Here is a 115,343-nt window from a genome sequence, read left to right as displayed (position 1 = left end):
TGGCCGAGATCGGCCGCGCCTACGAGCGGTTCGTCGCGGACCAGCGCCCGCTGCTCGCCGCGGTCACAGTGCGCAGCAGCGACGAGGAGGCGTACGCGACGCGGTTCCGCCTCGTGCACGCGTGGCGTACGTTCCTCTTCCAGGATCCGCAGCTGCCCCCGGCGCTGCTGCCCGAGCGGTGGCCCGGCACCGCCGCGGCCAGTTTCTTCGACCGGCACGCAGCCCGCCTGCGTCCGGCCGCCGACCGGTACGTCGAACAGTGCCTCGACGCCGGCAACCGCATCGTCCGACAGAAGGGTCGTTAGACACGTGACCGAGCCGCTGCTGGTCGACCGGACCGATGCCGTCGTCACCCTCACGCTGAACCGGCCGAACGCGATGAACGCGCTCGACGTGGCGCTCAAGGAGGCGCTGCGGGACGCCCTCGCGGAGCTGGAGACCGACCGGTCCTGCCGGGCGGTTGTCCTTGCCGGGGCCGGCGGGTCGTTCAGCGCCGGTCAGGACCTGCGCGAGCACGTGGCCACCCTGGAAAACGCCGCCAGTGACCCGCTGGGCACGGTGCGGGCGCACTACAACCCGATCGCCGCCCGGCTCGCCAACCTGCCCAAGCCGGTGATCGCCGCGGTCCGCGGGATGGCCGCCGGGGCGGGCGCGTCGCTGGCGTTCCTGGCCGACATCCGCATCGGCGGTCCGACCACCAGTTTCCTGATGGCCTTCGCCAAGGTCGGTCTCGCCGCCGACACCGGTGCCTCCTGGACGCTGCCCCGGCTCGTCGGCCACGCCAAGGCGGTGGAGCTGCTGCTGCTGGCCGAGCCGGTCCGCGCCGAGGAGGCCTGCCGGCTGGGGCTGCTCAACCGGATGACGGACGACGACGAGCAGGTGTTGCCCGTCGCCCAGGAGTTGGCCGCCCGCCTCGCCGCCGGCCCGACCGTCGCGTACGGGGCGATCAAGCGACAGCTCTCCATCGCCGACGCCGGTACCCTCGCCGACGCCCTCGCCGCCGAGGCGCAGGCCCAGTCGATCTGCGGTGCCACCGCCGACCACCGGGCGGCCACCCTCGCCTTCGTCGGCAAGCAGAAACCGGTCTTCGAGGGACGCTGAACGCGATCCGGACGCCGCCCTTACCGTCCTCGAACACGGGACGCCTAGCGTCGGCCGGTATGAGCGATCGCGAATCGGTGGCGCACCTGCTGCGCCGGGCCACCTTCGGGCCGACCGCCGACGAGGTGGACGCGGCCGAGCGGGCCGGGCCGGCGGCGACACTGGACCGGCTGCTCACCCCGCCCGCGACGGACCGGGGTGCGGCGGCCACGCCGGTTCCGACGCTGCCCCCGGACCCGTACGCCGGGCTGACCAAGGACTCCACCCGCGAGCAACGGCAGCAGGCCAACGCGGAGCGCCGCAAGCAACTCCAGCAGGTCACCGAGTGGTGGCTGGACCGGATGGTGGCGGCCGAGGACGGGCTGACCGAGAAGCTGCTCTTCTTCTGGCACGGGCACTGGGCCACCAGCGCGCAGAAGGTCAAGTCGGCGCGACTGATGGTGGGCCAGCTGGAGACGCTGCGCCGGCACGGTCGTGGGCCGTTGGGCCCGCTGGTCGCCGCGATGGTGCGCGACCCCGCCCTGATCGTCTGGCTGGACGGGCAGAAGAACACCCGCAAGGCGCCGAACGAGAATCTGGCCCGCGAGCTGATGGAACTGTTCACCCTCGGCATCGGCGCCTACAGCGAGGCCGACGTGAAGGCCGGCGCGCGGGCCCTGACCGGCTGGGTGGTCGACCGGCGTACCGGCGCGGTCCGCTTCGAAGCCAAGCGGCACGACCCTGGCGAGAAGAGCATCCTCGGGCAGAGCGGCCGGTTCGACGCCGAGGCGTACGCCGGCCTGCTGGCGGCCCAACCGGCGGCGGCGACCTTCGTGGCCGGTCGGCTCTGGTTCCGTTACGCCGGCACCGCAACCCCGGCGCCGGATGGCCTGGCCGGCGCGGACACCATCGCGACAGTGCGCGCGCTCTTCTCCGCACCGGCCTTCGCGCAGACCCGGGGCACGCTGGTGAAGCAGCCGGTGGAGTGGTTGGTCGGTGCGCTGCGGCAGCTCGGCATCCGACCGTCCGCGTTGCCCGAGCAGCAACGTAGACAACTGCTGGCCGGCCTGAACGCGCTCGACCAGGTGCCGTTGCGCCCACCGAGCGTGGGCGGTTGGCCGGCCGGGTCCGCCTGGCTGACCACCTCGTCGTTGCAGGCCCGGCTGCGGACGGCCGGGGTGCTCGCCGCCGCCACGGCACCAGCGGTGCTGGCCCGGCTGACCGCCGCGCCCACCACCGGCCGACCGGACGCGCTGGCCCGACTGCTGGTGGTCGACGGCTGGGGCTCGCGCACCCGCGCCGCTCTCACCCCGCTGGCTGGTGAGCCCCGCAAGCTGCTGGCCGCCGGCCTGGTCAGCCCCGAATACACAGTCAGCTGAGCGGAGGAGTCGACATGGACACAGTGACCCGACGCAGGTTCCTACTGACCAGCGGGGTGGTCGGCGCGGGCGCGTTGGCCGCCGGGGCCGGCGCGTACAGCCTGCGGGACCTGCTGGACACCGGCGGGGACCGGGACCCGCAGTCCCGCACGCTGGTGCTGGTGACCCTCTACGGCGGCAATGACGGTCTCAACACTGTCATTCCATACGGCGACCCGGCCTACCGGGCGGCTCGCCCGGAGCTGGCGTACCCGGACGGGGAGGTGCGGCGGTTGGACGACGACTTCGGCCTCAACCCGGCGCTGGCCGGCCTGCACCAGCGCTGGTCCGGCGGTGGGTTGGCGATCGTGCGCGGAGTCGGCTACCCGAAGCCGGACCGCAGCCACTTCCGTTCGATGGACATCTGGCACACCGCGCAACCGGACCGGCCCGGCAACACCGGCTGGCTCGGGCGGTGGCTGGACCGCGCCGGTGGCGACCCTCGGTTGGCGGTCTCCTTCGAGCCGGCGCTGCCGCCGCTGCTGGCCGGGGCGGAGAGTGCCGGTGCGGCCGTGCCGGTGACCGACCGGAAGGCCGCAAAGGGGCTGCCCGCGGCGACACTGGCCGCGTTCGCCGCCGCCGAGGCGGGCGAGTCGGCGGCCCGGGGTCGGGCCGCCGCCTGCTTCGCCGACCTGCGGTCGGTGGACGAGATGATCCGCCAGGTACGCGACTCCGCCGACCCGGACACGGCGGACCCGGACGGCGAGCAGGCCCCCGCGACGGCCACCGGTGGGGCCCGCACCCCGCTGGACGCGCAGCTCGACCTGGTCGCGCAGTGCGTCGAGGCGGGAGTGTCCACCCGGGTCTTCTCGGTGTCGCTGGGCGGCTTCGACACGCACGCCGACGAGAAGCAGTTGCAGGCCGTGCTGCTGGGTCAGCTGGACCGGGCGTTGACCGGGTTCGCCGACCGGATGAGTCGCACCGAGGCGGGCCGGAAGGTGGTGGTGGCGGTCTACTCCGAGTTCGGCCGTCGGGTACGGGCCAACGCCTCGGACGGCACCGACCACGGCACGGCCTCGGACGTGCTGCTGCTCGGCGCGGGCGTCCGGGGCGGCTGGCACGGCGCACCACCGAGCCTCACTGACCTCGACGACGGCGACCTGAAATACACCACCGACTTCCGGGACGTCTACGCCACGCTGCTGGAGCGGGTGCTGGACACCGACCCGGGCCCGGTCCTCGCCGACTGGCGGGGACGAGTGGACAAGCTTTTTTAGTCGTCCTCTTCCGGGTCCTGGTTGGCCTGCTCGCCCAGCACGAACGCCTGCATGGCCAGCTCGTCGCCGGCCGGCGAGACGAAGGCGGGCAGCTCACGCGGGCCCAGCTCCTGCACGTAGGACCAGAACAGCCGAACCGCCTCGGCCGGCGTGCCGGCCTCGATCGGCAGGTCGAGGCTGACCAGCCAGGTGCGCCGCGCCGGGGGCGGGCCGAGCTGGTCGGCCAGCGCCCGGAAGGCCGCCGGCTCCACAGCGGTGACCGGCCCGTCGAGCGTCAGCAGGTCGGCCGGCACCGGCTCGTCGAAGGCCCGCCGGGTGTACGCGACGACGAGCGTGCCCGGCTCGACCGGGGACTGCGGGTCGTCCGGGTCTTCGCGGTGGCGTCGACCCGGCGCGGTGACCCGGCCGAGGGCCACCAGCCGTGGCGGCGCGTCGACCAGCACGGCGACCTGGTCGCCCAGCGCTGGTCGGGCGACGTCGGTGAGCCCGGTCAGCTCCAGCGTGTCGTGGTGCACGAGCCGCTCGGCCTCGTACCGTTCGGCGGGCAGCAGCACCGCCCAGGTGCCCACCCCGTCGGCGTTGCCGGCCGCACCGGCCCGGTGCACGGTCTCGGTCGTCATGCCTGCCATCCCATCACGCCGCCGCTGGAAGGGTGACGTGACAGCCGACGATGTGATCGTCGACCATCCCGGTGGCCTGCATCAGCGCGTACGCGGTGGTCGGGCCGACGAACCGGAAGCCGCGCTTCTTGAGTGCCTTGGCCATCGCCGTCGACTCCGGGGTGATCGGCGCCAGTTCGGCGAACGAGGCGGGACGAGTTGGCCGGGGATCCGGCGCGAAGGACCAGAGCAGCGCGGACAGGCCCTCCGGCAGCTCCAGTGCGGCGCGGGCGTTGGCGATCGCCGCCTCGATCTTGGCCCGGTTGCGGACGATGCCGGCGTCGGCGAGCAGCCGGGTCACGTCGGAGTCGTCGTAGCGGGCGACGGTCGGGATGTGGAAGTCGTCGAAGGCCAGTCGGAACGCCGGACGCTTGCGCAGGATGGTCAGCCAGGACAGCCCGGACTGGAACGCCTCCAGCGTCATCCGCTCGTAGAGCGCGTCGTCGCCGCGCAGCGGCCGCCCCCACTCCGTGTCGTGGTAGATGGCGTAGTCGGGGGTGCTCGACCCCCAGGCGCAACGAGCCAGCCCATCTGCGCCGATCACCAGGTCAGTCACCTCGTACACGCTAGGGCATCGCACCGACACCCCATTGCCACCGGCCGCCCGGCTGCCTATGGTGCTTGTTACCGACCGGTAGGCTGAGGTCACCAGATGGTGCGCCCCGACCGGTGACGGCGAGCGGAGGCCGCGGTGAAGGAGTTCCCGGACGTCATCGCCTGGTCGATCCCGGCCTTCGTGCTCCTCATCGTGCTGGAGCGGGTCTCCTACCTGCTGCACCGCGACGACGACGAGGTCGGCTACGGCGGCGCCGACACCGCGACCAGCCTGACGATGGGGCTGGGCAGCATCTTCGCCGACCTGCTCTGGAAGGTGCCGATCGCCGCCGCGTACGCGCTGCTCTACGCGCTCACCCCGCTGCGGGTCGCCGAGCTCTGGTGGACCTGGCCGCTGATCCTGCTCGCGCAGGACTTCTGCTACTACTGGTCGCACCGCGGCCACCACGTGATCCGCATCCTCTGGGCCTCGCACGTGGTGCACCACTCGTCGCAGCGGTTCAACCTCTCCACCGCCCTGCGCCAGCCGTGGACCGGCCTGACCAGTTGGGTGTTCTACATCCCGCTGATCGTGGCCGGCGTCCACCCGGCCGTGGTCGCGTTCTGCGGCTCGGTCAACCTGCTCTACCAGTTCTGGATCCACACCGAGCGGATCGAGAAGATGCCGCGCTGGTACGAGGCGGTGTTCAACACGCCGTCGCACCACCGGGTGCACCACGCGTCGCAGGGCAGCTACCTGGACCGCAACTTCGGAGGCATCCTGATCGTCTGGGACCGGCTCTTCAGGTCGTTCGCGCCGGAACGGGAACGTTGCGTGTACGGCCTGACCAAGAACGTCGCCAGCTACAACCCGGTCCGGGTGGCCTTCCACGAGTACGCCTCGATCGCCCGGGACCTGCGCGCCGCGGCGACCTGGCGGCACCGGGTCGGGCATCTCTTCCGCGCACCGGGCTGGCAGCCGGCACCCGGCTCCCCGGTCAGGGCAGCCGGCCCTGCTCGACCAGACGGGCGAACCTCTTCAGCGCCTGGGTGAGACCGAGCTTGGAGCCGGGCCAGAGCACCGGCCACGCCAGTCGACCGGCCCGACCGCCCGGCAGGTGGAACCACTCGTGCCAGACGACCTGGGTGCGGTCCCGGTCCAGCTGGGTGCAGCGCAGCACCCCCGGGCCGCGCAGCAGCTGGCCGTGGTGCACGACGCCGATCTCGTACGGCTCGTCGACCCGGACCACCCGCATCTCGTCGCGCAGCGTCGCCCGGCCGAGCACGGTCACCGCCTCGATCCGGCTGCCCTCGCGTCCGTCGCCCTCGACCACCCGGACGCGGGTGAACGGAATCCAGTCGGACTGACGTTCCCAGGCGAGCAGCGCCGCGAACACCCGCTCCGCCGGGGCCTCGACGATCACCGTGGCGGTCACCTCACCCGCACCGGGTCGGGCCGCCTCGCGAAGATCGTCAGCGCCCTCCGGCTCGGTCACGCCGACTCCGACCGAACCACCGCGTCGCGCTGCTCGGTGCCGGCGGTCTGCTCACGATCAGCCGGCTCGTCGTCGGTGGGCGCGGCGGCAGGCGCCACCCCATCGGAATCCGCCGGGGACGAGCTGGCGGCGGGCAACGGGCCGGGAGTCGTCGAGCCGACCGGGGCGGAGCCCGCCTCGCCGGTCAGCGGCGCATCCTTGCCCGGCTCCGCTGCCTTGCCCGGCTCGGCCGGCTCGCCCGCGTCCGCGGTGGTCACCTTGCTGGCGGACTGCTCGCGGGCCTGCCGCAGCACGTCCGCATCGTCGGAGCGCCCCTCACGCAAGGCGATGACCTCCGACTCCAGTACGCCGATCAGCTCGGACTTGTAACCGATGTCGTAGGCGGCACGGCGCAACGCCTGATCGACCTGGTCCATCCGGTACCCGCGCAACCCGGTGTCGAAACGGACCGCCCCCACGTCGGATTCGCGCAACGGGCGGGTGCCCGGCAATGCCACGGCCTGCGAATCCGGCTCGGCCGGCACCAGGCCGGGATCACGCCCGCTGACCAGCACCGTCACGCCGAATATCACCGCCGCGACGGTCAACGCCACGACCAGGAGGAGCAGAAGCTGACCCATGTACTGATCGTGGCATGGCAGCCGGCCGGGAGCGACCCCGCCACCCGCCTCGATCACGATCGGTGCCGACGCCCGCCCGGAATCCTGGACGGGCGACCGACTAGCGTCGGGACCGGCCGACGCGGCGGCGACGGCGTGAACTTCCAGGAGGCGGGCATGGCCGGGGCGCTTCGGCTGGGTGGGCACACGTTCGCCCCCGGCGAGCTGGTGGTGATGGCGATCATCAACCGCACGCCGGACTCGTTCTTCGACCGCGGGGCCACCTACGCCGCCGACAGCGCTCTGCGTGCGGTGGAGCGGGCGGTGGACGAGGGCGCGGCCATCATCGACATCGGCGGTGTCAAGGCCGGCCCCGGCGCGGACGTGGACGTCGCCGAGGAGATCCGGCGCACGGTGGACACCATCGCCGCCGTCCGAGCCGCGTTTCCGGAGGTGGTGATCTCCATCGACACCTGGCGGGCCGAGGTGGCGACGGAGGCCGTGGCGGCCGGGGCCGACCTCCTCAACGACACCTGGTCGGGCGTCGACCCGGCGCTGGTCCGGGTGGCCGCGCGGACCGGCGCCGGCCTGGTCTGTTCGCACGCCGGCGGGCTGACGCCGCGGACCAGGCCGCACCGGGCCGCCTTCACCGACGTGGTCGCCGACGTGGTCGCGACGGTGACCGGGCTCGCCGAGCGCGCGGTGGCGGCAGGGGTACGCCCCGACGGCATCCTCATCGACCCGGCGCACGACTTCGGCAAGAACACCCGGCACTCGCTGGAGATCACCCGCCGACTGGACGAGCTGGCCGCGACCGGCTGGCCGGTGCTGGTGGCGCTCTCCAACAAGGACTTCATCGGTGAGACGTTGGGCCTGCCGGTGGCCGAACGGCTGGAGGGGACGCTCGCCGCGACGGCCGTCTCGGCCTGGTTGGGCGCCCGGATCTTCCGGGCCCACCAGGTCGGCCCGACCCGCCGGGTGCTGGACATGGTGGCCTCGATCCGAGGCGACCGCCCGCCCACGGCCACCCGCCGGGGACTCGCGTGACCGGTCGTCGCCGTAACCGACCGCGAACGGTCGGACGGACCGACACGATCGCCGGAGGCAGTAGCGCTCAGGTCCAGCGGAGGATGTTCCTACGCCAGGCGTAGAGGATGCCGAGCGCGAGCACGGCCACGAACACCGCCATCTCCACCACCGTCACCAGACCGAAGCCCGGCCGGTCGAAGACCACCGCCCAGGGGAAGAGGAACACCGCCTCGACCGCGAACAGTACGTACAGGTAGGCGTACACGTAGTAGCGGATCTGCATCTGCGCCCAGTCGGCACCGACCGGGTCGAGCCCGCACTCGTAGCTGGCCCGCTTGCCCGGCGGATCGGCCGGACGCGCCGGGCGTAACACCCGATTGGCCGAGAACGCCGTAACAAAGAAGAGAACGCTGGCGAGCAGCAGGAGCCCGAGCGTCGCGTACGAGCCCAGGTATCCGTTCACAGTCGGCAGCCTACCGTCCGCTCGGACCGGCCGTCCCAAACACGTTACGGATTTGTTTCCGGATGGGACTAGTGCACAGGGGCAACTGTTACCGAATATTGGACACCCACCCATGTCACCGGAGGTCAGATGGCCCGCGTGAAGGCATCGCCCGGTAACCGGGCGGAGGGGCGACGTTCCACGCCCCTGCTGGCGACCGCGCTCGCGCTCGGCCTGCTCACGGCGCTCGCCGTGGGACCGGCCTGGGCCAGCGCGGCCGCGCCGGACGCGGACCCGGTCGCGACCTCGGCCGAGCCGGTCAACGAGCCGGGAGGCGAGGTGCCCCCGACCACACCGGCGGAGGAGCCCACCCCGACCGAAGACCCGGGCGGCGAACCCGAGCCGACCGACCCGGCACCGGAGACCACCGCGCCGCCACCGGAGACGACGCCACCGGCGCCGGTGACCACCGCCCCGGAGGTCCCGCCGGCGCCGACCACCAGCGCGCCCGCGCCGGGCGGCACCACCCGACCGCCCAGCCCGGCTCCCCCGGTGCCACCGACGACGCCCCCCGCCCCACCGACACCGCCGGCGCCGACGGTCCGCCCGCCCGCCCCGGGTTCGGCGCCGCCGCCGCAGAGCCCGCTGGGCGTGCAGGTCACCACCGGCGACGTCACCCTCACCGAGGCGTACTGGAACACGCCGAGCACGGCCGCCACCCTCCAGGTCACTGTGCACAACACCGGTACCACCACGGAACAGATCCGACTCTCGTACACGCTGCCCGCCGGGCTGACCGATGCCGGCACGAAGGGCTGTGCCGCCGCCGGTGGTGGGACGTACCGATGCGGGGCCTGGACCGCCGGAGCGGGCGTCCGGTTCAGCACCGTGCTGCGGCTGCGGGTCGCTGGCACGGCGTGGAAGCAGATGCCGCTCAGCGGCTCCGTCCAGGTCATCGCGGACGCGCCGGGAGCGGCCGGAGAGGCGACCGACGACCAGGGCTTCGCTGTGCTCTTCCCAGCGGGCCCGCCGGTGCCCGGGATCGCGCTCGCCGCCGACGAGGTGGCCTTCGACATCAGCGGCGGCCCCAGCACCCTCACGCTCCGGCTGGGCAACACCGGCGCGGTGGACGCCGCCGGCCGGGTCGAGGTCGTCCTGCCGGCCGGGGTGACAGTGCCGACCCCACCGATCGGCTGCGTGGCGGTCGACCCGACGCGTACCCGCTGCGACGCCGGTTTGGTGCTGGCCGGCACGACGGCCGAGGTGCAGCTGCCGGTGGAGGCGACGCCGCAGGCGCAGCGGGAAGCGCCGCTGTCCGGGGCCCTGATCGGTCAACTCGATCCACGCAGCGGTCCGACCCGTCGGGTGCAGATGAGCTTCCGGATCACCGCGGCGGCCGCACTGGCCACGCCGGTGGTCTCCCCGCCCGCACCGACCGGCTCGCAGGGCGTACTGCCCGCCGGTGCCACGACCGGAGGCGGCGGGTTGACCTCGGTGCAGCGCACCGCGGTGATCCTGATCGCGGTCTCCACGCTGCTGGTGGTGCTGGCTCTCACGCTGGCCACGACCTCGCTGCGCCGCCGGCTCGGCGGCTCGCCGCCGGAGCCCGCGCCCAACCCCGCCGACTGATCGACGGATGACCCCGGCAGCGCGCGGTCGGGGTCATCGGCGCGACCCGGTGGTGATCTGAATTACGGCGGGCGGGGCGTAACACCGCAAATGTGGGCGTTTCACGACTACTTCGGGTCCCAGTCGGCGGACCTCCGGGGATGGTTAGGGCTCCCTTAGACGTAGGCTCTCAGGTGAGGAACGACAGCGGCCGGACCAGCCTGGGGCGGTGCGGTGAAGCGTTGCGTCAGGGAGGTTCCGTGGCCGGGCAAGCCCCGCAGTCGCGAACGAAGGTGGCACAGTGACCAAGCAGATCCGTCAACTCGACCGCGTGGTCATCCGGTTCGCCGGTGACTCGGGCGACGGCATGCAGCTGACCGGCGACCGGTTCACCTCGGAGACGGCGCAGCTCGGCAACGACATCTCCACGCTGCCAAACTTCCCCGCCGAGATCCGGGCTCCCGCCGGCACCCTGCCCGGCGTGTCGAGCTTCCAGGTGCACTTCGCCGACTACGACATCCTCACACCGGGCGACGCGCCCAACGTGCTGGTGGCGATGAACCCGGCGGCACTGAAGGCCAACCTGGCCGATCTGCCACGCGGCGCGGACATCATCGTCAACACCGACGAGTTCACCAAGCGCAACCTCGCCAAGGTCGGTTACCAGACCAGCCCGCTGGACGACGACTCGCTGGCCGGTTACGTCGTGCACCCGGTGGCGCTGACCTCGATGACGGTCGGCGCGCTCGCCGCCCACCAGGTGTCCAAGAAGGACGCCGAGCGGTCGAAGAACATGTTCGCGCTCGGCCTGCTCTCCTGGATGTACTCCCGGCCCTACGAGTCGACGCTGCGCTTCCTGGAGCGCAAGTTCGCGGCCCGTCCGGAGCTGGTCGCCGCCAACGTCGCCGCCTTCAAGGCCGGCTGGAACTTCGGCGAGACCACCGAGGACTTCGCGGTCCGCTACGAGGTCAAGCCGGCCAAGATGAAGCCGGGCACGTACCGCAACATCACCGGCAACGCGGCGCTCTCGCTGGGGTTGGTCGCCGCCGGGGTCCGCTCCGGGCTGCCGGTCTTCCTCGGCGCCTACCCGATCACGCCCGCGTCGGACATCCTGCACGAGCTGAGCAAGCACAAGCGCTTCGGCGTTCTCACCGTGCAGGCCGAGGACGAGATCGCCGCCGTCGGCGCCGCACTGGGCGCCTCCTACGGCGGGTCGCTCGGCGTGACCACCACCAGCGGCCCCGGCGTGGCGCTCAAGAGCGAGACGATCTCGCTCGCGGTGGCACTGGAGCTGCCGCTGGTGATCGTGGACGTGCAGCGCGCCGGCCCGTCGACCGGCATGCCGACCAAGACCGAGCAGGCCGACCTCAACATGGCGCTCTACGGTCGGCACGGTGAGGCGCCGGTCGCGGTGATCGCGCCCCGGTCCCCGTCGGACTGCTTCTTCGCGGCGCTGGAGGCGGCCCGGATCGCGCTCACCTACCGCACCCCGGTGATCCTGCTGTCCGACAACTACGTCGCCAACGGCTCCGAGCCGTGGCTGCTGCCGGACGTGGAGTCGCTGCCCGACCTGCGGGTCGATTTCGCCACCAAGCCCAACGGCGAGGACGGCACCACCTTCCTGCCCTACCTGCGTGACCCGGAGACCCTGGCCCGGCCGTGGGCGATCCCCGGCACCGCGGGCCTGGAGCACCGGATCGGCGGTCTGGAGAAGGCCGACAAGACCGGGGACATCTCCTACGACCCGGCCAACCACGACTTCATGGTGCGCACCCGGGCCGCCCGGATCGAGACGATCCCGGTGCCGGACATCGAGGTGGAGGACCCGGACGGCGACGCCCGGGTGCTGGTCCTCGGCTGGGGCTCGACGTACGGGCCGATCGGCGCGGCGTGCCGCGGGGTCCGCCAGCGTGGCCTCTCCATCGCCCAGGCGCACCTGCGGCACCTGGCACCGATGCCGGCCAACCTCGGTGAGGTGCTCCGCTCGTACGACAAGGTGGTCATCCCGGAGATGAACCTGGGCCAACTGGCCCACGTCATCCGGGCCCGCTACCTGGTCGACGCGATCAGCTACAACCAGGTCCGCGGCCTTCCGTTCACGGCCGCCGAGCTGGAGACGACGCTGGAAGAGGTGCTGAAGAATGTCTGAGCCCGTCGCCGTAAAGCTCACCGCGAAGGACTTCAAGTCCGACCAGGAGGTGCGCTGGTGCCCCGGCTGCGGTGACTACGCGATCCTGGCAGCCATCCAGCAGTTCATGCCGGAGCTGAACATCCCCCGGGAGCGCACCGTCTTCGTCTCCGGGATCGGCTGCTCGTCCCGCTTCCCGTACTACATGAACACGTACGGGATGCACTCGATCCACGGTCGGGCCCCGGCGATCGCGACCGGCCTGTCGGTGTCCCGGCCGGACCTGTCGGTCTGGGTGGTCACCGGCGACGGCGACGCGCTCTCCATCGGTGGCAACCACCTGATCCACGCGCTGCGGCGCAACGTCAACCTCAAGATCCTGCTGTTCAACAACCGGATCTACGGTCTGACCAAGGGCCAGTATTCTCCGACGTCCGAGGTCGGCAAGATCACCAAGTCGACACCGGCCGGCTCGGCGGACGCCCCGTTCAACCCGCTCTCGCTCGCTCTCGGCGCGGAGGCCAGCTTCGTCGGCCGCACCATCGACTCCGACCGCAAGCACCTCCAGTCGGTGCTGCGGGCCGCCGCGGAGCACGAGGGCTCGGCCTTCGTGGAGATCTACCAGAACTGCAACATCTTCAACGATGGGGCGTTCGACCAGCTCAAGGACCCGTCCACCCGGGACGACTACCTGATCCGCCTGGAGCACGGGCAGCCGATCACCTTCGGCGCCGACGGGCAGTTCTGCGTGGTGCACCCGCCGGGTGGCTTCGGCCTGGAGGTCCGGGACACCAGCTCGGTCCGCCCGGAGGAGATCGTCGTGCACGACGCGACGGTGACCGACCCGGCGTACGCCTTCGCGCTGTCCCGGCTGCCCGGCCTGGACCTGCGCAACACTCCGATCGGGGTGTTCCGCTCGGTGGACCGACCGTCCTACGACAGCGTGGTGCAGGCGCAGCTCGCGGCCGCCAAGGCGACTGTCACCGAGACCCCCGAGCAGCAGCTCGCCGGCCTGCTGGGCAGCGGCGACACCTGGACGATCATCTGACCCGTCCGTACTGACGAGAGCGGCCGTCCCCGATCCGGGGCGGCCGCTCTCGTCAGTACCGGCGCTGCCTCAGCGCTGGGCGGTGGCCGGCGTCCACAGGTTGTCGATCTCCTTCTCGGCCGCCGCGAGACTCGCCTCGTGCAGCGGGATCAGCTCGGCCATCGCCGGCACCGACGGCGCCAGGGTCAGCTCGGCGCTGATGAAGCGCGGCTGCATGCCGGTCATCGACAGGCCGTGCGGGAGCCACGGCTCGGCGTGGTCCCAGCCGTAGCGAGGGGTGCCCTCGCCGTAGCCGCCGCCCCGGGTGGCCAGCACCACGAACTCGCGCCCACCGAGCAGGCCCTCCTGCGTCGTCGGGTCGTACGCCAGCCCGGGAACGATCAGGTGGTCGACCCAGGACTTGACGCTGCTGGGCGCGCCGAAGTTGTAGAGCGGCAGGCCGAGCAGCACCACGTCGGCCTGCTTCACCTCGTCGACGAGCCGCTCGCTGAGCTGCCAGGACTCGCGCTGGGCCGGCGTGTGCTGATCCGGAGGGGTCATTCGCGCCAGCCCACCCTCCGAGTCCAGGTGCGGCAGCGGCTCGGCGCCCAGGTCCCGGTAGGCCACGGTGCCGTCCGGGTGGGCCGCACGCCATGCGTCGACCGCGCGGGAGGTGAGTCGCCGGCTGACCGACCAGTCACCGCGGATGCTCGAATCAATATGTAGCAGGTGCATCATTCCTCCTCTAGAAATCGTTCGTGAAGCACCAACTATTTATAGCAGGCCGATGTTCCGCAGGGTCGGTAGACTGGGTCACATGTCCGCGCAGCCGCTCGACTCCTCCGAGCACCGCTCGGGCGCACTCCTGGACCATCTGGCCCGGCGGATGCGACTGCGGTCCGAGTCGGTGCTGGCGCCGCTGGGGCTACGCCCCCGGCATCTGGTCGCGCTCACCGTGCTGCGCGCCGGCGGCGGCACCGGGCAACAAGCGCTCGCCACCATCCTGGAAATGGACAGCACCAACATCGTCGGGCTGCTCAACGACCTGGAGGCGAAGCAGCTGATCGAGCGTCGGCGCTCGCCCGAGGATCGCCGCCGACACGTCGTCGAACTCACCGAAGATGGGGCAAAACGCCTCAGTGAGGCCGAATGCGCCCTGGCCGGCGCCGAGGACGAGGTGCTGGGCGCACTGGATCCCGCCGAGCGGGAGACGCTCTACAAACTGCTCAGCCGGGCCTCCGCCGGCACGGCAGTCAACTGCACCGAGGCGATCTGCGTCGCCGACGACGCCTGCTGACGCCGCCTCACCACAGCGGCGACAGCGGCGCCGTCATGCCAACGGTCACACCGGCCGATCGCGGTGGGACGATCAGGCGGTGGTGGCCGACTGGGGGCGGTCGTCGCGTACGTGCACCAGCATGTCGCCGGTCTCGATCACCGCGCCGGCCCGGTCGGCCAGGGTGACCACCTTGCCCCGCCGCACCAGGGCGATCACCAACGACTCCAGCTCGCGCGGGGAGCGACCCACCTCGTCCCGCTCGGCGGAACGCATCGCCAGCGCCATGCCCTGGCCGGGAGTGAGCAGGTCCTCCACCACGTCGATCAGCGGCGGCGCCGACGTGGACAGGCCGAGCAGCCGGCCCGCCGTGGCCGAGGAGACGATCACATGGTGCGCGCCACTCTGCTTGAGCAGCGGGGCGTTCTCCGCCTCCCGGGCCGCCGCGATGATGCGGACCTGCCCAGCGGTGAGCTGCCGAACCGTCAGCGCGACCAGCACCGACGCGTCGTCGCTGTCGGTCGCGATGATCACGGCCTTCGCGTTCTTGACGTGCGCCTCGTTCAGCACCGACGAACGGGTCGCCGAGCCCTCGATCGCCACCAGCCCGGCGGAGGTGGCCTGCCGCAGGGCGGCGGCACTGCGCTCCACCACCACGATCCGCGAGCGGTCCAGACCGTTCTCCATCAGGGCGGAGACAGCGCTGCGCCCCTTGGTGCCGTAGCCGCAGATGATGACGTGGTCCTTCACGGCTCTCCTCCACCGCGACAGGCGACGGCCGGTCCGGTACTGCTCGGTCAGAACTTCCAGGGTGGTGCCGACCAGGATGATAAGGAAGATCACTCGGGCCGGGGTGATGAAGAGGACGTTGACCAGCCGGGCTGACGGCGCGGCCGGGGTGATGTCCCCGTAGCCGGTGGTCGAGAGCGACACGACCGCGTAGTAGAAGCAGTCGAGGAGGGTGAGGCCGTCCTCGTTGACATCGCGGTAGCCGTCCCGGCCCAGGTAGACCGCGGCGACCACGGCGAAGACCAGGCCCAGTGCGGCGGCGAGCCGAAGGCTCAGCGCGCTCAGTGGGCCCCGGCGCTGTGCGGGAAAATGGATCACTGTCGAACCTGCTCCCCCGCCGTCGCCTGCACGCCCACAACATAGCGGGTACACCGGCGACCGCACGCCCGGGTTGCTGCGGGCAACCGGCGGCGCGCCCGCACCCGACTACCGGACGACAACGACGAACCGGTGCAGGCCGGCAGACGGAGGGGGCGCGACCCTCGTGACGACGAGCGGCAGACGGCGAGCCGAGGCCGACGACGAATACACCGAGTACGTCCGGTCCCGGATGGTGCAGTGGCGGCGCACCGCCTACCTGATGTGCGGGGACTGGGACCGGGGCGACGACATCCTGCAACGCGTGCTCACCGAGCTGTACCGCTCGTGGGCACGCGCCCGGCAGGCCGACCACCTGGACGCGCTGGTCCGCACGATGTTGGTGCGGCGACTGATCGACGAGCGGCGGTTGCGGTGGGCGCGGGTCCGCTTCGGCGCCGCGCTGCCCGACGTGTCCAGGGCCTTTGCCGACCCGACCGACCGGGTCACAGTGGTGGGCGCGCTGCGGCAGGTGCCGCCACGCCAACGCGCGGTGCTGGTGCTGCGGTACTTCCAGGACCTCAGCGTCGAGGAGACCGCCCGGGCCATGGGCTGCTCGACGGGGACGGTGAAGAGCCAGACCGCCAAGGGCCTGGCCACCCTGCGCACCCTGCTCACCCCCACCCTGACCGCGAACTGAGAGGAGCGACGATGCTGGACGAACGCCAGATCGGCGACCTGATGCTGACCGAGATCGAGTCGGCCGAGCGGCCCTCCGTCGTGCTGGACGTGGAAGGGGCGATGAGCACGGCACGGCGGCAACGGCACCTCGCTCAGGGTGCCGGCGCCGCGCTGCTGGCGGTGGCGCTGACCGTCGGCGGGCTCACCCTTCCCAACCTGCTCACCCCGGACCGACCGCCGGCCCCCGCCCCGCTCGGCACGGCACCCGCCGGTGGCGAGACCGGCCTGCCGGTCGCGCTCACCACTGTCGACCCACAGCGGGTGTACGTCCGGTTCGGCTGGCTGCCGGACGGGCTGCGGGATCTCCAGTACCAGGCCGGACTGCTCCTCTCCGGCTCCGGCGTCTATCTCAGCGCGTCCACTGCGCCCGGCGGCGGCCAATGGACGGGCGTCGCGATCACCCTCTATCCGAAGGGAGTGCAGCCTTCGGCACCGCAGCGGGACAGCGGCGAGGCGGCCCGGCCCGGCGGGACCACACCCGGCCCGCAACTGAACGGCGGGGCCAGCAGTTTCGCCTCCTACAGCGGGGCCGAGCAGCCGGAGGCGATCCTGCGCTGGCGGTACGCGCCGGACGGCTGGGCACAGCTCAAGGTGGTCGGCGTCGGAGCCGACGTCCGGAGCACCGCGACGCAGGTGGCCCGGGCTCTGCGGTTCGGCGACGACCCGATCCCGATGCCGGCCACGGTGGCGGGCGTGCCGGCCGCCCTCCAGGTGATCGCCGTCGACGTACAGGAGTCGCTGGACGAGCCGAAGGTCTGGTACGCGTCGACCACCTGGTCGCCGAAGTCGATCAGCGGCGATCCCGGCCAGCAGCGGGCCCGGACGATGACGGTGAGCATCTCCCGCTACCGGAACATCACCGATCCCGCCGACAACGAGTACGTCGACCCGAACACCACTGTCGGCGGGCACCCGGCGCGGTTCGGCGGGCAGAACGGCTCCGAGTCGCTGACCGTCTACGACGTGAACGGGGCGAACGTGACGATCGACGACAGCGCTCTGCTTCCCACCGGTGGCACTCGGGCACTGTTCCCGACGATCACGCTGGTGGCCGACCCGGCCGCCTGGCACACCCACCTGCACCGGTGAGAGCCCCGGGCCCGCGCCGTCGGAGCGGCGCGGGCCCCGACGGGTCGGTCCGGACGGCCGGGGACGGGCATGATGAGGGTGTTCCCGACGACGACCGCGAAAGTGAGGCCGGCATGTCGTTGCTGCGACGAGTCATCGGCGGAGTGCTCCGCCGCCACCGCCAGCGTCAGGGCCGCACGCTGCGAGAGGTGGCCGCGTCGGCCGACGTCTCCGTGCCCTACCTCTCGGAGGTCGAGCGAGGCCGAAAGGAGGCCTCGTCGGAGGTGCTGGCGGCGATCTGCCGGGCGCTCGGCATCAGCCTCGCCGACCTGCTCGGCGAGGCCCGCGACGACATGCGCCGGGTCGAACCCCGCCTCCCGGCCGCGCCGCGCGCCGCGCTCACCCACCTGGAGCGGGTCGACGCGACTCGCCGGGAGATCGGCAACGACACACTGCTGGTGGGTCCACGTGTCGGCGGGTTCGTCCTGCACCGAGGGCCGGTGGCGAGCGAGCCGACCCTCAGCGTCGACGGAAAAGCCTCCGCTGGTGGCTTGCGCCCCGGTCCGCGTACCGCCGCCCTTGTTGACTGCGCACAGACCCGGCTGGGCCTGCGGCGGGTGACCGTCGCGTAGGCCGCGTGGGTTCTGCCGTCGGCGGATCTGCCGGCGGCAGAATCACTGGGCCAGCCACCGTGGTCGCCCGCACGCTGAAGAGGCCGGTCCCCCGGGTGGTCCCCACCGCCCGCCGGCACGGCGGAAGGCGGCGGCACATGATCGGGTACGACGTGCGGATGTTGGAGGGCGGGCAGCCGTCCTTCGGTGACCAGGTGTTCGAGCGGCTGCTGCGGGAGCGGATCGTCTTCCTCGGCACCGAGGTCACGGAGGAGTCGGCCAACCAGATCTGCGCGCAGATCCTGCTGCTCGCCGCCGAGGACGACGACCGGGACATCTACCTCTACATCAACTCGCCGGGCGGTTCGGTGAGCGCGGGAATGGCTGTCTACGACACGATGCGCTACGTCCGCAACGACGTGGCGACGCTGGCGCTCGGGTTCGCCGGCTCGATGGGGCAGTTCCTGCTCTGCGCGGGTACGGCCGGCAAGCGGTACGCGCTACCGCACTCGCGGATCATGATGCACCAGCCGTCCGGCGGGATGGGCGGAACCGCCGCCGACATCACGATCCAGGCGGAGAACATGCTGCACGTGAAGCGGACGATGCAGGAGCTGATCGCCCAGCACAGTGGACGAACCCTCGACGAGATCCAGCGGGACTGGGACCGGGACCGTTGGTTCACCGCCGAGCAGGCCCGGGAGTACGGCCTCATCGACCAGGTCGTCACCCGAGCCGAACAGCTGCCGACGCTCTGATCAACGCCTGGTGGCTCCGGTACCGCCAGAGCACCCCACCCATTAGCCTCCGTAGATATGTTGGCGGGCGCAGAAGGAGTGGGAATGACGGACGGCCACGAAGGCAGCTGCTGCGGCGGCGACACGACCACCTCCGCCGTGAGTCGCCGCACGATGTTGCGCGCGGCGGTGCTGGGTGCGGGTGCCATCAGCACCGGTGGCCTGCTGGTTCCCGAGGCCGCACAGGCCGCGCCGGCCATCTACAACCCGTTCAGCGCCTACCCGATCACCGATACCTGGGAGGGTCACCTCCGCCGTGGGTCACTCGGCGGCATCGACTTCGGGATGGGGGTGGGCACGGCGTTGCCGGCCTGCGGCGCCGGCACCATCCAGAACATCCCCAACAACGGCACGGGTGGGCACACCGTCACGATCCAGCACGCGGACGGGTACCGAAGCCAGTACCTGCACCTGTCCCAGTTCCTGCTGGCCAACGGCACCAGCGTGGGTGCGGGCACGATCGTGGGCCGCTCCGGCGGCGCGGCCGGCGCACCCGGCTCGGGCAGCTCGACGGGCCCGCACCTGCACTGGCACATGATCGACCCGGCCGGCACCCGGATCAGCCCGCTGGTCTTCATCCAGCAGAACCCGGCCGACCAGCCCCGTCAGGTGTTCGAGGCGGCCAGCAACGCCGGCTGGCGCGCCCTGCCGGTCTCCGGCAGCGCGGGTGCGGTGACCGGCACGGCGACGACCGCGATCACAGTGGGCACCACGAAGATCCTCTACACCCTCAACGGCGGCCGGATCCACGAGGCCGCCAGCAACGCCGGCTGGGCCAACCTGTGGACCGGCATCCACGGCGCACAGGGCACCGCACTGGCCGCGATCACCGTCGACGGGGTGAAGCTGGTCTACAACGTCGTCGACGGGTACGTGCACGAGGCCGCCAGCAACAACGGCTGGCGCAACCTCAACACCGGCATCGGCGGGGCAGGCTCGTCCTCGATCTCGGTGATCGCGCTGAACGGCGTCAAGTACGTCTACAGCATCGTCGGCGGCTATGTACACGAGGCGCACAGCGCCAACGCCTGGCGGAACCTGAACACGGGCATCCCGGCCTCGGCGGTAGCGGCGATCACAGTGGGCAGCACGAAGATCCTCTACACCCTCAACGGCGGCCGGATCTACGAGGCCGCCAGCAACGCCGGCTGGGCCAACCTGTGGACCGGTGTCCACGGCGCACAGGGCACCTCGCTGGCCGCGCTCAACGTCAACGGGGTGAAGCACATCTACAACGTCGTCGACGGATGGGTGCACGAGGCCGCCAGCAACAACAGTTGGCGCAACCTCAACAGCGGGGTCCGCGGCACGCGGGCAGCCGCTCTGGGGCTGGACGGAGTCAAGCTGATCTACGCCGCCTGACTGACCCGCTGCTCTATGACGTGCCCCCGGCAGGATTCGAACCTGCGACACACGGTTTAGGAAACCGATGCTCTATCCCCTGAGCTACGGGGGCGCGAGGGCCCAGTCTAGCGACCCGGACGTCCAGCTGGGGTGGCAGGGAGCGGCAGGCGTTCACCCCGCCACCCGGACGCCTGTTGTCCCAGCACAGGGCGACAACCCGACGGGACGCCAGTGGAACCGACATGAGGTCAGCACCCGTCCGCTGCCGTCGGCAACTCGCCACGCACACCATCGATCACCATCGTCGACCGGCTACGAGTTGGCGGGCCGGGCGGCACGGCGACGCTCGGTGAGCCGTCGCGCCTTCACCGCATTGCCGCAGTCCGCCATGCGGCACCAGCGGCGGGAACCGTTGCGGCTCTGATCGAGGAACAGCCAGCCACAGCCCCCTTCGAGCACCGGGCAGCGGCGCACCCGGGTCAGGTCGGCCGTCAGCATGACGTCGAGGGCGGCCTCGGCGATCCGGTCGGGCACCAACATGGCCGGCACCGTGCCGTAGGCCAGCCGCACCCGGGACGAGTCGAGCACGAATCTCGCTCGGGCGGCCGCGCCGGACCAGCGCTGATGCAGAGCGACCAGCGCGGCACCGGCGGCGATGGGGTCACCCGCCGTACCACCGTCCGTGTCGGTGATCGTCGCAAGCAGCACAAGATGGAGGCCCTCACGGATGTCCCGCACGGCGGCCAGTCCCGCGTGCGCCGCCGCGGGCTCGTCGCGCCACGCCCACCCCACCTGGTCGACCTCCGCGTCACTGACCACGCCCACCCGAACCGACCAGCGCAGCAGGGCGGAACTGTCGGTCAGGAAATCGTGCGGCGACTCGCCCCCTCGCTCCAGCGTGTTGGCCAGATCGAGTGCCGGGTGGCCGCCGACCAACGGTAGCTGGCACACGTCGAGTGGCATATCGACGATGCTACCACCTAGACCGTCTACGACGGTTACTCCCCGTCCAGTCCGTGAGTCGGCGTGACCCGCCTGACCTAAACACCGGCGCAAGGATAGGGACCGGCAGCGAGAGATGCCCAAGCATCTATGCTACCGTCAAAACGCAGTTAGCCGGAATCATTGACGGACGTCCAGGATCTGGGAGGCAGCCAATGGTGCATGAACGACGCGCGGTCTATGCCCTCGCCGCTTTGTCCGCCGCCACCTTCTGTTACGTCACCACCGAGGTGCTTCCAATCGGGTTGCTCACGCTGATCGCGCCAGACCTGGGACGCTCCAGGTCCGAGGCCGGCCTGCTGGTGACCGGGTACGCCGTGGTGGTCATGGTTGTGGCACTCCCCCTGACCCGGGTCACTCGGCGTGTGCCCCGACGCCCGCTGCTCGCCGGCGCCCTCGGTGTGTTCGCCGCGGCGACGGCGGTGTCGGCCTTCGCAACCTCCTACGAGGTGTTGCTCGCCGCGCGGCTGGTGTCCGCCACCACCAACGGTGTCTTCTGGGCGGTGGTGTTCCCGGTGGCGATCTCGATGTTCCCCGCGAACATCCGAGGCCGCATCGTGGCTCGACTGTCGATCGGTAACGCCCTCGGCCCGGTCCTCGGCGTGCCGCTGAGCACCTGGTTGGGCGGGCAGGCCGGATGGCGGGCCGCCTTCGTCGCGATGGCCGTCTTCGGGTTCGTCGCCTGCGTCGCGGTCGCCCTGCTGCTACCGAGCGTCACACCGCAACAGAGTGCGGGAGACATCGGGCCGATGCCGGATCGGCACCGCTTCGTCGTGCTCCTCGTCGCGACCATTCTCGCGGTCACCGGCGCCATGGGCGCGTTCACCTACATGACCGTCTTCCTCCTCGACGTCAGCGGGTTCGCCGCAGCGTCTCTCGGCCTGCTGCTCTTCGTCCAGGGCTCGTTCGGTGTCGCCGGCACCTGGGCGGTCGGCCGGGTCCTGGACCGCTTTCCGCTCGGTGTCGTGCTGGTTCTACTCGGGCTCCTCACCGCCGCGATGCTCGGCCTCTACGGAGTCGGCGCGAGCAAAGTATTGACGATCCCGTTGCTAGCCGTGGCGGGGATGTCGTTCAGTTCGCTGATCGCGGGAATCCAGCACCGTGTCATGCAGGTGGCCCCGTCGACCACAGACATGGCGTCGGCCAGCCTCAGCGTCGCCTTCAACTTCGGCCTCGCGGCTGGCTCGTTGATCGGCGCGGGTCTGCTGGCGACGGCCGGGGTGCGCGTCATTCCATTGTTCGGTGGCCTGCTGACGGCCGTGGCGATCGCGTTGCTCGCCGGCCACGAGATGCCCCGCGGGAGAGGGAGGAACCACAAGCCCGACCACAGCAGTTGGTCGGTACGGCCGACCCGCAGCCGCAATGCCGAGAAGCCACAGGCCACCAGCGTGCGGACGTAGACGGGCGGCGCGAGCGCGACCTGGGCGTTCAGCCGGGGTGGCAGAGAGCGGCCCGGCGCGGAGGGTAGTCCTCCGCGCCGGACCGTCGCATCGGCTGGGGTCAGCTGGTCACGCAGTCGGCCAACACGCCCGGGCCGGTGCCGGTGCCCTGGAAGCCGAAGGTGGTCGACTGCCGGCCGAGGACCCGTCCGTTGTAGCTCACGTTGGTGAACCCTACGGTCCCGCTGGTGCCGCTGACCTGCGCGTTCCAGGCGCTGGTGACCGCGCCGCCGGGCAGCGGGACGGTCACGGTCCAGCCGTTGATGTCCGACTTGCCGGCGGTGACCGTCACGCTCGCGGTGAAACCGCCAGCCCACTGGTTGACCGCGATCGACGCGTAGCAGCCGTCACCGGCCGGCGGAGTGGTGTTCGGCGGAGGGGTGGTCGGCGGCGTGGTCGTCGGCGGGGTCGTGGTCGGTGGAGTGGTCGTCGGCGGCGGCGTCGTCGGCGGGGTGGTGGTGGGCGGGTTGGGCGCGCCGTTGGCCAGGCTGAAGGCCAGCTCGGGCTGGAACGAACCGGCCGTGAAGCGGCAGCCGTCCGCCTCCCCCGGCGGCTTCACCCACAGGTACGCGTCGATGTTGCCATCGCCGGTGTTGGTCGTCGGGTACTGCCCGATGCGCCGGTCGGTGTTGTCGTCGCCGCACCAGTCCCCGCTGGCGCCCCCGTTACGGCTGGTGTCGATGACCTGGCGCTTGCCCGAGATCCCCATGCCGTTGAGGCCGGAGATGACCGCCCGGCCGAAGTTCGCCTCGCTGGAGGTGGAGTTGTAGTTCGACACGTTGGTGAAGAAACCGTCGGCGTACTGCACGCCGGCCGCGCGGAGCCGGTTTGCCGTCTCACCCGCGCTGTTCCAGGTGGAGTGGCCGCCGTCGAGGTACACCTTGGCGTTGGGGTTGCCCGACTTGATGGTCCGGGTGGCCGTCGAGATCGCCTGGTTGCGCGCGTTGATCTCGGCGGCGCTCAGGCACGTCAGCAGAGCGAGCGAGTCGGTTTCCAGGATGATGATGACGGTCTGGTTGCCCAGTCCCCTGGCGAAGTTGGACACCCACGTCTGGTACTGGTTGAGGTCCGGCGCCCCACCGGCGCTGGCCCCGCCGCAGTCCCGGTTGGTGATCTCGTAGACGGCCAGAACCGGGATCTGCTGCGCCGCGTTGGCGGCGCCGATGAAACCGGAGACCTCGGACTGCACGGTCGAGGGGTTGAAGTTGGCGAACCAGCGCGCCTGCGGCTGACTCGCGATCTTGTCGCGGATGACGGCCGTACGTGAGTCGCCGGGGTTGGCGGCCACCCAGCGGACGACGGCCGAGCTCGGGTCACGGTAGAGCGACCCGGACAGCGTGCCGGCGGAGGCGCTGCTGACGGCGAGGCAGACGCCGACGGCGGTAGCGCCCGCGACGGCCGCCACGCTGATGGCCGCCGATCTGCGGCGGAGCGAGGAGAGGATAGCCACGACGTGTTGCCTCCAGATCACATAGATGTATCTAAGTTCATGGGAGCGTTCCCATGGACGTTAGCGGAGGCGCGCACCGCTGCCAAGGTGTGAACACTCGTCGATGAGCCAGATGCCCGTGTTTGGAGGTCCGTGTCTGGGTGTCCCAACTGGTCGGCAGTCAGGAGCCGTAGATGCTGACCTTCAGCTTTTCTCGAATGACTGCCGCCTGCACCTCGTCACGTCCGTCATAGACATCCAAGGCTTGATGCCACACCTTCCACGCGGCGGCCAGGTCACCTGCGGCCTCGTAGGTGTCGCCGAGGCGGGCCAACGCGCTGGCCTGGAGAGTGGTTTCACCGACCTCCGCCGACAGGTTGACCGCCCGCCGCCCACAGGAGAGCGCCTGGGCGTGGTCGCCTCGTTGGTGGTGAACATGCGCCAGGCTGTCCCACACGTACGCCTCACCGTGGAGGTCGCCCAGGCGTTGCATGAGAGCAACGGCGCGCCCGCAGTAGTCAAGCGCGCGGGTGTGGTCGCCCAGCAGGCTGTGATACCACCCGACCGCGTTGAGTGCGCTGGCCTCGCCAGACTCGGGGCCCGCATGCCGATGGAGGTGCAGCATCTGTTCGGCGTGTGCCAGCGCATCCCGGTAGCTTCCCTGGCGCTCGGCCAACCAGGACAAATTGCTGTGGACCTGGGCCTGCCCGGTCCGGTCCCTGATCTCGACGTACAGCTCCAAGGCAGACCCGTGGTGCTGGCGGGCACGTTCGTAGTGCCCCAGGCGGGTGTGGGCGTTGGCGAGGCCGCGATGGCAGCGGGCCTCGGCCCTGCGGTCCTTCAGTCGCTGGGCAGCGACGAGACCCGTGGCCTCGACCGCAGCCCACTCGTGCCACCATCCGCATCGGTTGAGGAAGGTGGTCAGTGTCCAGCCAAGTTGCCAAGCGTGCGAGTCGAACCCGTGCGAGGCTGCCATGTCGACGGCCGTGACGAGTGCCCGCCGTTCGTGCGTGTACCAGGCGAACGCCGCGTCGCTGTCGGTGAGGACCTCCGTGGTCACGCCGGGCTGCGGCGCCGCCAGGTCGATCGAGTCACGCCGGTGCGGATAGATCAGGCGATCGGCGACATGGGCGGTGTGCAGGTAGTGGTCGAGCATCCGATGCCGCGCGGCGCGCAGATCGCGCTCGGTCTCGTGAACGTCGACGAGTTCGCGCGCGTATGCGCGCAGGAGATCGTGCAGCGCGTAGCGGTCTGTCGAACGCCGCTCGACCATGTGCACGGCTACCAGGTCGGCCAGCAGTCGGCTGGTCTGGTCCAGCGGCAGGCCGCCCAGGCTGGCGCAGGTCGAGACGGCCATCTCCAGGCCGTGATGCAGGCCGAGCAGGTGAAACAGTCGGGCGTGTTCGGGGCTGAGAGCGCGGTAGGAGCCGGAGAGAACTGTCCGGAGGTCGGACCGCGGATCGTCTCCGGCAAGGACGTCCAGATCCCCGCCGCTCCCGAGGCGACCGGCGAGGACCTCGATCGGGAGCTGGGCGTCGGTGGCCGCACGCGCCGCGACGATGGCCAGCGCCAAGGGTAGTCCCGCGCACCGGCGGATGATCTGGTCGACGGCTTCCGCGTCCTGCACGACCCGGGCGACGCCGAGTCGACGGGTGAGCAACTCGTGCGCTTCCACCTCGGTCAGCATGCCGAGCGAGACGGGTTGAGCCCCTTCGTTCACGACGAGTCCGGTGAGCCGGTTTCGGCTGGTGACCACGACCAGGCAGGACGGGTTGCCCGGGAGCAGCGGGCGCACCTGTGCCGCATCGCGGGCGTTGTCCAGTACGACCAGCACCCGGCGGTCGGCCAGGACGCTGCGATAGAGACCCACCTGGGCGTTGAGCCCGGGAGGTATCCGGTCTGGCGGAACGTGCAACGCTTCCAGGAAGTCTCGTAGGACGTCGGTGGGCTTGAGGGCCGCCGTTCCGTCCGGGCCGAACCCGTCCAGGTTCACAAAGAGCTGCCCGTCCGGGAAACGGTCGCGGACCCGATGCGCCCAACGGACGGCCAGCGCGGTCTTGCCGACACCGGCATGGCCCACGATGGACAGGACCGTCGGGTGCGGCTGGTCAGTGGGTTCGGTCACCAGAGCCGCATCCAATTCGGCCAGACTCGCAGAACGGCCGACGAACAGGGCCCCTTGCATAGGAAGTTGAGCCGGACGAACAGGTGTCGCACCGGTGCCCGACGCAAGGGTGACGCCCTCGGTACGCGCCGACGGGTCGAGGGCTCGGTCCTGCCGAAGAATCGCCTCGTACCTCTTACGCAGCTCGTCGCCCGGGTCGACGCCCAGTTCATCGGCGAGCGTGGAAGCGACACGCTGGTACGCCTCGATCGCCTCCGCCTGCCTCCCGGACTGGTAGAGGCAGGTCATCAACATGGCCGCGAGCCGCTCGCGCAGCGGATGTTTCGCCACCAGATCAGTCAGTTCGGCGACCACTGCGGCCCCGCCGCCGAAGGTCAGCTCGCACTCCAGGCACTCTTCGAGAACCGCGATGCGCATCTCCTCCAAAACGGCCGCCTCGCGCTCCAGCACGATGCCGTTCAGATCCGCGAGCGCAGGGCCCCGCCACATCGACACCGCCTGACGCAGCACGACGGCGGCCTTGCGCTTGTCGTCAAGCGCTACGAGGCGTCGCCCCTCGGCCACGGCGTCCTTGAATCGGGCGAGGTCCAGCTGACTCGCGTCGACCCGAAGCCGGTAGTTGGCGCGCTCACCAACCAGCAGGTGCGCCGCACCGTAGCGGTCAAGTGTGCGACGCAGCTGCCAAATTCCGCTGTGGATCTGGTTGCGAGCTGTCGCGGGCGGGTCCCCGCTCCAGGCGATGGCGATCAGGTCTGCGGCGGACACCAGCTGACCGTGGCGGAGAAGCAGACCTGCCAGCAGCCTTCTCTGCCGCTCGCCGCCCAGCTCAACGCGTCGGTCGCCAGCGCGAACCTCCAGCGGCCCGAGCACCATGAAGTCGATCGGCACCGCCACGATGACACCCCCGATGTGCAGATCGGCCCGTAGGGTAGTCATCCGGTATCACAGTGTCAAGATCGAGCTTCGCTGATCGTCCTAAATCGTCTGAAGACCGCCGGGGGACGGGCCCGGCTCGTCCCCCGGCTGGCCCGATCAGACCCGAGCCAGCCCCAGCGCCCGTACGTCGACCGCGACGTCCGGACCGTAGGAGTCGGCGATGCGGCGCTCGAAAACGTCGGCGTCGACCGTGTATTCCTGCGGGCCTTCAACCTCCAGCACGTGCGCCGCCAGCACGCAGCCCACCTGTGCCGCGCGCTCGATGGGCAGGTCGGCAGCGAGCGCGGCGAAGAAGCCGGCCCGGAAGCCGTCGCCGACGCCGGTCGGGTCGACGATGCGGCCCACCCGTGCCGCCGGGACCAGGAAGTCACAGTCCTGCCCGGTGACGCGTACCCCGTTGGCGCCCAGGGTCACGACCCGCACGCCCACGCGGCGCAGGATGTCGTCTTCGCTCAGCCCGGTCTTCGACTCCAGCAGCGCCGCCTCGTACTCGTTGGTCAACAGGTAGCGAGCACCGTTGATCATCGCCTCGATGTCGGCCGACGGCATCCGGGCCAGCTGCTGTGACGGGTCGGCGGCGAAGGGCAGGCCCAGCCGGCGGCAGGCGGCGGCGCGGGCGAGCATCGTGTCCGGGTTCTCCGCGGCGACGATGACGAGCCCGAGCCCGCCGGCCCGCGCGGCGACACCGTCGAGGCTGATCCGGTCGGGCTCGCCCATCGCACCGGGATAGAACGACGCGATCTGGCAGAGGTCGGTGTCGGTGGTGCAGATGAACCGGGCGGTGTGTGCGACGGAGCTGACCTGCACCTCCGAGCAGTCGACCCCGTGCCGCTCCAGCCAGCTGCGGTAGTCGCCGAAGTCGCCGCCGACCGCGCCGAGCAGCACCGGCCGGTGCCCGAGTTGAGCGAGCCCGAAGGCGATGTTGGCAGCGACCCCGCCGCGCCGGACGACCAGGTCGTCGACGAGGAACGAGAGCGAGACGGTGTCGAGGCTGCCGGCGATGAGTTGCTCGGCGAACCGCCCCGGGAAACGCATCAGATGGTCGGTCGCGATCGAGCCGGATACGGCGATCATGCGGACGGGCCCTCTCAGTAGCGGTAGTGGTCGGGCTTGTAGGGCCCTTCGACCGGGACGCCGAGGTAGTTGGCTTGTTCCTTGGTCAGTTCGGTGAGGCGGACACCCAGCGCGGAGAGGTGGAGTCGGGCCACCTTCTCGTCCAGGTGCTTGGGCAGGGTGTGGACACCGATCGGGTACTGGTCGGTGCTGGTGAACAGCTCGATCTGCGCGATGGTCTGGTTGGCGAAGCTGTTCGACATCACGAAGCTCGGATGCCCGGTGGCGTTGCCCAGGTTCAACAGCCGACCCTCGGACAGCACGATGATCGAGTGGCCGTCCGCGAACCGCCACTCATCCACCTGCGGCTTCACGGTGATCCGCTCGACGTCCCCGCGTTTCGCGAGACCGGCCATGTCGATCTCATTGTCGAAGTGGCCGATGTTTCCCACGATCGCCTGGTGCTTCATCCGCGCCATGTGCTCGTTGGTGATCACGCTGAAGCAGCCCGTGGCGGTCACGAAGATGTCCGCGGTCTCGACCACGTCGTCGATGGTCGCGACCTGGTAGCCGTCCATCGCCGCCTGGAGGGCGCAGATCGGGTCCACCTCGGTCACGATGACCCGCGCACCCTGGCCACGCAGACTCTCGGCGCAGCCCTTGCCGACGTCGCCGTAGCCGAACACAACGGCGACCTTCCCGCCGATCAGCACATCGGTGGCCCGGTTGATCCCGTCGATCAACGAGTGCCGACAGCCGTACTTGTTGTCGAACTTGCTCTTGGTCACCGAGTCGTTCACGTTGATCGCCGGGAACAGCAGGTTGCCCGCCTGCTGCATCTCGTACAGCCGGTGCACGCCGGTCGTGGTCTCCTCGGTCACCCCCTTGATCCCGGCAGCGACCCGCGTCCAGCGGCGGTTGTCCTCCCGCAGCGACCGCGTCAACACACCGAGGATGACCTCGTACTCCTCCGAGTCGGCGCTCTCCGGCGACGGGACCGCCCCGATCGCCTCGAACTCGGCGCCCTTGTGCACCAGCAGTGTGGCGTCACCACCGTCGTCGAGGATCATGTTCGGGCCCTGCCCGTCCGGCCAGAGCAGCACCTGCTGGGTGCACCACCAGTACTCGTCGAGGGACTCGCCCTTCCAGGCGTAGACCGGGACACCCGCCGGATCGTCCGGGGTGCCGGTCGGGCCGACCACGATCGCCGCCGCCGCGTGGTCCTGGGTGGAGAAGATGTTGCAGGACGCCCACCGGACCTGCGCGCCGAGCGCCACCAGCGTCTCGATCAACACCGCCGTCTGAATGGTCATGTGCAGCGAGCCGGTGATCCGCGCACCCTTCAACGGCTGCCGCGAGGCAAACTCCCTCCGGATCGACATCAGACCCGGCATCTCATGCTCGGCCAGCTCGATCTCCTTACGCCCGAAGGCCGCCAACGACAGATCCGCCACCTTGAAATCGCTGAAGTTGCCAGTCATGCCCGCAGCCTCCCCCACCCGCGTCGAGGACCGTTGGAGTCCCGTTCAACCGGGCTCATGCTCCGCACACCGGGCCACCCGGGCCCGGGTGCGGAGCAGGCGCCGTCAGGAGTTGCGGCTGGCCGGGTCGACCCGGGCGTACGTGAGCAGGTCGGCCATCGTGAACTGGCCCGAGAAGCGGGCCGGCAGGGTCGGACGCCAGTTGGGCTGCACCTTCAGGTAGCTCGCCGGGTCGAGCTGGGCGATGCCGATGAGCACCTCTGCCACGATCCGTCCACCTACCGCGCCCAACGAACCTCCGCCGGCCTGGAGCTGTGCCTCCTTGAGGATGTAGTAGAAGAGCGGGGTGTTCGAGTCCAGGCCGAGGCCGTACCCACTGAGCTCCGGGAAGTTGAAGCTGCCCAGTGCGGGCGCCCCGATGTGGGCGGCGATCCGCTGACCCGACGGGATGCCGAAGGTGAGCTGACGGAGCAGGTCACGTCCGAGCAGGTTGGCCGACGGCGAGCCGGACGGTGGCGGTGGCAGCGGGAAGCCGAACAGCGGCGTCGAGTTGCGTACGTCGATCCACTTGCTCCAGCGCACCTGGCCGTCGAAGAACTGGAACCAGAACTGGTAGTCGAGGTAGCGACGGGCAGCCCGCTTCCCGCCGCGCAGGTCGGCCGGGTCGGCACCGCTCAGCGCCGGGTCGAAGAGCATGGCGTAGAACTCGTCGCCACCGTTGCCGGTGCGGTTGACCAGGTAGGCCGGTCGTGGCTGGCTGTGGCCGAAGCGGAATGCCGCCGCGGTGAACTCGACCGGGATGAACGTCGCGTTCGGCTCGGGCCGGTAGAACCGGCGGCCTCCGTTGAGCACTGTGGAGACCGCGCCTGGGCCGGCGATCAGCGGAAGGAACTCGTTGAGCACGATCCACTGGTAGTGCCAGGTGACGAGTTGCCGGGCGGCGCCGAAGACCTGTGCCGCCGGTGTGCCCTGTGCGCGCACCAGGTCGACCACCCGGTTGTGGAAGAGGATGAACGCGGCAGTGATCTGCGCGATCGGCAGGTTCTCGTCGTTGCGGACGTCGAAGACGACAGCCCTGCCACTGGAGTTGCGCGGCAGGTCTTCGAAGCGCCCGCCCGACTCGATCTTGAGTTTGGCGGGATCGGCGGAGTTGTACAGCTCCGGGTTCCCGGTCGGTCCGCCACCGTAGAGCGAGTCGAGGTCGAGGGCCGGTGTCCGGGGGTTCGGCACCGTGGTCGGGTCGACCGGCGTACCCAGCGGCGCCGTCGTCTCGAAGGCCAGGTCGTGGTCGACGAACTGCCCGAAATACGTCATGCCCTGCGGGATCGAGAAGTTGTCGGGGTTGTTGATGCTGTGCTGCTGCTGGTCGGCGAGCGCCTCCGCACCGACGTTGAGCGGGTCGCGGGCATCCATCGGGCCGCCGACGCGCGACAGGTCGATCAGCGCGTTCCGCATCTGGGTCGTCGCGGACCCGAACGCCGGCAGCGACGGGAACATCCGGCCGAACCGGTTGGAGAACGCGGCCGCCGCGGGCGTCGCGTCGAGCAGGACTCCCCCGGTGCCGGCCACGAGCGCCCCCGCGCCGACTCCGGCCAATAATCGCCGTCGGCTGACACCTCGAGAAGCGTTGTCAATTGCCATGTCGGCCACCTTCCGTCCGCGGGCGCCCGCGTGGACGCACGGGCCGCAAACCCGCGAACCGGCAGCAGTGTGAACCCTTCGGTTAGTGGCGCCCTGGAGCTTCGGTGGTGTCCGGCTGGAGGCCGGTGAGCATTGTGTCGACCAGCGAGGTGTCGTGTTTCGCGGCGCGGAACAGCGGATGGTCGAGCGTCGATCGGAGGAAGTCGCGGGTGGTGGCCACACCTGGCCCTTCGACGGCGCACTCGTCGAGGGCGCGGGCCATCCGGGACAGGGCCTGGGTGCGGTCGGGCGCCCAGACGACCACCTTCGCGAGGAGGGAGTCGTAGTCGGCCGGAACCCGGTAGCCGGCGTACCCGTGCGTGTCGACGCGGACGAACGGGCCGGCGGGCAGGTCGAAGCGGGTCAGCTCACCCGGCGTCGGTACGAAGCCGCGCGCCGGGTCCTCGACGTTGAGGCGACACTCGATCGCCGTGCCGCGCGGCGTCACGTCGGCCTGGGTCAGCCCGAGCCTTTCGCCGGCCGCGACGAGGATCTGTTGCCGCACCAGGTCGACGCCGGTCACCAGCTCGGAAACCGGGTGTTCGACCTGGAGCCGGCAGTTGACCTCCATGAGGTGGAAGTCGTCCCCACCGCCGACCAGGAACTCGAAGGTGCCCGCGCCCACGTAGCCGACACCGAGCGCGCCGGTGACCGCGGCGGCGGTCATCCGGTCGACCATGTGTTGCGGCAACCCGGGCGCGGGCGACTCCTCGATCAGCTTCTGGTGACGCCGCTGCACCGAGCAGTCGCGCTCGCCGAGGTGGATGCCGTTGCCGTAGCGGTCGGTGAGCACCTGCACCTCGACGTGCCGGGCCGACTCGAGGTAGCGCTCGATGTAGACCCGGTTGTCGCCGAAGAGCAGCTGCGCCTCGGCCCGTGCGGCGGCGAACTCGCCCAGGAACGAGGCCGGGTCGCGGACGACCCGTACGCCCCGACCGCCGCCACCGGCGACCGCCTTGATGATCAGCGGGAAGCCGATCTCGTCGGCGACCGCGCGGGCGTGGGCCGCCGACTCGACGGCGTCGGTAGTGCCGGGGAGTACGGGCAGGCCGAGGCCCGCCATGATGCCCCGCGTCCGGGCCTTGTCGCCCAGCGCGGCCATCACGGCGGGCGGCGGCCCGATGAACGTGATCCCGTCGGCCTCGCAGATCTCGGCGAAGTCCGGGTCCTCGGAGAGGAATCCGTAGCCGGGGTGGATGGCGTCGGCCCCGGTGCGGCGGGCCGCCTCGATGATGGCGGGAGCGCTCAGGTAGCTGCGCCGGCTGGGACCCGGCCCGATCTGGACGGCTTCGTCGGCCAGCCGCACCACCGCCGAGTCCCGGTCGACGGTCGAGTAGACCGCCACGGTACGCAGCCCCATCTCCCGACAGGTCCGGGCGATCCGGACCGCGATCTCGCCACGGTTGGCGATCAGCACCGACTCGAACACTGGGTCAGCCCTCCGACACAGCTAAGGCGATCAACCGTTCGCCGTACTCGACCGGGGTCGCGTTGGGTACCAGCACCTTCACGACCTCGCCCGCGCGGTCGGCTTCGACCGGGATCATCATCTTCATCGCTTCGAGGATCGCGACCTGCTGGCCGGGCACGACCTGGTCGCCCTCACTGACGAACGGGTCAGCGCCGGGCGAGGGCGCGAGGTAGAGCGTCGCGACCATCGGCGCGCACACGTAGTGCAGACCGGCGTCGGCCTCCACCGGCGGAACCGCCGGGACCGCCGCCAGCCCGGGTGCGCCGTCCGGCCACTCCACCTCGACCACCAGATCGCCGTGCTGGAGCCGGGCGCGGCGGACCGGACCTGGCGTCGACCCGATCAGCCGCGCGAGACTGCGGACCGCGGCATCCAGCGGGTCGGCGTTACCCTCCGGCATTCGTCAAACCTCCGATCTGTCGGAAGCGGGCCCGGCGATGGGCCCGCACCTCCTCGCGGTTGAGACCGGCCAACTCGGCAAGCGCGTCGACAACCGCCCGATGTACGGCTGACGCGGTCGCCCCGGGATCGGCCGGTGCCCCGCCGGGTGGTTCGGGAACCACCCCGTCGACGATGCCGAGCGCCAGCAGGTCGCCGGCCTGGAGCTTGAGCTGCGCGGCGGCCTCGTCGGCCCGACCGGAGTCGTTCCAGAGGATCGCGGCGCAGCCTTCCGGGCTGATCACCGAGTACGTGGCGTTGGCGAGCATCAGCACCCGGTTGCCGACGCCGAGGGCGAGCGCGCCTCCGCTGCCGCCCTCGCCGGTCACGATGGCGACGACCGGCACCGTCAGCCCGGCCATCATCCGAATGTTGTCGGCGATGGCGAGGGCCTGCCCGTTCTCCTCCGCCGAGATGCCGTGGTAGGCGCCGGGGGTGTCGATCAGCGTCACGATCGGCGTGCCGAGTTTCTCGGCCAGGCGCATCAGCCGGGCCGCCTTGCGATAGCCCGCCGGTGTCGCCATGCCGAAGTTGCGGCTGGCCACCTCGGCGACCGTGTGGCCCTTCTGGTGGCCGATCACCACTGTGGGCCGGCCGTCGATCAGACCGACGCCGCCGACGATCGCCGGGCAGTCACTCGCCAGCCGGTCGCCGTGCAGCTCCACGAAACCGTCCACGAAGTGGCCGATGTAGTCGAGTGTGGATGGCCGACCGAGATCGCGGGACAGCGCCACGACCGCCCACGGGTCCGCCGACTCGGGGGCCGCGGTGGCCCGTACCGGGTAAGGATCCGGCGCGGATCGGTCGGCGCCCGTGAAGGCCAGCAACCGGCCGATGGTCGACCGCAGGTTCGACCGGGGCACCAGGTCGTCGAGCATGCCGCGGGCGAAAAGGTACTCGGCGGTCTGGAAGCCGGCCGGCAGCGGCTGACGCAGCGTCTGCTGGATGACCCTCGGGCCGGCGAAGCCGAGGCGCGCCCCCGGCTCGGCGAGAATGACGTCGCAGAGCGTCGCGAACGATGCCGCGACGCCACCGTAGGTCGGGTCGCTGACCAGCGAGATCGTCAGCACCCCAGCCTCGTCGAGGGCCCCGAGCGCCGCGCTCGTCTTGGCCATCTGCATGAGCGACAGCACGCCCTCCTGCATCCGGGCGCCGCCGGAGGCGCTGACGATCAGCAGCGGCGTACGGGTTTCGAGCGCCAACTCGGCGGCCCGGGTGATCCGCTCGCCGACGCCCGTGCCGAGGCTGCCGCCGAGGAACCGGAAGTCCATGACCGCCGCGATCAACGGCTGTCCCTCGACAGTGCCCCGGACGCAGACGACCGCCTCGTCGAGCCCGGTGCGCCGGCGGGCCGCCTCGATCCGTTGCGGGTAGGGCACGGTGTCGACGAACCCGAGCGGATCACCGAAGGCACCGACCGGCGGCAGCTCCTCGACCGAGTCGAGATCGAAGAGCTGCTCGATCCGCTGGTGTGCGGTGACCTGGTCGTGGTGGTCGCACTCCGGGCAGACGCCCAGGTTGCGCTCGACCCGACGCTGGTAGAGCAGCGCCCGGCAGCCCGGGCAGATCAACCAGCTCTTGCCGACGGGCATGTTGACGGTGGCGGTCATGACTGCCCGCGTTCGGCCGCGGCCTTCTCCACGATCTCCCGGATGCGTGCCTGCTGCTCACGTGTGGTCCGGTTGAGGTGGGCGGTCATGCCCTCGTCGTCGGCGTGCCCGCCCGGCCGCATCTCGAAGTCCTGTACCCACCGCATCCGCACGCCGCCGTCCGGGATCTCGGTGTATTCCCAGAACAGGTTCATGTACTTGAAGGCGCCGGTTTCCAGCCGCCGTGCCCGCACCACCCGGTCGGTGCGGTCGGGCACCCGCTCGGAGACCCAGCTCCAGATCCGGCCGGCCGGGTCGGGATGCATGGTCAGGCGGAAGACGACGGCCCCGTCGGCGGACGTCGAGAGCACTTCGGTGCTGGCGTACTCACTGAACAGGGACGGCCAGTTGGGGATGTCGTTGGTCAGGTCCCAGACGAGGTCGAACGGTGCGTTGATGACGACCGCGTTGTCCGTGTGTCCGGCCATGGGGTCACCGATCCGCGAGTCGTTGGTTGACGTAGTCGACGGCGAGCCGCGGCGTCTTCATGATCGACACGGCGTCGTCGGGGATGCGCACCTCGTACTCCTGCTGCACCCGCGCCGCCAGCTCCAACAGCGCGAGCGAGTCGTAGCCGAGGTCGTCGAACGGCGCGTCGAGCGTCGCCGGATCGGCCCAGTCGGTCTGCTCGACCACACCGGAACTGGTCTCCAGGATCCGACGCAGGTCGTCGAGGGTCAGCTGGCTCATGAGTTTCCTCCCGTCGGTCGTTGCCACCCGTCGCGCACGCCGCCGACCTGCGGCACCGGCGACTCGGGGTGCGGGACCTCCTCGGTGTCGACGTGGCCCAACTCGGGGCGCGGCGCGAGCGGGCTGATCTGGAACACGATCAGCGCGGTCTCGCCACCGGCGTTGACGATGCGGTGCCGCTGGCCGCGACGGACCATGAGAGCCTCGTCGGCAGCGAGCTTGACCTCCGCGCCGTCGACCCGGATCACGACCTCGCCGCGCACCAGATAACAGAACTTGTCCGAGTACGGGTTGTACTGCTCCGCCAGGAACTCGCCCGGCTCCAGGCGGACCGTGCCCATGAAGCCCTCCGTCGCGTCGACGGTCTTCGGGCTGAGCAGGATCCGCACCTCGCCGCCGATCCGGTTGATGCCGGGCACGTCGGTGGCGGCGACCTTCACGATCGGTTGCCGATGCATGATCATCCCTTCTCTGCGACGAGCACTCGGAACGGCAGGTCCGTCGGGTGGACGGTGGCCGGGCCGAAGCCCGCCGCGGCGAGGGCCCGGTTGTAGGCGGCGACGGAGTGCGACTCCCCCTCGAAGGTCCAGACCAGCATCAGCACCGAGAAGAGGTACGGCGCCGGGTCCAGTGCCGGCGACTCGTCGCCGGTGGTGAAACCGACGATGACCAGCCGGCCACCCGGCTTGACCACGGAACCGAGCCGTTTCACCAGCTCGTGCACCCGCTCCTCGGAGAAGTGGTGGGTGACGTTGGTGAGCAGCGCGACGTCGTAGGGGCCGCCGAGATCGGTGGTGAACATGTCACCCGGCAGGAACGACGCCCGGTCTCGCACGCCGAGCCGCTCGGCGTGCTTCTCCGTCACGGCGAGCACGTTGGGCCAGTCCAGCGAGGTCACCGCCGCCTGCGGGTTGTGCTGCGCGAGGGTGTAGCCGTAGACGCCGTGGCCGCAGGCGACGTCGAGGATGTCGAGTTCGGCGCGCTCCTTCGTCCACGGCGCGAGCGCCTCGGCCATCACCTCGGCGGTCGGCTGGGCGACCTTCGTCGCGTACGCGGCGAAGTCCTCCCAGTAGGTGTACTCCGGGGTCTCGGCGTGCACGTCGAGCACGGTGCCGCCGGCCCGAACGGCGGCGCTGAGGTCGCGCAGCGCGTCCCACTCCCAGTCGCTCGACATCACCTTGACCATGCCGCCCAGGTAGTCGGGACGGGTGCTGACCAGGTGGTCGGCCGCCGCCGAGGTGAGCGAGAAGTGCTCGCCGGTCCGGTCGGTGAGGCGGATCGCGGTGAGGGCGTCGAGCAGGATGCGCGCGCCCCGCGGGTGGATACCGAGCTTCGGAGCGAGCCCGCCGGCCGTGGCCGGGCCCGCGGCGAGCGCGTCGAACACGCCCAACTCGACAGCGGTACGCAGCAGGCTCGTCTTCTTGTATGCCTGCATCATGTCGTTGATGTCGCGGCGGGTCAGCGTCACGTGATGCTCCCTGTCTCGGGGCTCCAGGTGTAGAAGGGCGTGGCCTTCGAGTCCTGCAACTCGGTCATGCTGTCCGGCGCGTAGCGCTGCAGGTAGGCCGAGAGGCGCCGGTTGACCTCCTGGAAGTCCGCGCGGGCTCGGGCCGCGAGGAGCTTGTCGAAGACGTCGGTGTCGGCTTCGAGCAGGTGCATGTAGAGGTCCTGGTACTGGAAGAGCGTGCGCCGCGAGATGCCGACGACGTAGGGCATGTCGCCCTTGTCGTGCTCGGCGAAGAGCTCGGCGACCGCGTCGGCGTGACCGGGGGCCATCCGCATGACCATGAGGGCGCGGTAGGACATGTGCTCACGCTCCCCGCAGGATCGTGGCCAGGGCGGCGGCCAGGGTCTGCGCCTGGTCGTCGACCGGGCCGGCGCTGCGCCAGGCGACGATGCCGTCGGGGCGTACCAGCAGCGCCCCGCCGGGGCCGACGCCACAGCTCGCGAGCCACGAGCCGTCGTCGGCGAGGTCACCGTCGGGGCCGGCGGTCAGCGCCTTGATCGGAAGCCCGGTCTCCGCGGAGACCGCCTCGGCCGCCGCGAGCCAGGTGTCGTCGCCGGGGGCCGTGGCCAGCGTCCAGCCCTCGGTCAGCACGTCGATCGTGGAGACCCGCGCGCCGTCGTGGTCGACCCAGCCGTGCGGGGCACGCGACCCGGGTTGACCGGTGAAGGTCAGCTCGCGGGGCAGCAGCTCGGTGTCGGCGGGCGCGCCGACGATCGCGTTGGAGGTGTACCGGTAGCCCATCGTCACGATGACGAAGTCCCGGTAGGCGGCCTTGTCCTCGTCGGCGAGCTGACCCCGGGTGCGGAAGAGCATCCATGCCTGGTCGGCGGTCGCCGCGCCGACCGGACGACGCTCGGCTTCGTAGGAGTCGAGCAGGCTCTCGTCGGCCCGCCCCGCAAGGACGTCGGCGAGCTTCCACGCCAGGTTGTGCGCGTCCTGGATGCCGGCGTTGACGCCGAAGCCGCCGGCCGGCGGGTGGGCGTGACAGGCGTCGCCGGCGAGGAAGACCCGCCCCGACTGGTACGCGTCGGCGACCATGTGCCGTGCGTCCCAGGGCTGGGCCGACTCGACCTCTACCTCCAGCTCGGGGTCGCCGGCCGCGATCCGGGCCAGTTCGACGCAGCGTTCCGGGGTGAAGTCGGCCGGCGACTGCCCCCGCTCGGGGTAGTAGTTGACGCCGAACATCCACCGCCCCGGCTCGATGAAGAGCAGCAGCCCCTGGGCCAGCTGGTTCATCAGGTAGATCAGCGTGAACCGGGGTGCCGACTCGGGCAGGTCGACCTTGGCGCGGAAGATGATGCTGACGAAGTTCCCGGCGACACCGTTGCTGCGGTCTCCGATCTCAAGCATGTTCCGGACAGGGCTCTTCACGCCGTCGGCCGCGACGACGTAGCGCGCCCGGATGGTGCGTGTCGTGCCGTTGTCGTTGACGGTCGCGGTCACCCCGTCCTGGTCCTGGGTCAGCCCGACCAGCTCGTTCTGGAAGCGGATCTCCGCGCCCGCCTCGACGGCGGCGTCGTGGAGCAGCGGCTCGTAGTGGTCCTGGCCGCACCAGATCGGCCAGCTCGGCGTGAACTTGTCGTAGTCGACGTCGTGCGCCTCCATGACGAAGGACTTGTGGAGGTCGGCCAGGGACTGGGCGCCGAGCATGACCAGTGGCGTGGCGCGGCCGGCGCGGACGAGGTCGAGTTCGGCGCCCGGCCCGACGATCTTCATGCCGGCCTGCTGCACGGCCGGTTCCAGGCCGACGGTGCGGAAGATCTCCACAGTGCGGGCGTGCAGACCTGTCGCGCGGGGGATCGTCGACAGCCGGGGCCGACGTTCGACCAGGATCGGCCGGATCCCCTTGCGGGCCAGGAAGAGCGCGGTCGACAGGCCGACCGGGCCGCCGCCGACGATCAGGACGTCGGTGCTTCCGTCAGACATGAGCGTCCTCCGTGTAGACGACTTTGTAGAGGTGGCGTTCCGGCGTGGCGATCGCGCGTACCTCGCCGAAGTGGGGGTGGACCTCGGGGTTCTGGAGCATCGCGGTGAAGTGCTCTTCGCTCTTCCACTGCGCGTAGTTGACGACCCGGGTCCCGTCGAGGCTGGCGTGGATGTTCGCCGACACGAACCCGTCGACCTTGGACATCACCGCGTCGGTCGCCTCGATCAGGATGTCGACGAGCTTCTGCTGGTTGGCCGGCTCGACGGTGAAGATGTTGACCATCGTCACGACCGGCTGGTCGATGCCGATGTGTGCCATTGCGGGCTTCCTTTCCTAGATCGGACGCGCTTCGAGCAGGGCCCAGCCGCGGGATGCGGGGGTGTTGACCAGCTCGAAACCGGACGCGGTGAACAGCGCCTGCCATTCCCGGAGGTCGCGCTCCTTGCCGCCGAAGAGCACCAGCATGTCGATGTCGATGATCTTGGCGTGGTCCCACTGGTTGCGCGGCGGCACGATCTGGTCGATCGCGATGAGGCGGGAGTCGGCGTCGCCGATCGCCGCGCGGATCCGACGCAGCAGCGTGACGCAGGTGTCGTCCGGCCAGTTGTGGACGATCGACTTCAGGATGTACGCGTCGGCACCCGCCGGCAGTTCGTCGGTGAAGAAGTCGCCGCCCCGCACCTCGACCCGCTCGGTGACACCGTGCTCCTTGAGCAGCGGTTCTGCGTCGGCCACCACCTCGGGCAGGTCGAAGAGAACACCTGTGCCCTCGGTGTGACGCTGGAGCATCTTGGCCAGGAAGTAGCCGTTGCTGCCGCCGATGTCGGCGATCCGGCCGAACCGCTCGGGCGCCAACTCCGCCGCGAACCGGTCGGCGAGCCGCCGGCTCCAGTGGGCCATGAAGCCCTCGAAGAACCGGTTGGCCTCCGGGTGGGCCTGGAGGTAGTCGTAGAAGCCCATGCCGAAGACCTTGTTGAAGGCCGGCTCGCCGGTGCGGACGCTGTGCAGGATCTCCGCGTACGGGAGGCGGTTGAAGTCGGCCCCGCTGAACTGCACCATCGGCCGCAGCCCGCCGATCCGGGCCGACGTCAGCCCCTCACCGAGCGGGGTCAGCGCGAACGACCCGTCCTCCTGCTCGTCGAAGATGCCGACAGCGGAGGCCGCGCGCAGGATCCGCCGCAGCGCGTCCTCGTGCGACTCGGTCGCCGCCGCCAGTTGGGCGACCGGCACCGGTCCGTCGACGAGCAGGTCGGCGACGCCGAGCTCGGTGACCACGTAGATCACGTTGGCGATCTGTTTGGCGCTTCCCAGCACCGCGATCTGCCGTTCACGCAGGTCAAGTGCCTGCTGCTCGTCGAAGTTCGCGACGGCGGCGAGGCTGGCGTCGGTCATCGTCCATTCCTTTCGTCGGTCACGACCATGGCCGCGTTGAACCCGCCGTAGCCCCTGGCGAGGACGAGCGCCGCGCGTACGGGTGTCTCCCGCGCGACGTCGCGCACCAGGTCGAGGTGCAGGCCCTCGGCCGGCTGGCGGATGTTGGTGGTGGGCGGGATGACTCCGTGCCGGATCGACAGCAGCGCGGAGACGAGGTCGAGCGCCGCCCCGCCCGAGTAGAGCCGGCCGGTCATCGTCTTGGGCGCGGTCACCGGCACCCCGCGTGGGCCGAAGACCGCGGTGATCGCCTCGGCCTCGACGCGGTCGAGCTCCGCGACACCGGCGCCGTCGGCGAAGACGACGTCGATGTCGGCCGGTGTGAGACCGGCGTCGGCCACTGCCATCTCGGCCGCCCGACGCAGTCCCGGTGGGCGGCCGGAGCCGGGCCGTGGGTCGAACGTCGCGCCGTATCCGGCGATCACCCCGTAGACGGCGGCCCCGCGCCGGGCAGCGGCGTGTTCGTCCTCCAGCACGAGGATCGCCCCGCCCTCGCCCGGCACGTAACCCGACGCGTTGGCGTCGAACGGCAGGAACGCCGTGGCCGGATCGCGCCCCGTGCTGAGGAGGCCGTTGGCGAGCTGGGCCGTCCAGCCCCACGGGCAGAGCGACGCGTCGACACCGCCGGTCATCACGAGCTGCACGCCCTTGCGCACCTGGCGCCGGGCCTGTGCCACCGCGTCGAGCCCACCCGCCTGCTCGGTGACGAGCACCCCGGTCGGCCCACGCATCCCGTGGCGGATCGAGATCTGGCCGGTGTTGACTGCGTAGAACCACGCGAACGACTGGTAGGCGCTGACGTGCTCGGAACCCTTGCTCCAGAGCTTCTCCAGCTCACGGTGGCCGAACTCGAAGCCGCCCGACGCGCTGGCCGTGACGACACCCATGCCGAACTCGGGCAGCGCCGACGGGTCGACCGACGCATCGGCCAGCGCCCACTGCGCCGCCGTCAGCGACAGCCGGGTCATGTGGTCGGTCTGCGCCATCAGCCGGCTCGGGATGTGATCGGCCGCCTCGTATCCGGGAACCTCGCCGGCCAACTGGGCGGGGTAACCCGAGGGGTCGAAACGGCTGATCGGCCCGATGCCACCCACCCCGGCGACGGTGGCCGCCCAGAAGGCGTCGCGGCCCAACCCGTTGGGCGCTGCCACCCCGACCCCGGTGACGACAGTGGTCATGCCACACGCGCCAGGAGCATCGCGCTCTGGAAGCCGCCGAACCCGCTGCCCACGCTCAACACCACGTCGGTCTGCTGCTCACGGGCGGTGAGCGGCACGTAGTCGAGGTCGCACTCCGGGTCGCGTTCGTGCAGGTTGGCCGTCGGTGGCACCGCCCCGTGCTTGATCGCCAGGGCCGACGCCGCGATCTCGATCGAGCCGATGGCACCGAGCGAGTGGCCGATCATCGACTTGATCGAGCTGACCGGGGTGCGGTACGCGTGATCGCCGAGGCTCCGCTTGAACGCCGCCGTCTCGTGCCTGTCGTTCTGCTTCGTACCCGAGCCGTGCGCGTTGATGTAGTCGACGGCGTCGCCGGGCAGCCGGGCATCGGCGAGCGCGACGCGGATCGCCTCGGCCATCTCCCGCCCGTCGGGCCGCAGGCCGGTCATGTGAAAGGCGTTGGAGCGCGAGGCGAACCCGACCAGCTCGGCGTAGATCTGGGCACCTCGCCGGCGGGCGTGTTCGAGCTCTTCGAGGACGAACATCGCCGAACCCTCGCCGAGAACGAACCCGTCGCGACTGTTGTCGAACGGCCGCGAGGCGTGCGTCGGGTCGTCGTTGCGGGCCGTGGTCGCCTTGATCGCGTCGAAGCAGGCCACAGTGATCGGCGAGATCGGGGCGTCGGTCGCGCCGGCGATCATCACGTCGGCCGAGCCCTCCCGGATCAGCTCCCGGGCGTGACCGACCGAGTCGAGGCCCGACGTGCAGCCGGTGGAGACCACCGTCGCCGGACCTTCCGCCCCGACCGACCACGCCACCTCACGGGCGAACGAGCTCGGCACCAGATAGTCGTAGAGGTGCGGGGTGGCGTACCGGTGGTCGGTCAGCCATTTCCGGCCGCCGTCGCTGACCACGACGTACTCCTCTTCGAGGCTCATCGTGGCCCCGACCGCCGTGCCGACGCTGACGCCGACCCGGGTCGGGTCGGCGACCTCGAAGCCGCTGTCTGCCAGCGCCTCCCGGGTGCAGACCACGGCCATCTGGGCCGCCCGGTCCATCCGGCGGACCTCCTGCGGCGACAGGCCCTCGGCGACCGGGTCGAAGTCGGCCTCCGCGGCCACCCGCGACCGGAAGGGGGTGGCGTCGAAGAACGACAGGGTACGGGTGGCCGTGCGGCCAGCGGTCAACAGTTCCCAGAACGCCTTGGTGCCCAGTCCACCGGGGGCGATGACGCCAATCCCGGTGATGACCACCCGACGGTCGGATGTGCTCGTCATGGAAGACCTCCTGGCCGCGATGTCCGTGTGAAAGCTAGGGACGGCCGGTCGAACGGCGCTGGAGCGTCGGTCGAGGGCCTGTCACGAGGCCCTGGCAAGCCCCGGGCGCAGTGGCCCGCCGGCTGCCAACACCTCCCGCTGGAGCCGCTGGAGGTCAGGCGAAGGGTCCAGGCCCAACTCCTCACTGAGCACCCGGCGCAGGTGGTGGTACGCCTGCAACGCCTCGCCACGGCGCCCCGAGCGGCTGAGCGCCACGATGAGCTGGCGGTGGAACCACTCGTTGAGCGGGTACGTGCCCACGAGATAGCGCAGCTCGCCGATCAGCTCGCGGTGGCGGCCGAGGGTGATGTCGGCCTGGATGCGCAGCTCCAGCGCACGGATCCACTGCTCCTGAAGGTGGATGGCGTGCGCCTCCAACGCCGGCCCGAACGTCACGTTGGCGCCCACCGGCCCCGTCCACATGGCCAGCGCCCGCCGCAGCACCTCGGCGCCCTCCTCGGGCCGGTCCGACTCGATGTGCGAGCGGCCCTGGTCGAGCATCGTCTCGAACACCTCGGCGTCGAGCTGGCCCGGCTCCACCCTGAGCAGGTAGCCGCGGGCACGGCTCTCCAGCACGGTCCGGTCCGGGGTCTCAATCCCCTCTTTCGCGAAGAGCTTGCGCAGGTGGTAGATGTAGGTCTGCACGGTGGTGACGGCGCTGCGCGCCGGATCGTCACCCCACAGCTCCCGGATTATCGAGTCGACCAGAACGACCCGATTGGCCCGCATCACCAGCAGCGCCAACACGGTCCGCACCTTCGGCGGCGTCGGCGTGCAGATCCGGCCGTCGTGGATCACTTCCAGCGACCCGAGGATCTCGTACCTGACCACAGTGGTCCCCCCATTCCCCATAGCACTCGTCGAGACGTTCTCAAGCTATGGATGAGCGGGGCGTGTCGGAACGACCGCAGGTAGCGACATCGCGGGTTCTTCCGAGGATCGATGCGTGTCGAAAGTTGTACGGCGGATACCCCTTTGATCGCTCGATGCTTCCTCCAGGCAACCTCCACCAGGGGCGGGAAGACTCGCCGGGCCCCCACGCCCCTCGGGTTAGGAGTCACACATGTCGCGCCGCCTCTTCACCTCCGAGTCGGTCACCGAAGGTCATCCCGACAAGATCGCCGATCAGATCAGCGACGGGATCCTCGACGCGTTACTGGCGCAGGACCCGCACAGCCGGGTCGCCGTCGAAAGCCTGATCACCACCGGCCAGGTCCACGTCGCGGGCGAGGTCACCACGCAGGCCTACGCCGACATCCCGCGCATCGTGCGGGAAACGGTTCTGGGCATCGGGTACGACTCGTCGAAGAAGGGCTTCGACGGCGCATCCTGCGGCGTCAGCATCTCGATCGGCGCCCAGTCGCCCGACATCGCGCAGGGCGTCGACACGGCGATCGAGCTGCGCGACGGTTCGTCCGGCGGTGGGCTCGACTCCCAAGGCGCCGGCGACCAGGGCATGATGTTCGGCTTCGCCTGCTCGGAGACGCCGGAGCTGATGCCGCTTCCGATCGCGCTGGCCCATCGGCTGGCCCGTCGGCTGGCCGCCGTCCGCAAGGACGGCACCGTGCCCTACCTGCGACCGGACGGCAAGACCCAGGTCACCGTCGAGTACGACGGCCTACGCCCGGTCCGGCTCGACACCGTAGTGGTCTCCACGCAGCACGCCGCCCACATCTCCCTCGACGAACTGCTCGCCCCCGACATCCGGGACCACGTGATCACGCCGGAGCTGGAGGCGCTCGACCTCGACACCGAGGGTTACCGGCTGCTGGTCAACCCGACGGGGCGGTTCGAGATCGGTGGCCCGATGGGCGACGCCGGCCTGACCGGACGGAAGATCATCGTCGACACCTACGGCGGGTACGCCCGGCACGGTGGTGGCGCGTTCTCGGGGAAGGACCCGTCGAAGGTCGACCGCTCGGCGGCGTACGCGATGCGGTGGGTGGCGAAGAACGTGGTCGCCGCGGGCCTGGCCGAACGGTGTGAGGCGCAGGTGGCCTACGCGATCGGCAAGGCCCACCCGGTGAGCCTGTTCGTGGAGACGTTCGGAACGGAGACGGTGCCGCTCGACCGGATCGAGAAGGCGATCGGCGAGGTCTTCGACCTGCGCCCGGCGGCGATCATCCGCGACTTGGACCTCCTGCGTCCGATCTACCAGCAGACGGCCGCCTACGGCCACTTCGGCCGTGAACTCCCGGACCTGACCTGGGAGCGCACGGACCGCGCCGCCGACCTCAAGGCCGCCTGTTGAGGAAAGTCGCCGACCGTTAGAACGGCGGGCGGCGCGGGCGTGGCACCAACCGGTCGTGTGGCAGCGTCACCAGTGACGCTGCCACCGCCTTGTTGACCGCGTCGATGCGGGAGACCGCGCCGAGCTTCGCGAAGATTCGACGCAAATGGCTCTTCACAGTGGCCTCGGTCAGGTCGAGTCGCCGTGCGATCTGGGCATTGGTCATCGCCTCGGCCGCGAGTTGCAGGATCTCCAGCTCGACGGGGGACAGAATGGCGGACTCCGCGTTCTGCACCTGCACCAGGCTCTGACCGGAGACCGAGAGCAGCACCGAGCCGCTGCCGTCGCGCGCCTTGCGGATCGCGGCGACCAGTTCCTCACGACCCACGCTCTTGAGCAGGTAGGCGCGCACCCCGGCGGCGATCAGACGGCGCAGCAGGTCGGGGCTGTCATACATGCTGAGGATGACGACTGCGCTGTCGGGCGACACCTCACGGATGCGGCGCACCGTGACCACCGGGTCGTCGCCGGGAATCTCGACGTCGAGCAACACCACGTCGGGACGCTCCGACGCCGCCTTGGCGACCGCGGTGGCCGAGTCGCCCGCCTCGTCGACCACGTCGAGGTCGGCGTGCACCTCGAGCACCCAGCGCAGCCCCTCGCGGACGAGAGCGTGGTCGTCGACTATGAGGATGGTGGTGGCGCCGGCGGGAGACCCGCCGTCGGACCGCGTCAACCTAACCCCCAGACCCCATCCCCCGCCGCCAGCGTGCACACGATTGGCACCGTATCGCGGACGTGTGACACCACAGCCATCGTGGCGTCCTCCCGACACGAAGAACGCCACGATCGCCGTGCGAGTCTGTCAGTCTCGTGTGGACAGACGGACCAACTCGCCGATGCCGAGGCCCTTGTTGGCGATGTAGAAGCTGCCGTCGGAAGCGATGGCGAACGACATCGGGGAGTCCAGGCCGGTGCTCGCCAGCTCCCGGTGGCTACCGTCGCGCTCCACCCGGATCAACGCACCGGTGGAGTCCCCGGAGCTGAGCCCGTTCTTCGCGATCTCCAGCACGACCAGTCGACCCCGCTTGTCGAACGCGATGTCGATGATGTTGGTGAAGCCGGTCGCGAAGATGGTCGGCTCCTGCCCGGGCACCAGCCGCCACACCCGGGCGCCGCCGTTCGGGAAGGGGTGCCCGGTCAGCTGTCCGATGTAGAGGGCACCGTCCGGCCCGCGGGTGATGGTGACCGGCACGAACTGGATCGGCGTCGTCGAGCCAGGCGGCAGGCCCCACTCCGGCGGCGCAGGAACCTGCTCCTGTGGCCACACATGTTCGGCAGTGACAACGCCACGGCGGTCGATCTTGAGCACGTCGTTGGCGGCCGCGTCGAGCGCGTAGACGTCACGCCCGTCGGCGACCACGGCGTACGGCTGGCTCTCCGGAATGACCCCGTCGGGGTTGTTCTGCCCCTCGAAGGCGGAGAGGTCGCCGACGACCGACCAGCGGCGCTTCCCCTCGACCCGGAGGACCGTCCCCATCGTGGCCCCGGCCGCACCGAGCAGGTCGCGCGAGACCGGGTCGGTGCTGTAGCCCATCGCCACCAGCAGCTTGCCCTGCCGGTCGAAGGCCAGGTCGTGGGCCCCGTAGACGGAGAAGCCGCCGCCGGTGCTCCGCAGCGACGGCAGACCCGTCACGACTCGCTTCTGCCAGCCGTGACGGACCGCCGTGATCGCACCGGTCGAGCCGTAGCAGAGGTTGGTGCCGAACGTGCCGGGGATGCACACGTCGTCGCCGCCGAGCCCGGCCTCGGCGACGTGGACGGTGCCGGCCCGGTCGATGGCGACACCGCGAGGGTTGTCGAGGTTGCGGGCGACGACGGTCAGTCGCCCAGTGGTCGAGGTGGCCGCAGTGGCGGGCGCGGCAATGCCGGCCACCAGTACCAGCGGCACAGCCAGCGACAACGTTCGTCGCATCGCGTCGAGCATGGGTTCTCCTCAGCATGCGGGGTTCGGATGCGAACGACGCTGCCGTCGTTGCCTCGAGGCCCGGTGGAGGAAGGCTCGACAGGTCCGCCTACTCCGGCTGATTGGGAGTGCCGCGCCCCAGCTCATAGGGGGATGTCACGCCCTCGTAGGCGAGGTGCATCACCATGCCGTTGGCCGCGTGGTCGAGGTTGTGGCAGTGGTCCATCCAGAGCCCCGGGTTGTCCGCCTTGAAGCCGATCTCGTAGATCTCACCGGGGATCACGTCGAGGCTGTCGATCCACCACGGCGACCCGGTCGCGCGGACCCCGTTGCGGGACAGCACCAACGCGTGGTGGCCGTGCAGATGCATCGGGTGGTTCTGGTGGCTGCGGTTGACGATCCGCACCTTGACCACGTCGTCCATCCGAACCATCAGCGTCGGCGTGTCGGGGAAGCTGTGTCCGTTGATGATCGGCACCAGGTGGAGCCCTCCGTTGTAGAAGGACAGCCGGTCGTCGAGGAGCTGGGTGAACGAGCGGTCGTACGACGAGCCGGCGTCGAAGGGCCGGGAGCCGCCAGAACCGTACGAGAGCGGGTCGAAGTGGTCCCCGTCGTCGACGATCTTCGGCGTCGAGGTGTCACCCGGTGGCGCCAGGACCAGCCCGCCGTCGCGGTTGGCGAGGTCGGTCAGGCGCACCGGGCCCGCCGGCATCGTGAACGTCACGTCGTAGCGTCCACCGGTCGCCAGCCCGAACCGCGGGTCGGTCAGCGGGGTCGGGCCGTTGACGTCGACCCCGTCGATCGCCGCCACCCGCACCGGCGTGCCGTTGACAGTCAGAGCCCGCGGCCGACTGTCGGTGGACGGGTTGTTGTCGGTGTTGATCAGGCGCAGTCGCACCGGCGTGCCCGGGGCGACCTCCTGGCGTTGCAGCGTGTCGCTGGTGCCGAACGAGACGATGTTGTCGTCCGGCGTACGCCACTCGTGGGCCTGCACGACGAAGTCACGCTCGCCGGGGGGTGGGCCGTCGCGCGGCTCGACGATCAGCGCGCCGAACAGACCCCGCCGGATCGCCTCGAGCGGGTTCTGGTGGGTGTGGTACCAGAACGTGCCGACCTGCTCGGCGATGAACCGGTAGGTGAAGCTGCCGCCCGGCTCCACCGCGTTCTGCGTCGCGCCGGCCACGCCGTCCTCACCGTTGGGGACGTCGAGGCCGTGCCAGTGGATGGTCACGTTCTCGTCGGGAATCTCGTTGTGCAGCGTCACCTCGACGAGGTCTCCCTCGCGGACCCGCAGCTCCGGCCCGGGCGACTGTCCGTTGTACGTCAGCGCCTTGATCTCGGTGCCCGACGAGAGCCGTACCGTTGCGTTCTTCGCGGTCAGCGTGAAGGCCTTGTTGGGCTTGCCGGTCCGCGGCCCGCGCAGGTCGTCGACCGAGGTCCCGCCGTGACCACCGTGACCGATCGAGGGGCCGCCACCGTAGTCGACGTTGTCGTGGGACGTCATGGACATGCGGTCGGGCAGCCTGCTGCTCTGGGCCACGTAGGTGATGCCGGCGGCGACGACGAGCACCACGACGGCGGCCTGTGCGGTGGCGCGCAGGGCGCTGGCACGCCGGCCCCGGCGCGCGAAGTCGGTAGCGGTGACGACCCGCAGGCGACGCCCCTGCCAGAACCACAGCACCAACACCGACAGCAGGATCGGCGCGGCGTGGGTCGCGATGTCGTCGAGGTAGGACGGGACCGGACGGGACACGTACGCGAAGTAGACACCAATGACCGTCGCCACGGCCGTCACCTGGACCGGCACGACGAATCGGGGATCGGCGGCGGCGGAGCGCGTCTCGACGTCGACCGGTGCGTCGTCACGGTTGGCCAGGGCGCGCAGGCCCGGCACGGTCCAGATGACGACGGCCAGCATCGGCAGCAGCAGGAGCGGCATCTGCACGATCACGCGGTTGTCGGCAAAGATCCAGTCGACGGCGAGCATCAGCCCGATCGCGACGCACTTGACGACCAGCACCACCAGCGCGGCGACGAGCAGACGCAGCAGCCGACGGGCGCTCTTGCGCAGCGCCTCGGGCGTCGGCCGCCAGGCCAGCCGCGTGGCGAGGATCGCCGCGGACAGCCAGATCAGGAACAGGACCCCGGCCAGGATCCCATCGGCGTTCTCTCCGACCTCAAACATGACGCCAACATACGAAGGATGCGCACCCCACGGCATCCGCGTAGGAACGGCCGGTGGGTACGGCGATCGCCGTAGCCGGCACCGCCTGCGAAACAAGTGCCGTAGTCAGCTGCCGGGCGCGACGAGCCCCGTCTGGTAGGCGAGGACGACGAGTTGCGCGCGGTCGCGGACGCGGAGCTTGACCATGGCCCGGTGGACGTGGGTACGGGCCGTGGCCGGGCTCATCGACAGGCGACGCCCGATCTCCTCGTTCGTCAGCCCGCTGGCGACCAGGCTCATCACCTCGCGCTCGCGGTCGGTCAACACCGCCAGCCGGCCGCCGTCGACCGGTGTCGGCGCGACCTTGCTGACGAACGCGCTCACCAGACGGCTCGTCACCCGCGGCGAGATCAACATGTCGCCGCCGGCCACCACCCGCACCGCCTGGCGCAGCTCGTCGGGCTCGATGTCCTTGAGCAGGAACCCGCTCGCGCCGGCGCGCAGCGCCTCGAAGACGTACTCGTCGAGCTCGAAGGTGGTCAGGACAATGACCCGCACGGCCGGGAACCGCTCGACGATCGCGGCCGTGGCCCGCACGCCGTCGAGCACCGGCATTCGCACGTCCATCAGCACGATGTCCGGCCGGGTCGCGGCGACCATCTCGACAGCCTGGGCGCCGTTGGACGCCTCACCGACCACCTCCAGGTCGTCGCTGTGGTCGAGCAGGCCCCGGAAGCCGGCCCGCACGAGTGTCTGGTCGTCCGCCAGCACCATCCGGATCGTCACGCTGTCTCCTCCACCTCGACCGGCAGCCGCGCGGCCACTCGGAACCCCCCGCCCTGCGGCCGGGGCCCGGCCTCAAGCGACCCACCGGCGGCCGTGGCCCGTTCCCGCATGCCGGCCACCCCGTGCCCCCGCTGGCTCGCCCCGGACCCGACCCCGTCGTCGACGATCTCCACAGTGACGGCGTCACCCGCGTAGGCGATGGTGACGTCGACGGTCGACGCTTCGGCGTGTTTGACCGTGTTGGTGATCGACTCCTGCACGATCCGGTAGACCGAGAGCGCCACCTCCGGTGGGATCGGGCGCGGGGTGCCGGCGATCCCCGACCGCACCTTCACGCCGGCCTGTTCGGCGACCGCGAAGACTCGGGCCAGATCGGGCACCTCCCCGGCGTCGCGGAGCATGCCGATCGCCGAGCGGACCTCGTGCATGGCGTCGCGTGCCGCGCCCCGGATGCTCCGCAGTGCCGCCCGCGCCTCGGCCGGCTTGCTGTCGAAGATGTCGTCGGCGAGGCTCGCCTGCACACTGATGGCGGCGATCGTGTGACCGAGTACGTCGTGGACCTCGCGGGCGATGCGGAGTCGCTCCTGGGCGACCTCGTGCTGACGCTCCTGGCGCATCACGGCGAGACGCTGCTGTGCCTCGGCCAGCCGGACCCGGCGGGTGCGGATCGTCTCGGCGAGCAGCACCACGGCCGCGAGCAGCGAGCCCTCTTCGAGGGTGGCCGAGAGGGCGGGAAAGAAGCCCTCGCCGAGCAGCGTGTACCGCATGATCAGCTCAAGGACGACGAAGAACCCGGCGACGACGAGCGCCCAGGTGAACCGGCCGGCGGCCGCCACGGAGAAGAGCGCGGCGGCCAGCGGGAGGGCGGGCGGGATACCCGGGTACTCGAGCGCGTAGTAGATCATCAGCGCGGTGACCGAGCCGACCAGCACCAGCAGCGGCCAGCGGCGCCGGAAGACCAGCAGCAGCCCGATCACCGCGCCGATCGCGTAGGCGCGCGCGTCCGGCGGCCGGGCGCCGGGCTCGTCGGCGACCCGGATCGCCACCGCCACCACGGCCGCGACGACGATCGCGATGAGGGCATCGATCGCGATTCGTCTGATGGCCGGGTTCATGTCCGCAACGGTACGACGCTCGCACGGTCCGTTAGCGAGGGCCCCTTCCCAACCGGAAACCGTCAGCAAGGGGCCCGTCGGCTCAGCCGCGGCGGAGCGAGAGCAGCGTCTGCCCGGTGGGGATCACCGTGCTGCCCGCCACCTGGAGCCCGGCCTTCTCGCCCAGTTCGGCGTACTCGCGCCAGGTCCTCGCCTTGCCCGCCATGAGCGAGAGGAGGCGCAGGTCCATCTGGGTGATGAACATCAGCCGAGCCGGGTCATCGGGGAAGTTGTCGTTCTCGTCCTTCACGAGGATCTGCACGATCAGCACCTTTCCGGTCGTGCCGATCGCGTCCGCCGCCCGCTGGAGGATCTTCTCGGCGGCACTGTCGTTCCAGTCGTGCAGAACGTTCGACAGGATGTAGACATCGGCGCCGGCCGGGAGCGGGTCGAAGATGCTCCCGCTGACCACCTCGGCGCGGTCGGCGATGCCCGCCGCCTCGAACCGGGCCCGGCCCTGCTCGACGACGCCCGGCAGGTCGACCACTGTGCCGCGCAGGTGCGGCTGGGCCTTGAGGATCTCGGTGAGCAGGGCACCGGTGCCGCCGCCGACGTCGACGACGTGGTTGACGGTGCTCCAGTCGTAGCCCTGGACGACCTGGTCGAAGTAGCTCGCGTGGGTGGCCATCAGCGCGCCGAACGACGTGGCCCGGTCGGGGTTGGTGGCCAGGTCGTCCCAGAACTCGATGCCGTAACGCACGGGGTACGCCGCATCGCCGGTGCGGATCGAGTGGGTCAGCGAGCTGAACGTGCCCTCGATCCGGCCGGCCATCGAGTCGACGTCGAGCCAGGGACGCTGGGCGGCGGGGTGGTCGGTCTTGAGGAACTCGGCGGCCTCCGTCAGGGCGTACACCCGCGGCTCGGTCTCCTTGAAGACGCCGCGGACCGAGAGGTAGCGCAGCAGCCGGTGCAGCGCGTCGGGATTGGCCTTCGTCGCCGCGGCGAGCTCGTCGAGCGTGGTGGTGCCCGCGGCGATCAGGTCGGCGAGGCCGAGCGTCGCCGCGGCCCGCACTGCCCACGGCGTGATCGTGTCGGTCAGCGAGTAGAGATTGACCCGATTTTCCGTCATGGCGGCGAGCTTCGACGACGGCGCTCGAGACCGGCTCGAAGCCGCGTCGATCGACCGGTTCTCCAGCCGGGTTCGAGTGGGCGCGCGCAGGCTGCGCCTGTCACGGCCGCCATGCGAAGGGGACACGATGGGCGCCAGCCACCAGGAGCGCGGAGCGATCGAGGTCATTCAGGACCTCATGCAGCAGAAGTGGGTCTACGAGCTGTTCGGCGAGATCGGCGCGCGCCAGGGTGCCTCGGCCGCGCATGTCGAGCAACTGAGGGCGGTCGACGCCGCCGCGCACGTGTTCTGGCCGTTCCAGGCACCGCCGTTTCCGGTCATCGCGGCCACCGCGAGCGGATCGACGTTGACTGACATCGACGGCAACGACTACCTCGACTGCCACATGGGATACGGCGCTCAGGCGCTGCACGGGCACAACCCGGCGCCGGTCGTCGACTTCGTCCGCGAGCACCTCGGCAAGGGCACCGGCAACGGCTACACCAACGCGTTGGAGCTGGAGCTGGCGACGCTGCTGCGGGAGATTCTCCCGCACAACGAGAAGTTCGCTTTCCAACACTCGGGTACGGGCGCCACCCAGTCGGCGATCCGGCTCTGCCGTGCGCACACCGGGCGGCGGATGGTCGCCAAGTTCGAGGGCACCCTGCACGGGTCCCACGACCTGGCCGTCCACAACACGGCGCCCTGGTATCACGGGCATCCCGCGGTGCCGTTCCCGGAGATCGGCAAGGACGGCATTCCGCTGGTCTCGGCGTTCGCCGGCGTAACCCCGGCCGAGCCGCGCGACCTGCTGATCCTGCCCAACGACACAGCGCTCGCGGTCGAGTTGATCGAGCGCCACGCGGGCGAGTTGGCCTGCATCCTGGCCGAGCCGGCCGCCTCGTCGTTCCCGTTCGAGGAGACGACGATCCCGATGATCCGCGAGGTGGCGGTGGCCGCCCGGCGGCTCGGGGTGCCGTTCATCCTCGACGAGGTGCTGACGGGCTTCCGTTCGGGGCTCGGCGGCGCCGCGCAGAAGTTCGACATCCCGACCGACCTCGTCACCTACGGCAAGGTGATCAGCGGGCTCGGGCTGCCGCTGTCGGCGATCGGTGGTCGGGCCGACATCCTCGACATCTCGCAGACCAGTGGGCAGTCCTGGACCGACTTCGGCCAGAAGACCGGCCTGCAGGGCAGCCACACCGGCAACTACCTGTCGGTGGCGGCGTCGCTGGCCACGCTCCAGCTGCTTCGCGACAAGGGGCCCACCTACTACACCGACCTGCAGGCCAAGGTCGACCGGGTCCAGGCGCGGCTGGCCGCGTTCCGGGCGGCCGAGGGGATCCCGCTGCGCATGGTGGGGTTCGGCGACTACATCGGGTGCTTCCAGTTCCTGCCGGAAGACTCCTACACCGACTACCGGGTCTACTCGCGGGCGCTCAACCCGGCGACGTTCATCCTCACGCTGCTGCTGCGCAAGCGCGGCATCTACACCCTCGGCATGCCGATGTTCTTCGCCGGCGGCGCTCACAGCGACGCCGACGTCGACCGGCTGACCGACGCGGTGCTGGAGAGCACGCTGGAGCTCCGCGCCAACGACTTCCCCTTCGACCTGGCGTGGCCGGCGACGTCCGCGTGGGGCTCCGGGTCCTCCGAGTGGGGTTCGGGTTCCTCCAACTGGTCGTAGCCACCTCTGCGTCACCGGGCCCGGGTCAGCTCCTGACCCGGGCCCTCCTCATGTGCCGTACAGGTCATACGCAAATAGCCGTACTTGACTAATCGTACGCGACGGCGTGTAGTCGAAGGGTGGGTCCGCTGTCGACCCCCGTCCGACTTCAGGAGGAACGCGATGACGGAGAGCTGGACCGACGAACGCAGCGCCGCCCCACCCAATCCGCGCCGATGGCTGATCCTGGCCGTCATTCTGGCCGGGGCATTCATGATTCTGCTGGCCACGACGATCGTCAATGTGGCGGTCGCGCCGATCCAGCGCGACCTCCGGTCGACGTACACGGCCATGGAGTGGGTCATCGCCGGCTACGCGCTCGGCTACGGCCTGTTGCTCATCCCCGCCGGCCGGATCGGCGACCGCTTCGGCCACCGCAAGCTGTTCCTCATCGGCGTCGCGGGGTTCACGCTCGCGTCGGCGGCGTCGGCGCTCGCGGCCACACCCGGCCAGCTGATCGCGTTCCAGGTGGTGCAGGGCATGATGGCCGGCATCCTCAACCCGCCGGTGCTGGCGCTGATCCAGACCACGTTCCCGGCGAAGGAGACCGGCAAGGCGTACGGGATCTACGGCGCCATCGGCGGCATCGCGACCGCCAGCGGCCCGCTCCTCGGCGGCCTGCTGATCGCGTGGGACCTCAACGGCTGGGACTGGCGGCCGGTGTTCCTGCTCAACGTGCCGATCGGCCTGGCCACGTTCGTCGCCGCGCTGATCCTGGTGCCCGAGTCGCGAGGCCGCCGCGGTGGCCTCGACGTGATCGGCATGCTGCTCGTCTCGGCCGCCGTCCTGCTGCTGGCCGTCCCCCTGGTCGAGGGCCAGCGCCTGGGTTGGCCGGCATGGACGTTCGTCTCGATGGCAGCGGCGCTGCCCGCGTTGGCCGTCTTCGCGGTGTGGGAGTTGCGCCGCGCCCGACGCGCCCAGGTCCCGCTGGTGAGCATGCGCCTCTTCGCGCACCGCTCGTTCTCCGCCGGCGTCGGCATCAGCCTCTGCTACTTCGCGGGCTTCATCGGCCTGCTCTTCGCGCTCTCGCTGCACCTGCAGATCGGCCTGGAGAAGTCCGCCCTGACGACGGGCCTGATCCTGCTGCCTTTCTCGTTCGGCACACTGGTCGGCGCGGCCATCTCCGACAACGTCGCCCGGGCGCTCGGTCGTGGCGTCCTGATGCTCGGCGCAGGCATCGTGATCGTCGGCATGGTGGGCATCATCGCCACGATCCACTGGTGGGGTTCCGGCCTGGAGCTACTGCCAGCCCTGCTCTTCGCCGGCTTCGGCTCGGGCCTGGTGATCGCGCCGAGCGTCGAGATCGTGCTGGCCGGTGTGCCCTGGCAGGACGCGGGCGCGGCCAGCGGTGTGCTCGGCACCGCCCAGCGTCTCGGCCAGGCGATCGGCGTCGCGGTGGCCGGCGTGGTCCTCTTCGGGACGCTCGGCTCCTACTCGGGGACCGCCGCGGAGAAGGCGAGCCCGGAGCTCCAGGCATCGCTCGTGGCGGCGGGCCTGCCGCCGGCCGAGGCGAGCGCGGCGACGACCACCTTCGCCGACTGTTTCATCCGCCAGTCGCGCGCGTCGGATCCGACGGCCACGCCGCCCGGCTGCGCGGACTCGGCGCCGGGTCCGGTCGGCGCGGCCTTCGACAGCGCGGCCACGTCGGCGCTGGAGACCAACTTCAACCGGGCGGTCCAGTGGACCGTCGGCGCCGTCCTGGTCGGCGTGATCCTCACGTTCCTTCTCGTCTACCTGCTGCCCCGCCGGCCCGAAGAGCCCTGGGCCGAGGCGAGCAAGCCCGATTGGAACGTGACCACCCAGCCCGAGCCCGCTCAGTGACAAGCCGCCAGCCCTGGCCCCGGAGATGCCACCGGGGCCGGGGCTGGCACCGTCAGGAGGTCGTCATCGAGGTCGGCTGGTTGGCCATCAGCTTGGGCAACTGGTCGAGCAGCTCGTCGTGCCAGGCGAGCTCGGTACGGAGTCGGAGCTCGGTATGACGGAAGGTCGTCCACTCCAGACCACGGATGTGCGGTGCCGCCAGCTCTCGGAGCGCAAGCCACGCGTCGAGCTGCTCGGCGAGGGCTTTCCGGCGCGCCACGATGATCGCGCGCAGCGCGTCCTCTCCGAGGTCGATCACGTTCTGCAGGGCCAGGTCGACCGGATCGTGACGGAGCTTGGTGTCGCGCAGTGCCTCGTCGCGGTGGTCGATCAGCTCCGCCGCGCCGGCCGAGGTGAGCGCGTAGATCGTGCGGGCGGGCCGGTTGCCCTCCTGCTCGGTCCGGACCGCCTCGATGACGCCCTCGACCTGCATCCGGTGCAGCGCGCCGTAGAGCGACCCCGGCTTGACGTCGCTCCACAGCTCGGTACGGTCGACCTGGGCCGCCCGGCGGATCTGGTGCCCATGCATGGGGCCCCCGCGCGCGAGCGCTCCAAGTACGAACAGGCGAGTGCTATTCACGGCATTAGTCCAACACGAGTGCCCGTTTGCGGGCAAGTTACCCAGAGCAATCCTTGAGCGGCCTGCTATCCGTGAAACGTCGGGTCGACGCAGAGCCTCGGCAGGACGATCAGCGAAGCCGCGATGGCCCTGTTGACCGCGTCGATCCGGGACACCGCACCGAGTTTGGCGAAGATGTTGCGCAGGTGGCGCTTGACCGTCGCCTCCGACAGGCAGAGCCGACCGGCGATCTGAGCGTTGCTCATCGCCTGACCGACCAACTGCAGGACCTCGCGCTCACGGTCCGACAGCGTGCTGTGCACCGGCCCCTGCACCTGGGTCAGGCTCTCCCGCGACACCGCCAGCATCACCGGCGCGTCATCGGCGCGGGCGCTGCGGATCGCCGCCACCAACTCCTGGCGCGTCGAGTTCTTCAGCAGGTAGCCGCAGATGCCAAGGGTCAACAACTCACGCAAAAGCGTCGGGCCGTCGAACATGCTGAGGATGATGACCCGGCTCGCCGGCGCGACGTCACGGATCCGACGGACCGTGGTGGTCACCCCGTCGCCGGGGATCTGCACGTCGAGCAGCACGATGTCGGGCTGGCGGATTCGGATCTCGTTGACAGCGGCGCCGCTGTCGCCGGCCTCGCCGACGACCACGAGGTCGCGCTGGGCGTCGAGGATCTCCCGGAGGCCGTCGCGCACCACGACGTGGTCGTCGACCAGCACAATGCGGGTCGGCTCGATCATCGTGACGGTCACCGGCCGGCCCCCGCCCCGACGGCGAGCAGCGGCACGACGAGCTCGACCGAAGAGCCCTGGTGGCCCGCCGCGCGCACCGCGAGGCGACCGCCGACGACGGCCGCGCGCTCAGCCATCGCGCGCAGGCCGGAGCCGTCGCGCACCGTCGCGAAGTCGAAGCCCACCCCGTCGTCGGTGACGGTCGCCCGCAGCTCGTGCGGGGTGATGTCGATGACCGCATGGATCACCCGAGCGCCGGCGTGGGCCACCGCGTTGCGCAGCGCCTCGCGGACGACCAGGAACACCTCGTCGAGCACCTCGGGCGGCACCCACGACTCGTCGCCGTTGATCTCGGTGTGCAGACGTGTCTCGCCCGTCTCGACCGTCGACAGGAAGTTGGCCAGCGCCTCGTCGAGTGACCCGAGCGGCTGAGAGAGCCGAAGGTCGGCGATGAGCACACGCAGATAGCCGACCGCGTCGTGGAGCGACTCCCGGGCGATGACCACCCGGCGGTCCACGTCGTCGTGGCGTCGTTCCTGGGCGAGCTCGTGGGCCTCCAGGTTGCGGTACGCCGCGCTGAGGCTGTGGCCCAGCCGGTCGTGCAGCTCGCGCGCGATCAACGAACGCTCGGCGATCTGCGCCTGGTGGACCTCGTTCATCAGGCCGGCGGCATAGCGCGAACTCGCGTCGACCAGCCGGGTGAGTGTCGTCCGGGTGAGCGCGTCGGCGACCAGCGCCAGGATCGCGCCCTGGTCGGGCTGGCCGACCAACTGCCCCAGCGCGTCGGCCAGCACGATGTCGGCCAGCGCGACGACCGCGCGAAAGCACTCGCGTGGGTGAAGCTCGACGTCCTCGGTGGACACCGCCGGCGGCGGTGCCGACAGCGGCTCGGTCGCCCCACGGCGAATCTCGGCCATCGTCTCCCGGAGCAGGACATCGGCCTGCGCGGCGTAGCTGTCGACCAGGTCAGCGGCCCCTTCGAAATCGTCACTCGCAGCGGCAAGACGCTGACGGTAGGCGGCAAGAATCGGTTGATGCCTGCGTTCGAGAACCTCGGCAGCGGTCCTCCGCAGCGCATCGTTTCCAACAACCATTGCGGATCCCCCGGTGTGTGCCCTATTGCTCCCCAGGTGCGGGCACGAACGGCTCTCCCCAGCGCCGCTGCCCGCCGTGTCGCCGACTCCCCCCGTCGTGGGCGACAAAGCACTCAGATCGGATCGGCCTTCTATGAGTTGTCACGGCCGACTACTCGCACGAGTCTACGGTCTCACCGCTCGTCGTTGGAAGCATCGAAGCTTAGCTTTTGGTAGTCACACCAAAACTTAAGGTGAAATCCACATTTGGCCGCGACCAGTTTTCGACGGCGCGTCGAGGGACCTCCCTGACAGTTCACCCGAGACCTCGACCACCAGGAGTGGAGCGACCAATGGTGAGCAGACGCAACGTCATGAAGGCCGGTGCCACCGCGGGAGCAGCCGCGCTGGTCACGACCACCGCGGCGGCAGCGGCCCGCGGTTCCACCCCGTCCGCGACGCCGGCGCACGGCACCCACGCCGGCCACGGCAAGACGGCACACGTCGCGGCCGTCACCGCCCCGTTCGCTGTCCGGATGCCGATACCGCCCGTGCAGCAGCCCATCGCCTCGGTAGCCAACACCGACTTCTACGTCGTTTCCACCCGTAAGGCTCAAGTGGAGATCCTGCCCGGGACGCGTACCGAAGTGTTGACCTATGACGGGCTGTTTCCCGGCCCGACGTTCCGGGTCAAGACGGGCCGGCTCGCGGTCATTGCCCACAGCAACCACCTCGACATGCCGACCGCTGTGCACGTGCATGGAGGCCACACGCCGTCGAGCAGCGACGGGTTCCCGACCGACGTGCTGGACCCGGGGAAGAGCCGGATCTACAGCTATCCCAACAAGCAGCGGGCAGCCACGCTCTGGTACCACGACCACGCCCATCACATGGAGGCCGAGCACGTGTTCCGCGGGCTCGCCGGCTTCTTCCTGATCGACGATCCAGCCCAGGCCGAACTTCGGTTGCCCACCGGCAACCACGACATCCCGATCATGCTGCGCGACGCGCGGTTCGCCGACGACGCGAGCCTGATCTTCGAACACGACGACTTCCAGTTCCGCAACACGATCCTCGTCAACGGCAAGCCGCAGCCCTACTTCCCGGTGGCCGCCCGCAAGTACCGGCTGCGCTTCGTCAACGCGTCCAACCTCCGCACGTTCACCCTGCGGCTCGGCAACGACGCCGAGGTCGCCCAGATCGCGAGTGACGGCGGGCTGCTCGCCGGGCCGACGCCGATCCGCTCGTGGAGCCTGACGCCCGGCGAGCGGGTCGAGATCGTCGTCGACTTCGGCGCGTTCCCGGTCGGCAGCCAGGTCTTCCTCGACGATGCGGTGGCCGGGCCGGTGCTGCGTTTCGACGTCAACCGAGCCGCCGCCGACACCAGCCGGGTGCCCGACCGGCTGAGCACCATCCCCGCGCTCCCGGCAGCCACGAAGGAGCGGGCGTTCACGCTCAACTTCAACCCGGCGACCGGCCAGTTCCTCATCAACGGGCAGCAGTTCGATGCCGAACGGGTCGACACCGAGATCAAACGCAACACGACCGAGGTGTGGACGGTGACGAACGGCGACACGCTCTTCGGCATCCCGCACAACTTCCACCCCCACCTGGTCCAGTTCCGGGTGCTGGCCCGCAACGGTCAGCCGCCGGCGCCGGGCGAGGCCGGGGTGAAGGACACCATCTCGGTGGGGCCGGGCGAGACGGTCCGACTCCAGGCGACATTCGGACCGTATCTTGGCCGATATGTCTACCATTGTCACATGATTGACCATTCCGCGAGTGGGATGATGGCACAGATGAAGATCGTTCCCTGACCCCTGAGAAAGGTTTCTTGTGCCCTCGGCAGAGAAGACTGTGCAGATCGGACGGACTCCTGAGGTCGTCTTCGCCTTTCTCGCCCGTGGCGAGAACGACGCGCGCTGGCGTCCCAACGTGCTCGACGTCGCGCGCGTCTCCGGCGAGGGGGTCGGCGCTCGCTACAAACAGGGACTCAAGGGCCCCGGTGGGAGCCGCATCCCGGCCGACTACGAGGTGACCGGGTTCGAGCCGGGTCGACGTCTGGCGTTCCAGGCAACCGGCAGCGTGGTACGCACCCAGGGCGAATACACCCTCACCCCGGCCGACGGTGGCGGGACCCGACTCACGCTGAAGCTGGCGTGGCAGCCGAGCGGGCTGTCGCGCTTCCTCGGCCCGGTCGTCGGCAAGACGTTCGAGGAGGAGATCGCCGCCCTCGACGCTCTTCGCGACCTGCTGGAGAGCGAAGCCTGAGCGCAGCGTGCAGCCGGTGGTGCCGGCGGCAACCGCCGCCAGTGGATGTCACCCGCGGGCCCGGAGCCAGTTGGCTCCGGGCCCTCATCCTGCCCCCGGTCAGGGGCTGGTGCAGGTGACGTTGCTGGGTGCGGTGGCACCGTTGCCCGTGGCGGTGAACCCGAAGGTGGTTGAGGCGCTCGGGCCAACTGTGCCGTTGTAGGCGGCGTTCTTGACAGTGACGCTGCCGGTGGTGCCCGTGTTGGTGCCGCTCCAGAGACTGCTGATGGCCTGACCACTGGCCAGGGTCAGGCCCACCGTCCAGCCGTTCAGGGGCGCGGTGGAGCTGTTGGTCACTGTCACCTCAGCCTGGAAGCCGCCGGGCCAGGTGTTGATCGTCCGGTAGGTGGCAGTGCAGGTGCCGGGCTCCCCGGTCGGCGGCGGGGTGGTCGGCGGCGGGTCCGTGGGCGGCGGGTCGGTCGGCGGTGGGGTCGTCGGAGGCGTGGTCGACTCGAACTGGCTGAAGAACCTCCAGATCTCCCCCGAGGTCCAGGTCCGCGAGTCGTTGGGGCTGCCCGACCCGTCGACCGGACTGGGGGTGTGGTCCCCGTCGAACGCCGCCCACTGCACCGGGTAGCCGGCCCGGCATCCCGAGTAGGCGGTGGTGATGTGGGTGAGGCTGCCCCGGCTCGGCTCACGCGGGCTCTGCGCGGTGCAGCCGTTGTTTCGCACGAACGTGTCGCGCAGTTGCCGACCCTGGGAAATGTTCAGCACGCTGTCGTAGATGCCGTGGATGCCGAAGTAGGCGACCGGCTGCGTGCCCCCGTTGCATCCGCTGAGGTTGGCACCGGATATGACGGTGACCGCGCGGATGACAGTGGGCCGGGCACAGGCCACCGCGTAGCTCATCGCCCCGCCGTAGCTCCAGCCCAGGGCGAAGCGCTGCGTGGTATCCACGCACAGGTCGTTCTCGACCTGCCGGGAGATGTCGTCGAAGAGGGTCAGGTCCCGACCGTTGGTGTTGGCCCAGCCGGCGTTGAGACCCTGCGGAGCAACGAAGATCGCGCTGTTGTTCGACAACGGCTGGAGCCCGTAGTAACCGGCCGAGGTGACGTTGTTGGCCGAGCCGTTCAACCAGTGGAAGCCGAAAATCAGCCGGTAGGGGCGGTTCCGGTCGTACCCGTCCGGGATCCGCAGGTTGTACGTACGACTCTGGCCGCTGCTCTGAATCGTCCGCGTCCCGCTGGCGAGTGTGGGGGCCTTGCCGCAGCCGGCGGTCGCCGCGAGGGTGCCGTTGGTCGCGGCCACCGCCGTCGCACCGAAGCCGCCGCTCAACGCGCCGGCGGTGGTGGCCGCGAGGAGAAGCGCCGCGGCCGCGATGGATGGGAGGAAGAACCTACGTCTGAGCATTGCTTGGGCTCCTTGCCGTTCGGCGACCAACCGTGGTCGTCAGGCATCGACGGGGGCCCGGACTGGTCACCGACCGGGGAGGGGCGGGAGGGGCGGGCCCCTCGGCGCGTCTTCGCCGGCTGGCTCGGGTGACCGGGAGCGTGCCCTTCACTCCCGGGTGAAAGATAGCATGTTATCGATAACACACCGAGCCGATCGAGGCTCCCGGGCTCACCCTCCGAACGGCCGCGCCGCCCACTCGACGGCCACTTTGTGCAGGTCACCGGTGCGAAAATGCGGGGGCTCGTGTAGCAGGAAGTCACGGTGGCTGATGTTCCAGGCGTACGCCCCGGCCATGGCGAAGGCCAGCACGTCGCCCACGCCGATCGGCCCCGCGGTGGCCGACCGGGACAGCACGTCCTTCGGGGTGCAGAGTTGCCCGACCACTGTGACCGGCCCGCCGTCGGTGCGGGGGCCGCCGACACCCGGCCGCGGGTGCACTGTGAACGGCTGCGCGTGCCCCTTCGCCGCCGGAGTCCGCAGGTGGTGCGTCCCACCGGCCACCACCACGAACCACTCGCCGTAGGAGCGCTTCACGTCGACGACCTCGGTGAGGTACGCCCCGCAGTAGGCGGTGACCGACCGGCCCGGCTCGATGCGCAGCCGCACGCCCGGATGCCTGTCGAGGACGTCCGCCAGGGCCTGGCCGTAGCCCTCCCAGTCGAACCGCGCGTCCGGGTCGGTGTAGTCGACGGTCATGCCGCCGCCGACGTCGACCTCGGCGGCGTCGACCTCGGCCGCCGCCCAGCCGACCACGGCGGCGGCGACCGTCGCGGCGAGCGGTGCGTCCAGTCCGCTGGCCAGATGGGCGTGGATTCCGCGTACGTCGATGCCGGCGGGCGGGCGGCGGGCGCACGCGACCGCGTCGGCCGGGTCCATGCCGAACGGGCTGGGTCCACCGCCCATGACCAGGCTGGCGCCCGGCGCGTCGACCGGCAGGTTCACCCGCAGCAGCACCTGGGCCGACCGGCCGGCCGCGGTGGCTAGCGCGCCGAGTCGCACCAGTTCACTGGGTGACTCGACGTGGATGCGGTGCACCCCGGCGGCGAGAGCGGCGGCGAGGTCCGCATCGGTCTTGCCCGGCCCGGCGTACGCGGCCGGCGCCCGTCCCGGCAGCACCTCGGCCAGCCTGCGCAGCTCGCCCCGGCTGGCGGCCTCGAACCCGTCGACGATCGGGGCGAGGGTTCGCAGCACACCGGGATCAGGGTTGGCCTTGACCGCGTAGAGCAGCTCGACCGGCCGGGGCAGCGCCGCCCGGATGGCTCGGGCCTGCCCGGCCAGCGCGTCGAGGTCGTGGACGTAGACCGGTCGGGTCATCGTGGCCCACCCATCGGGTTCGGCACCGGCACGAACGGTGCGGCCCGGTCGGCGTCGCGCCGCCACCGGACCAGCAGGTTCGCCTTCGCCAGCAGCGGCTTCCCGGTCAGCAGCGCGCGCAGCTCCGCTGGCTCACCGAGGTCGGCGGCCACCGCCTCGACGACGGCGCGCAACTCCTGCCACAGCCGCACTTCGATTCCCGGCCGCGCGTCGGCGAGAGCCCCGCTGATCCCACCGAGGTGGTTGACGAACAGGCAGTAGACGATCCGGCGGTGGGCGGCCCGGGGACCGTAGCGGACCTGCGCCGGGACGCCGTCCGGCCAGGTGCCCCACCGACCGGCGTCCAGCTTCACCCCCTCCAGGTCGCGCAGCAGCATGCGTACCGGACGGTGATCCCGGTCGAGCACGACGACCACGTTCTGCAGGTGCGCCTCGTGCACGACGCCGTGGCCGAGCCAGCTGCGCAGCACCGCCGGCACCAGCAGGCCGACGTACGCGCGCCACCACGCCACCGGATCCGATGTCGCCAGCGGCGTTGCGGCCAGCGCCGCCGCCAGCACCGGGGTGTCGCCGGGACGCAGATGCGGGCGCAGACCGCCGCGCAGGATCGTCCCGTACGCCTCGTCCGGGCCGGGGACGTCAACAGTGCGGTAGGCGGGCTCGGCGAGCAGCCCCACCCCGTCCGGCAGCGGCACCCGGGCCAGCAGGTCGGTCAGCGCCACCGCTCCGGTGAGTTCGTAGCGGGCGTTCTTGCGCAGGCAGTTGGTGATCCGCACGTGCAGGCTGGTCTTCACGAACAGGTCGGCCTCGGGGGCGTAGAGGGTACGGACGCTCGCCGTGGGTCGTACCGGCACACCGGCCGCACCCAGGTCGCGCAGCAGTGGGTGGGTGGGCGGGATCAGCGACAGCTGCCAGGGGTGCACCGGCAGGACGCGGTGCCCGCGCGGGGGCCGTGGCGGGTCGAGCGCCGCCACCAGCGGATCGAACGGCCCGGCGTCGGCGATCAGGTCGTCCGGTACGGCCAGCCAGTGCAGCCGGAACGCGGTGCGCAGTTCGGGCGCGTACGCCCGCCAACTGTCCGGGTCACCGCTGCGCCACTTCGGGGTGGGGTGGTGCGGGTGGCCGAAGACCAGCGACTGCTCGGAGTCGACGTACGCGTCGATGGCCGGCTCACCGGTGGGGGTCGGATCCTCGGCCGGTCGGTCGGCCAGCAGCCGGGCCACTGTGTCCCGGCTGGCCCGGACCTGCTCGGCGAACTCGTCGTTGACCAGGCCGGTACGGGCGGTGAGCTCCGCCGCGACCAGGTCGGCCAAGCCGTCCGCGTCCAGGTCTTCCCACCGTCCGCTGCCGGTGGTGCGTTGGACCGGGCCGGTGTAGCGGTGCGCGCCGAGCGGCGAGGCTCGCGCGACCTCGCAGCGCACTGTGACGTCGAGGTGCCGCAGCAGCAGCCGGACGGTGCCATCGACCACGGCCGGGGTCCCGTCCGGCGGGGCCAGCTCGCGCAGCAGGCAGCCGAAGACGGCGTGGGCGGCGGCCAGGTCGGCACGCTGACCGGTGTCGGTGGCCGGCCGGGAGCGCAACTGCGCGCTCGTCATCGTGTCTCCCGGAGGTAGTTCGGGCCGGTGCGAAGGTAGTACTTGTTGATGTCGGCGCAGCCCAGCCGCTGTTTGGGTAGCAGGGTGCCGGCGGTGAGCATTGCCTTGATCGGCAACTGGGTGGCGTGCAGGACCCGATCGGTGAAGGCCCGCGCCGCCGGTCCGTCGCCCCACCGGTCGCGGGCGGCGCCGAGCCGGGGCACCAGCGCCTCGGCGGGTGTCGGCACGGGCAGTCCCCGGGCTGCCAGGGCGATCAGGGGCGCGGCCGCGGCCAGGTGCAGGGTGATGGTGATGAACACGTCGGCCAACTCGTGCGTGTCGCGCGCCCACATCCGGTCGTCGTGCAGGGCGAGACCGTTCGGGCCGTCGTGCCGCCTGTCGAGCCGGGCGCCGTCGTTGTCCTTGTAGAGCAGGCCGACAGTGCCGTCCGGGTGCACGAGCAGGTGGATGTTCTGCGGGTGCGCCTCCAGCGCGATCCCGTGGCGTAGCCAGAGGAAGACGTGCCAGTCGAGCAGCAGGTCCAGGTAGGACTCCAGCAGCGCGACGGGCCGCTGCGGGCTGATCCGTTCGAGGACCGTGCCCGCCACCGGGTCGGCTGCGGCGAGGGCCGCGACCGGCACCACCTGGACTCCGGCCAGGTCGCGTGGAAATCGGCGCAGCAGGAAACCGCGCCGCTCGTCGCCGTCGACGTGCGCCCAGGTGCTCTCGTCGGTGTGCCGGATCCGACCGGCGAAGCTGGGTTCGGCGGCGGCGATCCGGTCGAGCAGCGCGGCGACGGCCGCGCCGTCGGCGAGCGAGCCCGCTTGCAGCGTGCGGCGGTTGCGCGCGCCGAGACTCGCGGTCGGCAGCGGCAGCTTGAGATGCAGGTACGGGTCGTGGCCGAGCGCCACCGTCCGCATGGAGAGGGTGGGGCGTACCGGGGTCACCGGCAGGTCGACCACCGGGAGCGCGTCGCGGGCCACTGTGATCGGATGGGCTGGCAGCAGCAGCTGATCCGGTCGCGGTGCGCGCGGCCACCACCCTGGCAGCTCGCCCGCGAGTCGGACGTCGTCGGCCGGGGCGGCGTACCAGCGCAGTGCGAAACGTGGGGCGTGCTCCGGGGCGTACCGGAGCAGTTCGTCGTCGCGCAGGCCGTGTCGGCACCGGTCGGTGGGGTAGACGGGGTGGCCGTGGTGGGCGGCGAGCACGTCGTCCAGGAGCGCCGCCGGCAGGCCGGTCGGGGTGTGTGCGCGTTCGGCCTCCACCTCGGTGAGCACCCGTGCCCGGTTGCGGGCGGCGAGCCGCCGGGCCCGCAGGTCGGCGTGGCACTCGACGCCGAAGTCCCGCCAGCCGGCCTCGGCCTCGGCGTTGTCGCGCGGGGCGAGCAGCGTCAACAGGCCGTCCAGCGTCTCCGTACGCCGCACGTCGCCGGCGCGGGTCACCAGCAGCACCATCGGCGCGGCACTGCGCACTGCCTGCTGGAATCCGTCCGCCCGGACCGGAATGCGCAGTAGACCAGCGGGGTGTGGCACCTGCCACCAGTCGGGTCCGTCCGCTCGGCCGGCGCTGCGCAGACCGAGGTGATCCTCGCGCAGCAGAGCGTCGAGCACCCGGGCGAAAACCTCCCGCTCGCAGTCGTCGCTCACTCGGCGATGGTCCACTGGAGGTCGCTGCGGAGGGCGGCCAGCGACTGCCGCACGGTGGTCTCGTCGGGACCGATCCCGTGCAGCACGGCGAGGTAGTCACGGTTCGTGCCGGTGCGCTCGGCGGCGCGGCCCACCTCGCGCAGCGGACGGCAGCCCAGCCGGACGTCGCCGTGGACGGTGTCGAGTGGGCCCGGCGCGGCGACGAGACGGCCGGACCGGTCCGCGCAGACGTACTCGACCCGGGCGTAGCGGTCGACCGTGTCGGGCAGGGCGAGGGCGGTCAGCGGCTCGCCGAGGTGCAGCCGGATGACGTACTCGAACAACGGCACACCGAGCAGTTCGGCGAGGATCAGGTCCATCCGGTCGCCGATGAGGCGGTAGTTCACCTCGATCAGCCGGACCCTGCCTTCGGAGACGACGTACTCGGTGTGGCAGGCGCCGAAGCCGACCCCGAGCGCGTCGAGCCGCGCCCGCAGCTGGGTGCACGCCTGCTCCGCCGGGGGCGACCAGGCGAGGCTCTCCTCGGTGAAGGTCGGCGGCGGACCGAGGCCGGTGTGCCACCCGCCGAGGGAGGCCAGCTCGGTCACGTCGCCGAGGGTCTCGAAGGTCCGCAGCTCGCCGGCGAGGTACTCCTCGACCACCAGTGCCACGTCCGGCCGCCGACAACGGATCTCGGCGACCCGGGCGAGCAGCTCGGCGTGGTCGGCCACCAGGTACGCGTCCTCACTGGCCACCCCCTCGCGAGGTTTGACCACCGCCGGGAACATCCCGGTCGGCACGTCCGGCGTGGCGCCGGGGTCGACGGTGACGGTGCGTACCAGATCGAGGCCCGCAGCGGCGATCGCCCGGCGGGCCGCGGCCTTGTCCTTGCAGAGACGGGCGGCGTCCGGGTCCTTGCCGGGCAGGCCGAGCTTTCGGGCGGCGATCGCGGTGGCCTCCTGGAGATGGTCGCTGTTGGACAGTAGCGCCACCGCTCGGGTGGGCGCCGCCGCCGCGACCACCGCGGCCGGGTCACGGACCGCGCAGCGCGCCACCCGCACGCCTGCCGGCCACTCGGCTGGCCGGTCGGTCAGCACGGTCGCCGACAGCCCGAGCGACGCCGCCGCCGGGAGGAACCCGTCCAGGACTGCGTCGGTGGGGTTGAGCGCGGTCAGGTAGAGCCGCATACCGCCTCCGTCGACTACCACGATGTGACTATTAGGGTAGCCTACCCTTATTAGACGGTTTTGATGCGATCTGCCCGGTGCAGCAAGCCGGCGGCAACCAGGCCACCGATCAACACCGCAGCCGCACCCACCAACTGCCCGGTCTCCAGCGCCGAGGCGAAGGCGACAGTCACGGCCTCCCGTTCGGCCCCTTCGCCGGCGGCGGCGAGAGCCGCCGGAAACGACCCGGCACCGGCCAGGGCCGCCGGCAGCAGGGCCGCGAACCGGGCGTTCAGCACGGCACCCAGCACCGCGATGCCGAGACTGCTGCCCACCTCGGTCATGGTGCCGTCGACACCCGCGCCCGCGCCGGCCTTCGCCGTCGGGATCGCGCTCATCACCGCCTCGACGATGGCCGGATTCGCCAGCGCACAACCGACACCCATGACGAGCAACCCGACCAGCAGCACCCCGTACCCGTCGGACGGGAAGAGGGTGACCAGCGCGAGTCCGGCAGCGAGCAGCGTCATGCCAACGGCGATGGCGGCCGCCAGGCCGAGCCGACGGATCACACTCGCGACGACGCCGCTGACGTTGAGCAGCACGATGGACAGCGCGAAGGGCGCCATCCGCAGACCGGCCTCCCAGGCGGGGTAACCCCGGACGAACTGGAGGTGCTGGGTGAGCAGGAACAGCGCGCCGGTGGCGCCGAACGTGATCAGCACGACGCCGGAGATCGCACCGACGAAGCGCCGGTCCCGGAAGAAGCGCATGTCCAGCATCGGGTGCGCGATCCGTCGTTCCCACCGCACGAAGATCCCGAGCAGGAGTACGCCGCCAACCGCCGCGCCGATCACCTCGGTCGACGCCCACCCGCGCTCCGGCCCGGAGATGATCGCCCAGACGACCGCGGTCAGGCCGGCGGTGGAGAGCACGGCGCCGAGCACGTCGAGTCGGCCGCCGGCCGGCCCGCGGGACTCGGGGACCAGCGCGCGACCGACGAGCAGGCAGACCAGCACGATCGGCACGTTCATCAGGAAGATCGCGCCCCACGGCAGATGCGCGAGGATCGTGCCGCCGATCGGTGGCCCGATGGCGAAGCCCAACGCGCTGGTGGCGGCCCAGATGCCGATCGCCCGGGACCGCTCGGCGGCGTCGAAGACCTGCATCGCCACCGCGAGCGTCGCGGTTACCAGCAGCGCGCCACCAACACCCATCCCGGCCCGCGCGGCGATCAGCTGCCCGCTGGTGCTGGCCAGACCGGCGGCCAGCGAGCCGACCCCGAACAGGACCAGCCCGGCGAGCAGCATCCGACGGCGGCCGTACCGGTCGGCGGCGCTACCGGCGGTGAGCAGCAACCCGGACAGCACCAACGCGTACGCGTTGATCATCCACTGCACCTCGGCGGTGCTGGCACCCAACTCGGTGGTGAGCACCGGCACCGCCACGGTCAGCACGGTGTTGTCCAACACCACTACCAGTTGCGCGACGCACAGCACGGCCAGGATGAGCCATCTCTGTGGCAGTCGTGCTGATGTCGCGGTGTCGGTGGCCGGCTGGACGGTGGTCACGCCACCGCCTTGACGCCGTCCACTGCGGGCTGCTCGGTGGGCTGCTCGGCGGTCGGGCCGACGGCGGGGCCGGGCCGGTGCGGGAATCGCCGCTGGTGGGAGAGGCCGAGTGCGACCCCGGCGACCACCAGCACGATGGCCGCGACCGCGACCGCCGGATAGCCGACCCGGTCGGCCGCCGCGAGACCGATGGACGCCGCCACGAACGAGCAGACCAGACCGAACGACGACAGCACTGTGAAGTCGGTGCCGCCGGTGTCGGGCCGGGAGTAGTCCATGTTGACCGTGTAGAGCACGACGTTGGCGATGGTGTAGGCCACCATGAAGCAGCAGAGCGCGGCGACCGTCCCGCCCAGCGGAGCGCTGCCGTTCATCAGCGGCAGCAGCAGCAACGTCGACACAGTGAGCGCCACGCCGCCGACCACGAGCACGCCACCGCGCCCGAGCCGCCCGATCCCGAGCCCCGCGACCAGGCCCGCCACGATGGCCGGGGCGCTGACCACCACGCCGGTGACGACGCCGATCCGACCCAACGACCACCCAGCGTCGACCAGCGCCGGGGTGACCAGGGCGTACGCCATGCCCGCGCCGACGTAGACCAACGGCACCACACCGAACGTCCACCACCGGCAGCCCGGCTGGCCGAACACCGACAGCAACGCCCGGTAGGCGGCGCCGACCCGTTCCACCCGATCGGTACGGGGAGGCTCCCGGAACCGCCACACCACCAGCAGGCCGACCGCCGTCATCGCGGCCAGCAGGCCGATCGCCGGCACCCAGCCGAACTGGTCGTAGACCAGAACGCAGGCGCCACCGCCGAGCAGGTTGCCGAGGTAGCTCGCGGCGACCTGGATGCCGTTGCCGGTGCCCCGGGCCGAGTCGGCCAGCATCCGGACCGCGACGGCGTCCACGGCGATGTCCTGGGTGGCCGAGAAGAACACGTACGCGGCGCAGATCGCGATGATCGGGCCGAGCGCGTCGGCCGGGCTGGCGAACGGCAGCAGCGCCAGCAGGGCGAGCACCAGAGCGGTCTGGAGCACGATCAGCCAGGAGCGGTAGTGGCCGCGGTGCCGTGAGCCGTACCGGTCGAGGATCGGCGCCCAGAGGAACTTGATGGGCCAGATCAGGCCGACGATCTGCAACAGCGCCAACGTGTCCAGCGAGGTGCCACCGTCGCGCAGGATGGCGGTGAGCCCGACGGTGATGAAGCCGACGCCGAGGTACTGGGTGACGTACAGCGCGGTGAGGGTGCCGAGCCGGCCCTTCATGCCGCTTTCCAGTAGCCGAGGGAGGTCAACCGGTCCTTGTCGACGCCGAGCGTCTTGCGGAGGTGTCGGGTGATGCCCCGGGTGGTGGCCGCTTCGCAGGCCACCCAGTAGTGGCCCGCGCCGGTGGTCGGCACTGCCGCGCAGACCGTGTCGACGAGGTGCTGACCCTCGTCGCGCCGTGGCACCCAGGTGACGTCGTGGTGCGCCCGGGCCCGCAACGCGAGCGCCTTCTCGCCCTCGTGGGCGTACTCCAGCCAGACCGCCGCCGGGATGTCGGCACCGGCGTCGAGCAGGCTGTTCACCGCGGGCAGGGAGGCCGCGTCGCCGACCAGGTAGAGGTGCTCGGGCGCGGGGTCGGGCAGCTCGAACGCGCTGCCCTGCACTGTCGCGCTGATGGTGTCGCCGACCTCGGCCGCGGTGGCCCACCGGGCCGCACACCCGTCGTGGATGGCGAATTCGAGGGTGAATCGGCCGGTGGTCGGGTCGGGGTCCACCAGCGTGTACGCGCGTTGGTGGGCGCGGCCGTCGTTGTCGAACCACAGCCGGATCCACATCGTGGGGTGCACCCCGCACGTCTCCAGCAGGCCGCCCCCGTCCAGGAGGAGCCGCTGGTAGTGCCCGTCGATCGACTCGGTGCTCAGGACGGTCAACTGAAAGTCCCGCCCTCCCATGGCCTTGAGGACCAGGGCCTCCCAGTTCCGTTTCACGAACCCTCCAGGTAAGGTCATCCTTGGTTAGGGGAGGTTAACCTAAGTTGCGCCCCGGATGGAACAGAGGACAGCGCCCGATGACGTACCAGGAGAAGATCGCCGGTCTCGGCGAGCTGTCGTTGGTGACCGTGGACCCCGACCGGGACGCCGCCCTCCTGCACGGTTGGGTGACCCTCCCCCGCAACTCCTTCTGGGGCATGGGCTCGCACACCCTCGAAGAGGTCCGCGAGATCTACGCCTTTGTGGACAGTCTGCCCACGCACCACGCGTACCTGATCACTGTCGACGGGGAGCCGGTCGGCCTGTTCCAGAGCTATCAGCCCGAGGCGGACCCGGTCGGCGAGCGCTATCCCGTCCAGCCCGGCGACGTGGGGATGCACCTGCTGCTCAGCCCCGACCGACGCCTCGCCCGCAGCCTCACCAACGCGGCCGGCCCGGCCGTCGCCCGCTTCCTGTTCCGCGACCCGACCGCGCAGCGGATCGTGGTCGAGCCGGACGTCCGCAACCACCTCGCCCTACGCCGACTGGAGATCGAGGGCTTCACCTTCGACTCCGAGATCGAGATGCCGGACAAGCGGGCCCAGCTCGCGTTCCTGACCCGCGCCCGGTTCGCGGAGAGGCACCCGACGCCGGCCTGACCACCGACGCGGCCGGCGGCCGTCAGCCGTTGGCGTTCCAGAAGCCGACGAGGGTGGCTGTCCACCAAGCGAGCTGCGAGATCGTCGCGGCGGCGGCACCGGGCAGCAGGGCGGACCAGGGTGGGCGGCCCTGCACGGCCACGAGTCGATCGCGAACCCGGCCGAGGAACAGCCCGTTGACGCCGACCACCAGCACCGCCAGCAACTTGACCCAGACCAGGCCGGACGACGTGTCCGGGCCGAGGGCGGCCCCACTGGCGAGCAGACCCACCAGGCCCAGCCAGATGAGCAGGTGTGCGCCGCGGGCGGCGGTCAGCACGGTGCCGAGCGGTTCGCGGCGCAGCAGCCAGCGGAGGCTGAACCAGTCCACCGTCAGCACCGCGCCGAAGCCCACCACGAGGCAGGTCAGGTGGCAGAAGAGGGCGACCATCCGCGCACCCGGAGAGAGGGTGACGTGCGGCGCGACCAGGATCGCGAGCAGCCATCCGAGACTGACCGTCGAAACGGACGCGACGATGGCGGCCCGGCCGGCGGCGCGACGGTGGCCACCGCGCCAACCTGCCGCCGGCACCGGGGCGACCGCATCGGGCGGTGGCGCGCTGCGGGTCCGGTGCGTCGCGCGCCGCACCGGGCGGACGGCGTCCGTCGTGACGGCACGGTGGGCGGGACGGGACGCCCGGGACGGAGGGAGGACGTCGGCGTGCAGGTCAGACGTCCGCATCGGCCGGTCCTCTGGGCCGCATGCTCAGCCGCCCGGTGCGGCGGTGGGCGCGCCGGGCCGGTTGTCCAGCGAGTTCAGCTCGGCAGCCCGCGCCTGCTGGATCCGACCGGCGAGTGCCTTCAGCTCCGGGCTTCCCCCGGCGGTCTGCTCGCCCCGGCACAGCACCACTGTCTGCGCGAGGTGCGCCCGGATCAGGCCAGCCGCCCGGGACGACACCTCCGCGTCGGACGCGGCACGCAGCTCGGCGAGGCTGGCCTCGGTGACCATGCCGGGCATCTGATGCCCCTCGTGGATGTTCAGCTCCGGCACGTTGCCCGCTGCCAGGAGCCCACGCAGGTCCCGCAACTCCGCCCGATGGGCCTTCCGGACCTCGCCGAGGAGTGCCCGCAGCGACGGATCCGCCGGGCGGGTGTCGAGCTGGTCGATCAGCGCGAGCGCGCCCTCGTTCATCGGGATCAGCAGTTGGATGAAGGCGTCGTCGGTACCGTTGAGCACCACCGGCGCGATCGGCACCGCAGCGGCCGACGACGCTGCCGCCGACGACGCTGCTGGTGCCTGGTTGGTGCGGCCCCAGCCCTGACTGAGCCCGACGGCCACCGCCGTGGCGACCAGTGTCGCGACGACGCCGACCAGCCGCCCGGCCCGTACGCGAAGCCCTCGGCGCTCCACCATGATCTGCTCGTCCATCCGATCGCCGGTGCTCAGCGGGCGGCTTGGAACGCGCGGCCGACCACTGTCGCCTCGGTCCCGTCGCTGAACAACCCGGACCGATCCTTGTCCGTGGCGGGTAGCCCGAACCAGGCGTAGCGCTGCAGGTAGGGGAGCTGGCCGAGCATGGCGGTGGCCGCCGTGAGGAAGGCCGCCTGCTGCTGCTGACTGGGAAACTGCGAACCGCCACCGGCGAAGCGGATCAGCGCGAACTCGGTCAGCCAGATCGGCTTCCGATAGCGCTGGTAGACGGCCTGGAGGTACTGCCGGAGTTGGGCCACCGCGGTGGCGGTCGTGAAGTCGGCGCCGAACCAGTGCAGCGTGATGAAGTCCACCCGGTGGCCGCGGGCCTGGGCGCCGGTCATGAACCTGTCCAGCCAACCCTGCGGGTCCGGCCCGCCCCAGGCCACTGCCGGGCTGCCCAGTTTGCTGCCCGTCGCCATCAGCTGCGGCCACAGGTCCAACGCCTGCTCGACTGTCATGTTCGCCTGCTCGGGCATGTCCGGCTCGTTGAAGGTGAGCAGGTACGGCCCGGCGGCCCTGGCCCGCGCCAGCTCCGCTGCGGTGACGTTCTCGGCGCTGCGGATCATCGGCACGAACGTCGCACCGCGCGGCGTGCTGATGCCCGGGTGCTGGGTGCCCCAGGTGTAGTACCAGCTGGCCTTGGAGTTCGCCAACGCCTGACTCGCCCCGGCGAAGTTCCACACCCCGACGCCCTTGCGGGTGGAGCTGACCGCCGGCGCGACCGGAGCTTTCGACGAGGGGCGTGCGCTCGGCGAGGGCGCGACGCTCGGGGTGGCGACGGCGGTGGGCGCGGCAGACGGCGGCGCCGCCCACGAGGGCGCGGACGGATCGTCCGGCAGGATCACCACCGCCATGGTGATGGCAAGGACGGCGGCGGCCACACCGGCGGCGAGGGACGGCACGAGTCCACGGGGCCTGTTCACCGCGAGGTCGACGACGCTCGGGCCGCCGCCCGCATCGGCGGGCACCGCGCCCTGTGGGGTCGGCCCGGCGGCGGGTCCGGCCGTCGGGCCAGGCGGCGCGACGGCCTGGGCGGCTGCCGGGGCGGTCGCGCTCGGCAGGTGGGCGCCGAGACCCGCCGGCAGCGGCAGCAACGGCATACCGGCGAGCAGCCGATCGATCGGCAGGAGGGTGGTTCCCAGCCGTCCACAGAACGCGCAGTCGCGGACGTGTCGAGCCAGTCGCTTGCGCCACAGCGAGCTGGGCGTGCCGTCCCACTCGGCGGTCGCGGCGCCCAGGTCCGGGCAGCCCGGGCGGGCGCGGAGCGCGCGTACGACGCCACGGGCGCTCTGGATCTGCTCCTTCATCCGGTGGATCCGCACCGCGACGTGCCCCGGTGACAACCCGAGCGCGTCGGCGACCTCGTTGCGGGCGATTTCGCCGGTCTCCTCCAGCCACCACAGCGAGAGCAGTTCCTGGTCGTCCGGGTCGAGCCAGCGGGTCGCCTCGGCGACCTCGCGTCGTTGGTCGGTGAGGCCGAGCCGGAGGATGGTCATCCCCGCGAAGTCGGAGGCCGGGTCGGGCACGTTGTGGATCGCGTCCAGCCCGGCATCGCGGTTGAGCGCGACGCGGCGGCGCGTCTCCCAGTCACGCACCTGGCGGATGGCGATCGCCACCAGCCAGGACCGGTACGCCGCCGGGTCGTTGAGCGCGGGCAGGTACCGGATCACCCGTACCAACGTCTCCTGGACCACGTCGTCGACGTCGGCGTGCCCGCGCAGCGCACGCCCGACGATGTTGTAGACCAGCGGGAGCGAGGCCGCGACGACATCGTCGAGAGCGCGCTGATCGCCCTGCCGGGCCGCGACGACCAACCCGACATCGGGCAGTGCTCGACCGGCTGACGACATGGGTCTCACTCCTCGGGTGCTCATCCGCGCGGCGCCCACGATGGGTGTGCTGACCGCCCTCAAGATCGGAGACTCGCGGCAGCGGGTGGGATTACAGAATTCCCGGGCGCCCGGTTCGCCACAAGCAGGGCGGGTCCGTCGGCGGCGCATATGTGATGGCGGCGCCGGGTATGGTGCGGGGTGTCGGTGTCGCCGGGCGCTCGCCCGTTCGCAGGACACCAGCATTCGGGCGCCAGCGTGTGCGCCGAAGCGTCACCAGGTCGCACGGCCGACGTTGCCGAGGCCCCAGACGCACCCCTCTCGTAGAGACAGGATCCCTGCATGACATCGAACGACAACGGCCGACCCGCCCTGTTCCTCGCCACGTCGCACGGTGACGTGCTGGACGGACCGGCGGTGACCTTCGACAGCAGCGAAGAGGCCATGCGGCAACTGCGCCACCCGTTCGCGGTGAAGCCGGCCCAGCCGGCCGCGACCACTGTCGACGCCTCGGATCAGCGCGGCTGATCCCCGCCCGCTCCCTCTCTAAACGCCTAGCCTCATACTTTCGGCTAGAAAATAGTCGGTCTTTCGGGTAGTGTCCGGGTCATCAAGTGAACGACATGACGCGGTGGCGAGGCCCGTGCTCGTGGCCTTGCGACAGCGCACCTTCGCCCGTACGTGCGCCCCGGCGGCAGCCGGTTCGGAGACTCTTCCGGTCGACTCGATCGACGGGCCTGCGGGAAGGACCACCCACATGGCCACCATCGTCGACAACGCCACCAGCGCCGGCATCGATCAGCGGAGCAGCGAGCAGAGCCCGGATGACCTCCTCGCCGCCCTGGCGGCGACCCCGGCGGACGATCCCCACCGCCCGGCAGTGCGGGACCGCGCCATCGAGGCGTGGCTACCGCTCGCCCGGCACCTGGCGCGCCGCTACGGCGGACGCGGCGCACCCGACGACGACCTGGCCCAGACCGCCTTCGTCGGGCTCATCAAGGCCGTGGACAACTTCGACCACGACCGAGGTGTCGACTTCAGCGGGTACGCCATTCCCACAATCATCGGCGAGATCAAGCGGTACTTCCGGGACCGCACCTGGGCGGTGCGCGTACCCCGTCGCCTCCAGGAGCTGCGCCTTTCGATCACCGCGGCGAACAGCGCCCTGACCCAGAACCTCGGCCGCTCGCCGACCGTCGCGGACATCGCGTCCTACCTCGACGTGTCCGAGGAGACCGTCCTGGAGGGGCTGGAAGGTGCGCGCGCCTACCGGGCCACGTCGCTGTCCACCCCGACCGGGGCCGACGGCAGCCGGGAGCTCGGGGACACCCTCGGCGACGACGACCGCGCGTTCGACCTCGTCGAGATCCGCGTCGCCCTCGGTCCGGCCCTCGCCACACTGCCGGAACGCGAGCGCCAGATCCTGAGCCTGCGCTTCCACGGCAACCTGACCCAGGCCCAGATCGCCGACCGGATCGGCGTCTCGCAGATGCACGTGTCCCGGCTGATCACCCGGTCGCTGGCCGCGCTGCGCCTCCAGCTCAGTCCGGACATCGCCGCCTGAGTTGATCAGAGTTGGATGACGTGGCCCACCCGTGGCGGCGTACGACCGGCGAGAACGTCGAGCCACGCGTGTTGCAGCGCCGCCGGCCCGACACCCACCCGAACGTCCAGCCACCCGCTCACGACGGCGGCGAAGCGTTGCCAGGCCTCGGTGAACCGCTGGTCGAGGCCGTCGCGGCCCCAGTCGTGGCTGCGCTTGCGCATCTGCACCGGCGCGAAGAACACCTCCTCCGCGGCGTCGGCGTTCGGCGTCTGGTTGGTGAGCCCGACCGCAATGTCCCGGACCAGCCGGTCGCCGAGGCGCCCCCGCAGGGCGGCGCGGGTCGAAGGCGCGCCGGACAGGTCGAGGTAGACGGTCGGGACCACGTCGAGGGCGTCGATGTCGTCGTACGACACGACCTCGTCGTAGCAGCCGAGCGACCGGGTGAACGCCAGGTTGCCCGGTGAGGTGAGACCGACCAGGCGCGGCCCGCGCCGGTGCAGCTCGAACGCGGCGGCGTACGCGGTCTTGCTCGACGCCGACGACACCAGCAGCGCCTCGGCACCGTAGAAGTCGTTGTCGACCACCTGGTCGGCCAGCATGAACGAGGTGAAGAACAGCGGCCGGAAAAGGATCAACAGATCCTCCTGGTCACGCTGGTACGCCGGGTCCCCGGTGGTCGACCGGTACGCGTTGTACGGCGACGGCAGCTCGGCCCGGTGCGGGCTCGCCTCGCGGAACCCGGACGCGTCCACCCGGTCCGGCCGCACCACCAGGTGACCGGCGGGCGGGAGGTAGCCGTAGATCCGTTGCCCCACCTCGACACCGGCCACCGCCGAGCCGACCACCTCGGCGAAACCCCAGAGCGGCGGCAGGCCCCACTGCGGCCCGAGCCCCTGGGCCGCCGGCGGAAAGAACTGCCAGTACCGCATCGAGTCGCCGAGCACCGCGTAGGTCACGTTGTTGGCGGTGAGGCCGACGCGGTCCACGCGCAGCAGCGCCTCGCCGTCGGCCAGGGCGGGGGTGGAGCCATCGACGAGCGTGGTCTGCCCGAGGTTGTCACGCGCCACGGCGAAGGTCCATGAGTCAGCCATGAGGTGACGCTAGACAGCCCGGCGATCGGAGACAAGTGCACTGTGAGTGCAAAATCCCACTGCGGGGTACGGGGGTCGGCGACGCGGCGGTCTGCGGTCAGGAGCGCGGCGACGCGCGGTCAGGTCCGGTGGCGGCGGCGAGGTCGCGGAGGTGCGCGAGCGGCAGGTGCGGTGGCCGCCACTCCACGAAGAGAGCAGTGGCATCGTCCTCGAGCTGGTCGTCCTGGTAGCCGACCACCGCGCGGACCAGCCGACGCATCGTCTCCGGACTGGGCAACCCGTCGTTCAGGGCGCGGTTGACGAAGTCGACGAGCCGGTCCACCCCGAACTGCTCCCCCTCCGCGCTACGGGCGTCGGTGATGCCGTCGGTGTAGGCGAGGATGCGGTCACCCGGGTGCAGGTTCTCCACGTGAACCCGCGGTCGTCGAGGGGACAGGTGGCCCAGGCCGAGCGGCAACACTGTCGGCCCCGGAAGCTCCCGAACGGCCTTGCCGTCGCGCAGCAACATCGCACCGGGATGCCCCGCGTTGATCATGCTGAGCTGGCCGGTCCGGCGGTCCAACTCGATGAGCAACCCGGTCGCGAAGAAGTTCGGGTGCTCGGAGCGCACCCACCGGTCGATGCTGATCGCCGTGTCAACCAGGTCGAGGCCACACCGACGGGCGTTGCGGTACGCGCTGACCACCAGCGAGGCCAGGGTGCTCGCCTTGATGCCGTGCCCACAGGTGTCGAAAAGCCCGACGCTGAGCACATCGGCGTTCAACGCGTAGTCGAAGATGTCTCCGCCGACGTCGTAGCACGGTTCGAGGATGGCGGTGACCACCAGGTCGTCGGTGGCGAAGGTCAGCGGTGGGAGCAGGCCCCACACGATCTCGGCCGCGACCTGCATCGGCATCCGCCGCCGCATCCGCTCGACCACGTCACCGTAGAGCCGGCGGTTGACCAGGATCTGGGCGACGTTGACCGCCACCTCCCAGGCCGGCGCGTCCATCGTCTCGTCGGCGGCGGCCGGGGAGACGATCTCCAGTACGCCCATCCGCTCGCACCCGAGCAGCAGTGGCACCCACACCCGGTCCGGGTTGTCGGGCGCGCGCTGGATGTCGAGGGTGGTGAAGGCCCGGCCGGCGAGCGTCGTCTCGATCGGCAACTGGTCCCGGTCGAGACCCGCGCCGAGCAGCGGCACGAGGAGGGTCTGCGTGTAGTCGGCCAGATAGATCACGATCTCACTGGCATCGAGAGCGGGCGCCGCACGGGCGACCAGTTGCGACACCTCGTCCGGGCCGCCCCGGGGCGCGTTGAGCTGCAACCAACGCACCACCTCGCCGACGTCGGCCATGCTTCACCTCCCCCTGTCCTCCCCGATCGCAGGAGCACGTAGTGCGAGCGGTGAGGCTACCTCGCCCGCCGAGCGCCCGGCGTCCACCGAGTCGCCTCCGCGCCGCCGGGGCGCGTCGTGATCACGAGCCGCTGGCGACCGGCCCGAGCAGCGCCACCCTCACTGGGATGGCGCGTCGACGAGATCCGCCGGGTTGAGGTTCAGGGTGGCGAGCAGCCCGGAGTGCTTGGCCGGGTCCACCTGCTCGGGCAGCTCGCGCTCGACCCAGGCGGCCCGGGCCAGCTGACCCCGGTCGCGAAGTGCGGCGACGATTCGGTCCCTGGCGATCCTCATCTGGTACTCCCCTAATTAAGCGTTCGGAACAATTTGCACGGAGGGTGAACCCGAGTGCGCGCGTCGGGCAACCGATCGCCGGAGGCCGGCGACGCGGCGACCGGGTCGGTCGGGACGCGGTCCGCGATCAGCCGACCCGACCGGTGCGTCGAGGCGATGCAGAAGATGAGCGGTAACGCCCTGGCGGGCTGGTGGCGACGGCGTCTGGCGGCCACCGGGGTCCCCCGGGCGACATGTTCACCGTACGCCCTCGCGGCGGCCCGCCGCACCAGCGCCCTGGACCGGCCGGAGGTCAGGGCTCCAGCACCACCTTGCCCGCCCGGCTGCGGTTCTCGGCAAACACCAGTGCCGCGGAGACCTCGCTGAGCGGGTAGCGGGCGGCGATCTGCGGCACGATCACTCCCTGCCGCAGCAGGTCGAGCACGATGCCGAGGTCGGTACGCAGGCGACGGCGGAACGCGGCGCGGCGGGTGAGCTGGCCGGCCCAGAAGTTGTAGAAGCCGGCCCGGTGGCCGTTGGGCAGCGCGTTCCAGGTGTAGAGGCGGGTCAGCAGCTTCACGAAGACCCACACGACCGACTGCCCGGTGCCCACGGCGGCGGCGTTGCCGTAGACGACCAACTTGCCGCCGGGGGCGAGCAGGGCGTACGACGTGCGTACGCCCGGGCCGGCGACCGGGTCGAAGACGGCGTCGACGCCGCCAGGCGACAGCTCGCGGACCCGCGCGGCCATGTCCGGGTCGCGGTAGTCAAGCGGTTCGACGCCGAGTTCGCGCAGCCCGGCGTGGTGCCGTTCGGCGGCGGTGCCGATGACCCGTAGGCCGAGGTGGCGGCCGAGTTGGACGAGCACGCTCCCGACGCCGCCGTTCGCGCCGTGCACGAGGATGGTCTGTCCGACCGTCAGGTCGGCGTCCCGCAGCATCTGCCAGGCGGTCACCCCGTTGACGACGACGGTCTCGGCCGCGGCGGGGTCCAGGCCCACGGGCACCGGAGCCAGGGCGTCGATGTCGACAAGTGCGTGTGTGGCCCAGGCACCGGTCTTGGTGACCGCCGCCACCCGGGTGCCGACCAGTGCGTCGTCGCCGCCGGGACCGACCGCCCGGACGGTGCCGACGAGGTCGTAGCCGGGTACGAACGGGAACTTCGGCTGACCGGGGTAGAGCGCGTGGCGCATCTGCTGCTCGGCGAACGAGATGCCGGTGGCCTCAACCTGGACGAGCGCCTGACCCCGGGCGGGGGTGGGCATCGCACGTCGGTGCAGCCGGAGGCCGTCGGGCTCCACCACGCCGGGCAGCACCACTTCGGTGATCGTCGTCTCGGTGGTCATCGGAGGTTCTCCCTTGTTTGTAAGTGTGCACTCACACACTTGTTGGCCTAAAAGAGTGGGCCGCCGAGGCGGCCCACCATCGGGGTCGGTCAGGGGTGACGGATGCCGGCGGTCAGGGCGCGAGCCCAGGGCTCCGGCACCTGCTCCAGGCCGGCGGTCACGATCAGGTGGCACAACTGGCCGTACGCGAAGAACTGCTGCACCTGCGCGTCGCTGGCCTGGGCCCGACTCTGCACGAAGGTCGCGACCCGCCGGTAGCCGGCCCGCACCGCCTCGGCCACCTCCGGGATGTCCGTGACGGCCTGCGCCTGCACCTGGAAGAGCAGCAGGTCGCGGTCGGCGATCAGCTCCGCGTAGGCACCGCCCATGGCGTCGAGGATCTCCTCCGGGCTGTCACCCCCGGCGCGCTCCGCACCCGCCTCGATCGCGTCGGCGATCCGGTCGAAACACGCCCCGGCCGCCGCCACGAACAGACCGAGCTTCCCGGAGAAGAGCCGGAAGACGTACGCCTCGGAGATGCCGGCGGCGGCAGCCACGGCGGTGACCGGTGTGGCGTGGAAGCCGGCGCGCGCGAACACCGACACCGCGGCGTTTAGGACGGTGACCCGGCGGGCCTCGGCGGTGGATCGCATGTTTGTAAGTGTGCACTCACAAACAAAGGTCGTCAAGTACCCCCTCTGTCGTCAGGGGGCGATGCGCAGCTGCCGGATCGCGGTGTCGTCGTAGTCGCTGAAGCGGTAACGGAGGCCGGCGAACGGGCTGCCGGGAAAGTCGCCGGCGATCGTCGCGGTGACGACGGTGCCGGCGGGAGTGTCCTCGACGTCGGTGATCTCGTACGACACCAGCGGCACGGCGCGACGCCACGCGCGGATGGCCTCGATGCCGCGGTACTCGTTCGACTCGTCCTCGACCACGGCGTCCTCGGCGAAGAGGGCGAAGTAGTCCTCGGAGTCAGGCCGGCCGGCGAGCTCGAAGTAGCGACGGATGATGGCCGGTGCGGCCTGGGCGACGGTCATGGCTGGAGACCTTTCCGGACGTCGCTGGGCAGCGGGAGGTGCACGCCACCAGGACGTCGTATAGTTACTTCTGAAGTAGCACCTACTAACTTCGACATTAGCACCTACTCGGGAGAGGGCGCAGTTGTGGCCGGGAAGATCCGCTTGGAGGACCGCGAATGCCCGCTGTCCAGCGCGCTCGGCCACGTGGGCGAGTGGTGGACGCTGTTGATCCTGCACGACGCGTTCGACGGCTACACCCGGTTCGACCAGTTCCAGGCCAACCTGGGCGTCTCGTCCAGCATCCTGACCAGCCGGCTCAAGGCCCTCACCGGTCAGGGGTTGCTCGAACGTCGCCGTTACCAGACCAGGCCCGACCGCTACGAGTACGTCCTCACCGACCTCGGCCGGAGCCTGCGGCCCGTCGTCGTCGCCCTCGCCGCCTGGGGTAACTCACGCCTCGATCCGAGTGAGCGCAGCATGATCCTCGTCGACCGGACCACCGGACTGGAGGCCGACCCGGTGATCGTGGACCGCAGCACCGGTCGCCCGCTCGACGACGCCGACTTCGTGTTCGCCGCCGGCCCGGCTGCCAGCGAGACCATGCGCAAGCGCTATGAGCACATCCCCACCCGGGCGACTCCGCAGCGGCCCTGACCGGGTCACTCCAGCGGATAGAGGCGGGCCGGGTCGCCGGGTCGAAGGCTGTCCGGCACCTCGTCGGCGCTGCTGGCGGCGATCGAGCCGAGCAGCGCCAACGAGCGGGCGGACTCCGTACCGGGCTCGGCGTGGTAGATCACCAGGAGCTGCCCGTCGGCGCCGGCCACCGCGAGCTTGTCGCAGTACAGGTCGAGGTCGCCCACCTCGGGGTGGTGCAGCCGGCTGACAATGCCCTCCCGTCGACGCACCTCGTGGCGCGCCCAGAGTTGCCGAAAGCAATCGCTCTTGAGTGACAACTCGCCCACCAGTGCCGTCAACCGTGGGTCGTCGGTGGCGCCGCCAGAGTCGGCACGCATCTGCCCCACGACGCTCTGCATCGCCTGCCGCCAGTCGCGGAACAGCTCCCGCTCGGCCTCGTCCAGGAACACCGCGCGGAGCCGGTTGGCACCCGGGGCGAGATTCGGCGACAGCGCCCTCGCCATCGGGTTCGACGCCAGGATGTCGAGGTAGCGATTCTGCACGAAGGCCGGCATGGAGAGCTGCCGCAGCAGGTGCAGGATGCTGGCCGGGACCCGCGCGGCGGCCGGTCGGGACGCCCGGCGCGACCGCGCACGGCTCAACCCGATCATGTACGCGGTCGCCTCCGGATCCAGTCGCAGCACCCCGGCGAGGGCATCGAGGACCTGCACCGAAGGGTGCCGCTCGCGCCCCTGCTCCAATCGGAGGTAGTAGTCGGCGCTGATGCCGGCCAGCATCGCCACCTCCTCGCGCCGCAGCCCCGGCACCCGGCGCAGGCCAACGCCCGGGCCGAGCCCGACGTCCTCGGGCCGGGTCTGCTCCCGGCGGGCGCGCAGGAAGTCGCCGAGCGGGTTCGTTGCGTCCATGCCACCGACGGTAGATCGCCGGGCGGCCCGGTGACTGGCTGTGTCACTACCAGGAACAGCTCGCCCTGCCGCCCGGGCGGCTGCCGACGGACAGTCGTCGGAGGGCCGGTTCCTCACGGCCACAGATGTCACGACGACAACGGACAGAGGATGAAATGAGCGAGAACCTTCCCGGCGGTGCCCTCACCCCCGCTGACGGCCTCACCCTGAGCCGGATGGGCTACGGGGCGATGCAGTTGGCCGGCCCGGGTGTCTTCGGCCCGCCCCGCAACCGCGAGCAGGCGCTCGCCGTGCTCCGCGAGGCCGTCGACCTGGGCGTCCGGCACATCGACACCAGCGACTTCTACGGGCCCGCGGTGGTCAACGAGCTGATCCGCGAGGCGCTTCACCCGTACCCCCAGGGTTTGCACCTGGTCACCAAGGTCGGCGCGCGACGCGGCGCCGACCGCTCCTGGATCCCGGCTCAGGAGCCGGACGACCTCAAGGCCCAGGTTCGGGAGAACCTGGAACACCTCGGCCTGGACGTGCTCGACGTGGTCAACCTGCGGGTAGGCGTCGCGGAGGGCACCACCGGCGAGCCGCTCGGTGCGCAGTTCGCCGCCCTGGCGGAGCTGCGGCAGGAGGGCCTGATCCGGCACCTCGGGCTCAGCAACGTCACGCTCGACCAGCTCACCGAGGCCCAGGCAATCGCGCCGGTGGTCACCGTGCAGAACCTCTACAACGTCGCCAACCGGCAGGACGACGCCCTGGTCGACCGGTGCGCGGCGGAGAACATCGCGTTCGCGGCGTTCTTCCCGCTCGGCGGGTTCACGCCGTTGCAGTCCGACACGCTCGACGGCGTGGCCGCCCGACTGGGTGCCTCACCGCAGCAGGTCGCCCTCGCCTGGCTGCTCCAGCGCTCCCCCACCACCGTGCTGATCCCCGGCACCTCCAGCGTGGCGCACCTGCGGGAGAACATGGCGGCGGCCGACCTGAAACTGCCGACCGACGCCATCGAGGAGCTGGACGCGCTGGCTTCCTAGCTAGTGCTGGTGCGGCCGGTTGCGGATCAGGGTGAGCGCCAGCACTGCGGTGACGAGGAAGACGACGCCGTTGACCCGCAACCCGGCCTGGACGCCGGAGGTCAGTGCCTCCGCGATCGCCGCCCGGACCGGGTCGGGCAGCGGTTGGCCGCCGTTGGCGCCGGAGGCCACCGCAGCCTGCACGGCGGTACGGGTGGGTTCGCCGATCTGGTGCGCGGCGAGCCGGTCCGGCAGGTCGGCCACCATCGTGGTGGTGAGGAGCGTGCCGAGCAGTGACGAGCCGAGCACCGAGCCGACCTGGCGGGCGGCGTTGACCGCGCCGGAGGCCATGCCGGCCTGGGCGGGCGCCACGCTGGCCAACGCCGCCGCCGTCGCCGGGGCCACCACCAGACCGCTGGCCGCACCGAACAACGCGAACAGCGCCCAGCGGTCACCGAACGACGTGGTCGGTCCCTGGTTCGCCAGCGCGAAGCTGGCCACCGCACCGAGGACCAGGCCGAGGGTCAATGGCGCCTTGAATCCGGTACGACGAATCGCGCGCCCGGCGCCGAAGGCGACCAGCACGTACGTGCCGAAGAGCACCAGCATGCGCCAGCCGGTGTCCAGCGGGCTGAGCGCCTGGGCACGTTCGTGGAAGAGGACCAGCAGGATCGCCACGCCGGTGAAACCGAACAGCGACACCGCGCCGACGACCATGACGGCGCTGAACGACGCCGACCGGAACAGCCGTACGTCGAGCATTGGCGCGCTGGCCCGCAGCTCGACCAGGACGAACGCGACAAGTGCGACGACCGCGACGACCCAGGCCGTCAACACCACCGGGCTGGTGTAGCCGATCTTGCCGCCCTGGATCAGCGCGTAGACGGCGGCCGCGATGGCGAAGGTGCCCAGCAGCAGGCCGGGCACGTCGAGTCGGGCGGCGCTCGGCCGGGACTCGGCCACCCCGACGACGGCGACGACGAGGGTGACCAGACCCAGCGCGATGGTCGACAGGTAAACGCTGTGCCACTGGTAGTGCCGCAGCAGGAAGCCGGCGATGAGCGGGCCGATCGCGAGGCCGATGCCGGACGCCGCCGACCACGCGGTGATGACCTCGGTCCGTCGGTGCGGATCGGTGAAGGTCGCGCCGAGGATGGCCAGACTGTTCGGCAGGATCAGGGCCCCGCCGAGGCCGGCGACCAACTGCCCGACGATCACCCACCCGACGGTCGGAGCCCCAGCCACTACGGCTGCGCCGACGATCATCGCGACGACCCCGGCACCGAACATGCGCTTACGCCCGTAGCGGCTGCCCAGGGTGGCCGCGGACAGCACGACGCTAGCCACCATCAGGGTGTAGGCGCTGGGGATCCAGACCAGAGTGGTCGGGTCGACCCGCAGGTCCTGCTGGATCGTGGTCAACGCGGAGACCGTCGCGGTGATCTGGAGGAACGTGATCATCGCGCCCAGGCACATGGCGATCAGGGTCACCGGGCGGGAGCCGCGCAAGGACGAGCGAGCGGTCGCGGCCGGTCCTGGTGGGTTCTTGCCGGTTGGGGTCGCTCCGGGTGGGGTTGGGGCCGTGGCGCTGGTAGTCACTGAAGATCCTTCAGGCCGATGGTCTGACTTGCGTCTGCTGAAGTCAGCGCGACCCAGTGAAGCACCTGGCTAGCCCTCACGCAAGTCAGGTACGCTGAAGGGCATGGAGGACCTACGAGACGATCGCGATTCCTGGACGAGCGAAAACTGCTCGGTGGCCCGGGCGATGGACATCGTGGGCAGCAGGTCGACGGTCCTGATCATGCGCGAGGCCCTGCTCGGCACGCGCCGCTTCGACGACTTCGTCCGCCGGGTCGGCGTCGGCGAGCCCGCCATGGCGGCCCGCCTCAAGGAGATGGTCGCCGCCGAACTGCTCGAACGAATCCCCTACCGGGAGCCCGGGCAGCGCACCCGCCACGAGTACCAACTCACCCGCAAGGGCCGCGAACTCCTGCCCGTCATCACCGCACTGCGCAACTGGGGCGACACCTGGGCCGCCACCGACACCGGCCCGTCCGTCGTCGCCACCCACCACGACTGCGGCGAGCCGATCCGCGCGGTGCTCCGCTGCGCCGCCGGCCACGAGATCGCGGACGGTGACATCGACATCATCGCCGGCCCGGGCCTCGTCCGGCGCGGCTGAAACCCCCTCGCCACGGCCGAACCAGCAGCGCTGCCGCCACCCAGGTCGCGCGGCAACCCCCGGTCCGACAGCTCTTCCTGTCCGCGCACCTTCACCGCGCCCGCCGCCGGGCCTCACCACGCACCCTGCGGCGTTGTCTCGCATGTCATGTCGCGGGCCCTGCGGTCTCGCAGACCCCATCGTCCCCAGGTACGGCATCTGGCACGCCGTCTCGCGCCCCTGATGTACGCCGTCTCGCGTCGCCTGCACGCCGCCGCGCGGAAATGTTTGCCGAAGGGCCACCCTAAGCCGCAGCGGAAGGTCCGAGGTGGTTACGGCACTCACCTACGACCATCCTCCGAAGCGGAACTGTCGGCATGTGTCCAGCCGCGGCGCGGCCTGCCAGGTTCACGCCGGCTGCCGTGAATTCAATCGATCATGGTAACTGAAAGTGTCGTACACCTGTCCTAGTGTCGGGTCATGGTTGAGGAGTTGGCGCTGGCAGACGACGCGATCGCCGCCTGCGTCGATGCCGCCGCCTGGCCGCTCCCGGAGCACGACCTGATCGCCGCGCTCGACGCCGCGCACCGTCTTCAGCAACGCCTCGCCGCCGTCACCCTCACCCTGATCCGTGAGGTCGACGGCCGCGGCACCGCCCGCACCCAAGGAGCCTCCTGCACCGCGGTCTGGCTTCGCGAACGACTACGGCTGACCGTTCCCGCCGCCCGCCGCCTGATCGACCTCGCCACCGCCCTGGACACCGGCAATCCCGGCATCCGACAAGCGCTGGCTGATGGCGCCATCAGCCAAGACCAGGCCCGGGTCATCACCGACACCGTCGACACCGTGAGCAGGTCGGCCGACGCCGAGACCGCCGACAAAGCGGTCGGTGTGCTCGTCGGCTGGGCCGCACAGTTCGACCCCACCCATCTGCGCAAACTCGGCACCCGCATCCTCGACCACGTCGCCCCTGACATCGCCGACGCCGCCGCTCAAGCCGCCCTCGACGCCGAAGCACGCCGCGTCACCCGCGACCGGCACCTCACCCTGTCCGAGCAGACCGACGGCCGACTGCGACTCACCGGCACCCTCGACACCGAAACCGCCGGCCTGCTCCGCGCCGCCATCGACCCACTGACCGCACCATCCGGACCAGACGACACCCGGTCCCCCGGGCAACGCCGCCACGACGCCCTCGCCGACATCTGCCGACTCGCCCTCCGAACCGGCGAGCTGCCCGACAGCGGCGGCGATTCCGCTCAAATCGTCGTCACCACCACCTACGACGCGCTGACCCGACAGCTGAGCAGTGGCACCCTCGACACCGGCCTCAGCCTCACCCCGGAAACGGTGCGCCGACTCGCCTGCGACGCCACCATCCTGCCCACCGTCCTCGGCGGCACCGGCCAGATCCTCGACGTCGGCCGACAACGCCGCCTCATCACCGGGCCACTGCGCCGCGCCCTCGTACTCCGCGACCGCGGCTGCGCGTTCCCCGGCTGCGACCGACCACCCCGCTGGTGCCACGCCCACCACATCCACCACTGGGCCGACGGCGGCCCAACCAGCCTCAGCAACGCCGTCCTCCTCTGCGGCCACCACCACCGACACGTCCACCAGACTGACTGGCTCGTCCGGCTCGGCGACGACGGACACCCGGAGTTCATTCCACCCGCCTGGCTCGACCCCGAACAACTCCCCCGCCGCAACCACTACCACCGACGAACGTAAGAGCAGCCAGCCGGCGCCAACCAGCCCCTCAAACCGGGCAACCACAAACCACGCGTTCCGGGCGGCCGGATTTGCTCCCCGGGGCCGGGGCCGGGCTGGCGCTACGCTTCGCCCGCTCGACGGGGACGCAGCCGCTCCACCGCCTGCTCAACGACGCGGGGAGGCACTTCACCCGTTCAACGCAAGCGGGCTGCTCCCGGGCGCTTGACGGCGCGGGCTACACAGATGCGTCCGTTCCTACACCGCGCCTAGCCGCTCTGCCGATCATGGATCGGTGCCGCAGGTTGTCTTGGCTAGAGTCTCGCCGTGGTTGTGGTCAACATGGTTGAGAAGTTCGGTGTGGACGATGTCCTCGAACGCTCATGGGAGATGCCATCCGAGGTCATCGAGCCGCTGAGCGCGCATGTTGAGGTGGCGCCCGGCGGGTGGGTCGTGAACGTGTGGCCTGTGACGGCGCAGCTTGCCGTCATCGTGCAGCCTTGGGTTGATGAGCCCATTGATGTCGAATCCGATTCCTGGTTCGTCAGCTCTGCGCGAGTCACTGCTTGACGCGAGTCATCGGGTCATCGGAGCCAGATGATGGCGGCGATGAGGACGAGGCCGGCTCGGTAGAGGGCTGCGCCTTTGGCGTATCGGGTCGCCAGGTCGCGCCACTGCTTGAGCCGGCTGAAGCAGCGTTCCACGACATTGCGCTTGCGGTAAACCACCTTGTCGAAGGCCGGCGGTGGCCCGCCGTTGCTGCCCTTCGCGACCGCACGCCTGGCCCACGTCTGCCGGGGCGCACCACTGCCCGCTTCAGGGTGTCGCCAGTCGCCAGGCGCGGACCAGTGCTGGCACGTCGGGGTACCGGGCGGCCGGCGCCTGCCTCGTTGCTCGTTCCACGACCCCGCGCTGCTCGTTGGTGCCCCGCCAGGCCTTTGGTGAATTTGGCCGGCAATCCTGAGGATCGCGCCAGCCCTCCGGCGAATCGAGCAGGTGGTGCAGGGTACGGCCGAGGGCGTGCACGGTGGTCCGTTCGTCGATGACCGAGCCGCGGGCGAACTCCTCCGGCGCCATGTAGCGACGTGAACCTGGCAGCCGATCCGCCGCAAGTACGAACGGGCCGGGCCGGTACTCGTCGAGGTCGATCAGCCGTATCCGGCTGGCGGCGAAGTCGTACAGGAAGCAGCCGTCGTAGAGGTCGACCGCGACCATGCCGACAGCGCTGACGGCGAGGTGGGCGTCGAGGATCGCGTCGAGCGCCACCTCGATCTGCGGGACCGGCAGGTGTTGGAATCGGGTCAGCCCGCTGCGGTCCGCGCCATGCACAGTGGCGTGGTTCAGGACGCTGCCGTCGTACCAGGGGTAGACGAGCGTCGGACCCGCCGCGCCGTGGATCGTCCGGATGGGACGGACGATGGCCGGGTGGCGAACGGCGGCGTGCACCGCGACGGCCCGGTCGAGGGATGCTCGGCCCTCGACCGTGGTGGCCGTCTTGACGAGCCAGCGGCGGCCCGCCTCCTCGACCCCGTAGGACAGGCATCCGGAGTCCTGGGCGTCGAAGACCACAAAGGCCGACTCGACAGACGGCACGGGCAACCGACCAAATGCCATGGATCCCCCAGGTCGGCGCTCTCAAATGACGCGCAAAGTACCCGTTGTGTTACGAGCTTGTTTCCAAGATGACAGCCAGGTTACGGGTGCTTCTCGATGATCGGTACCGATCCTAGGTTTCGGCCACCGTCATCAGTCGTGGCGGCCGGCACCGAACGTGGAGGCAACGACGTGCCACAACCGAACACACATCGGACCGGACGGGCCAGGTACGGGGTCAGCATGCTGGCCGCCGTGGCGCTGACCGCGGCCGGCCTGACCAGCCTGCCCGCCAGCGCCACCGCCGCGCCGGCCGGCAGTGGGCCAACCGCCCGCTACCTCGTCCAACTCGCCGAGGAACCGCTGGCCACCTACACCGGCGGGGTTCCCGGGATCGCGGCGACCAAGCCGGCCGAAGGGGCCAAGCTGAACCGCACGTCCGGGAACGCCAACGCGTACCGGGATCACCTGCGCCAGCAGCGCAAGTCGGTGCTGGACCACGTCGGTGTGCCAGCCGAGCGCACCCGCGTGACCATGGAGACGGCGTTCAACGGCTTCGCCGCCGACCTGACCGGGCCGCAGGCCGCCCGGCTGCGCGCCACCAACGGTGTCCGAGCGGTGTACGAGAGCCAGAAGGTGCACGCCGCCACCTCACACACCCCCGACTACCTGGGCCTGACCGGCAAGGGCGGGGTGTGGAACAAGGAGTTCGGTGGAGACTCCCACGCTGGCGAGGGCGTGATCATCGGGGTCATCGACAGCGGCTACTGGCCGGAGAGCGCGAGCTTCGCGCCGCTGCCCAGCCCGCGCCCCGACCAGGCCGTCATCGACGCCAAGTGGAAGGGCACCTGCGACGTCGGCGTCGAAGCGCCGGTCACCTGCAACAACAAGGTGATCGGGGCGCGCTGGTACAACGACAGCGGCATCGCCGAGGCCTTCCCGGACGACTACTCCTCGCCGCGCGACCGCAACGGCCACGGCACCCACACCGCCAGCACCGCGGCCGGCATCCACGGCGTGCGGGCCACGTCGGGCACCCAGGACCTGGGCATGATCTCCGGCATGGCGCCGGCCGCGCGGTTGGCGATCTACAAGGCTCTGTACGACAACGGGGCGGGCGGCGCGACCGGCACCGACATCGACATCGTGCACGCCATCGACGACGCGGTCGCGGACGGCGTCGACGTGATCAACTACTCGATCGGTGACGACACCGAGCGGTTCGGGGCGGTCGACGCGACGTTCTTCAACGCGGCCGCCGCCGGGGTGTTCGTCGCCGCCGCCGCCGGCAACTCCGGCCCGTTCGCCAACACCGTCGACAACTCGACGCCCTGGCTGACCACGGTGGCCGCGAGCACGACCGACCGGCAGAACACCCGGAAGCTCACCCTCGGCGACGGCACCACCATCGCCGGTGTGGGCATGGGCGACACCGGTGTCGGGCCGGCCCGACTGGTCTTCGCGAAGGACAGCGCGATCAACCCGGACGGCGCCTACGGTGCCGGCCTCTGCGCCGACGACACGTTGGATCCGGCCAAGGTCAAGGGCGCGATCGTGCTCTGCCTTCGGGGCGAGATCCCGCGTACCGACAAGAGCATCGAGGTGGCACGGGCCGGCGGCGTCGGCATGGTGCTGTACAACGACGAGCTGAACTCCCTGAACGCCGACGTGCAGGCCGTGCCGACCGTGCACATCAACGAGGTCGACCTGGCCACGGTCACCGCGTACGTCGCCAAGGGCAACGCCACGGCGACCATCTCGCCGAGCAAGCTGGAGACGGTCGAGGCGCCCGCGGTCGCCGCCTTCTCCTCGGCGGGCCCGTCGAACCTGAATGCCGGTGAGCTGCTCAAGCCGGACATCAGCGCGCCCGGTCAGGACATCGTCGCCGCGTTCTCCCCGTCCATCGGCGGCAACGACTTCGCACTGGAGTCGGGCACCTCGATGGCGGCACCGCACATCGCCGGCATCGCCGCCCTGCTGCTGGCCAAGCACCCCGGCTGGTCGCCGGCGGCGGTCCGCTCGGCGCTGATGACCAGCGCGGTGGACAAGACCGACAAGGGCAACCCGATCAAGATCGGCACGTACGACGCGACTCCGCTGAACTACGGCGCCGGCCAGGTCGAGCCGGGCAGCGCCTTCGACCCGGGCCTGGTCTACGACTCCAACCAGCAGGACTGGATCCAGTACCTGTGCGGGGTTTCCGCCGACCGTGGCGGCGACTACGGGCTCGGCGACCTGGACGGCTGCGACACCATCGGCGCGATCGACACGGCACAGCTCAACTACCCGTCCATTTCGCTGGGCCGGATGGTGGGCAAGCAGAGCGTGACCCGTACGGTCACCAACGTCAGCGACAAGACCAGCACCTACTCCTCGTCTGTGCAGGCCCCGCCGGGCTACCAGGTCACTGTCACCCCGAAGAAGCTGCAGATCCGTCCGGGCAAGAGCGCCCGCTTCACAGTTGAGGTCACCAACACCGGTGGCGCGTTCGACACCTGGGCCGACGGCTCGCTGACCTGGCGCGACCAGTTCAAGCACGCGGTACGCAGCCCGCTGGTCGTGCGCAACTCCGGGTTGGTCGCCCCCGACGCCATCACCGGCAAGGGCACCTTCGGCAGCGTCCGGATCGCCGCCGAGGTCGGCTACCAGGGTCAGCTGATCTCCCAGCTCTCCGGCCTCACCTCGGGCACCAGCAACGTGGTCACCCTCAAGGGCGACGGGCCGAGCTGGGACTGGAGCACGTCGAACAACCTGCCGGTGCCGCTGCCGGCGTCGATCAGCAGGACCACACTGCACGTGCCGGCCGGGACCCGCAGCCCGCTCGTCCAGGTGACGTCGGAGCGGCCCACCTGCTCCCACATCGACTGGGACGACGAGGAGGGGGTGATGGAGTGCACCGAGTTCAGCCTCAACGTCTATGACAAGTACGGGAAGTTCGTCACCGCCACGGCCAGCGGCCGGGACGGCGCCAAGGTGACCCTGCCGGAGGGTGCCGGGGACTACATCGTGGTCGTCGAGCAGGAGTTCACCGAGAACATCACTGACGGCGCGAACGCGTACACCGTGACCAATTACCTGCCGGGCGCGCCGGGTACCTCCACCGGCCGGTTCACCATCGACCCGAAGCAGCGCAGCGTGCGGCCGGGCGCGACGGCGAACCTGACAGTGCGCTGGTTCGGTCTCGCGCCGGGTCAGCGCTACCTCGGGGTGCTGGAGTTCCGCAACGGTGACGGCTCGCTGAAGACCGTGCCGGTCACCGTCCAGTCCTGACCGTGCCAACGGGCCGGCAGGCCGGCATGTGACCCAGGTCACCGCCGGTCCGCCGGCCCACCGTCGCGCCGAGCAGAGGTGATCTGCTCGGCTCACGGTGATCGACGGCGGCGAGGACAAGACACGGGGCGGTGGGAGCCCAACTCCCGTCCGCCCCGAACGTCTGCGCGGGCCCGTCGAGTTCGTCGGCCGGGCGGCGGAGCTGGCCCAGTTACGCCGGCTCGTCGCAACCCCGCCCTGCCTGATCCTGCTGGAGGGTGAGCCCGGGATCGGCAAGAGCCGACTCGTCGCCGAACTGCTCGCCGAACTCCCCGGGCGGCACCTCATCGGCGAGTGCGACGACGTGCCCGAGCCCTTCCCACTCGGCGTGCTGCTGGACGCGATCCGGGGCGCCGCCGACCGACTCGGTCCGCTCAACCCGGTGGCCGGCGCCCTCGCGCCACTGCTGCCCGAACTGGCTGACGTACTGCCGGACGCGCCGCCCCCGTTGACCGACCCGGCGGCCGAGCGACATCGCCTGCTCCGCGCCGTCGCGGCGGTGCTCGCCGCGCTGAGCCCGGCCACGCTGCTGCTGGAGGATCTGCACTGGGCGGACCCGGCGACCTGCGAACTCCTCGCCTACCTGAGCACCCACCCGGTGGAGGGGCTGGCCGTGGTGCTGACCGCGCGTACGGCGACGCCGGGGAGCAGTACGCCGATCCACGACGCCCTGGCGCGGACTCCCCCGTGGAGCGTCACGCGCGTTGCGCTCGGCCCGCTGGACGCCGACGACGTACGCCGGCTGGCGGCCCGCACCCTGCGCCTCGATGATCCGCCGCAGCAACTGACCGCCACCCTGCTCGACCGCACCGCCGGCATCCCGTTCGTGGTCGAGGAGGTGCTGCGGACGCTCGCCGAGCGGGGCGGCGACCCAATGGCCGACGACAGCGTCCCGTTCGTCCTGCGTGACGTGCTGCTCTGGCGGCTGCGCCCGCTCGACGAGGCCACCCGGGAGGTGCTCGGCGCGGCGGCCGTACTGGGGATGACACCCGATCAGCGCATCCTCGCCCCGGTGCTCAGCCTGGACCGGGTGGCGATCGGCGCGGCGTTGACCGCCGCACACCGGGCGGGCCTGCTGCACGACGCCGGGGACGGCCTGCGGTTCCGCCACGACCTGGCCCGCCAGGTGGTGTACGACCTGGTGCCCCGGGAGAGCCGGGAGTGGCTGCACCTGCGGGTGGCGCGGGTGTTGGAGCAGGAGCTGCCGAGACCGGTGGCCCAACTGGCGCACCACTACCGTCGGGCCGGCAGCGGGGCCGACTTCGTGCGCAACGCCGAGGCGGCCGCCGACCTGGCCACCGAGCGCGGCGACGACGCGACCGCCGCCAGCTTCCTGCTCCAGACGATGGACGTCGCCGAGCTGCCCCGGCCGGTACGGGTTCGGCTCGCCGCCAAGCTGGGCCGGTCGGCCATCGACGGACTCAGCCAGGCCGAGGCGATCCCGGTGCTGGAACGGCTGCTCGCCGACCGACGATTGCCGCCGGGCGCCCGAGGTGAGCTGGGCCTGGTGCTCGGGCGGATGCTGCGCCAGCAGGGCGAGGCGCTGCGTGGGTACACCGAGATCGAGCGTGCCGTGCCGTACCTGCGTGCGCCGCGCCGCAAGGCCCCGGCGCTCGCGGTGCTGGCGGCCCCCGACACCGTCGTCGGCCGGCACGTCGACGACCACCTGGCCCGCTGCGCGGAGGCGGAGACCGCCGCCGCGGCCAGCGGGGATCCGGCGGCGCACCTCGCGGTCCGCATCGCCCGAGCCTCCCTGCTGCTGGAGCTGGGCGACCCGGCGGCCTGGGCGATCATCTCCGAGCTGCGCGCTTCCGCCGAGTTGGCCGACCGGCCCCGCGAGCACGCGCGGGCCTGCCTGAACTGGGCGCAGGGCGCGCTGCACGCCGGTCACCCGGAGCAGGCCGAAGCGTTGCTGGCGGCCGGTCGGGCGCTGGTCGACGAGACCGGGTACGAGCGGCTGACGTCCCTGGTGGAGGCGACCGAACTGTCGCTGGACCGGGCCGCCGGCCGACTGGACGGGCTCGCCGAGCGGCTCCGCCGGTTGATCGCCAGCAGCGAGCGGATGCCGGTCACCCTCCTGGACGCGCGGGCCGAACTGGCGACCGTGCTGGCGCTCACGGCCGCCGCCGAACGAGCTGGCAGGGAATACGCCAGCCCCGTCAGCCGCACCGAGGGATGCGCCGTGCTTGGCGGCGGCAACAGAGGCCGCAACGAGGTGGAGTCGGCCAAGCGGGCGCTGCGCGAGGTGGTCGCCGACGCCCGGCGGGTGGGCGCGATCTGGCCGCTGGTGCAGGCACTCTCGGCGCTGGCCCGACTGACGGTGGCCGGGCGACCGGACGAGGCGGTCCGACACGCGGCGGAGGCGCTGTCTGTGGTACGCGGAAAGGGCATCCTGGCGTGGGCCGCCGACGCGGTGCTGGTGCTGGCCGAGGCCGCAGCCGCGCAAGGTGAACCGGCGCGGGCCGCGGCGGCCGTCGCCGAACTGGAAGCCGGGATCGCCGGCCGTGACACGCCCCTCGCCCGGGCCGCCCTGCGCCAATGCCGCGACCTCGTCCCGGCCTGAACCGGCCAGACGGATGGTGCGGGTGGGGGACCGCCCGGTCCGTCTCCAGAGGTCTGCGGCATTACCGGCTCGGTCGCCGCGCCGGGTGCGGCGCAACAGCGGCCCGCCCGGTGTCAGCGGACGATCCGCACCACCTGTTCGGCCTGGGCGAATTCGCAGTTCGCCCCCGGACAGGCGGAGATCGACGCCAGCAGCAGCGCCTCGCCGGTGCGGAACGGAACGCCGGCGACATCGGCCGGGAAGAACGCCGACAACGGCTGTGCCTGACCGGTACAGGTCCAGGCAGGGTACTGCGGTTCGGACGCGTAGGCGATGCGGTTGCCGACCGCCTGGGTGATTCTGGCACGCACCTCGCCGGAGGCGCCCTCGTCACAGGTCACCACGTAGTCCAGGCGCACACCGGCGCCCTTGGCCACCAGGGTCACCGAGCTGATCTGGAGGGTGGGGGTGGCGGCGGCCGCCGGAGCGGCGCCAACGAGCACGAGCATCGGCAACACGAGGGCCAGGGTCATCGCGGTCAAGCGGCGGGTGCGTGGCATCGGACGGGCTCCGTCTCCGGGTGGCCCACCCGCCCGGAATGGACGGAGGACGACCGAGTCACATCATCGACCCCCGTCACTGACTCAGTCAACGCCCGGGCGCGCTGACCTCGACCTTTCGGTCGCGGGCCCGCCAGCCCTCCCGGCGGCGGGGCAGGGAAACCGAGGTGGCGGGCCGCCGCCGCAACCTGGCCGGCGGCCCGCCACAGTGGATCAGAGGGTGACCTGGTGCACCCGGTCGTCGACGCCGCGTACCGCCAGCCAGGCGCTGCCGTTGGCACCGGCGGCGGCCCCGGGCGCACCCCGGAACGCGTCGGTGGCGAACTCACCGCGCCGGAACCAGCCGCCCCAGGCGCCGTCGGCCAGGTTGCGCTGCCAGAGCCGGTTGTCGGCGGCCAGCGCGAACAGGTAGACCCGGCCGGAGGTGGCGAGCAGGGTCGGGCTGCCGCTGGTGGTGCCGCCCAGGTTGGTCCAGGCCGACCAGGTGGTGCCGGCCCGGCTGCTCCACCAGACCTCGTCGGTGCGGCTGCGGACCGCCACGTGCAGCACGCCGGCGTCGTCGACGACCGCGCTCGGCCGACCGTAGAACGGCCGGCTCTCGGGAGCCCCAACGCCGGTCCAGCCGGCGTTCGGCGTACGCGACCAGAGCTTGCCGTCGGCACCGCGGGCGACGAGGGTCCACTGCGTCGGGTTGGTCCAGGCCACAGTGGGCGCGTCGGTCAGCGTGCCACCGAGGCTGCGCCACGGCCCCCAGTTGCCGGCGACGTAACTGCGCTGCCAGGCCGCGTTGTCGGTGCCGCGGACGAAGACGTCGAGCCGCCCGTCGGCGGAGCCGTACGCCGCCGGCTGACCGAGGATCCGGCCGCCGACCGGGCCGCCGAGGGAGGCCCACCGGCTTTCCCAGGTCGTACCGGTGCGGGTGTTGACGGCCAGCGCACCGGAAGCGTCGCGGACGAAGGCGGTGGCGTGCGTGTCGTCCACCCGGACCAGCGCCGGGCTTGCGCTGGCGGTGCCACCGAGGTCGGCGCCGGCGACCTGGTCGGTGCCGGTCAGGCCGAGCATGGCCACCCCGTGCGCCGGCACCTCGACGGTGTACGAGCCGGTGAACGGCTGTACGCCCGGGGTGCCCGGTTGGGCGTCCACGTTGGAACGGGACCACAGGTCACGGACCCGAACCGACCCGCCGAGGGCGACGTCGGCGAAGTTCACGGTGATCTGCTGGGCGGTGTCGTGCCGGTTGAGCAGCGCGACCGCCCGCTTTCCGGAGCCGGCGAGCACCTTGCTCCACACCTGTGCGTCGGTGCCGGTGTCGGCGACCTTGACGCCCTGCCGGACCAGCGGGTCCTGGTCCACCGCAATGATCTCCGGGTTCGTCAGCGCCGAGATCATCTCCTTCGGCAGGCCACGCGGGTCGGAGCCGATCACCAGCGGCGCGGCCATGATGGCCCACATGCCGAGCTGCGTCTTGGACTCGTCCAGGCTCAACTCGTACCCGCCGTCGGGCAGTGGACGCATCGGCAGCAGGTAGTCCGGGTCGTTGTAGTGCCCCGGCCCGGTGGCCGCCGGGTGGTACGCGTTGACGTCCATGTTGCGCAGCACCCACGGGTACGCCCACTGCGGGGACGGGTCGGTGAGCCCCACGTCGGTGTAGGTCCGCCAGGAGTCGGCGACGGTGGGCGCGTACGTGTAGCTCCAGGTGGAGAGCTGCTCCGGGGTGTACGGGCCGCCACCCCAGTCCGAGCTGACCGGGTTGCAGATGTTGAGCAGCATCGGCCGCGGCGACTGGCGTACCGCCTCGGCCAGCTCACGGAAGGTGGTCTCGGGGTCGAGGCCGGCGGCGCGGCCGCAGAGCCAGTCGGCCTTCAGCGCGTCGAAGCCCCAGCCGGCGAACTGGGCGATGTCCGCCCGGTAGTGGCCGTTGCTGCCGAGCCCACACTGCCCCGGCAGGTACGGGCCGGCGTCGGTGTAGATGCCGGCCTTCATCCCCTTGCTGTGGATGTACGCGGCCAGCGCGGCCATTCCACCGGGGAAGCGGGCCGGGTCGGCGACGAGCTGACCGGCCTCGTTACGCGGGGTGGGCGCCGCCCAGTTGCCGTCGATCCAGACGTAGGTGTAGCCGGCATCCCGCAGGCCACTGTTGACCATGTAGTCGGTGACCGACCGTACTTCGGCCTCGGTGGGATCGCCACCGAGACCGAAGTAGGTGTTCCAGCCCTGGTAGGGCGTCGGGGCGAGCCCGCTGTTGAAGAAGGTCGGCGCGCCCTGGTCCTCGGTGCCGGTGGCCGCCGGGGCGTGACCGGGGTGGCCGGGCCCGTGGCCGGCCTGTGGTGGGTCGGCGTGGGGTGGGCCGGCCATCGCCGGCATCGGGCTGGCCAGGCCCAGGCCGAGCACGGCCAGCGCAGCGGTCAGCTGTCGGTTCAGGCGCATGGAGGTACTCCTGTCCCTCGGGGGTGGGGGTGGTGGTGCTCCGATCTCAGTCGCGGGTCAGCACGATGAGGTCGGCGTCGTGGGTCGCGCTCCACTGCACGGGCAGGCCGACGGTGGCGAGGTGGCTGCCGGAGTAGTGCCGATCGCCGTGCGAGTAACGGGCCGCCGGGTCGAGGCCGCGCAGAGGCAACCGGACCGGGCGGGACGGAAGCAGCCCGGCGCCGTCGAGCCGGCCGGTGTGCCAGGCCAGGACGACCACCTGGTTCTCGTCCGGCGCGGTGTACTGCACCGCACAGCGGGCCTGGTCGGGGCCACCGATCAGGTGCACGTCACCACGCGTGACGACGTCCCGGATCTCCTTGTAGCGGGCGATCCAGCCGGCCGCCTCGGCCCGCTCGGCGGGGGTCCACGCCCGGATGTCCGCGCCGATGCCGAGCACACCGGCCATCGCCAGGACGAACCGGAACGCCAGCGATCGGGGGCGACTGTCGAACAGGCCGGGCGCGTCGGTGACCCAGGAGCTGAGCAGGTGCGGGGCGTTGGCGTGCAGGAAGCCGTACTGGATGGCCAGCCGGTCCAGCGGGCCCGTGTTGTCGCTGGGCCAGAAGACGTCGGCCCGGGCGGCCATCGCCAGGTCGGTCCGCGCGCCCCCGCCGGCGCACGCCTCGATCAGCACACCGGGATGGTCCCGGCGCAGCCGCTCGTAGATCCGGTGCAGGTTCGCGACGTGCGCGCCGTCCAGGTCGAGCGGGCTCACCCCGCCGGACCGACCCGGCTCGGTACGCGGCCGGTTGAAGTCCCACTTCAGGTAGTCGATGTCGTACCGGCGCAGCAGGCCGTCGACTGTGGAGTGGACGAACTCGGCGACCTCCGGCCGGCCCAGGTCGAGCAGGTACTGGTTGCGGACCGGGGTGAGCGGTCGGCCGTCGACGGAGTAGACCCAGTCCGGGTGCTCGGCGTACAGGGAGGACTTCGGGTTGACGCACTCCGGCTCGACCCAGAGCCCGAAGTTCAGCCCGAGGGCGCGGACGTCGGCGATGAAGGTGTCGAACCCGGCCGGGAACTTCGCCGGGTCGGGCGTCCAGTCGCCCAGGCCGGCGGTGTCGTCGTCGCGGCCCACGAACCAGCCGTCGTCCACGACGAACGTCTCCACGCCCAGCTCGGCGGCGATCCGGGCGAGCGCGAGCTGGCTCTGCGCCTCGACGGCGAAGTAGGTCGCCTCCCAGGAGTTGTAGAGCACCGGGCGAGGGCTGAGCCGGTCGGCGGCCAGCAACCGCTGGTGGGTGTGCCAGACCCGGGCCAGCCCGTCCAGGCCGTCCGGGCTGTACGCGCCGGTGGCCACCGGCAGTGTCAACCGCTCGCCCGCGGCCATCTCCAGCGGGCCGTCAACCAGTTGACGGCCGACCCGGACCCGGGTCAGGCCGCCGGTGTCCCGCTCGGCGCTGATCTCCCACGAGCCGGTCCAGGCCAGCGCCATCCCCCAGGCCGGACCGGCCGGCTCGGCGGTGTCGCGCACGGCCAGCCACGGCACGTGCAGATGCCCGGGTACGCCCTGGGAACTGCCGATGCTGAACGTGCCGTGGCCCAGCTCGACGTGGGAGAGCTGGAACTCCTGCTCCCACTGACCCCACTGGTGGCTGAGCAGCGCGCCGTGCGGCGTCGGTACGCAGAACCCGCCCGATCCGGCCCGGACGACCCGCAGCGCGTCGGCGCCGTCGTTGGCCAGTTCGACCCAGCGCTGCACCACATCGGTGCCGGCGGGCACCCGGTAGTGCACTGTGGCGCGCAGCCCGGTGACCGGGTCGGCGAAGTCCACGGCCAGCTCCCGCTGGTCGGCGTCAATGCGCGCGTCGGTGTGCACGAAGCCCACCCGGCGCTGCCCGTTCGAGGTCTCGATCACCAGGTCGGCGCCGGTGAACGGGCGGTCGGCGTCGGTGGCGTACTCGATGGGGGCCGCGTCGCCGGCGGTGAGGAACGGGACCGGGCCGTCGTAGGCGACCGGCGAGGGCCCGTCGGAGACGCCGTGCGGCCCCCACGCGACAAGTTCCAGCCAGCGACAGTGCGCGGGCACCGTCACTGTGTACTCGGTGTGCGTGCCCCGCAGCGTCCAGCGCTGCCCGGCCTCGGCGGTCACTTGACCGCTCCGAGCGCCAGGCCGGAGACGAAGTGCCGCTGGAAGCGAAGGAACACCGCGACGGTGGGCACGGCCGCGATGACCGTACCGGCGGCGATGACGTTCCAGGACGAGACGAACTGGCCCTGGAGGGCGAGCAGCGCCGGGGTGACCGGCATGTTGTCATCGGTACGCAGCACGGTGATCGCCCAGAGCAGATCGTTGAAGATCCAGGTGAAGGAGAGCGCCCCGAGAGCGGCCAGCGCGGGTCGGGTCAGCGGCAGCATCACCCGGGTGAAGATCTGCGCCGTGCCGGCACCGTCGATGGTGGCCGCCTCCTGGATCTCGCCCGGCAGGTCCCGCATGAAGCCGTGCAGGACGAACGTGTAGAAGCCGAGCCCGAAGCCGACCTGCACCGCGATCAACGCCCAGAGCGTGTCGTACAGGCCGGTCAGCTCGCTGAACTTGGCCACCGGGATGAGCAGGATCTGCGGTGGGAGCAGGTTGCCGGCGAGCATCAGCAGCAGGATCGTGCGCCGTCCGGGGATCCGGAAGCGACTCAGCGCGAACGCGGCCATCGCGGCCAACCCCAGGCTCAGCGCCACCGACGGGACGGTGACCAGCATGCTGTTTATCAGCGCCCGCAGCTCGCCGCCGTCGGTCCACGCCTGCCGGTAGGTGTCCAGCGTGAACGACCGGGGCAGGCTGCCCACGCCGTGCGCGGCGATGTCGTCGAACGACCGGGTGGACATCACCACCACCCAGAGCACCGGGCCCAGCCAGAGCAGCGAGAGCAGGATCATGCCGGTGTGGAAGGCCCCGGTACGGAGCTTGTTCATGACGCTTCCTCCCGGAACGCGCGGACCAGGTAGCCGAGGATGACGGCCAGCGCGAGCACGAAGATCACGACAGCGATCGCCGAGGCGTAGCCCAGCCGCAGGCTCTGGAACGCTGTCGAGTACATGTAGGTGCTGAGCAGCTCGGACGAGTGGTACGGCCCGCCCTTGGTCAGCGACCAGACAATGTCGAACGAGCGCAGCGAGTCGATCACGATGACCGACAGCACCACTGCGTTGACCCCCTTGAGCTGGGGAATCGTGACGTGCCGTAGCCGCTGCCAGGCGTTGGCGCCGTCCATCCGGGCCGCCTCGTGCAGCGCCGGATCAATCGCCTTCAAACCGGCCAGGAACAGCACCATCACGTACCCGATCTGCCGCCACAGCGCGGGCAGGATCACCGCGTACAGGGCGGTCTGCGGGTCGGCGAGCCAGGGCCGGATCAGCTGTTCCAGGCCGACCGCCCGCAGCAGCGTGTCGGCGATGCCGTCGGGCTGGTAGAAGACCCGCCAGACCAGCGCGGTCACCACCAGCGAGAACACCACAGGGGTGAACAACGCGGCCCGGTAGAAGCCGACCCAGCGCCGCTCCTTCTGCAGGACGAGCGCCATGCCGAAGCCACCCAGCACGGAGAGGCCGCCGAAGAGCACCAGCCAGATCACCGTGTTGACCAGCGCACCCCGGAAGGTGGCGTCGCCGGCCAACTCGACGTAGTTGTCGGCGCCGACGAAGGTCGGCGGTGTCATCCCGTCCCAGCGGGTGAGAGAGAACCAGAAGCCCTGGATCGCCGGCCAGAAGACCCAGACGCTCTCGACCGCGAACGGCACGAGGACGAACGCCACCAGCAGCGGCGACAGTCGAGCCGACCGTCGCCGCCGCCGGGTGGGGGTGACCGAAGTCGTGGAGATCGTTGCTGTCACGTCAGCCCTTGAAGACCTTCTCGGCGCCGGCCTGCCACTCCCGCAGGATCGCGTCGATCTGGTCCGGCTTGTCGATGAACTTGGTCAGCGCGGTGTCCGCGGTCGGCTGGAGCGCGTCGCTGGAGTCGCGGTTGAAGAACTGGGTCAGCTCCTTGGCCTCGTTCAACATCGCCTTGCCCTTGACGACCAGCGGCGAGTCCGACGCCTTGGCCCTGGGGTTGGCCGGCAGCACGATGCCGGAGCTGGCCTTGACGTACGCCTCCTGGGCCTCGACCCCGGCCAGGTAGCTGAGCAGGGCCTTGGTGCCGGTCGGGTTGGCGGTCTTCGCGCTCGCGAAGAAGCCGTCGGTGGGCGCCTCCTCGGCCAGCGGCACCGCCGGGTCGATGATCGGGAACCGGAAGAAGTCCAGGTCGCCGAGCGCGTCCTTGGGTGCGGCGTCGGCGAAGAAGGTGCCGATCAGGAACATGCCGGTCTTGCCGGCCAGCAGCGCGGTGGTCGCCTCCTGGAACGGGTACGCCTTGCCCTTCGGGTCGAAGTAGGGCAGGGCCTCGCGCCAGCGGGTGAAGACCGCCTTGACCTTCGGGTCGTCGAAGCGCTGCTTGCCGGCGAGCAGCTCGCGGTGGAACGGCGCGCCGTTGATCCGGATGTTCAGGTAGTCGAACCAGGCCGAGGCCACCCACGGGGTGTCACCGAGGCCGATGCCGATCGGCGGGATGCCCTTGCTCTTCAGCGTCTCGCAGAGCGCCAGGAACTCGGTCCAGGTCTTCGGCTCCTGCACGCCCCACTTGGCGAAGTTGGACTTGCGGTAGAAGAAGCCCCACCAGTAGTTGTTCATCGGCACGAAGATCTGCTTGCCGCTGGCGTCGGTGGAGAGGGTGCGCAGCGACTGGGGGTAGTCGTCCAGTGACTTCCACACCTCGGAGACGTCCAGCAGCAGGTTCTTGCTGGCGTAGTCGTTGGCGACCGAGCCCGCGTACCAGGTGTAGAGGTCCGGCGGGTTGGCCGAGGTCAGGTAGGTCGGCAGCTGGGTCCGGAAGGTCTCCGAGGCGATCGTGTTGAGGCTCGCCGTGCCCTTGCCCTGCGCGTTGAAGGTCTCGATCAGCTTCTCCATCGCCGCCTTGGCCTGCGGCGAGGAGAGGTTGGACTGGATGGTGACCGCGCCCGAGCCGTTGCTCGTGGTCGGCCCGCTTGCGGAGCTGGCGCACGCGCTGAGGAACGAGCTGGCGCCGAGCGCGCCCAGGCCGGCGAGCCCAAGGTGGCCAAGGAATCGCCGGCGACCGGGGTCGAAGTCGCTCACGGAGGTATCCCTTCCTTTACGACACTCAGCGTCACCACGCGATGTGTCGTCCATGTGAATGCTGTGACGAGAAGGTTGCATCGGCCGTCGCCGACTGTCAAGATATCTTCGTAATTAATGATTAGACGAGACCAAGGCGAGGGTCAGGTGGATCAGCCTATGCGTCGGCTTGAGGGCAAGAACGCGCTGGTCACCGGTGCGATGGGTGGGATCGGCACGGCCATCGCCCGGCGACTCGCCGCCGAGGGGGCAGCGGTCGCGCTACTCGACGTGGCCGACCCGGCCCCACTGGCCGAGGAACTGACCGCACGGGGCGACCGCGCACTGTCCGTAGTGGGCGATGTCAGCGACGAGGCCGACTGGGCGGCCGCCGTGAGCGCCGTACGGGACCGCCTCGGCCCGGTCGACATCCTGGTCAGCACCGCGTACGCCGTGCGGGTCGCCCCGGCGCACGAGACCAGCCGAGAGTCCTGGGACCACCAGCTCGGCGTCAGCCTCACCGGCTCGTTCCTCGGCGTCCGCGCCTGCCTGGACGACCTGCGGGCACGCTCGGGCGCGGTGGTGCTGATCTCCTCGGTGCACGCGCTGGTCGGGTTGCCCGGCCGGCCCGCGTACGCCGCAGCCAAGGGCGGCCTGGTCGCGCTCGGCCGCCAACTCGCCGTCGAGTACGGCCCGCAGGTCCGGGTCAACACAGTGCTGCCCGGGCCGATCCTCACCGCCGCCTGGGCCGACGTGTCCGAAGAGGACCGCCAGCGCAGCATCGCGGAGACCGTCGCGAAGCGCTTCGGCACACCGGACGAGGTGGCCGCCACTGTCGCCTTCCTCGCCTCGCCGGACGCCGCCTACGTCACCGGCGCGAGCCTCGTGGTGGACGGTGGCTGGACAGCGGTGAAAGCCTCGGCCTGAGAGATCGATACCGACCAGCGAAAAGGCCAGGAGCATTGGCACAGTACGCACGCCGCGGCGTCCACGGGCAGACCGTCGAAGCGATCGCCCGTCGCATCCTCACCGGCGAGATCGCTGTCGGCGCGACCCTGAACATCGTCGCGTTGCAGGAGGAGTTCGGCGTCAGCCTGACGGCGCTCCGCGAGGCGCTGAAGGTCCTCTCCGCGAAGGGCATCGTCGACGCCCGGCAGAAGCGCGGCACCTTCGTGCGGCCCCGCGCGGACTGGAACCTGCTCGACGGTGACGTGATCCGCTGGCAGTTCGCCGAGGGCCCCGACGAGCGCCTGCTCGAAAAGCTGCACGAGGTACGCGCCATCATCGAGCCCGCCGCCGCACGGCTGGCCGCCACCCGTGCGACCGAAGACGACCTGGCCGCCCTCGATCAGGCACTCGCCGAGATGACGGACGCCATCGGTGATCCCGCCGCCGCCATCGCCGCCGACCTCGCCTTCCACCGCGCGCTGCTCGCCGCCACCCACAACGAGCTGCTGGAGCGGATGGAGGTGGTGATGGAGACCGGGCTCGCCGAACGGGACCGGCTGGTGCACGGCGGTGACGCGCACGACGACCCGGTGCCCAGCCACCGTGCGGTCGTCGACGGGCTGCGCGAACGGGACGAGACGGCGGCCGAGACCGCCATGCGTGAGTTGCTGGACAAGGCCGTCCGCGACGTCGAGAAGGCACGGGGACGAAGGGGCAGTCAGTGAAGATCGAGCGGATCGAGACCTTCCTGGTCGCGCCACGGTGGTTGTTCTGCCGGGTGGAGACCGACGACGGGCTGGTCGGGTGGGGTGAGCCGGTGGTCGAGGGCCGCGCCGAGGTGGTGCGCAGCGCGGTCGAGGTGCTCTCCGAATATCTGATCGGTGCGGACCCCCTGCGCATCGAGCAGCACTGGCAGGTGCTCACCAAGGGCGGCTTCTACCGGGGCGGCCCGATCCTCTCCAGCGCGGTCGCCGGCCTCGACCAGGCGCTCTGGGACATCGCCGGGCAGGCGTACGGCGCGCCGGTGCACGCGCTGCTAGGCGGGCACGTACGCGACCGGGTACGGATCTACTCGTGGATCGGCGGGGACGAACCCGGCGAGGTGGCCGAAGCCGCCGCCGCGCAGGTCGCCGCCGGCCTGACCGGGGTCAAGATGAACGCCTGCGGGCGGCTCTCGCCGATTCCCACAACGGCCGAAGTGGACGCGGTCATCGGCCGGGTGGCCGCCGCCCGCGAGGTGCTCGGCCCCGACCGGGACATCGCTGTGGACTTCCACGGTCGCGCCGGAATGGCCGCCGTACGCCGGATCCTGCCCGAACTGGCCGCCCTGCGCCCGTTCTTCGTGGAGGAGCCGGTCCTGCCCGATCAGGCTCACCACCTGCGCGACATCGTCGCCAGTACGCCGATCCCGGTGGCCACCGGCGAACGGCTCTACGGTCGGTCCGAGTTCCTCGGCCCGTTGCAGGCCGGGGTCGCCGTGGTTCAACCGGACCTGTCGCACGCCGGTGGGATCTCCGAGGTCCGCCGGATCGCCGCGCTGGCCGAGACGTACGGCGCGCTGCTCGCCCCGCACTGCCCGCTCGGCCCGATCTCCCTGGCGGCCAGCCTCCAGGTGGCCTTCGCGACGCCGAACTTCCTGATCCAGGAGCAGAGCATCGGCATCCACTACAACGCCGGCTCGGAGTTGCTGGACTACCTGGTCGACCCGGAGCCGTTCCGGTTCGTGGACGGGCACATTGCCCGCCTCGACCGGCCCGGTCTGGGCATCACTGTCGACGAGGTGGCGGTCCGCAAGGCCGCCCAGACCCCACACGCCTGGCGCAACCCGGTCTGGCAGCACGCCGACGGGTCCTTCGCCGAGTGGTGACCGGTGCGCGGCCGGTGGCCCTGCGGGTGGCGTACGACGCGGCGCACGGCGGTCGGTGGACGAGTCTGCGCGGTGGCGGCCGGGAGTGGCTGTGGCGTGGCCCGGAACCCGGCCGGCACGAGGTACGCCCCGACGACGCGTTCGTCGACGCCGGTGGCCTGGAGGAGTGCCTGCCCACCGTGCGCGGCGAGCCCGACCACGGCGAGGTGTGGTCGCGGCCGTGGCACAGCGCCGGCCCGGGCACGCTGGTGATCGAGCGGCCGACGTTCACCCTGAGCCGCCGGATCACCGACGAAGGCGGCGTGGTGGTGGCCGACTACCGGTTGGCCGCCGACCCCGGGTACCGGTTCGTCTGGGCCGCGCACGCCCTGCTCGACCTCTCCCCCGCCGCCCGCCTCGACGCGCCCGCCGGCACCCCGACCCGGCTGCACCCGGAAGCCGCCGCGCTCCTGCCACCGGGCAGCTGGCCCACCGGCGACCCGTGGTTGACCGGGCCGTGGCCGGCCCCGGCCGGGCTGACAGTGGACATGTTCGGGCCGGACGACGGGACCGCGCTCGGCGCGGTGCTGCTCGACTGCGCCCGGGTCCAGGTGATCGACGGAGCCGACCGGCTGACTCTGGAGCTGGAGTGCGCCGACCAGCCCCGCAGCACCGCGCTCTGGCGCAACCTGGGCGGCTGGCCGGCGAACGGCCCCTACCGCAGCGTCGGCATCGAACCGATGCTCGGCGCGGCCTTCGACCTGGCCGACGCCGGCCCCTCCGACGCGGCGGTCGTCCCGCCCACCGGCCAGGTCACCTGGCGACTCACCATCTCCGCCCACCGCAACCACTGAGGACACCGTGATGAACCTGCTCGACGAGCTGCGTACCCACCGGCTGTTGGCCATTGTGCGCGGCCCGGACCCGGACGCCGCGCTGACCGCCGTACTCACAGTGGCCGAGAGCGGCGTCGCAGTGGTCGAGGTTTCGATGACCAGCGCCGACGCGCTCGGCGTCATCCGCCGCGCCCGAGCTGCCCTCGGGCCCGACTTCGCCTTGGGTGCCGGCACCGTGCTCAGCGTCGAGGACGCCCGCGCGGCGGCCGACGCGGGCGCCGGTTTCCTGGTCACCCCGGCCATCGCGGCGAGCCTCGCCGAGGGCGGCCGGCTCGGGCTGCCGGTGCTCGCCGGCGCCCTCACCCCCACCGAAGTGGTGCAGGCCAACGACGGCGGGGCCACCGCGATCAAGCTCTTCCCGGCCTCGCTCGGCGGGCCCGACTACCTCGGCGCTCTACGGGACCCGTTCCCCGGTACCGCGTTCGTGCCGGTCGGTGGTGTCGACGCGGACGGTGCTCGGCGCTACCTCGAACGGGGTGCGACAGCTGTCGGCGTCGGTTCCCCGCTGCTCGGCGACGCCGTCCGAGGCGGCGACACGGCGGCGCTGCGCGAGCGCGCCGCGGCCTTCCTCGCGGCGGTCCGGCCATGACCGACCTGCTCACGCTCGGCGAGACGATGGCGGCGTTCCGCACCACCGGCCCACTGCGACTGGGCGGTACCGCCGGCATCTCCGTCGCCGGGTCCGAGTCGAACGTGGCGATCGGCGTGGCCCGGCTCGGCCACCGGGCGGCCTGGGTCGGCGTCACCGGCGCCGACGAGCCCGGCGAGCTGGTCCGCCGCACGCTGCGCGCCGAGGGTGTCGACCTGACCTGGTCCCGGGTCGACACGGCCGCCCCCACCGGCCTGATCCTCTTCGAGAATCGTGTCGCGGACATCAACCGGGTCACCTACCACCGCTCCTTCTCGGCCGGCTCCCGGCTGGGCCCGGCCGACGTGACCCGGGCCTTCGACGCGCCCGGGCCGCCACCCCGGCTGCTGCACGTCACCGGCATCACCTGCGCGCTCGGCGTCGAGCCGTACCAGGCGGTGGTGGAAGCCGTACGGCGCGCCCGCGTCGCCGGCAGCACGATCTGCCTGGACGTCAACCACCGCAACCGGCTCTGGTCCCTCACCGAGGCCGCCGCCGCGTTGCGCCCGCTGCTGCCCTCGATCGACCTGGTGATCGCCTCCGACGACGAGTTGGCGGTGCTCACCGACGCGACCGACCCGGCCCCGGCGCTACTCTCGGCCGGCGTCACCGAGGTCGTGGTCAAGCACGGCGCCGACGGAGCAACCAGCCACAGCGCGACCGGCACCATCCACCGTCCAGCCCGGACGGTGCCGGTGGTGGACACCGTCGGCGCGGGCGACGCCTTCGTCGCCGGGCTGCTCTCCGGCTGGCTCGACGGCGTCGACGCGTCGGCCCGACTGGACCGGGCCGTCACCACCGGCGCGTTCGCGGTCGCCAGCCGGGGCGACTGGGAGGGCCTGCCCGACCGGGCCGAGCTGGCGCTGCTCGACCACGGCCCCGGCGGTACGGTCCGCTGACGATCTTTTGGAGGAGCACCATGGAGCTGACCGAGCCGACCGTCTGGAGCACCGACCGGCTGGAGTTGGGTGAGGGCCTGCGCTGGGTCGACGACCGGCTGGTCCTCGTCGACCTGCTGGCCGGGCGACTGTTGGAAACCGACGGCGACGCCCCCACCCCGCTGCGGGAGCTACGCCGCCTGGACGTGCCGCTCGGCGCTGTCGCCCCGGTGGCCGACCGACCCGGCGACTGGCTGGCCGCCGCCGGGACCGGCGTCACGGTGCTGCCCGCCACCGGCGACCCCCGCCCGGTCGCCGAGCTGGTCGCCGAGGCCCCCGAGCCGACCCGGATGAACGACGCGGTCGCCGACCCGCACGGCCGCTTCTGGGCCGGCAGCATGACGTACGCGATGGTGCCCGGCGGAGGCACGCTGTTCCGCCTCACCCCGGGCGCCGAGCCGGTCCCCGCGGTGACCGGGCTGACCATCCCGAACGGGCCGGCGTTCGACGCGACCGGCACCACCATGTACCTGGCCGACACCCCGCGCGGCGAGATCGACCGGTTCACCGTCGACCCCGCCACCGGTGACCTGCGCGGGCGGGAGCCGTTCCTGCGGTTGTCCCCCGCCGACGGCGGCCCGGACGGCATGACGCTGGACGCGGCCGACCACCTCTGGATCGCGTTGTGGGGCGGTTCGGCGGTACGCCGCTACCGGCCCGACGGCACCCTCGACCGGGAGATCCGGCTGCCGGCCAAGCAGCCGGCCGGCATCTGCCTGGGCGGCCCCGACCTGCGGCGACTCTTCATCGGCACCGCCCGGGTGGGGCTTGACTCGGCGGGCCCGCAGGACGGCGCGCTGCTCGCGGTGGACGTCCCGGTGCCCGGCCTGCCCGCCGCGCGGGCCGGCGCACCAGCGAGCTGATCGGAGGCATATCGGACGCCAGGGCGGGAACAACCGCACCAAAGCGCCGTAACAGCCGACCGGTAGGGAGCGAGCCGATGAGCACCGTGGGGCGGACGTCATGAACGGGCCGGTCGGCGACGAGCCGATGGGCGAGCTGGAGCTGGTGCACACCTTCACCGGCCCGATGCCGACCGGTGTGAGCGTCTCGCACCGGGGCCGGATCTTTGTCAACTTCCCGAAGTGGGGCGACGAGGTGCCGGCCACCGTCGTCGAGCTGCGCGACGGCCGGGAGATGCCCTACCCCGACCAGGCCTGGAACGACCCGTCCGGCGACGACGACGCGGGCGCGTTCGTCTCGGTGCAGAGCATCGTGGTGGACCCCGCCGACCGACTCTGGGTGCTGGACACCGGCAGCCCGATGTTCCAGCCCACCAAGCCGGGCGGCCCCAAGCTGGTCCGGATCGACCTGGACACCGACACGGTCGCCCAGGTGATCACCTTCCCGGTGGACGTGGCGCTGCCGACGACGTACCTCAACGACGTCCGCTTCGACCTGCGGCGGGGCGAGGCGGGGGTCGCGTACATCACCGACTCCGCCGACTCCGGGCCGAACGGGATCATCGTGGTGGACCTGGCCAGCGGGGCCTCCTGGCGGCGGCTGCACGACCACCCGTCCACCAAGGCGGAGCCGCTGACGTCGTTCCGGCCGGTGGTCGAGGGCCGACCGTTCCTCGAACGGCCGGCCGACGGCCCGCCGAAGCCGGTGAGCATGGGCTCCGACGGCATCGCCATCTCCGCCGACGGCGATCGGCTCTACTACTGCCCGCTGGCCTCCCGGCGCCTGCACAGCGTGTCCACCGAGGCGCTGGCCGACCCGGGCGTCACCCAGGAGGCGGTCGCCGCCACAGTGGTCGACGAGGGCGACCGGGGCACCGCCTCGGACGGGTTGGAGAGCGACGACGCCGGACGGCTCTACCTCACCTCGTACGAGCACAACGCGGTGCTGCGTCGACTGCCCGACGGCGAGTACGAGACGCTGGTGCACGACCCACGACTGCTCTGGCCGGACACCATGTCGGTGGCCACCGACGGGTACCTCTACGTCACCGCCAACCAACTGCACCGGCAGCCGCAGTACCAGCGGGGAAAGGACCTGCGGCGCAAGCCGTACGCGCTGTTCCGCACCCGCATCGACGCCGGCCCGGTGCTGCTGCGCCGCTGAGCGGCCGACGCGCCCGTCAGCTGACGGGCAGGGTGCGGTCCAGGAGGTCGAACAGGGCGGCCCAGTGACGCTCGGTGGCCTCCTCGTCGTACGCCGGGGTGTCCGCCATGGTGTAGCCGTGGTGCGCCCCGGTGTACACCTCGGAGCGGTAGCGCACGCCCGCTGCGTCGAGCGCCTTCTCCAGCGTGGCGATCTGCTCGGGCGTCATCGACTGGTCGGCGTCGGCGTGCCCGAAGTACACCTCGCCGGTGATCGAGGCGACGCCCCGGTGTGGGCTGTCCGGCGCCTCGGTGACGATCCGCCCGCCGTGGAAGCTCGCCACCGCGGCGATGCGGTCCGGGTGCGCCTCGATGGCCCGCAGCGCGTTCGTGCCGCCCATGCAGTAACCGGTGATCGCAACCGGCCCCGGCCGCACGTCGTCGCGGGTGGCCAGGAAGTCGAGGAACGCGGCGGTGTCCCGGTTGATCACGTCGGGAGTCAACACGCCGACCAGCGGCATGATCTTCTCGAAGAGGGCGGCGCGCTGGTCGGCCTCGCCGAGGCGGGACAGGTCGAAGAGCGGTGCCCGGCCGGCCCGGTAGAACAGGTGGGGCGTCAGCACCAGGTAGCCCCGTTCGGCGATCCGCTCGGCCATCTCGACCAGGCGGGGGCGCGGCCCGAAGGCGTCCATGAAGAGCAGCACCGCCGGGAACGGACCCTCGCCATCCGGTCGGGTCAGACTCGCGTCCGCCACTCCGTCACTGGTCGGGATGTCCACCGTCGTCGTCAGCACCGTGCCTCCTCGTACGCCGATCTTGGTCCGTTCGGAACGTTACTCGCCGTATCGGCACCCCCGGCGGGCAGCCGCGTGAACGCGGCGTCCAGAAGTCGATCGGGCCCAGATCCGACGCTGATCAGACGCGGACGAAGCGGACCGCGTCCGCGACCACGTGGCCGTCGGTGTCCTCGGTGCGGATCAGCACGCTTCCGTCGCTGCCCGCAGTGAACTGATAGGTGCCCAACGGCACCCACTGGCCGCCGGACTGTCGCTGGTTGACAGTCCGGGTGACCAACCCCCCGGAGTACGCGATGTCCACCGGCACGTTCGTCGCGCGGTTCGGGTCCGCGGTCCAGCGCAACTGCACTGTCCACGACCCGGAGGCGGGCAGTGAAGGGCGGAACCGCAGCCGGTTGACGCCCTTGGCGGTGTTGCCGTCGTGCTCGTAGTCCGGGCCGTAGTAGCCGCCGATGCTGGTGCTGCGCAGCCACGTCCCGGCCCGGGTGATCCCGCTGGACGCGGCGTTGTCCAGGATCACCTCGCTGGTGGAGCCCCACTCCAGCACCGCGCCGTCCTGGCGCAGCCGGGTCTGGAGGGCGGGCACGGAGACGGCCTGCACGGCGAGGTTCCCGGCGAGCGCCAGGGACGCCGCAGTGGCCGCCGCCTGCCCGAGGATCATGAACACGGGTTCCATCCGGATCGAGCCGTACGCGATGTGGCTCGACGAGAGGCAGACCGGCACCAGCAGGTTCGCGCACTGCGCCTGGTGCGGCACTATCGCGCGGTAGCTCACCGGGTACGGCGCCGGCACGCCGATCTGCACGTCCCCCTCGTTGCGCACCCTGCCGTCGACGACCACCCGCTGACAGTTGTGCGAGTCCATCGTGTAGCTGGCCAGGCCCACCGAGTCGGTGGCGCGTACCCGGCCCCGGCAGTCGGCCTCGGTCATCACGTACGCGGAGATCATCCGGCGTGCCTCGCGGATGTAGAGCATCGGCGGCCAGCCGCCCGTGCCGGTGAACTCGTCCACCGGTAGCCCCCACCGGGCCGTCGAGTCGCGGACCGACGCCGGCAGCCGGGGGTCGTTGGCCAGGAACCACATCAGCCCCTGCTGGTAGGTGCGGTGCTCGGCGATGATGCTCTCCCGCGTCGCCCAGCTCGCCGTCGGGTACGCGTAGTTGAAGCCGATGTTGTCCGTCGACACGGCGCCGTTGTTGTTGGAGTCGGTCTTCCCGCCGCCGACCGAGTGGGTGGTGAAGTACGGCCCGGTGTAGCCGGCCTGGATGTGCCGCAGCAGCAGCTCGTAGCGGACCGGGTCGTAACCGGACGGCTTGCCGAACGGGATCCGGTTGGCCGCCTGGGTCAGGCACATCCGGAAGCAGTACGCCTGGATCTTGTCGTCGCCGCTGCCCTGCGGGGGGAGCGGGGTGGCGGAGATGCCCGGCAGCAGCCCGCTGGCGGGCGAGCCGGCAGTCACGTACGGGTCGACGGGGTAGGCGAACTGGTGGGTGTTGCGTGACTGCACCCCGTTGATCGTCTCGCCGTAGGTGTCGTTGGACTCCCGCCCGACGGTGAACCCCACCCCGGCCATGGCCAGCAGATCGCCCTCGTAGGTGGCGTCGACGAACACCCCGCCCCGGTAGATCGACCCGTCCTCGGTGCGCAGCTCGGTGATCCGGTTCCCGGTTCGGCCGAGGCCGGACAGCCGGGCGTCGACGACCACCGGGACGCCCGCCTCGGCCAGCATCTCGGCGAAGACGGCGGTGGCGACGCGCGGTTCGAAGGTCATCCGCAGCGGCGAGGTCGGCGTGAGGGTTCCGCCGTGGTACTTCACGTACACCCGGCGGTAGAACTCGGCGGCCAGCCCGCCGATGGACGCCTGGACGCCGGTGTCGGTGGCGCCCAGCCCGGCGGTGCTCAACCCGCCGACGTGGCCGGTGGGCTCCACCACCACGGCGGTGCGGCCGAGTCGGCGCATGGTGATCGCGGCGGCCAGCCCGCCGGAGGTGGCGCCGTAGACGACCAGGTCGGCGGTGGTGACGGCGGCTCGGGCGGGGGCGGCCCGGAACGGGTCGGTGAGACCGGCCAGGACGAGGCCGGCACCGCCGGCGACCAGCAGCCGACGACGGGACAGGGGCAGGGGCACTGACACGGCGAGCTCCCGAGGGGTAACCGGTGAAGGGGACGGTTACAGAAGCACGCCGCTGCCGCTGCGAAAGAAATTCTTCAATCTCTGCCGGCGGGTGTCAACGGTTCACGGCCGGTAGCGGTAACCCATTCCCGGCTCGGTGATGAGGTGGCGGGGGCGGGCCGGGTCGTCCTCCAGCTTGCGCCGCAGCTGGGCCAGGTACTGCCGCAGGTAGTTCGTCTCGTTCTGGTATTCCGGCCCCCACACGTCCTGGAGGAGCTGACGTTGGCTGACCAGCTTGCCGGGGTGACGCAGCAGCTTCTCCAGCACGCTCCACTGGGTGGGGGTCAGCTTTACCTCGGTGCCGTCGTCCCGCAGCACGCTGTGGTCGGCCAGGTCGACTGTGTGCTGGCCGATCCGCAGGGCCGGCACCGCGTCGCTGGGCGCGCCGAGGCGGCGGGTCACCGCGCGGATGCGGGCCAGCAACTCCTCCACCCCGAACGGCTTGGTGACGTAGTCGTCAGCGCCCGCGTCCAGCGCCGCGACCTTGTCCTCGCTGCCGGCCCGGCCGGAGAGCACGATGATCGGCACTGTGGTCCACCCTCGCAGGCCCCGGATCACCTCCACGCCGTCGATGTCGGGCAGGCCGAGGTCCAGCACCACCAGGTCGGGCGGGTGGCTGGCGGCGGCCTTCAACGCGGCGGCCCCGGTGCCGGCGACGTCCACGTCGTACCGGCGGGCCCGCAGGTTGATCCGCAGGGCACGCAGGATCTGCGGTTCGTCGTCGACGACCAGGATGCGCGTCATTCCTGCGGCCTCTCCGAGGTGGTCGGCGCGGCCGGCAACCGCAGCACCATGGTGAGCCCACCGCCGGGGGTGGTCTCCGGGGTGATGCTGCCACCCATCGCCTCGGCCAACCCCCGGGACAGGGCAAGACCGAGACCGACACCGGTCTGGTTGTCCCGGTCCCCGAGGCGTTGGAACGGCAGGAAGACGTGCTCCCACTGGTCCTCCGGGATGCCCGGACCCCGGTCGATCACCCGCAGCTCGACCTGGCCGGCGTGGGCGCTCGCGGTGATCGTGGGCGGCTGACCGGGCGGGCTGTACCGCAGCGCGTTGGCGACGATGTTGACCAGCACCCGTTCCAGCAGGCCGGGGTCGGCGGTGGCGGCCGGCAGGTCGGCCGGAATGTCCGTGCCGACGGTCGCGGCCGCCGGGCCCAGTTCGTCCAACGCCAGGGGTACGGCGTCCTCCAGGCCGATCGCGGTCGCCGAGATGCCCAACACGCCCGCCTGGAGCCGGCTCATGTCCAGCAGGTTGCCGACCAGCCGGGCGAGACGGTCCAGCGACTCCTCGGCGGTCTCCAACAGCTCCTCGCGGTCGGACTCGTCGAACTCGATGTCGTGGCTGCGCAGGCTGGTCACGGCGGCCTTCGCGGACGCCAGCGGGGTACGCAGGTCGTGGC

General features: G+C 71.1%; 105 protein-coding genes, 1 tRNA gene and 1 pseudogene (2 of these 107 only partly in view). 39 read left to right on the top strand and 68 right to left on the bottom strand.

Translation table 11 applies throughout. From position 1 onward, the window contains the following. The 4 genes in view from MED15_RS12000 to MED15_RS11985 are tightly spaced (at most 59 nt apart) and all read left to right on the top strand, a layout consistent with a single transcriptional unit that may run on beyond the window. A protein-coding gene (locus MED15_RS12000; protein ID WP_091394799.1) for a PaaX family transcriptional regulator crosses the window boundary here: on the top strand, positions 1-305 show its final stretch. The gene continues 514 nt to the left of window position 1, outside the view; only the last 305 of its 819 coding nucleotides appear in the window; its start codon lies beyond the left edge, outside the window; it ends in the stop codon at positions 303-305. A gap of 4 nt (positions 306-309) precedes the next feature. Next, entirely contained in the window at positions 310-1,101 is a 792-nt protein-coding gene (locus MED15_RS11995; RefSeq protein WP_112733619.1) for an enoyl-CoA hydratase-related protein, read from the top strand. A gap of 59 nt (positions 1,102-1,160) precedes the next feature. After that, positions 1,161-2,459, top strand: a complete 1,299-nt coding sequence (locus MED15_RS11990) for a DUF1800 domain-containing protein (RefSeq protein ID WP_112735632.1) — start codon at positions 1,161-1,163, stop codon at positions 2,457-2,459. Between the two features lie 14 nt (positions 2,460-2,473). Next, positions 2,474-3,715: a DUF1501 domain-containing protein gene (locus tag MED15_RS11985; RefSeq protein WP_112604114.1), complete on the top strand. Its 1,242-nt coding sequence runs from the start codon at positions 2,474-2,476 to the stop codon at positions 3,713-3,715. Here MED15_RS11985 and MED15_RS11980 read toward each other — a convergent pair. Continuing rightward, a complete protein-coding gene (locus MED15_RS11980; protein WP_112735630.1) occupies positions 3,712-4,335 on the bottom strand; it encodes a hypothetical protein in 624 nt (207 codons plus the stop codon). The two genes, MED15_RS11985 and MED15_RS11980, sit on opposite strands and share 4 nt — an antisense overlap. A gap of 13 nt (positions 4,336-4,348) precedes the next feature. Then, on the bottom strand, positions 4,349-4,930 hold the full coding sequence (locus MED15_RS11975; RefSeq protein WP_112698660.1) for a DNA-3-methyladenine glycosylase I: 582 nt from the start codon (positions 4,928-4,930) through the stop codon (positions 4,349-4,351). A 135-nt stretch (positions 4,931-5,065) separates the two neighbouring features. On the opposite strand from MED15_RS11975, the gene MED15_RS11970 reads away from it, so the two are divergent. Further along, on the top strand, positions 5,066-5,962 hold the full coding sequence (locus tag MED15_RS11970) for a sterol desaturase family protein (protein WP_112604118.1): 897 nt from the start codon (positions 5,066-5,068) through the stop codon (positions 5,960-5,962). On the opposite strand, the gene MED15_RS11965 is transcribed toward MED15_RS11970, so the two are convergent. Together MED15_RS11965 and MED15_RS11960 are read right to left on the bottom strand one after the other, a co-directional pair. Next, complete coding sequence (locus MED15_RS11965) at positions 5,907-6,404, bottom strand: SRPBCC family protein (RefSeq protein ID WP_112735628.1); 498 nt, start codon at positions 6,402-6,404, stop codon at positions 5,907-5,909. The genes MED15_RS11970 and MED15_RS11965 overlap by 56 nt on opposite strands. Continuing rightward, positions 6,401-7,024: a DivIVA domain-containing protein gene (locus MED15_RS11960; RefSeq protein WP_112735701.1), complete on the bottom strand. Its 624-nt coding sequence runs from the start codon at positions 7,022-7,024 to the stop codon at positions 6,401-6,403. The genes MED15_RS11965 and MED15_RS11960 overlap by 4 nt, the downstream gene beginning before the upstream one ends. A 156-nt stretch (positions 7,025-7,180) precedes the next feature. On the opposite strand from MED15_RS11960, the gene folP reads away from it, so the two are divergent. Next, entirely contained in the window at positions 7,181-8,050 is an 870-nt protein-coding gene (gene folP, locus MED15_RS11955) for a dihydropteroate synthase (protein WP_112735626.1), read from the top strand. Between the two features lie 67 nt (positions 8,051-8,117). Here the strand turns inward: folP and ndhC are convergent, their stop codons facing one another. Beyond that, positions 8,118-8,495, bottom strand: coding sequence for an NADH-quinone oxidoreductase subunit A (gene ndhC / locus MED15_RS11950; protein ID WP_091394827.1), 378 nt, complete (start codon positions 8,493-8,495; stop codon positions 8,118-8,120). 129 nt (positions 8,496-8,624) lie between these two features. Here ndhC and MED15_RS11945 point away from each other — a divergent pair, with 129 nt between their 5' ends. The 3 genes from MED15_RS11945 (at position 8,625) to MED15_RS11935 (ending at position 13,258) form a co-directional block, all read left to right on the top strand. Then, positions 8,625-10,103 (top strand): hypothetical protein, encoded by a 1,479-nt coding sequence (locus MED15_RS11945; RefSeq protein ID WP_112581689.1) that lies wholly within the window; start codon positions 8,625-8,627, stop codon positions 10,101-10,103. A gap of 280 nt (positions 10,104-10,383) precedes the next feature. Next, positions 10,384-12,231 (top strand): 2-oxoacid:acceptor oxidoreductase subunit alpha, encoded by a 1,848-nt coding sequence (locus MED15_RS11940; protein WP_112735624.1) that lies wholly within the window; start codon positions 10,384-10,386, stop codon positions 12,229-12,231. Beyond that, positions 12,224-13,258: a 2-oxoacid:ferredoxin oxidoreductase subunit beta gene (locus MED15_RS11935; RefSeq protein WP_112581691.1), complete on the top strand. Its 1,035-nt coding sequence runs from the start codon at positions 12,224-12,226 to the stop codon at positions 13,256-13,258. Before MED15_RS11940 ends, MED15_RS11935 begins: the two co-directional genes overlap by 8 nt. Positions 13,259-13,327: 69 nt before the next feature. On the opposite strand, the gene MED15_RS11930 is transcribed toward MED15_RS11935, so the two are convergent. Further along, on the bottom strand, positions 13,328-13,972 hold the full coding sequence (locus MED15_RS11930; protein WP_225855377.1) for an FMN-dependent NADH-azoreductase: 645 nt from the start codon (positions 13,970-13,972) through the stop codon (positions 13,328-13,330). An 82-nt stretch (positions 13,973-14,054) separates the two neighbouring features. Between MED15_RS11930 and MED15_RS11925 the strand changes: the two genes are divergently transcribed. After that, the gene (locus tag MED15_RS11925; protein WP_112581693.1) at positions 14,055-14,534 is read left to right on the top strand and encodes a MarR family winged helix-turn-helix transcriptional regulator; all 480 of its coding nucleotides are present in this window, start codon (positions 14,055-14,057) and stop codon (positions 14,532-14,534) included. 72 nt (positions 14,535-14,606) lie between these two features. Here MED15_RS11925 and MED15_RS11920 read toward each other — a convergent pair whose 3' ends face one another. Continuing rightward, the gene (locus tag MED15_RS11920) at positions 14,607-15,620 is read right to left on the bottom strand and encodes a potassium channel family protein (RefSeq protein WP_112603739.1); all 1,014 of its coding nucleotides are present in this window, start codon (positions 15,618-15,620) and stop codon (positions 14,607-14,609) included. Positions 15,621-15,786: 166 nt separating this feature from the next. Here MED15_RS11920 and MED15_RS11915 point away from each other — a divergent pair, with 166 nt between their 5' ends. The 5 genes from MED15_RS11915 (at position 15,787) to MED15_RS11895 (ending at position 20,178) form a co-directional block, all read left to right on the top strand. Continuing rightward, entirely contained in the window at positions 15,787-16,299 is a 513-nt protein-coding gene (locus MED15_RS11915; protein WP_225855376.1) for a SigE family RNA polymerase sigma factor, read from the top strand. Positions 16,300-16,310: 11 nt separating this feature from the next. Further along, positions 16,311-17,429: a hypothetical protein gene (locus MED15_RS11910; RefSeq protein WP_112581694.1), complete on the top strand. Its 1,119-nt coding sequence runs from the start codon at positions 16,311-16,313 to the stop codon at positions 17,427-17,429. 113 nt (positions 17,430-17,542) lie between these two features. Further along, on the top strand, positions 17,543-18,040 hold the full coding sequence (locus MED15_RS34690; protein ID WP_112725952.1) for a helix-turn-helix domain-containing protein: 498 nt from the start codon (positions 17,543-17,545) through the stop codon (positions 18,038-18,040). A gap of 137 nt (positions 18,041-18,177) precedes the next feature. After that, positions 18,178-18,777: a ClpP family protease gene (locus tag MED15_RS11900; RefSeq protein ID WP_091394861.1), complete on the top strand. Its 600-nt coding sequence runs from the start codon at positions 18,178-18,180 to the stop codon at positions 18,775-18,777. 84 nt (positions 18,778-18,861) lie between these two features. Continuing rightward, complete coding sequence (locus tag MED15_RS11895; RefSeq protein ID WP_112735622.1) at positions 18,862-20,178, top strand: M23 family metallopeptidase; 1,317 nt, start codon at positions 18,862-18,864, stop codon at positions 20,176-20,178. 21 nt (positions 20,179-20,199) lie between these two features. Here MED15_RS11895 and MED15_RS11890 read toward each other — a convergent pair. Beyond that, positions 20,200-20,272: transfer RNA gene (locus MED15_RS11890), tRNA-Arg, on the bottom strand. Between the two features lie 200 nt (positions 20,273-20,472). Further along, entirely contained in the window at positions 20,473-21,123 is a 651-nt protein-coding gene (locus MED15_RS11885) for a CGNR zinc finger domain-containing protein (protein ID WP_112735620.1), read from the bottom strand. Between the two features lie 194 nt (positions 21,124-21,317). On the opposite strand from MED15_RS11885, the gene MED15_RS11880 reads away from it, so the two are divergent. Next, positions 21,318-22,562 carry an MFS transporter gene (locus MED15_RS11880; protein ID WP_112735618.1) on the top strand — a complete coding sequence of 415 codons (1,245 nt, stop codon included), beginning with the start codon at positions 21,318-21,320 and terminating at the stop codon, positions 22,560-22,562. A 100-nt stretch (positions 22,563-22,662) separates the two neighbouring features. On the opposite strand, the gene MED15_RS11875 is transcribed toward MED15_RS11880, so the two are convergent. The 19 genes from MED15_RS11875 to MED15_RS11785 form a co-directional block, all read right to left on the bottom strand. Beyond that, on the bottom strand, positions 22,663-24,051 hold the full coding sequence (locus tag MED15_RS11875; RefSeq protein ID WP_112735616.1) for a glycoside hydrolase family 6 protein: 1,389 nt from the start codon (positions 24,049-24,051) through the stop codon (positions 22,663-22,665). Positions 24,052-24,211: 160 nt separating this feature from the next. Beyond that, a complete protein-coding gene (locus MED15_RS11870) occupies positions 24,212-27,091 on the bottom strand; it encodes an AfsR/SARP family transcriptional regulator (protein ID WP_112735614.1) in 2,880 nt (959 codons plus the stop codon). Between the two features lie 96 nt (positions 27,092-27,187). After that, on the bottom strand, positions 27,188-28,165 hold the full coding sequence (locus tag MED15_RS11865) for a carbohydrate kinase family protein (RefSeq protein ID WP_112735612.1): 978 nt from the start codon (positions 28,163-28,165) through the stop codon (positions 27,188-27,190). 14 nt (positions 28,166-28,179) lie between these two features. Continuing rightward, complete coding sequence (ahcY, locus tag MED15_RS11860) at positions 28,180-29,625, bottom strand: adenosylhomocysteinase (RefSeq protein WP_112581702.1); 1,446 nt, start codon at positions 29,623-29,625, stop codon at positions 28,180-28,182. Positions 29,626-29,730: 105 nt separating this feature from the next. Beyond that, positions 29,731-31,266 (bottom strand): peroxidase family protein, encoded by a 1,536-nt coding sequence (locus MED15_RS11855; RefSeq protein ID WP_112603723.1) that lies wholly within the window; start codon positions 31,264-31,266, stop codon positions 29,731-29,733. Positions 31,267-31,348: 82 nt separating this feature from the next. Beyond that, on the bottom strand, positions 31,349-32,734 hold the full coding sequence (locus MED15_RS11850; protein ID WP_112735610.1) for an acetyl-CoA carboxylase biotin carboxylase subunit: 1,386 nt from the start codon (positions 32,732-32,734) through the stop codon (positions 31,349-31,351). A gap of 4 nt (positions 32,735-32,738) precedes the next feature. Next, positions 32,739-33,176 carry an acetyl-CoA carboxylase biotin carboxyl carrier protein gene (locus MED15_RS34555; RefSeq protein WP_112581705.1) on the bottom strand — a complete coding sequence of 146 codons (438 nt, stop codon included), beginning with the start codon at positions 33,174-33,176 and terminating at the stop codon, positions 32,739-32,741. Continuing rightward, positions 33,163-34,824 (bottom strand): acetyl-CoA carboxylase carboxyltransferase subunit alpha, encoded by a 1,662-nt coding sequence (locus MED15_RS11840; protein WP_112735608.1) that lies wholly within the window; start codon positions 34,822-34,824, stop codon positions 33,163-33,165. Before MED15_RS11840 ends, MED15_RS34555 begins: the two co-directional genes overlap by 14 nt. Continuing rightward, positions 34,821-35,291: an SRPBCC family protein gene (locus MED15_RS11835; RefSeq protein ID WP_112603717.1), complete on the bottom strand. Its 471-nt coding sequence runs from the start codon at positions 35,289-35,291 to the stop codon at positions 34,821-34,823. The genes MED15_RS11840 and MED15_RS11835 overlap by 4 nt, the downstream gene beginning before the upstream one ends. 4 nt (positions 35,292-35,295) lie before the next feature. Beyond that, positions 35,296-35,553, bottom strand: coding sequence for an acyl carrier protein (locus tag MED15_RS11830; protein ID WP_091394916.1), 258 nt, complete (start codon positions 35,551-35,553; stop codon positions 35,296-35,298). Further along, on the bottom strand, positions 35,550-36,014 hold the full coding sequence (locus MED15_RS11825; RefSeq protein WP_208646634.1) for a cupin domain-containing protein: 465 nt from the start codon (positions 36,012-36,014) through the stop codon (positions 35,550-35,552). Before MED15_RS11825 ends, MED15_RS11830 begins: the two co-directional genes overlap by 4 nt. Next, the gene (locus MED15_RS11820; RefSeq protein ID WP_244220439.1) at positions 36,014-37,021 is read right to left on the bottom strand and encodes a class I SAM-dependent methyltransferase; all 1,008 of its coding nucleotides are present in this window, start codon (positions 37,019-37,021) and stop codon (positions 36,014-36,016) included. Before MED15_RS11820 ends, MED15_RS11825 begins: the two co-directional genes overlap by 1 nt. Beyond that, positions 37,018-37,359, bottom strand: a complete 342-nt coding sequence (locus MED15_RS11815) for a TcmI family type II polyketide cyclase (RefSeq protein WP_112581708.1) — start codon at positions 37,357-37,359, stop codon at positions 37,018-37,020. The genes MED15_RS11820 and MED15_RS11815 overlap by 4 nt, the downstream gene beginning before the upstream one ends. Positions 37,360-37,363: 4 nt before the next feature. Continuing rightward, positions 37,364-38,986, bottom strand: coding sequence for an FAD-dependent oxidoreductase (locus MED15_RS11810; RefSeq protein ID WP_112735606.1), 1,623 nt, complete (start codon positions 38,984-38,986; stop codon positions 37,364-37,366). Next, positions 38,979-39,305, bottom strand: coding sequence for an antibiotic biosynthesis monooxygenase family protein (locus tag MED15_RS11805; RefSeq protein ID WP_091394929.1), 327 nt, complete (start codon positions 39,303-39,305; stop codon positions 38,979-38,981). Before MED15_RS11805 ends, MED15_RS11810 begins: the two co-directional genes overlap by 8 nt. Before the next feature lie 15 nt (positions 39,306-39,320). Beyond that, entirely contained in the window at positions 39,321-40,379 is a 1,059-nt protein-coding gene (locus tag MED15_RS11800) for a methyltransferase (protein ID WP_112733818.1), read from the bottom strand. After that, positions 40,376-41,596: a ketosynthase chain-length factor gene (locus MED15_RS11795; RefSeq protein WP_112581710.1), complete on the bottom strand. Its 1,221-nt coding sequence runs from the start codon at positions 41,594-41,596 to the stop codon at positions 40,376-40,378. The genes MED15_RS11800 and MED15_RS11795 overlap by 4 nt, the downstream gene beginning before the upstream one ends. Then, positions 41,593-42,855, bottom strand: coding sequence for a beta-ketoacyl-[acyl-carrier-protein] synthase family protein (locus tag MED15_RS11790; RefSeq protein ID WP_091394937.1), 1,263 nt, complete (start codon positions 42,853-42,855; stop codon positions 41,593-41,595). The genes MED15_RS11795 and MED15_RS11790 overlap by 4 nt, the downstream gene beginning before the upstream one ends. Before the next feature lie 81 nt (positions 42,856-42,936). Then, positions 42,937-43,746, bottom strand: a complete 810-nt coding sequence (locus MED15_RS11785; protein WP_208646619.1) for an AfsR/SARP family transcriptional regulator — start codon at positions 43,744-43,746, stop codon at positions 42,937-42,939. Between the two features lie 211 nt (positions 43,747-43,957). On the opposite strand from MED15_RS11785, the gene metK reads away from it, so the two are divergent. Further along, on the top strand, positions 43,958-45,145 hold the full coding sequence (gene metK / locus MED15_RS11780) for a methionine adenosyltransferase (protein ID WP_112735604.1): 1,188 nt from the start codon (positions 43,958-43,960) through the stop codon (positions 45,143-45,145). 16 nt (positions 45,146-45,161) lie between these two features. On the opposite strand, the gene MED15_RS11775 is transcribed toward metK, so the two are convergent. The 6 genes from MED15_RS11775 to MED15_RS11750 form a co-directional block, all read right to left on the bottom strand. Beyond that, positions 45,162-45,860, bottom strand: coding sequence for a response regulator (locus tag MED15_RS11775; RefSeq protein ID WP_181539555.1), 699 nt, complete (start codon positions 45,858-45,860; stop codon positions 45,162-45,164). A gap of 129 nt (positions 45,861-45,989) precedes the next feature. Continuing rightward, the gene (locus MED15_RS11770) at positions 45,990-47,111 is read right to left on the bottom strand and encodes a ScyD/ScyE family protein (RefSeq protein ID WP_112735602.1); all 1,122 of its coding nucleotides are present in this window, start codon (positions 47,109-47,111) and stop codon (positions 45,990-45,992) included. Between the two features lie 88 nt (positions 47,112-47,199). Further along, positions 47,200-49,275, bottom strand: coding sequence for a multicopper oxidase family protein (locus MED15_RS11765; protein WP_167457640.1), 2,076 nt, complete (start codon positions 49,273-49,275; stop codon positions 47,200-47,202). A 105-nt stretch (positions 49,276-49,380) separates the two neighbouring features. Next, positions 49,381-50,040: a response regulator gene (locus MED15_RS11760; RefSeq protein ID WP_112581714.1), complete on the bottom strand. Its 660-nt coding sequence runs from the start codon at positions 50,038-50,040 to the stop codon at positions 49,381-49,383. Then, on the bottom strand, positions 50,037-51,155 hold the full coding sequence (locus MED15_RS11755; protein WP_112581715.1) for a sensor histidine kinase: 1,119 nt from the start codon (positions 51,153-51,155) through the stop codon (positions 50,037-50,039). Before MED15_RS11755 ends, MED15_RS11760 begins: the two co-directional genes overlap by 4 nt. A gap of 82 nt (positions 51,156-51,237) precedes the next feature. Continuing rightward, positions 51,238-52,263, bottom strand: a complete 1,026-nt coding sequence (locus MED15_RS11750; protein ID WP_112603705.1) for a methyltransferase — start codon at positions 52,261-52,263, stop codon at positions 51,238-51,240. A 127-nt stretch (positions 52,264-52,390) separates the two neighbouring features. Here MED15_RS11750 and MED15_RS11745 point away from each other — a divergent pair, with 127 nt between their 5' ends. Further along, the gene (locus MED15_RS11745; protein ID WP_167457639.1) at positions 52,391-53,929 is read left to right on the top strand and encodes an aminotransferase class III-fold pyridoxal phosphate-dependent enzyme; all 1,539 of its coding nucleotides are present in this window, start codon (positions 52,391-52,393) and stop codon (positions 53,927-53,929) included. Positions 53,930-54,091: 162 nt separating this feature from the next. Continuing rightward, positions 54,092-55,789 carry an MFS transporter gene (locus MED15_RS11740; RefSeq protein ID WP_112603701.1) on the top strand — a complete coding sequence of 566 codons (1,698 nt, stop codon included), beginning with the start codon at positions 54,092-54,094 and terminating at the stop codon, positions 55,787-55,789. 52 nt (positions 55,790-55,841) lie between these two features. On the opposite strand, the gene MED15_RS11735 is transcribed toward MED15_RS11740, so the two are convergent. From MED15_RS11735 to MED15_RS11725, 3 genes are all read right to left on the bottom strand, one after another. Continuing rightward, positions 55,842-56,408 (bottom strand): PadR family transcriptional regulator, encoded by a 567-nt coding sequence (locus MED15_RS11735; protein WP_112603699.1) that lies wholly within the window; start codon positions 56,406-56,408, stop codon positions 55,842-55,844. A 65-nt stretch (positions 56,409-56,473) separates the two neighbouring features. Next, on the bottom strand, positions 56,474-57,151 hold the full coding sequence (locus MED15_RS11730; protein ID WP_225855431.1) for a response regulator: 678 nt from the start codon (positions 57,149-57,151) through the stop codon (positions 56,474-56,476). Continuing rightward, entirely contained in the window at positions 57,148-58,224 is a 1,077-nt protein-coding gene (locus MED15_RS11725; RefSeq protein ID WP_112603697.1) for a sensor histidine kinase, read from the bottom strand. Before MED15_RS11725 ends, MED15_RS11730 begins: the two co-directional genes overlap by 4 nt. Before the next feature lie 332 nt (positions 58,225-58,556). Here MED15_RS11725 and MED15_RS11720 point away from each other — a divergent pair, with 332 nt between their 5' ends. Together MED15_RS11720 and MED15_RS11715 are read left to right on the top strand one after the other, a co-directional pair. Then, positions 58,557-60,020, top strand: coding sequence for a multicopper oxidase family protein (locus MED15_RS11720; protein ID WP_112581721.1), 1,464 nt, complete (start codon positions 58,557-58,559; stop codon positions 60,018-60,020). A 19-nt stretch (positions 60,021-60,039) separates the two neighbouring features. After that, positions 60,040-60,474, top strand: coding sequence for an SRPBCC family protein (locus tag MED15_RS11715; RefSeq protein ID WP_112581722.1), 435 nt, complete (start codon positions 60,040-60,042; stop codon positions 60,472-60,474). A 99-nt stretch (positions 60,475-60,573) separates the two neighbouring features. Here MED15_RS11715 and MED15_RS11710 read toward each other — a convergent pair whose 3' ends face one another. The 8 genes from MED15_RS11710 to MED15_RS11675 form a co-directional block, all read right to left on the bottom strand. Beyond that, on the bottom strand, positions 60,574-61,863 hold the full coding sequence (locus tag MED15_RS11710) for a CE1 family esterase (RefSeq protein WP_112581723.1): 1,290 nt from the start codon (positions 61,861-61,863) through the stop codon (positions 60,574-60,576). A 210-nt stretch (positions 61,864-62,073) separates the two neighbouring features. Then, entirely contained in the window at positions 62,074-63,219 is a 1,146-nt protein-coding gene (locus tag MED15_RS11705; RefSeq protein ID WP_112581869.1) for an alanine racemase, read from the bottom strand. Then, positions 63,216-64,814, bottom strand: a complete 1,599-nt coding sequence (locus tag MED15_RS11700) for an IucA/IucC family protein (protein WP_112735596.1) — start codon at positions 64,812-64,814, stop codon at positions 63,216-63,218. Before MED15_RS11700 ends, MED15_RS11705 begins: the two co-directional genes overlap by 4 nt. Continuing rightward, positions 64,811-66,439 (bottom strand): IucA/IucC family protein, encoded by a 1,629-nt coding sequence (locus tag MED15_RS11695; RefSeq protein ID WP_112698638.1) that lies wholly within the window; start codon positions 66,437-66,439, stop codon positions 64,811-64,813. Before MED15_RS11695 ends, MED15_RS11700 begins: the two co-directional genes overlap by 4 nt. Then, positions 66,436-67,605 (bottom strand): ATP-grasp domain-containing protein, encoded by a 1,170-nt coding sequence (locus MED15_RS11690; protein ID WP_112735594.1) that lies wholly within the window; start codon positions 67,603-67,605, stop codon positions 66,436-66,438. The genes MED15_RS11695 and MED15_RS11690 overlap by 4 nt, the downstream gene beginning before the upstream one ends. 50 nt (positions 67,606-67,655) lie before the next feature. Next, positions 67,656-69,155 carry an MFS transporter gene (locus tag MED15_RS11685; protein WP_112581727.1) on the bottom strand — a complete coding sequence of 500 codons (1,500 nt, stop codon included), beginning with the start codon at positions 69,153-69,155 and terminating at the stop codon, positions 67,656-67,658. Then, a complete protein-coding gene (locus tag MED15_RS11680; RefSeq protein ID WP_112735592.1) occupies positions 69,152-70,423 on the bottom strand; it encodes an MFS transporter in 1,272 nt (423 codons plus the stop codon). Before MED15_RS11680 ends, MED15_RS11685 begins: the two co-directional genes overlap by 4 nt. After that, entirely contained in the window at positions 70,420-71,130 is a 711-nt protein-coding gene (locus MED15_RS11675) for a siderophore-interacting protein (protein ID WP_112735590.1), read from the bottom strand. The genes MED15_RS11680 and MED15_RS11675 overlap by 4 nt, the downstream gene beginning before the upstream one ends. 80 nt (positions 71,131-71,210) lie before the next feature. Here MED15_RS11675 and MED15_RS11670 point away from each other — a divergent pair, with 80 nt between their 5' ends. Then, positions 71,211-71,771, top strand: a complete 561-nt coding sequence (locus MED15_RS11670) for a GNAT family N-acetyltransferase (RefSeq protein WP_112581730.1) — start codon at positions 71,211-71,213, stop codon at positions 71,769-71,771. A 22-nt stretch (positions 71,772-71,793) separates the two neighbouring features. On the opposite strand, the gene MED15_RS11665 is transcribed toward MED15_RS11670, so the two are convergent. Genes MED15_RS11665 through MED15_RS11655 form a run of 3 tightly spaced genes read right to left on the bottom strand, consistent with a single transcriptional unit; the run spans position 71,794 to position 75,074 of the window. Then, positions 71,794-72,492, bottom strand: a complete 699-nt coding sequence (locus MED15_RS11665) for a hypothetical protein (RefSeq protein ID WP_112735588.1) — start codon at positions 72,490-72,492, stop codon at positions 71,794-71,796. 24 nt (positions 72,493-72,516) lie between these two features. Continuing rightward, positions 72,517-73,179 (bottom strand): DUF305 domain-containing protein, encoded by a 663-nt coding sequence (locus MED15_RS11660; protein WP_244220438.1) that lies wholly within the window; start codon positions 73,177-73,179, stop codon positions 72,517-72,519. Positions 73,180-73,193: 14 nt separating this feature from the next. After that, entirely contained in the window at positions 73,194-75,074 is a 1,881-nt protein-coding gene (locus MED15_RS11655) for a sigma-70 family RNA polymerase sigma factor (RefSeq protein ID WP_112735586.1), read from the bottom strand. Between the two features lie 321 nt (positions 75,075-75,395). Here MED15_RS11655 and MED15_RS11650 point away from each other — a divergent pair, with 321 nt between their 5' ends. Together MED15_RS11650 and MED15_RS11645 are read left to right on the top strand one after the other, a co-directional pair. Beyond that, positions 75,396-75,581, top strand: coding sequence for a hypothetical protein (locus tag MED15_RS11650; RefSeq protein ID WP_112603679.1), 186 nt, complete (start codon positions 75,396-75,398; stop codon positions 75,579-75,581). Positions 75,582-75,810: 229 nt separating this feature from the next. Beyond that, positions 75,811-76,617, top strand: coding sequence for a SigB/SigF/SigG family RNA polymerase sigma factor (locus tag MED15_RS11645; protein WP_112735584.1), 807 nt, complete (start codon positions 75,811-75,813; stop codon positions 76,615-76,617). 5 nt (positions 76,618-76,622) lie between these two features. On the opposite strand, the gene MED15_RS11640 is transcribed toward MED15_RS11645, so the two are convergent. The 6 genes from MED15_RS11640 to MED15_RS11620 form a co-directional block, all read right to left on the bottom strand. Beyond that, positions 76,623-77,690, bottom strand: a complete 1,068-nt coding sequence (locus MED15_RS11640) for a DUF2855 family protein (RefSeq protein ID WP_112735582.1) — start codon at positions 77,688-77,690, stop codon at positions 76,623-76,625. Between the two features lie 97 nt (positions 77,691-77,787). Continuing rightward, a complete protein-coding gene (locus MED15_RS11635) occupies positions 77,788-79,026 on the bottom strand; it encodes a PP2C family protein-serine/threonine phosphatase (RefSeq protein WP_112725933.1) in 1,239 nt (412 codons plus the stop codon). Positions 79,027-79,185: 159 nt separating this feature from the next. Continuing rightward, positions 79,186-79,359 carry a hypothetical protein gene (locus tag MED15_RS33435; protein WP_167362336.1) on the bottom strand — a complete coding sequence of 58 codons (174 nt, stop codon included), beginning with the start codon at positions 79,357-79,359 and terminating at the stop codon, positions 79,186-79,188. A gap of 292 nt (positions 79,360-79,651) precedes the next feature. Further along, on the bottom strand, positions 79,652-80,683 hold the full coding sequence (locus tag MED15_RS11630) for a medium chain dehydrogenase/reductase family protein (protein WP_112735580.1): 1,032 nt from the start codon (positions 80,681-80,683) through the stop codon (positions 79,652-79,654). A gap of 89 nt (positions 80,684-80,772) precedes the next feature. Next, the gene (locus MED15_RS11625) at positions 80,773-81,315 is read right to left on the bottom strand and encodes a TetR/AcrR family transcriptional regulator (RefSeq protein WP_112603669.1); all 543 of its coding nucleotides are present in this window, start codon (positions 81,313-81,315) and stop codon (positions 80,773-80,775) included. A gap of 51 nt (positions 81,316-81,366) precedes the next feature. Next, entirely contained in the window at positions 81,367-81,699 is a 333-nt protein-coding gene (locus tag MED15_RS11620; RefSeq protein ID WP_112725932.1) for a nuclear transport factor 2 family protein, read from the bottom strand. 144 nt (positions 81,700-81,843) lie between these two features. On the opposite strand from MED15_RS11620, the gene MED15_RS11615 reads away from it, so the two are divergent. Further along, complete coding sequence (locus tag MED15_RS11615; protein ID WP_208646615.1) at positions 81,844-82,335, top strand: winged helix-turn-helix transcriptional regulator; 492 nt, start codon at positions 81,844-81,846, stop codon at positions 82,333-82,335. Between the two features lie 5 nt (positions 82,336-82,340). Here the strand turns inward: MED15_RS11615 and MED15_RS11610 are convergent, their stop codons facing one another. After that, positions 82,341-83,222, bottom strand: a complete 882-nt coding sequence (locus tag MED15_RS11610; protein WP_112603665.1) for a helix-turn-helix domain-containing protein — start codon at positions 83,220-83,222, stop codon at positions 82,341-82,343. Positions 83,223-83,377: 155 nt separating this feature from the next. Between MED15_RS11610 and MED15_RS11605 the strand changes: the two genes are divergently transcribed. Continuing rightward, positions 83,378-84,244, top strand: a complete 867-nt coding sequence (locus MED15_RS11605; protein ID WP_112677755.1) for an oxidoreductase — start codon at positions 83,378-83,380, stop codon at positions 84,242-84,244. On the opposite strand, the gene MED15_RS11600 is transcribed toward MED15_RS11605, so the two are convergent. Continuing rightward, a complete protein-coding gene (locus tag MED15_RS11600) occupies positions 84,245-85,822 on the bottom strand; it encodes an MFS transporter (RefSeq protein ID WP_244220437.1) in 1,578 nt (525 codons plus the stop codon). A gap of 103 nt (positions 85,823-85,925) precedes the next feature. On the opposite strand from MED15_RS11600, the gene MED15_RS11595 reads away from it, so the two are divergent. From MED15_RS11595 to MED15_RS11585, 3 genes are all read left to right on the top strand, one after another. Then, positions 85,926-86,405 (top strand): winged helix-turn-helix transcriptional regulator, encoded by a 480-nt coding sequence (locus MED15_RS11595; RefSeq protein WP_112581743.1) that lies wholly within the window; start codon positions 85,926-85,928, stop codon positions 86,403-86,405. 459 nt (positions 86,406-86,864) lie between these two features. Then, a complete protein-coding gene (locus MED15_RS11590; RefSeq protein ID WP_112735578.1) occupies positions 86,865-88,115 on the top strand; it encodes an HNH endonuclease signature motif containing protein in 1,251 nt (416 codons plus the stop codon). 306 nt (positions 88,116-88,421) lie between these two features. Further along, positions 88,422-88,664: a hypothetical protein gene (locus tag MED15_RS11585; protein WP_112603659.1), complete on the top strand. Its 243-nt coding sequence runs from the start codon at positions 88,422-88,424 to the stop codon at positions 88,662-88,664. Between the two features lie 14 nt (positions 88,665-88,678). Here the strand turns inward: MED15_RS11585 and MED15_RS11580 are convergent. Both MED15_RS11580 and MED15_RS11575 read right to left on the bottom strand, forming a co-directional pair. After that, positions 88,679-88,879 (bottom strand): annotated as a pseudogene (locus tag MED15_RS11580) (transposase); the annotation flags it as partial. 31 nt (positions 88,880-88,910) lie between these two features. Then, positions 88,911-89,687 (bottom strand): protein kinase family protein, encoded by a 777-nt coding sequence (locus MED15_RS11575; RefSeq protein WP_244220436.1) that lies wholly within the window; start codon positions 89,685-89,687, stop codon positions 88,911-88,913. Between the two features lie 192 nt (positions 89,688-89,879). Here MED15_RS11575 and MED15_RS11570 point away from each other — a divergent pair, with 192 nt between their 5' ends. Together MED15_RS11570 and MED15_RS11565 are read left to right on the top strand one after the other, a co-directional pair. Continuing rightward, the gene (locus MED15_RS11570) at positions 89,880-92,957 is read left to right on the top strand and encodes a S8 family serine peptidase (RefSeq protein ID WP_208646614.1); all 3,078 of its coding nucleotides are present in this window, start codon (positions 89,880-89,882) and stop codon (positions 92,955-92,957) included. Between the two features lie 97 nt (positions 92,958-93,054). After that, on the top strand, positions 93,055-95,559 hold the full coding sequence (locus tag MED15_RS11565; RefSeq protein WP_112725927.1) for an ATP-binding protein: 2,505 nt from the start codon (positions 93,055-93,057) through the stop codon (positions 95,557-95,559). 113 nt (positions 95,560-95,672) lie between these two features. On the opposite strand, the gene MED15_RS11560 is transcribed toward MED15_RS11565, so the two are convergent. The 6 genes from MED15_RS11560 to MED15_RS11535 all read right to left on the bottom strand — a co-directional run bounded on the left by MED15_RS11560 (position 95,673) and on the right by MED15_RS11535 (position 103,691). After that, positions 95,673-96,098, bottom strand: a complete 426-nt coding sequence (locus MED15_RS11560) for a hypothetical protein (protein WP_112581748.1) — start codon at positions 96,096-96,098, stop codon at positions 95,673-95,675. A 213-nt stretch (positions 96,099-96,311) separates the two neighbouring features. Then, entirely contained in the window at positions 96,312-98,525 is a 2,214-nt protein-coding gene (locus MED15_RS11555; protein WP_112735572.1) for a DUF8189 domain-containing protein, read from the bottom strand. Between the two features lie 46 nt (positions 98,526-98,571). Next, complete coding sequence (locus MED15_RS11550) at positions 98,572-100,659, bottom strand: alpha-galactosidase (RefSeq protein ID WP_112735570.1); 2,088 nt, start codon at positions 100,657-100,659, stop codon at positions 98,572-98,574. Beyond that, positions 100,656-101,477 carry a carbohydrate ABC transporter permease gene (locus MED15_RS11545; RefSeq protein ID WP_112581751.1) on the bottom strand — a complete coding sequence of 274 codons (822 nt, stop codon included), beginning with the start codon at positions 101,475-101,477 and terminating at the stop codon, positions 100,656-100,658. Before MED15_RS11545 ends, MED15_RS11550 begins: the two co-directional genes overlap by 4 nt. After that, positions 101,474-102,394: a carbohydrate ABC transporter permease gene (locus tag MED15_RS11540; protein WP_112581752.1), complete on the bottom strand. Its 921-nt coding sequence runs from the start codon at positions 102,392-102,394 to the stop codon at positions 101,474-101,476. The genes MED15_RS11545 and MED15_RS11540 overlap by 4 nt, the downstream gene beginning before the upstream one ends. A gap of 1 nt (position 102,395) precedes the next feature. Continuing rightward, a complete protein-coding gene (locus tag MED15_RS11535) occupies positions 102,396-103,691 on the bottom strand; it encodes an ABC transporter substrate-binding protein (RefSeq protein ID WP_112581753.1) in 1,296 nt (431 codons plus the stop codon). Positions 103,692-103,850: 159 nt separating this feature from the next. Here MED15_RS11535 and MED15_RS11530 point away from each other — a divergent pair, with 159 nt between their 5' ends. From MED15_RS11530 to MED15_RS11495, 8 genes are all read left to right on the top strand, one after another. Continuing rightward, the gene (locus MED15_RS11530) at positions 103,851-104,597 is read left to right on the top strand and encodes an SDR family NAD(P)-dependent oxidoreductase (RefSeq protein ID WP_112725924.1); all 747 of its coding nucleotides are present in this window, start codon (positions 103,851-103,853) and stop codon (positions 104,595-104,597) included. Between the two features lie 35 nt (positions 104,598-104,632). Further along, positions 104,633-105,343, top strand: coding sequence for a FadR/GntR family transcriptional regulator (locus MED15_RS11525; protein ID WP_088951310.1), 711 nt, complete (start codon positions 104,633-104,635; stop codon positions 105,341-105,343). Further along, a complete protein-coding gene (gene dgoD / locus MED15_RS11520; protein ID WP_112699590.1) occupies positions 105,340-106,485 on the top strand; it encodes a galactonate dehydratase in 1,146 nt (381 codons plus the stop codon). The genes MED15_RS11525 and dgoD overlap by 4 nt, the downstream gene beginning before the upstream one ends. Continuing rightward, the gene (locus MED15_RS11515) at positions 106,482-107,318 is read left to right on the top strand and encodes a hypothetical protein (protein WP_244220435.1); all 837 of its coding nucleotides are present in this window, start codon (positions 106,482-106,484) and stop codon (positions 107,316-107,318) included. The genes dgoD and MED15_RS11515 overlap by 4 nt, the downstream gene beginning before the upstream one ends. Positions 107,319-107,328: 10 nt before the next feature. Next, on the top strand, positions 107,329-107,949 hold the full coding sequence (locus MED15_RS11510) for a bifunctional 4-hydroxy-2-oxoglutarate aldolase/2-dehydro-3-deoxy-phosphogluconate aldolase (RefSeq protein WP_112699589.1): 621 nt from the start codon (positions 107,329-107,331) through the stop codon (positions 107,947-107,949). Continuing rightward, the gene (locus MED15_RS11505; protein WP_112581758.1) at positions 107,946-108,887 is read left to right on the top strand and encodes a sugar kinase; all 942 of its coding nucleotides are present in this window, start codon (positions 107,946-107,948) and stop codon (positions 108,885-108,887) included. Before MED15_RS11510 ends, MED15_RS11505 begins: the two co-directional genes overlap by 4 nt. 20 nt (positions 108,888-108,907) lie before the next feature. Further along, a complete protein-coding gene (locus MED15_RS11500; RefSeq protein WP_112699588.1) occupies positions 108,908-109,789 on the top strand; it encodes an SMP-30/gluconolactonase/LRE family protein in 882 nt (293 codons plus the stop codon). Between the two features lie 100 nt (positions 109,790-109,889). Continuing rightward, positions 109,890-110,993, top strand: a complete 1,104-nt coding sequence (locus tag MED15_RS11495) for an L-dopachrome tautomerase-related protein (protein WP_112603635.1) — start codon at positions 109,890-109,892, stop codon at positions 110,991-110,993. A 16-nt stretch (positions 110,994-111,009) separates the two neighbouring features. On the opposite strand, the gene MED15_RS11490 is transcribed toward MED15_RS11495, so the two are convergent. The 4 genes from MED15_RS11490 to MED15_RS11475 all read right to left on the bottom strand — a co-directional run. Beyond that, positions 111,010-111,765: a dienelactone hydrolase family protein gene (locus tag MED15_RS11490; protein WP_112699587.1), complete on the bottom strand. Its 756-nt coding sequence runs from the start codon at positions 111,763-111,765 to the stop codon at positions 111,010-111,012. Between the two features lie 121 nt (positions 111,766-111,886). After that, positions 111,887-113,902 (bottom strand): FAD-dependent oxidoreductase, encoded by a 2,016-nt coding sequence (locus MED15_RS11485; protein ID WP_244220434.1) that lies wholly within the window; start codon positions 113,900-113,902, stop codon positions 111,887-111,889. Between the two features lie 102 nt (positions 113,903-114,004). Further along, positions 114,005-114,685, bottom strand: coding sequence for a response regulator (locus MED15_RS11480; RefSeq protein WP_091395066.1), 681 nt, complete (start codon positions 114,683-114,685; stop codon positions 114,005-114,007). Next, positions 114,682-115,343, bottom strand: the 3' end of a protein-coding gene (locus tag MED15_RS11475) for a sensor histidine kinase (RefSeq protein ID WP_112735568.1). The gene runs 1,888 nt beyond the window's last position; the window shows 662 of its 2,550 coding nt (coding positions 1,889-2,550); the start codon falls outside the window, past its right edge; its stop codon occupies positions 114,682-114,684. The genes MED15_RS11480 and MED15_RS11475 overlap by 4 nt, the downstream gene beginning before the upstream one ends.

Source organism: Micromonospora noduli (assembly GCF_003264475.1).
Lineage (GTDB): Bacteria > Actinomycetota > Actinomycetes > Mycobacteriales > Micromonosporaceae > Micromonospora > Micromonospora noduli.
Note: the sequence above shows the minus strand (reverse complement) of the source record. Positions and strands in the feature narration are given on the sequence as shown.

Bases quoted from the DNA above. Each gene is read 5' to 3' on its own strand.
- MED15_RS11645 (WP_112735584.1), top strand. From the start codon at position 75,811: ATGGCCACCATCGTCGACAACGCCACCAGCGCCGGCATCGATCAGCGG.
- MED15_RS11855 (WP_112603723.1), bottom strand. From the start codon at position 31,266: ATGGCAATTGACAACGCTTCTCGAGGTGTCAGCCGACGGCGATTATTG.
- MED15_RS11705 (WP_112581869.1), bottom strand. From the start codon at position 63,219: ATGACCCGACCGGTCTACGTCCACGACCTCGACGCGCTGGCCGGGCAG.
- MED15_RS11790 (WP_091394937.1), bottom strand. From the start codon at position 42,855: ATGACGAGCACATCCGACCGTCGGGTGGTCATCACCGGGATTGGCGTC.
- MED15_RS11885 (WP_112735620.1), bottom strand. From the start codon at position 21,123: ATGCCACTCGACGTGTGCCAGCTACCGTTGGTCGGCGGCCACCCGGCA.
- MED15_RS11935 (WP_112581691.1), top strand. From the start codon at position 12,224: ATGTCTGAGCCCGTCGCCGTAAAGCTCACCGCGAAGGACTTCAAGTCC.
- MED15_RS11545 (WP_112581751.1), bottom strand. From the start codon at position 101,477: ATGAACAAGCTCCGTACCGGGGCCTTCCACACCGGCATGATCCTGCTC.
- MED15_RS11670 (WP_112581730.1), top strand. From the start codon at position 71,211: ATGACGTACCAGGAGAAGATCGCCGGTCTCGGCGAGCTGTCGTTGGTG.
- MED15_RS11980 (WP_112735630.1), bottom strand. From the start codon at position 4,335: ATGACGACCGAGACCGTGCACCGGGCCGGTGCGGCCGGCAACGCCGAC.
- MED15_RS11725 (WP_112603697.1), bottom strand. From the start codon at position 58,224: ATGGTTGTTGGAAACGATGCGCTGCGGAGGACCGCTGCCGAGGTTCTC.
- MED15_RS11925 (WP_112581693.1), top strand. From the start codon at position 14,055: ATGTCCGCGCAGCCGCTCGACTCCTCCGAGCACCGCTCGGGCGCACTC.
- MED15_RS11660 (WP_244220438.1), bottom strand. From the start codon at position 73,179: ATGGACGAGCAGATCATGGTGGAGCGCCGAGGGCTTCGCGTACGGGCC.
- MED15_RS11500 (WP_112699588.1), top strand. From the start codon at position 108,908: ATGGAGCTGACCGAGCCGACCGTCTGGAGCACCGACCGGCTGGAGTTG.
- MED15_RS11830 (WP_091394916.1), bottom strand. From the start codon at position 35,553: ATGAGCCAGCTGACCCTCGACGACCTGCGTCGGATCCTGGAGACCAGT.
- MED15_RS11740 (WP_112603701.1), top strand. From the start codon at position 54,092: ATGACGGAGAGCTGGACCGACGAACGCAGCGCCGCCCCACCCAATCCG.
- MED15_RS11765 (WP_167457640.1), bottom strand. From the start codon at position 49,275: ATGTTTGAGGTCGGAGAGAACGCCGATGGGATCCTGGCCGGGGTCCTG.
- MED15_RS11770 (WP_112735602.1), bottom strand. From the start codon at position 47,111: ATGCTCGACGCGATGCGACGAACGTTGTCGCTGGCTGTGCCGCTGGTA.
- MED15_RS11555 (WP_112735572.1), bottom strand. From the start codon at position 98,525: ATGCGCCTGAACCGACAGCTGACCGCTGCGCTGGCCGTGCTCGGCCTG.
- MED15_RS11945 (WP_112581689.1), top strand. From the start codon at position 8,625: ATGGCCCGCGTGAAGGCATCGCCCGGTAACCGGGCGGAGGGGCGACGT.
- MED15_RS11665 (WP_112735588.1), bottom strand. From the start codon at position 72,492: ATGCGGACGTCTGACCTGCACGCCGACGTCCTCCCTCCGTCCCGGGCG.
- MED15_RS11560 (WP_112581748.1), bottom strand. From the start codon at position 96,098: ATGCCACGCACCCGCCGCTTGACCGCGATGACCCTGGCCCTCGTGTTG.
- MED15_RS11625 (WP_112603669.1), bottom strand. From the start codon at position 81,315: ATGCGATCCACCGCCGAGGCCCGCCGGGTCACCGTCCTAAACGCCGCG.
- MED15_RS11610 (WP_112603665.1), bottom strand. From the start codon at position 83,222: ATGGACGCAACGAACCCGCTCGGCGACTTCCTGCGCGCCCGCCGGGAG.
- MED15_RS11835 (WP_112603717.1), bottom strand. From the start codon at position 35,291: ATGGCCGGACACACGGACAACGCGGTCGTCATCAACGCACCGTTCGAC.
- MED15_RS11910 (WP_112581694.1), top strand. From the start codon at position 16,311: ATGCTGGACGAACGCCAGATCGGCGACCTGATGCTGACCGAGATCGAG.
- MED15_RS11590 (WP_112735578.1), top strand. From the start codon at position 86,865: ATGGTTGAGGAGTTGGCGCTGGCAGACGACGCGATCGCCGCCTGCGTC.
- MED15_RS11815 (WP_112581708.1), bottom strand. From the start codon at position 37,359: ATGTCCTACCGCGCCCTCATGGTCATGCGGATGGCCCCCGGTCACGCC.
- MED15_RS11655 (WP_112735586.1), bottom strand. From the start codon at position 75,074: ATGTCGTCAGCCGGTCGAGCACTGCCCGATGTCGGGTTGGTCGTCGCG.
- MED15_RS11810 (WP_112735606.1), bottom strand. From the start codon at position 38,986: ATGTCTGACGGAAGCACCGACGTCCTGATCGTCGGCGGCGGCCCGGTC.
- metK (WP_112735604.1), top strand. From the start codon at position 43,958: ATGTCGCGCCGCCTCTTCACCTCCGAGTCGGTCACCGAAGGTCATCCC.
- MED15_RS11800 (WP_112733818.1), bottom strand. From the start codon at position 40,379: ATGACCGACGCCAGCCTCGCCGCCGTCGCGAACTTCGACGAGCAGCAG.
- MED15_RS11640 (WP_112735582.1), bottom strand. From the start codon at position 77,690: ATGGCTGACTCATGGACCTTCGCCGTGGCGCGTGACAACCTCGGGCAG.
- MED15_RS11990 (WP_112735632.1), top strand. From the start codon at position 1,161: ATGAGCGATCGCGAATCGGTGGCGCACCTGCTGCGCCGGGCCACCTTC.
- MED15_RS11750 (WP_112603705.1), bottom strand. From the start codon at position 52,263: ATGACGGAAAATCGGGTCAATCTCTACTCGCTGACCGACACGATCACG.
- MED15_RS33435 (WP_167362336.1), bottom strand. From the start codon at position 79,359: ATGAGGATCGCCAGGGACCGAATCGTCGCCGCACTTCGCGACCGGGGT.
- MED15_RS11530 (WP_112725924.1), top strand. From the start codon at position 103,851: ATGCGTCGGCTTGAGGGCAAGAACGCGCTGGTCACCGGTGCGATGGGT.
- MED15_RS11870 (WP_112735614.1), bottom strand. From the start codon at position 27,091: ATGACTACCCTACGGGCCGATCTGCACATCGGGGGTGTCATCGTGGCG.
- MED15_RS11510 (WP_112699589.1), top strand. From the start codon at position 107,329: ATGAACCTGCTCGACGAGCTGCGTACCCACCGGCTGTTGGCCATTGTG.
- MED15_RS11630 (WP_112735580.1), bottom strand. From the start codon at position 80,683: ATGACCACCGAGACGACGATCACCGAAGTGGTGCTGCCCGGCGTGGTG.
- MED15_RS11960 (WP_112735701.1), bottom strand. From the start codon at position 7,024: ATGGGTCAGCTTCTGCTCCTCCTGGTCGTGGCGTTGACCGTCGCGGCG.
- MED15_RS34555 (WP_112581705.1), bottom strand. From the start codon at position 33,176: ATGCCGGAGGGTAACGCCGACCCGCTGGATGCCGCGGTCCGCAGTCTC.
- MED15_RS11880 (WP_112735618.1), top strand. From the start codon at position 21,318: ATGGTGCATGAACGACGCGCGGTCTATGCCCTCGCCGCTTTGTCCGCC.
- folP (WP_112735626.1), top strand. From the start codon at position 7,181: ATGGCCGGGGCGCTTCGGCTGGGTGGGCACACGTTCGCCCCCGGCGAG.
- MED15_RS11795 (WP_112581710.1), bottom strand. From the start codon at position 41,596: ATGACCACTGTCGTCACCGGGGTCGGGGTGGCAGCGCCCAACGGGTTG.
- MED15_RS11635 (WP_112725933.1), bottom strand. From the start codon at position 79,026: ATGGCCGACGTCGGCGAGGTGGTGCGTTGGTTGCAGCTCAACGCGCCC.
- MED15_RS34690 (WP_112725952.1), top strand. From the start codon at position 17,543: ATGTCGTTGCTGCGACGAGTCATCGGCGGAGTGCTCCGCCGCCACCGC.
- MED15_RS11495 (WP_112603635.1), top strand. From the start codon at position 109,890: ATGAACGGGCCGGTCGGCGACGAGCCGATGGGCGAGCTGGAGCTGGTG.
- MED15_RS11745 (WP_167457639.1), top strand. From the start codon at position 52,391: ATGGGCGCCAGCCACCAGGAGCGCGGAGCGATCGAGGTCATTCAGGAC.
- MED15_RS11595 (WP_112581743.1), top strand. From the start codon at position 85,926: ATGGAGGACCTACGAGACGATCGCGATTCCTGGACGAGCGAAAACTGC.
- MED15_RS11895 (WP_112735622.1), top strand. From the start codon at position 18,862: ATGACGGACGGCCACGAAGGCAGCTGCTGCGGCGGCGACACGACCACC.
- ahcY (WP_112581702.1), bottom strand. From the start codon at position 29,625: ATGACTGGCAACTTCAGCGATTTCAAGGTGGCGGATCTGTCGTTGGCG.
- MED15_RS11785 (WP_208646619.1), bottom strand. From the start codon at position 43,746: ATGGGGAATGGGGGGACCACTGTGGTCAGGTACGAGATCCTCGGGTCG.
- MED15_RS11805 (WP_091394929.1), bottom strand. From the start codon at position 39,305: ATGGCACACATCGGCATCGACCAGCCGGTCGTGACGATGGTCAACATC.
- MED15_RS11710 (WP_112581723.1), bottom strand. From the start codon at position 61,863: ATGCTCAGACGTAGGTTCTTCCTCCCATCCATCGCGGCCGCGGCGCTT.
- MED15_RS11680 (WP_112735592.1), bottom strand. From the start codon at position 70,423: ATGAAGGGCCGGCTCGGCACCCTCACCGCGCTGTACGTCACCCAGTAC.
- MED15_RS11700 (WP_112735596.1), bottom strand. From the start codon at position 64,814: ATGACGAGCGCGCAGTTGCGCTCCCGGCCGGCCACCGACACCGGTCAG.
- MED15_RS11930 (WP_225855377.1), bottom strand. From the start codon at position 13,972: ATGCACCTGCTACATATTGATTCGAGCATCCGCGGTGACTGGTCGGTC.
- MED15_RS11690 (WP_112735594.1), bottom strand. From the start codon at position 67,605: ATGCGGCTCTACCTGACCGCGCTCAACCCCACCGACGCAGTCCTGGAC.
- MED15_RS11900 (WP_091394861.1), top strand. From the start codon at position 18,178: ATGATCGGGTACGACGTGCGGATGTTGGAGGGCGGGCAGCCGTCCTTC.
- MED15_RS11620 (WP_112725932.1), bottom strand. From the start codon at position 81,699: ATGACCGTCGCCCAGGCCGCACCGGCCATCATCCGTCGCTACTTCGAG.
- MED15_RS11865 (WP_112735612.1), bottom strand. From the start codon at position 28,165: ATGATCGCCGTATCCGGCTCGATCGCGACCGACCATCTGATGCGTTTC.
- MED15_RS11720 (WP_112581721.1), top strand. From the start codon at position 58,557: ATGGTGAGCAGACGCAACGTCATGAAGGCCGGTGCCACCGCGGGAGCA.
- MED15_RS11840 (WP_112735608.1), bottom strand. From the start codon at position 34,824: ATGACCGCCACCGTCAACATGCCCGTCGGCAAGAGCTGGTTGATCTGC.
- MED15_RS11480 (WP_091395066.1), bottom strand. From the start codon at position 114,685: ATGACGCGCATCCTGGTCGTCGACGACGAACCGCAGATCCTGCGTGCC.
- MED15_RS11605 (WP_112677755.1), top strand. From the start codon at position 83,378: ATGAGCGAGAACCTTCCCGGCGGTGCCCTCACCCCCGCTGACGGCCTC.
- MED15_RS11985 (WP_112604114.1), top strand. From the start codon at position 2,474: ATGGACACAGTGACCCGACGCAGGTTCCTACTGACCAGCGGGGTGGTC.
- MED15_RS11755 (WP_112581715.1), bottom strand. From the start codon at position 51,155: ATGAACCCGGCCATCAGACGAATCGCGATCGATGCCCTCATCGCGATC.
- MED15_RS11650 (WP_112603679.1), top strand. From the start codon at position 75,396: ATGACATCGAACGACAACGGCCGACCCGCCCTGTTCCTCGCCACGTCG.
- MED15_RS11505 (WP_112581758.1), top strand. From the start codon at position 107,946: ATGACCGACCTGCTCACGCTCGGCGAGACGATGGCGGCGTTCCGCACC.